The organism is Micromonospora haikouensis, from assembly GCF_900091595.1.
In the GTDB taxonomy this organism is placed as follows: domain Bacteria; phylum Actinomycetota; class Actinomycetes; order Mycobacteriales; family Micromonosporaceae; genus Micromonospora; species Micromonospora haikouensis.
The window spans coordinates 1-112,641 of the sequence record NZ_FMCW01000023.1 but is presented as its reverse complement, the minus strand read 5'-3'; the positions used below and the strand labels follow the sequence as shown (position 1 = coordinate 112,641).

Sequence of the window (112,641 nt, the reverse complement as noted above, 5' to 3'; positions counted from 1 at the left end):
GCGGCGCTTCGGCGGCCGTCCGCCGGTCGGCGGGAGGAAGTGGGCGTGACGCTGCTCGTGGTGGGTGCCAGCGGGTACCTCGGCGGCGAGGTGTGCCGCCGGGCGGCCGCGGCGGGGCAGCGGGTGGTCGGCACGTACCACGCCAACCCCGGCGTGCCGGCCGGCGTCGAGGCGCGCCGGCTCGACGTGACCGACCGGGCCGCCGTGCGCGCGCTGGTCGCGGCGGTGCGGCCCGCCGCCGTGGTGAGCACCCCCTACCGGTACGACGACTGGACGGTCACCGCCGACGGCGCGGCGAACGTGGCGTACGCCGCCGCGGAGGTGGGCGCGCGGCTGGTGCACCTGTCCAGCGACGCGCTGCACGCCGGCCGGCCCGAGCCGTACGCCGACGACGACGTGCCGACGCCGGTGTTCGCGTACGGGGCGGCGAAGGCGGCGGCGGAGACCGCCGTGCGGGTGGTCGACCCGGGCGCGGCGCTGGTGCGTACCTCGTTGATCGTGGGCGACGAGCGGAGCAAGCAGGTTCGGCTCTGCCTGGCCGCCCTCGCGGGCCGGGGGGCCCTGTTCACCGACGAGCTGCGCTGCCCGGTCGACGTGGGCGACCTGGCCGCCGCCGTGCTGGAGCTGGCCGCGTCGGACTACGCCGGCCCGCTCAACGTGGCGGGGCCGGACGCGGTCAGCCGCGCCGAGCTGGGGCTGCTGGTGGCGCGGCGGTTCGGGCTCGACCCGGGCGGCCTGCGGACCGCCACGAGCGCCGCGTCGGGCCTGGTCCGCCCCGTCGAGGTACGCCTCGACAGCTCCCGCGCCGCCGGCCTGCTGCGCACCCGCCTGCGCGGGGTGCACGAGCTGCTCGGCTGAACCGACCCCGTCGCATCCCGACTCTGCACAGATGTTGTGCATAACTTCTGTGCACAGGTATTGTGCATGCCATGGAGAACCTCCCGGAGAACGAGGGGGCGCGGCCCGCGCCGCGCACCGTCCGGCTCGACCACCGGCAGGTGCGGGTGCTCGCCCACCCCCTGCGCATGCGTCTCGTCGGGGCCCTGCGGGTGAAGGGCCCGGCCACCGCCACCGACCTCGCCGAGACGCTCGGCACCAACACCGGCGCGACCAGCTACCACCTGCGGCAGCTCGCCGAGGTCGGCCTGGTCGTGGAGGACCCGGACCTGGGCACGGGGCGGCAACGCTACTGGCGCGCCGCACACCAGGTGACCCAGTGGGAGCCCAGCGACTACGACGACGACCCCGACGCCCGCGCCGCGATCGAGTGGATCGAGGGCGACCAGGTGCGCTACCTGACGCAACACGCCGAGCAGTGGTTCGCCCGGCGGCACGAGTGGTCGCCGGCCTGGCGCGACGCGTTCGGCATGGGCGACGTGTTCATGACCGTCCCGCCCGAGCGCCTCCAGGCCCTCAAGGACGAGCTCTGGGCGGTCTTCGAGCGCCACCGCGCGGAGGCCGACCCCGCCGCGCCCGGCGCCGAGCAGGTGCAGATCTACCTGGCCGCCTACCCGATGCTGGCCGAGCTGCGCCTCGCCGCCCCGATCTCCGACGCCACCCCGCTTCCCGACGAGGACACGCCGTGACCGCGCTGACCGTACGCCAGGTCCAGGTCCGCTACCTGGTCCTGTGCGGCCTGCGCTGGCTGCCGGGCGGCCTGATGATCCCGGTGATGATCCTGCTGATGCAGGAGCGCGGGATGTCGCTGTCCCAGATCGGCCTGGCCGGCATCGCGCAGGGCCTCATCGTCCTCGCGCTGGAGCTGCCGACCGGCGGGCTCGCCGACGCGCTCGGCCGCAAGCCGGTGCTCGCCGTGGCCTGGGCCGTCGGCCTCGTCTCGTTCGCCGTCTTCGCCGTGGCGCACTCGTTCTGGCTGTTCTTCCTGGCCTGGGCGCTGCAGGGCGTCTACCGCGCGCTCGACAGCGGCCCCCTGGAGTCCTGGTACGTCGACGCGACCCTCGCCGCCGACCCCGACGCCGAGTACGAGCGCGGCCTCGGCTACGCCGGCACGGTCATCGGCCTCGCCATCGGCGCGGGCGCGCTGCTCAGCGGCGGCCTCGTCGCCCTCGGCCCGGTCGGGCCGGTCAGCGCGCTGACCCTGCCGGTGCTGGCCGCCATCGTGCTGCAGGCCGTGCTGCTGGTCGCGTTGCTGGTCCTGCTCCGGGAGGCACGCACCGCCCGGGGGCCGGCGGCCCTGCGCGCCTCGGTGGCGGCAGCCCCCCGCATGGTCGGGCAGGCGGTCGGCCTGCTGCGCCGCTCCCGGGTGCTGCTCGCCCTGGTCGCGGTCGAGCTGTTCTGGGGCTTCGGCATGGTCACCTTCGAGACGCTGCTGCCCGTACGCCTCGCCGAGGTGGTCGGCGACGCCGACCGGGCCGCCGCGCTGCTCGGCCCGGCCAGCTCGGCGGCCTGGCTGGCCAACGCCCTCGGTGCCGCGCTCATTCCGCTCCTGTCCCGCCGGATCGGGGCCGCGCCGGCCGCCGGGCTGCTGCGGATCCTGCAGGGCGCGACCGTGGTCGGCATGGGCCTGCTCGCCGGCCCGGTGGGGGTGATCGTCGCCTACCTGGCCTGCTACGCCGTGCACGGCGCGTCGAACCCGCTGCACATGGGGCTGCTGCACCGACAGGTCGACGGCCCGTACCGCACCAGCGTGCTCTCGCTCAACTCGATGATGGCCCAGCCGGCCGGTGCGCTCGGCGCGCTGACGCTGACGGCCCTCGCCGAGCACACCAGCGTCAGCGCGGCGATGCTGGTCGGCGCGGTGGTGCTCGCCATGGCCGCCCCGCTGTACCTGCCCGCCTGGCGGGCCGGTCGCGCCCCCGCTCCCGCTGTTGCCGCCCCTGCCGTACCGGCTCCCGCCGCCGCTACCGATCCCGCCACCTCCCCGGTTCGGCGGTGAGAAGGGGACCCGTCTCTACCGCAGGCGTTAACAGGGGGCCCTTCCTTTCACCGCGGGCGAGCGGGCGGTGACCCACCGTCTCCGCGGCGAGCCCGGTCCACCGTGGAGATTGGCGATCGGACCGATCGGGTACATCACGCGGCGACCTACTGGGAACCCCCACCGGAGGACCGTCATGCTCGCCATTCTCGCGGCCGTCGTCTTCGGCTTCGCCCTGTTGATCGACCTGCTCGACACCAACTTCGGCGCGCCGGACCTGTTCAATGTGCACACCCTGCTGATGCTGGGCCTGCTGCTGCTCTCCCTCTACCTGGCCGGCGTGGGCAGCGGCCCGCGCGGCGGTGGCGGCGGCCGCTGGTACCGGGGCCGCCGCCCCGGCCGTGGCTGACCGTAAATGATCTAACCGGGCCGGGCCCGCAGCGCAGTTCCGGCGCGGCGGACCCGGCCCGGTACTGTCTTCGTGATGGAGTCCGACGCTCTCTTCTCGCTCGGCGCACCCGCCGGGGCGCACGGCGCCCCCACGGGTGCCGTCGGCGTCGACGGCTTCACCCCCGTGGCGGCCGACTCGCCGCTTCCCGTCCGGATGCGCCCGGCCGGCATCGACGAGCTGGTGGGGCAGCAGCACCTGCTCGCGCCGGGTGCGCCGCTGCGCCAACTCGTCGGCGGCGTCACCCCGATGTCGGTGATCCTCTGGGGGCCGCCCGGCTGCGGGAAGACCACGATCGCCCACCTCGTGGCGAACGCCACCGACCGCCGCTTCGTGGCCATGTCGGCGCTCACCGCCGGGGTCAAGGACGTCCGCGCGGTGATCGACACCGCCCGCCGGCAGCGCCGCTCCGGGGGCCCGCCGACCGTCCTGTTCATCGACGAGGTGCACCGGTTCAGCAAGACCCAGCAGGATTCGCTGCTCGCCGCGGTGGAGGACCGGACGGTCACCCTGCTCGCGGCGACCACGGAGAACCCGTACTTCTCGGTCATCTCACCGCTGCTGTCGCGGTGCGTGCTGCTCACCCTCCAGCCGCTGGACGACGCGGCCGTGCGCGACCTGCTGCGCCGGGCGGTCACCGACGCGCGCGGCCTCGCCGGCGCGTTCACCCTCCAGGCCGACGCCGAGGACCATCTCGTCCGCCTCGCCGGCGGCGACGTGCGCAAGGCCCTGACCGCCCTGGAGGCCGCGGCGGCCTCGGCGGCGGCGCTGGGCGTCGACCGGATCGACCTGGCAACCGCCGAGCAGGCGGTGGACGTCGCGGCGGTGCGCTACGACCGGGCCGGCGACGCGCACTACGACGTGACCAGCGCCTTCATCAAGAGCATGCGCGGCTCCGACGTCGACGCGGCGCTGCACTGGCTGGCCCGGATGCTGGTGGCCGGCGAGGACGCCCGGTTCATCGCCCGCCGCCTGGTCATCTTCGCCAGCGAGGACGTCGGGATGGCCGACCCGGGCGCGCTGGGCGTGGCCACCGCCGCCGCGCAGGCCGTGGAGTTCGTCGGCCTGCCCGAGGCGCAGCTCAACCTCGCCCAGGCCGTGATCCACCTGGCCACCGCGCCCAAGTCCAACTCGGCGACCACCGCGATCGGGGCCGCCACGGCCGACGTCCGCGCCGGCCGGGGCGGACCGGTCCCGCGCGGCCTGCGCGACGCCCACTACTCCGGCGCGCGGGGGCTCGGCCACGGCACGGGCTACCGCTACCCGCACGACGACCCCCGGGGAGTGGTCACCCAGCAGTACGCTCCCGACGATCTTGTCGGTGCCGACTACTACCGTCCCAGCGGGCACGGTGCGGAGCGGGCGGTGGCCGCCCGGCTGCCCCTGCTGCGTCGGATCGTCCGGGGGCTGCCGGCCCCGGCACGTCCGGACGAACCCGCCCCGGCAGGGAACGGCCGCCACCCGTCGGGCAACGGGCACGCCAACGCGGCGGACGAGGACGGCACGGGCGCCGTCGGGGAGGGTCAGCAGTGAGATCCCGTGGTTCGGAGCGACCGGAGGACGGCCCCGAGGAGCAGCGCGAGCCGCGCCCCAAGGGGCGCCGGTGGGGCCGGGGCCGACCCGACAGCGAGCCCGAGGAGCCGGTGGCCGGCGAGGAGTTCGGCTGGATCGACGACCTGCGCTCCGCCAAGCAGCAGCGCGGCGAGCTGGGGCCCGGCGGCGCGCCGGGACAGGCACCGCCGCCCGACCGGCCCGACCCGCAGGCACGACAGGCTCCGACCGCGCCCGCGGCCCCGGCGCGCGGCGGCGAACCGGGTCCGGCGCGCCCTCGACCGGTCGACGGCCCGTGGCCCGGCTCGCCGCAGCCGGCCCGCCGCCCCGGGCCCGCCGAGCCGCCCCGCCCGCCGCAGGCCGCACCGCCGCACCTTCCGCCGCAGGGCCCTCCGCAGCCGCCCCACCAGCCGAACCGCCCGCCGGAACCGCCCCGGGCTCCCCAGCAGGCGGCGAGGCCACCGCAGGGTTCCACGCAGCCGCCGGCCCCGCCGGCCGGGCCGATGCCGGGGCCGGCCCAGTCGTCGGTCCCGCCCCGCCCGACGGGTCAACCGTCCGGGCCGCCGTACCCGGCGGGTCAGCCCGCCCGGGCCCCGTACCCGGCGGACGCCGCGCCCCGGCGCCCGCGCGACGACGGTGAACCGTCCGGCGAACTGCCCCGAGCGGCGGCACCGGCGGGCGAGCGGGCCGGCGGACCCTCGTCGGCTACCGGTGCACCCGGGCAGCGCCCCCGCCCGCTGGGTCCGCCCGGAGCACCCGTGGCCCCGCCCGTGCGTGGTGGTCAGCCCTCCACCGGCGACTGGCCGGTCGTCCCCGCCGGGTCGCCCCCGGCCGGCCGGGCCGCCGCCCCGGCACCTCCCGCCGGTCGGGCCGCCGCTCCGCCGCCCCCTGCCGGCCGGGCCGTCAGCCCGCCGCCTCCGGCCGGTCGGGCCGCCGCTCCGCCGTCCGCACCGCACCGCGCCGCGCCGGGGCCCGCGGGCCCGCCCTACCCGGCCCCGATGCCTCCCGGCGACGAGCCCCGGCGCGGGCCGGCGGGCGAGCGCCCCGGCGGCCCCGCCGCACCCGCCGCGGACGAGCCGACGGGTCGTGGCACCGCCGGGCCGGTCGCGCCCGTGCCCGGCCCGGTCGGTCGCCGGCGGGCCGCCGAGGAGCAGCCGCCGATCGTCCCGCTCAGCGGCAACGCCCCCGAGGTGCCCGGGGTGCCCAACGGCTCCACCGGCGCGGATCCGGCCGTCGCCCAGGGGCCGACGGCCGCAGGCCGGGAGCCAGGCGGCCGCCGCCGGGCCCAGCCCGAGGCGGACCCGGGCGAGGCGACGTCGCACCGTCCGACCGGCCCCGTCGACACCGGGCACCCCGGCCCCGTCGAGCCTGGCGGCCCCCCGCAGGGCCGGGGCGACCGGCCGCAGCGTCCGGCGGAGTGGCTGCGCCAGGCCGGTCGGGGCACCCACACGGACACCGCGATGCCGATGGTCAACCGGGCGGGCGTGCCCGCGCCGCCGCCGGGTGTCGCGCCGCCGGTGGGGGAGCCGGGCCACCGGCCCGGTGACGGCGGCCGGGGCACCGGGGCGCCGCACGGCACCGGTGCCGGGCCGGCAGCCCCGATGGGCAGGGCCCGGCCCGCCACCGCGCCCGTCGACCCGGCGGAGGAGCCGGTCCCACTGCCCACCGGCCGGGCGGCGGCGCCGTCCCGTCCGCAGGTCGCGGGCCCACGCACCGGGGAACCCCGTCCGCCGGCAGATCCCCGTGCGGGAGGCCGCCGTCCGGCAGCCGACCCGCGTACGGGTGAGCTGTGGCCCCCTGCGGTGGATCCGCGTACGGGTGAGCTGCGGCCGCCGGTGGCGGATCCGCGCACCGGTGAAATGCGTCCCGGGCCGGCGGAGGAGCGCCGCCCGCAGGCCCCGCCGGTCGGGTCCGGCCCTCGGCCCGGTGCCGGCCCCCGCTCCAGCCCGGATCCCCGGTCCGGGGCTGCCGCCGGCCCTCGGCCCGCAGGCTCCGCCCCCGAGTCCGGGCCGACCGCCCGGGCATCGGCGGCCCCCACCGCGCCCGGTCGAGCCACCCCACCCGGTGGTCCCGCTGCCGGCCGGGTCGTTCCCGGGTCCGGTGGCGCCGGCCCGGTCCACCCGCCGTCCGGCCCCGCCGGCCGGGCCGCGCCTCCGCCCGGCCCCGCCGCACCTCCGCCCGGTCCTGGCGGCCGGGCCGTGCCTCCGCCCGGTCCTGCTGGCCGGGACGTGCCTCCGCCCGGTCCCGCAGGGCGCGCGACGCCGCCGGGGGGTCCCGCCGGCCGGGCCGTGCCGCCCGGCGCACCGACCGCCGGCCCCCACCAGCCCGGCGTGGCACGGGCGGTGGTCCCGCCCGGTCGCCCGGGCGAGCGGCCGGCCGACCAGGCCGACGGCCGCGCGGCCCCGCCGTCACGCGACTCCGGCAGCGCGGCGGTGCCGCAGCGCGGCCCCGGCCCCGTGCCGCCGGCGCAGCCGGGCGGGCCCGGCGAGGCGCACCCGCACCACCGTCCCCCGGAGCCGGCAGCCGGTGCGGCGTCGGTGGTCCGCCCCGACCAGCCGCCCGCGGTGGCCCGGGCCGCCGCCGTGGTGCCGGCCGTCGACGTGCCCCCGTCCCGACCCGGCCCGGACGCGGACCGGCCCGGCCCGCAGGAGCACCGGCCCGGCCTGGAGGTGCACCGGCTCGGCCCGGGCCCCGCCGCCCGACCGGGCGGCGACGCATCCGGCCCCGGCCCCGACGGCGCGGAGCCTGCCGGGGCGGCCCAGTTGCGCCGGGCCGCCACCGCGGACGACCCGGACGATGCGGACGAGGACGCGTCGGGCGGCCTGCGCGGCGCCCGGTCGGAGCTGCGGCGGCAGATGCGGGAGCGCCGCCGGCTGCGGATGGGCATCCTCGCGCTGGTCAGCGTGGTGCTGCTGGGTGCCCTGCCGCTCTACTTCGGCATCCGTACGCTGAGCCGCGACCCCGTCTTCGACACCCTCGACGGGCTGAACGTGCCCGGCTGGGCGGCCACGAAGACCGTCGACAACGTCAGCGGCAGCCGCTGGTGCGTGGAGGAGTGCCGGCTGCGCGAGCGCACCGTCGAGTCGCAGCGGCCGGTCGAGGAGACGGCGCGGGCCTACGAGCGGGCCCTGACCGAGTCCGGCTGGCAGCAGTGGAAGGTGACCCGCTGCCCCGAGCAGCCGGCGAAGGGCGACTACACCTGCTGGCGTCGCGACGAGCTGACCCTCGACCTGTGGGTACGCGAGCCGACCTGCGTCCCGCCGCCGATCGACGGGGAGCCCGCGCCGACGTCCCTGGCCACGCCCCCCGCAGCGGGGGAGTGCAATGGGTCGTTGGTGTCGGTGAAGGTCCGCAACGCCATCGACGACGAGCGGACCCGGCCCCAGCCGAGCACCGACCCGTCGCTCACCGGCGAGGATCCCTTCCCGACCCTGAGCGAGGATCCGCTCGGCGAGTTGACGCCGACACCGTCACCGTCGTGAGCCGGGTTTCATCACTGACGGTAGGGTCTGGGGCTGGTAGGCCCGCCTGCCCCCGCTGACCCGGGGCGGGTCGCCGTACGACGGTGTGGGTATGACGGTCGCGCGTTCCGGGGCGTCGGGCCCCGGAACTCTGCTCGAGGAGGACAGGCGTGAGTTTTGGAGAGGTCGCGGCGCTGATCGCGGCGATCGCGTTCGCGATGCTCGTGTTGATCCTGACGCTGCCCATCCTGCGGCTGCGGCACACCGTGGACGCGGCCACCCGCATGATCAACGACCTCAACGACCGCACCGCGCCCCTGCTCGGTGACGTCAACACCACCGTGAAGAACGTCAACACCGCCCTGGAGCAGGTGCAGGTCTCGCTGGACGGGGTCAACCTCCAGCTGGCCAAGGTGGACACGATGACCACCCACGCCCAGAACGTCACCGCCAACGTGGCGAACCTGGCCACCGTGGTCTCCGCCGCCGCCGCGAACCCGCTGGTGAAGGTGGCCGCCTTCGGCTACGGCGTACGCCGGGCCGCCGCCGCCCGCCGGCACGCCGAGACCGAGCGCGAGGTGCGCGACACCATCAAGCAGCAGCGCCGCGCCGCCAAGCGCGGCAACGCCTGAGCCGGCCGGCGACGGAGGGATGAGATCATGAGGCGCCTGTTCTGGCTGGGCATCGGGCTGGCCGTCGGCGTGGTGGTGGTGCGCAAGGCGACCCAGGCCGCGCACGCGTACACGCCGGCCGGCATCGCCGGTGGCCTGTCGCAATCCGCTGGCGGTCTGGTGGAGTCGCTGCGTAGCTTCGTGGAGGACGTCCGGATCGGGATGGCCGAGCGCGAGCAGGAGATCCACGAGGCGTTCGCCCGGGGCGAGGCGTTCGACGACCAGTTCGCCGAGCTGCGGGAGGACCCGCGCATCGGCGACCGAGAGATCTTTCCGGAGGAGCACCAGCGATGAAGACGGCGGAGATCAAGCGGCGGTATCTCGCCCACTTCGAGGCGAACGGCCATGCCGTGGTGCCGTCCGCTCCGCTGCCCGCCATCAGCGACCCGAACCTGCTGTTCGTCAACGCCGGCATGGTGCAGTTCGTCCCCTACTTCCTGGGGCAGCACACCCCGCCCTACTCCCGGGCGGTCAGCGTGCAGAAGTGCATCCGCACCCCGGACATCGACGAGGTCGGCAAGACCAGCCGGCACGGCACGTTCTTCCAGATGAACGGCAACTTCTCCTTCGGTGACTACTTCAAGGCCGGGGCGATCCCGCTCGCCTGGGACCTGGTCACCAAGTCGGTCGCCGAGGGCGGCTTCGGGCTGGACCCGGAGCGGATCTGGGCGACGGTCTACCTCGACGACGACGAGGCGGCGGAGATCTGGCGTTCCGTCGGCATGCCGGCCGAGCGGATCGTCCGGCGGGGCAAGAAGGACAACTTCTGGTCGATGGGCATCCCCGGCCCGGCCGGCCCGTGCTCCGAGCTGTACTACGACCGGGGCCCTGCCTACGGGCGCGAGGGCGGCCCGGAGGTCGACGAGGACCGGTACCTGGAGTTCTGGAACCTCGTCTTCATGCAGTTCCAGATCGACGACGTGCAGAGCAAGGAGCACTTCCAGATCGTCGGCGAGCTGCCGAAGAAGAACATCGACACCGGCATGGGCCTGGAGCGGATGGCGTCGCTGCTGCAGGGCGTCGACAACCTCTACGAGATCGACGAGGTCCGGCCGATCCTGGCGCGCGCCGCCGAGCTGACCGGCAAGCGGTACGGTGCGCACTCCGGCCACGTCGCCAGCGAGTCGCACCCCGACGACGTGCGGCTGCGGGTGATCGCCGACCACGTGCGCACCGCGCTGATGCTGATCGGCGACGGGGTCACCCCGAGCAACGAGGGGCGCGGGTACGTGCTGCGCCGCATCATGCGCCGCGCCATCCGGGCGGTGCGGCTGCTCGGCTGGCAGGACCGGGCGCTGCCCGAGCTGCTGCCGGTGGCGCGGGACTGCATGGCCCCGTCCTACCCGGAGCTGTCGGCCGAGTTCGACCGGATCTCGCAGTACGCGTACGCCGAGGAGGACGCCTTCCTGGCGACGCTGCGCGCCGGGACGACGATCCTGGACACGGCGATCGCCGAGACCAAGTCGGCGGGCAAGCCGGCGCTGTCGGGCGACAAGGCGTTCCAGCTGCACGACACCTACGGCTTCCCGATCGACCTGACCCTGGAGATCGCGGCCGAGCAGGGCCTCCAGGTCGACGCCGACGGCTTCCGCCGGCTGATGGCCGACCAGCGGGCCCGGGCCAAGGCCGACGCGCGGGCGCGCAAGACCGGGCACACCGACCTGTCGGCGTACCGGTCGGTGCTGGACGCGGGCGGGCCGGTGGAGTTCACCGGCTACACGGAGCTGAACCGGGAGTCCCGGGTCCGTGCCGTGCTCGCCGGCGGCGACCAGGTCGGCGCGGCCGCCGAGGGTGACACGGTCGAGCTGGTGCTCGACACCACCCCCTTCTACGCCGAGGGCGGCGGCCAGCAGCCCGACCAGGGCCTGATCACCGTCGGCGGCGGCCAGGTCGAGGTCTTCGACGTGCAGCAGCCGGTGCCGGGCCTGATCGTGCACCGCGCCCGCGTCGTCCGGGGCGAGGTGCGTGCCGGCGAGACGGGGTACGCCGAGATCGACGTGACCCGGCGGCGGGCCATCTCCCGTTCGCACACGGCCACCCACCTGGTGCACCAGACGATGCGCAACTTCCTCGGCGAGTCGGCGACCCAGGCCGGTTCGCTGAACGCGCCGGGCCGGCTGCGCTTCGACTTCAACACCCCGACGGGCGTGTCGCCGAGCGTCCTGCACGACGTGGAGCAGCAGGTCAACGAGGTGCTCCTGGCCGACCTGGAGGTGCACGCCTTCGTCACCAGCCAGGAGGAGGCCCGCCGCATCGGCGCGATGGCGCTGTTCGGCGAGAAGTACGGCGAGCGGGTGCGGGTCGTCGAGGTCGGCGACTACGCCCGGGAGCTGTGCGGCGGCACCCACGTGGCCCGCTCGGCCCAGCTCGGCCTCGTCAAGATCCTCTCCGAGGCGTCGGTCGGTTCGGGCGTACGCCGCATCGAGGCGCTCGTCGGCATGGACGCGTTCGGCTTCCTGGCCCGCGAGCACCTGCTGGTCTCCCGGCTCGCCGAGTTGTTCCGGGTCCCCGGCGACCAGGTCGCCGACCGGGTGGAGCAGACCGTCACCCAGCTCCGCGACGCCGAGAAGGAGCTGGAGAAGCTGCGTGCCCAGCTCGTGCTCGGCGGAGCGGCGGCCCTCGCCGGGCAGGCGAAGGACGTGCGCGGGGTGGCGTACGTCGGCACCGAGGCGCCCGAGGGCGCGGCCGGCAACGACGTGCGGACCCTGGCCCAGGAGATCCGGGGCAAGATCGACCCGGCCCGTCCGGCCGTGGTGGCCGTGGCGGCCCGGTCGAACGGCAAGGCGTCCCTCGTGGTGGCCGTGAACGCGGCGGCCCGCAGCCGGGGCCTGGCGGCGAAGGACCTGGTCAAGGCGGCGTTCTCTGGCCGGGGCGGCGGCAGCGACGACCTGGCCCAGGGCGGCGGCCTGCCGGCGGCCGAGGCGCCGAAGCTGCTGGCCACGGTCGAGCAGGCGATCGCCGACGCGTAGCGCGCCGCACGTCGGGTCAGGGCGGGCCGTCACGGTCCGCCCTGACCCGTTCCAGGGCAGGACGAAAACCGCTTCCGGGCGGACAACGGTCTTTTCAGGGCAGGATGAACGGTCTTTCAGGGCAGGATGAACGGAACATGACCGAAACGGTGCACGGTGTCCGGCTGGGCGTCGACGTGGGGCAGGTGCGGGTCGGGGTCGCCCGCTCCGACCCGCACGGGGTGCTGGCCACCCCGCTGGTGACACTCGGCCGGGACCTGACAGCGGCCGAGGACGCGGTGCCCAGCGACATGGCCGGGATCGTCGCCCTGATCGCCGAGCACGAGTGCGTCGAGGTGGTCGTCGGCCTACCGGTCAACCTCTCCGGCCAGCACGGCCCGGCCGCCCGGAATGTGAAGGCGTATGCTGACCGGTTGGCTGACGTAATAGCGCCCGTTCCGGTAACGCTCACCGACGAGAGGATGTCGACGGTCGTGGCTTCTCGTAGGCTTGCCGAGCGTGGCGTCCGGGGAAAGCGCCAACGCGCGGTGGTCGACCAGGCCGCCGCGGTCGAGATCCTGCAGAGCTGGCTGGACGCGCAGCGGAGGCGGACGCGATGATCGACGATCTGGACCTCGGTTTCGACGAGTCGGAACGGAGTGGCGACAAGGGCAAGCACCGGCGCAGCTACGTACGCAAGCGCAAGGGCGAGTCGGGCGGGAGCGGGGGCAAGACCGCGCTCGCCCTGCTGATGGCCTTCGTGCTGCTCGGCGTCATCGGCGGCGGGGCCTTCTATGGCTTCGACCGGGTGCAGAGCTACTTCGTCACCCCCGACTACGACGGGGCCGGCACGGGCGAGGTGACCGTCGAGATCAAGCAGGGCGCGTTGATCGCCGACATGGCCGTCGCGCTCTACGACGCCGGGGTGGTCAAGAGCGCCAAGGCGTTCATCGAGGCGGCCGAGGCCAACTCGCGTAGCAAGAACATCCAGCCCGGCACCTACAAGGTGCGCAAGCAGATGAGCGGCGAGCAGGCCCTGGTCATGCTGCTCGACCTGAAGAACAAGATCACCAACCAGGTCACCATCCCCGAGGGCCGCACCGCCAAGAACGTCTACAAGCTGCTGTCGGACAAGACCAAGATCCCGATCAAGGAGTTCGAGGCCGCCGCGAAGGACCCGGAAGGGCTCGGCGTGCCGGACTGGTGGTTCAAGCGCACCGACGGCAAGCCGGCGAAGAAGTCGATCGAGGGCTTCCTCTACCCGGACACGTACGAGATCCCGCCGAAGGCCACCGCCGAGATCCTGCTGTCGACGATGGTGCAGAACTTCCTCACCGTCACCGGCGAGATGAAGTTCGCCGACCGGGTGCAGGAGGAGCGGGGCGGCATCAGCCCGTACGAGGCGCTGATCGTCGCGTCCCTCGCCCAGGCCGAGGCCGGCAACAAGGACGACCTCGGCAAGGTCGCCCGGGTGGCCTACAACCGGGTGTACGGCGAGTTCCCGTGCAACTGCCTGGAGATGGACGTCACGGTCAACTACTACTTCGAGTCCATCGGCAAGGAGGGCAAGAAGTCGAAGGACATGACCCAGGCCGAGCTGGACGACAAGAAGAACCCGTACAACCGCAAGCTGCGGGGGATGATCCCCACCCCGATCAACAACCCGGGCAAGCAGGCCATGGAGGGGGCCATGGACCCGCCCCCCGGCAAGTGGCTCTGGTTCGTGGCGATCGACGACAAGGGCCACTCCGCCTTCGCCGAGACCTACGAGCAGCAGTTGAAGAACGAGGCGAAGGCCAAGGAGGCCGGGATCATCTGATGACGACGCCACGGCGGGCGGCGGTGGTCGGCAAGCCGATCAGTCACTCCCTCTCCCCGGTGATCCACAACGCCGGCTACGCCGCCGCCGGCCTCGCCGGGTGGTCGTACACGACGATCGAGTGCGCGGAGGCGGAGCTGGCGGCGATGGTCGGCGGCCTCGGCCCCGAGTGGGCCGGGCTGTCGGTGACCATGCCCTGCAAGGAGGCCACCCTCGTCCTCGCGGCCGAGGTGTCGCCCGTCGCCGCCGCGATGGGCGCGGCGAACACGCTGGTCCACCGCCCCGACGGCTCCTGGTACGCGGACAACACCGACGCCGCCGGCATGATCGAGCTGCTCGGCGCGGCCGGCGTGCCGCCGGGGGCCCGGTTCACCGTGCTCGGCGCGGGCGGCACCGCGCGGGCCGCCCTGGCCGCAGCCGCCCGCCTCGGCTCGGGCACGGTGACCGTGGTGGCCCGTCGCGCGTCGGCCATCGACGAACTGCGCCCGGCCGCCGACGCGCTCGGCCTGCGCCTGGCCGGTGCCGACTGGGCCGATGCGGCCGGGCACACCGACGCCGACGTGGTCGTCTCCACCGTCCCGAAGGGCGTCGCCGACCCGATCGCGGCGCACGCCCGGTGGCGGCCCGGCGCGGTCTACTTCGACGCGTTGTACGATCCGTGGCCCACGCCCCTCGCCGCCTCGGCCGAGGCGGCCGGCTGCCGGGTCGTGTCCGGGCTGGATCTGCTGGTCGCCCAGGCGGTCGGCCAGTTCGAGCACTTCACCGGCGTCCGTGCCCCGGTCGCGGCGATGGCCGCCGCGCTGTCGGCCGAGGTAGGCATCGAGATCCGCCCGACCCGCTAGCGCCCCGACTCGCCCCGACTCGCCCCGCGTGGCTGCGCGGCGTGGCGGCGCGGCCGGTTCAGCGCCGCCATGTCGGCGACATGGCGGTATCCGCGCCCACGGATACCGCCATCTCCCCGACATTCGCCGTCCACCGAGCGGACCGGTGGCCCGCCGGGTGTGCATCCGGGGGTCGGCCGGTGTCAGCTGTGACGACACCGGACGTTCGGGCGCGGTTCCTAGCGTGCGGGGCATGTTGACCTTGAACCGACGGCCGCGCCGGCCCGTGGCCGTCCTCGTGGCGCTCGCCACGACCGCCGGCCTGTTCGCCGCCGTTCCCGTTTCCGCCCCCGCCGCCGCCGCGAAGCCCGGTGACGTCGTCGTCGCCGAGGACTTCTCCACCGGTACGCTGCCCGCCGGCTGGCGGGCCATCGACGGCGAGTGGACGGTGCGCGACGGCCGGCTGCGCGGCACCGCCACCAGCGGCACCAAGAAGATCACCTTCGGCCGGCACCTCACCGACTTCCGGTTCTCCGCCACCGTCCGCTTCGAGTCCGTCGCCGAGGCGACCCGGTGGACGGCGCTCGGCCTCGACGTGCCCGCCGACGGGCGTACCCCGTGGTGGATCGCGACCATGCGCAGCGGCACCACTGCCGCGAACGGCCTGGAGTTCGCCCAGCTCACCACCGCCAACGCCTGGAACGTCACCAACACCGGCTCGGCACCGTACGCCGCCGGCACGGGGCGGGACATGAAGGTCGTCGTGGAGGTGCACGGCAACCAGGCCCGCTGGTTCCTCGACGGCCGACAGTTGCTGCGCACCAGCAGCCTCACCCGGTCCACCGACGGCGGGCAGGCCCTGATCGTCAACGGCGGCAGCGTCTCCTTCGACGACGTGCTGGTCACCGAGCTGCCGCCGAACGGCTACCTGCGCCCGGCCGGCGCGCCGCTGACCGTCATCGCCCACCGGGGGGCGTCCGCCGCCGCCCCCGAGAACACGCTCGTCGCGCAGGAGATCGCCCGCCGCTCCGGCGCGGACTTCGTCGAGAACGACGTCCAGCCCAGCCGCGACGGGGTGCCGTTCGTGTTGCACGACGCCACCGTCGACCGCACCACCGACGGCTCGGGCGCGATCCGTACCCTCACCGCCGCCCAGCTCAAGGCGCTCGACGCCGGCTCCTGGTTCGCCCCGCAGTACGCCGGGGCCCGGCTGCCCACCCTCGCCGAGCAGCTCGTCGACCTGCGGACCCGGGGCGGCAACCTGCTGCTGGAGATCAAGGGCGCGCACACCCGCGACGAGGTGGCCCGCATCGTCGAGGTGATCCGCGCCGAGAAGATGACGGCGCGCGTCTTCGTGCAGAGCTTCGAGGTTGACGCCCTGCGCTACACCCGGGAACTCGCCCCCGAGCTGCCGACCGGCCTGCTGCGCAGCGGCCTGGACGCCGACCCGGTCGCCGTGGCGCGGGAGCTGGGCGTCACGGCGTACAACCCGACGGGTACGGCGCTGCTGGCCCGGCCGTCGGTGATCGCCGACCTGCACGCCGCCGGTGTCGCCGTCATGGCCTGGACGGTCGACTCGCCGGCCCAGTGGCAGCAGCTGGAACGGATCGGCACCGACGGGATCATCACGAACCGGCCGGCGGAGCTGGCCGGCTGGAGTGCCGCCGGTCAGCTCGGCGCGGCCGTCCCCACCGTGTCGATCGCCGCCCCCGCCGACGGCGTCGCGTTGGACCGGGCGCAGCGGCCGGTGCTCACCGTGCCGGCCACCGACGCCGACACCGTGACCGTCACCCTCGACGGCGCGGCGTTGCCGGTGGGCAAGCCCTTCGACCTGACCGCGCTGGCAGCCGGCGCGCACCGGCTGCGCGCCGTGGCGACCGGCCCGAAGGGTACGGCCACCGCCGAGGCCACCTTCACCGTGGCGGTGACCCCGGCCGGCCTCGGCCACCTGGTGCTCACCTCCGGCGCGAAGGAACACGCCCTCACGGTGCTCACCAACTATCTCGTCAAGCACCGGTACGCGGAGCTGGCCCGGTACGCCGACCAGCACGCCGGCCGCTTCCTGCCGGAGGCGAAGGCACGCGTCATCGCCGCCGACGCCCGCACCCTGGCCACCCGCTAACCCCGGCCCCGCCCTCTGCGTGCGCCCCGCCTCGCCCCGGTCGGTGATCAAGAGGTTTGCGTCATCGTGATGATCAAACTTGACGCTTTTCTCTTGATCACCGGGCCGGGGCCTGGGCCCGGGGAGGGGGTGAGGTGGTGGTTGGGGTTCAGTGCTGTGGGGCAGGCTTGCCGTCAGTCCACAAGGACTCGAAGTGCTCGACGTACCGGTCGAACGCTCCTCCGTCCTGCCGTCGTCGCAGGTGCAGCGTCACGGAGTCCTGCCCGAGCCCCGCCCCGATGTGCGTGGCGACTATGGCCTCCTCGTCGAAGAGCCACACGGACATCGCGAGATGACGGGTAGAGAACCGGACCGGAATCGTGGCACCGACCTTGCTGAGCTCCGCGCGCGTCATCGCGATGCGAGTCGACAGCGTGAGCGGAGTCGCTTCGATCCTCTCTCGCTCGGCCGTGACCGGGCTGTCCGGGTCCCCGAGCAGGAATCGCAGGTCGGCTCCGGCGCTGGCTTTCGCTTCGAGCGTGGCGGAGATGCCGGGCACCTCCAGCCAGAGAAAGTAGCTGGTGTATCCACCGAACCAGAGCCGAGAACTGGCCTGCCCGATGGCATCACGGAACGCCGGCCGGGGCAGGTCTGCGCGGCGTGGATAGATGCCTATCAGTTCGCGATCGCTTCCGACCTTCACGGCACGTCGGATCATCTCAGGCCACAGCACCCTCACATCCTCGCCCGACACCTCGGCTGCTCGCACTCTGCAACGAGAGTGAGGGACAGCCCTCGGCTGACCACCCTTCCACGGTCTTCACGTCCACATCGCGCTTTCGTCGAGGTCAGCGAAGGAAGGCCGGCTGTGTCGGCTCTCCTTGCCGCGTCAGGCGGCGATGAGGTCTTGTGCGTCTTGGCAGAACTGGCGGACGGCGGGCGTACGCCGGTATGGAGCCAGCGCGCCGACCAGATTGCGCACATGCTTGATGCACCTGGCAGAGGTGACCTGGCCGGTCAGGGTCTGGACGGCCTGGTCGCCGAGCGCGAGGGCCTTGTCCAGCTCGGGCTGCTCCTGCTGGACATAGGTGGTGGCGAGCAGAGCGTTTCGCAGTGCGCCCTCGCGGGTGTACTCGTTGCCCTGTAGCCGCAGGGCAGTGCGGAGATGATCGCGGGCGCGTGGCCAGTCTTCGAGCTTGACGAAGCAGTAGCCGGCCTGGGCATGTGCCTGCGCCTCGTTGATCCAGTACGACCAGTCCGGGTCGCCGTGCTCCGGCCTGCTGTCGGTGAACCTGCCGAATGCGTTGTCGAGCGCGCGCCGGGTGTCGGTCTCCGCCCTGTTGTTGGCGTACGCCTCGGCGGCGCGCAGGTCGAGTATCGTCGCCACCTTCGGGCTGGTGGTGGGGTAGCTGGCTCGCGCAGTTTCGGCGAGGGTGACAGCCTGGCGGAGCTGACCCAGGTCCTTGGCCTGGCAGGACATGAAGCCGAGGATGTTCGCGCCGAGCCCACGGTCGCCGGCGGCGTTGGCCTGGTAGAGGCCGGCGATCCAGAATCGCTGGGCCTGAGTGTGGTGACCGTCGTCGAAGGAGAGCCAGCCGGCGAGGCGCAGCAGCTCTCCGGCGGTGGCGTGGAGACGCCGACCGACGGTGTCGGTGTAGCTGTGCTCTTGCAGCGCCCCGACCACCACGCTCAGATGCTGGCGGACCAGCCCGAGGGTGTGGCCGCTGCCGAGGTGGTCGTCCATGCGTCGCAGGCTGGCCGTCACCGCGTCCAGGTGGTCGACGACCTCGCCCGACAGGTGCCGGCCGGCGGTCGACGCGATGTCCGCTGGTGGTTGGGCGATCAGCCACTCGTGTGCCGGTGACGTGAGTGCGGAACCGAGCAGAGTGAGGAACATCCGTCGGTGCATCATTCCCTCAGATTCGTTCACCACCTCGGCTGCCCGCAAGGCCCCGGCTGAGGACCAGGGCAGATCCAGACCAGCGGAGGCGGGTGCTGCCCGACCTGCTCGCCGCCATCCGGCACGCCCACCACACCCCGACCGGGGACGCGTCCGCCCCCGACCCGCTCGTCCGCGTCTACCGGCTCGCCGCCCAGACGCTGGTCAAGCTCGGTGAACCCCACCTCGGCCTGCTGGCCGCAGATCGCGCCATGATGGCCGCTACTGGAGATCCGCACCGCACCGGGCTCGCCGCCGTCTCCCTTGCCCAGGCGCTGCGCGCCCTGCGCCGGGGCCGCCTCGCGAAGGCTGCCGCGCTCAGCGCCGTACACCAGCTCGACCGGACGCCGTCGCGCGCCTTCCTGCCGGACGGACCGGGACTGACCGGGACCCTGTTGATCGAGGCCGCCCTCGCCGCCGCCACCTGTGGTGACGCCGCCACCGCCCACGATCTCACCGAACGCGCCGTCGACCTCGCTGCCGCCCACGGCAACCGGCAGCACGACGGCGACGGCGTCGCCTTCGGCCCGGTCGCTGTCACCCTCGCCCGTGCCCTGGCCGCCACCCACCTCGGCGACCACCATCGTGCCGTCACGCTCCACCGTCACGCCGCCAACAGCGAGGGGTGGCACCGGCTCCCCGCCGAGCATCGCGCCGCCCACCTCATCGACATCGCCCGCGCCCACCTCGACCTCGGCGACCCGGCGGCTGCCGGCCGTGCTCTCCTCACCGCCGACCGCCTCGCCCCCGCCGAGACTCGCACCCGCTCCGCCGCCAGGGTCGCCCTCACCACGATTCTTCGCACCGGTCCCACCCCCGCCGACGTCACCCGCCTGGCCGCCGTCCTCGGCCTGACCCGGCAGTAGGCGCCAGACCTTGGACAGCTGCTGTCAGCCGGGCGGACAGCAAGCGTCCACGATCTCGTCTGCTGCGGGGCGTGGCGTGCGGGCGGCGCGTCCGTAGGGCGGGACGCGGTGGGCGGCCCGGTGGGACGTAACCCGGGCGTGACAGACTTGCCCACGTGTTGCGCTGGTTGACTGCAGGTGAATCGCACGGTCCCGCCCTCGTCGCGATGCTGGAGGGCGTGCCCGCCGGGATCGAGGTGACCACCGGCGAGATCGCCGGTGAGCTGGCCCGCCGCCGGCTCGGCTACGGCCGGGGTGCCCGGATGGCCTTCGAGCAGGACGTCGTCGAGATCATCGGCGGGCTCCGGCACGGCGTCACCCTCGGCAGCCCCGTCGCCATCCGGGTCGGCAACTCCGAGTGGCCCAAGTGGCAGACGGTGATGGCCGCCGACCCGGTGGACCCCGACGAGCTGGCCCGGCAGGCCCGCAACGCGCCGCTGACCCGCCCGCGTCCGGGCCACGCCGATCTCGCCGGCATGCAGAAGTACGGCCACACCGACGCCCGGCCGATCCTGGAGCGGGCCAGCGCGCGGGAGACCGCCGCCCGGGTCGCCGTCGGCACCGTGGCGAAGGCCCTGGTGAAGCAGGCCCTCGGCATCGAGATCGTCTCGCACGTCGTGGAGCTGGGCCCGGTCGCCGCGAAGCCGGGGCTGCGCCCCACGCCCGAGGACGCCGAGCGCATCGACGCCGACCCGCTGCGCTGCCTCGACTCCGACGCGAGCGCCCGGATGGTCGCCGAGGTCGACGCCGCGAAGAAGGCCGCCGACACGCTGGGCGGCGTGGTCGAGGTGCTGGCGTACGGGGTGCCGCCGGGCCTGGGCAGCCACGTGCAGTGGGACCGCAAGCTCGACGCCCGGCTCGCCACGGCGCTGATGTCGATCCAGGCGATCAAGGGCGTGGAGATCGGCGACGGCTGGTTGCAGGCCCGCTCCCGTGGCTCGGAGGCGCACGACGAGATCGTGCCGACCGCGACCGGGGTGCGCCGGGTGACCGACCGGGCCGGCGGCCTGGAGGGCGGCATCACCACCGGCGAGCCGCTGCGGGTGAAGGCGGCGATGAAGCCGATCTCGTCGCTGAACCGGGCCCTGGCCACGGTCGATGTGACCACGGGGGAGCCGGCGACCGCCATCAACCAGCGCTCCGACGTGTGCGCCGTGCCGGCCGCCGCCGTGGTCGCCGAGGCGATGGTGGCGCTGGTGCTCGCCGAGGCCGCCGTGGAGAAGTTCGGCGGCGACTCGGTGGCCGAGATGCGCCGCAACCTGGCCGGCTACCTCGACTCCCTGGTGATCCGGTGAGCACCTCTCCCGGTGATGATGCGGTGAGCCGCAGTGGTGACCCGGTCGGCCGGACGCGGCCGGTGGTCGTCCTCGTCGGGTCGCCCGGCTCCGGGAAGACCACCGTCGGGGAGACCCTCGCCGCGCAGCTCGGGGTCGAGTTCCGCGACACCGACGCCGACATCGAGGCGATGGCCGGCAAGCCGATCCCGGAGATCTTCGTCGACGAGGGCGAGGATCACTTCCGCGCCCTGGAGCGGGCCGCCACCGCCGCGGCGCTGACCTCCTGCGCCGGGGTGCTCGCCCTCGGCGGCGGCGCGGTGCTCGCCGAGGAGAACCGCGCCGCCCTGGTCGGGCACACCGTGGTGCACCTGAGCGTCGAGCTGGCCGACGCGGTGAAGCGGGTCGGGCTGGGCGCCGGCCGGCCGCTGCTGGCGATCAACCCGAGGGCGACGCTGAAACACCTGATGGACCAGCGCCGCCCGCTCTACGCCGAGGTGTCGACCGCGACGGTGGTCACCGACGGGCGTACGCCGGAGGAGATCGCCGCCGAGGTCGCCGCCCTGCTCAAGGCCTGAGGCGCTCCCCGCCGCCCCATGCGAGAGTGTTTGCAGGGGGCCCTTCCTATGCAGAATGCGTTAACAAGGGGCCCCTCCTTACCGCCGGACGCCAGGTGGCGAGCAGGGCCAGCGCCAGGGCGATCTCGGCCAGGTCACCGCCGTAGTACATGACCGTCGCGCCGGCGCGCAGCTGCTCGGGCGGGGCGGGGACGTCCACGGCGAGTCCCGCGTACAGCAGTTGGGCCAGGGCGGCGTGGGCGGCCACGGCGACCCCGAGCACCACGAGCCGCGCCGGCACCCGGGGGCGGTGCGGGCCGGGGTCGGGGCCGGCGACCGACCAGGCGAAGAGCAGCCCCGAGAGCAGGAAGTGCAGGTGCACCAGGTGGTGCAGGACCGGGTGCGCCAGCGTCGCCCGGTACAGCGGCGTCAGGTACAGCGCGTACAGCCCGCCGGCGGTGAGCGCGAGGCCGGTCACCGGGTGGGCGAGCGCGGCGAGGGCGGGGCGGCGCAGCAGCCGCACCAGGGCCCGGCCGCGCCGCCGGTCGATGCTGCGCAGCGCCAGGGTGACCGGCGCGCCGAGCACCAGCCCGAGCGGCGCGAGCATGCCGACCAGCAGGTGCTGCCAGGCGTGCGCGGCGAAGCCGCCGGCCGGCAGGGTCAGCCCCACCGCCAGCAGGCCGGCCCCCGCGCCGAAGGCCGCCGTGCGCCGGTGCGGCCAGCCGCCGCCGTCGGGCCCGCGCTGCCGCAGCGCGGCGGCGAGATAGACCCAGAAGATCACCAGGGGTACGAGCAGCGCCGGCCCCGGCGCGTACCCGTCGTGCCCGCCGTGGCTGCCTCCTCCCACTGCCAGGCCCCCGATCATCGTGGGGTCACCGGCGGTCGGCGCAGACGTCCACGATCGTGCCGCGGCGCTGCACCAGCCAGCCTGCGGCGACCAACGCCGCCCCGAGCGCCAGGAACCCGAGGTCCCACCACGTCCGGTACGCGCCCTCGCGCACGTGGTGGATGCCGAGCAGGTGGTGGTCGACGATCCCCTCGACGAGGTTGAACAACCCCCAGCCGACCAGCGCCCAGCCCCACAGCACGGGGGAGCGCCACAGCCGGCCCCGCGACCCGGTGACCCGGGAGTAGAGCAGGGCCAGGCCGGTCAGCACCGCCACCCAGGTCACCACGTGGAAGATCCCGTCCCACAGGGTGTTCATCTCCAGGCCGGGCACGGTGTCCACCGGGTACGCCTTCACCCCGACGTTGTCGCTGCCGGTGCCGCTGAGCATGTGGTGCCACTGGAGCACCTGGTGCAGCACGATGCCGTCGGCGAAGCCGCCGAGGCCGATGCCGAGAATCGTGGCGGGCAGCCGGATGTCGGTGCCCTCGGTGCTGGGTGTGCTCATCGCGGGGTACCTCCGCCTCGTCGGCCGGCCCGTGCCGGAAGACGTCGCCCGTGCCGGAGACGCCGTCCGTGCCGGAGACGCCGCCGTGCTGAGAACGTCGTCCGGGTCCGGACCGTCGCCTGTGCTGGAAACGCTGCCCCCGCTCTGCCCGGCTAAACGCCGCTGGCCGCCGCCGGTGACGTGGCGGCCGGCGACCCGTCGTGCGCCGGCGACCCGTCGTGCAGCGGAGTCGCGCCGTGCGCGGGCGTCGCGCCGCGCGTGGTGTTAGGAAGGGGCCCTTCCTATACAGAAAGCGTTAACAAGGGGCCCCTCCTTACGAAACCCGCCACGGAGTGGACAGGCGGCGTCGTGGGGGCCGTGGCTGGACTAGGCTGCCGGGCGATGGACGAGGTGACCCGGATTCCGGTCGGCGGCGAGCGGCCGTACGACGTATTGGTGGGACGCGACCTGCTCGATTCGCTCCCGACGTTGCTGCCCGGCGCGACCCGGGTGGCGGTGCTGCACGCTCCGCCGCTGAAGGGGCTGGCCGACGCGATCGGCGCGCGCCTGGCGGCGGCCGGGGCGGCCCCCCTGCTGGTGGAGGTGCCGGACGCCGAGGCGGGCAAGGCCATCGAGGTGGCCGCCGCGTGCTGGGACCAGCTCGGCGAGGCGGGCTTCACCCGCACCGACGCGGTGGTGGGGGTGGGCGGCGGCGCGGTCACCGACCTGGCCGGCTTCGTCGCGGCCTGCTGGCTGCGCGGGGTGCGCTGGGTGCCGGTGGCGACGTCGCTGCTGGGCATGGTCGACGCGGCGGTGGGCGGCAAGACGGGGATCAACACGGCGGCCGGCAAGAACCTCGTGGGCGGCTTCCACCCGCCGGTCGGGGTGCTGTGCGACCTCGCGGTGCTCGACAGCCTCCCGCCGGCCGACCTGGCGGCGGGGCTGGCCGAGGTGGTCAAGTGCGGGTTCATCGCCGACCCGGTGATCCTCGACCTGGTGGAGCGGGACCGGGCGGCGGCGACGGACCCGACGTCGCCGGTGGTCCGGGAGCTGATCGAGCGGGCGATCCGGGTGAAGGCCGACGTGGTCTCCGGCGACCTGCGCGAGTCCGGGGTGCGCGAGGTGCTCAACTACGGCCACACCCTGGCCCACGCGATCGAGAAGGTGGAGGGGTACCGCTGGCGGCACGGGCACGCCGTGTCCGTCGGCCTGGTCTACGCGGGGGAGCTGGCCCGGCTGGCGGGCCGGCTGGACCCGGAGACCACGGCGCGGCACCGCACGGTGCTGACGGCGCTGGGGCTGCCCACGGCGTACCGGGCCGACGCGTGGCCGCAGCTGCTGGCCGCGATGCGGGTGGACAAGAAGAGCCGCGGCTCGCGGCTGCGGTTCGTGGTGCTCGACGCGCTGGCCCGCCCGGCGATCCTGGAGGGCCCGGACGACGAGCTGCTGCACGCCGCCTACCGGGAGGTCTCCTCATGAGGGTGTACGTGCTCAACGGGCCGAACCTGGGTCGGCTGGGCACCCGCCAGGTCGACGTGTACGGGGCGACCAGCTACGCCGACCTGGTGGGGCTCTGCGAGGCGACCGGCCGGGAGCTGGGGCTGGACGTGACGGTGCGGCAGACCGACGCCGAGCACGAGCTGGTGGGCTGGCTGCACGAGGCGGCCGACGAGCAGGCGGCGGTGGTGCTCAACCCGGCGGCCTGGTCGCACTACTCGATCGCGGTGCGGGACGCCTGCGCCCTGCTGCGCGGCCCGCTGGTGGAGGTGCACATCTCCAACATCCACGCCCGGGAGGAGTTCCGCGCGCACTCGGTGGTCTCGGCGGTGGCGACGGGGGTGATCTGCGGGTTGGGCGTGGACGGCTACCGGCTCGCCCTGCACCACCTGGCGGCCCGCGCGGGCGCGGGAACGACCGGCGGCTGACGGCGGGTACGGCCGGCGGCGGCAGCTAGTAGACTTGCCAGGTCTGTCCGCCAATTGATGATCAAGGCAGGAAATGGCCACCACCAACGACCTGAAGAACGGCCTGGTACTCAACCTCGACGGGGAGCTCTGGGCCGTCGTAGAGTTCCAGCACGTCAAGCCCGGTAAGGGTGGCGCCTTCGTGCGTACCACGCTGAAGAACGTGCTGTCCGGCAAGGTGGTCGACAAGACCTTCAACGCGGGCACCAAGGTCGAGACCGCGACCGTGGACAAGCGCACGATGCAATACCTCTACGCCGACGGCGAGGACTACGTCTTCATGGATCTGGAGACGTTCGACCAGATCACCGTCCCCGGGGGCACCGTCGGCGAGGCCGCCAACTACCTCCTGCCGGAGGCCGAGGCGACCGTCGCCACCCACGAGGGCGTGCCGCTCTACATCGAGCTGCCGACCTCCGTGGTGTTGGAGATCACCTACACGGAGCCGGGCCTGCAGGGCGACCGGTCCACCGGCGGCAACAAGCCGGCGACGGTCGAGACCGGCGCGACCGTGCAGGTGCCGCTCTTCATCACCACCGGCGAGAAGATCAAGGTCGACACCCGCGACGGCCGTTACCTCGGCCGCGCCTGATGGCCGAGGGCCCCAAGCAGCAGATGCCGGCGCGCCGCAAGGCGCGCAAGCGGGCGCTGGACGTGCTCTTCGAGGCCGACCTGCGCGACCGGCCGCCGGTGGAGGTGCTCGCCGGCTACGTCGAGCGGATCGAGAAGCCCCACCCGGAGCACCTGGGGTACGCGGTCGGCCTCGTCGAGGGGGTGGCCGCGCACCTGGACCGGATCGACGAGCTGATCGCCAGCTACGCCGAGGGGTGGACGCTGGACCGGATGCCGGCGGTGGACCGCAACCTGGCCCGCATCGCCGTCTACGAGCTGCTCTACGTCGACGAGCTCGACGACGCGGTGGCGATCAGCGAGGCCGTCGAGCTGGCCCGGCAGATGTCGACCGACGACTCGCCGCGCTTCCTCAACGGGGTGCTCGGCCGGATCGCCGAGTACGCCACCCGCTGACCGTCCCCCCTCGGGGCGCCGGCCGGTGTGGCGGTGTCGAAAAGGGCCCGTGCCTGCGGCACGGGCCCTTTCGGCGTGACCTTTGTCGGGGCGCGAAGAGCGCCCCGTGGGCGCGTCAGGACGCGAAGAACGCCCGCGGGTCGGCGACGAGCACGCCGTGCTCGGTGAGGCGCTCGATCAGCCCGGACGGCGAGGCGTCGTAGACGATCGCCAGGGCGCGCAGGTCGTCGGCGCGGATGGAGAGCACCCGGCCGTTGTAGTCGCCCCGCTGCTGCTGGATGGCGCGGGCGTACCGGGCGACGTAGGCCAGGTCCTCGGAGGCGTCGTCGTAGAGCCGCTCCAGGTCCAGGACGATCTTGCTGGTGGGCTCGTGTCGCACCCCGCTGCCGTCGGGCAGCAGCTCGGAGACGGGCACCCGGTAGAAGTCGGCCAGCTCGGCCAGGCGGGACACCGTGACGGCGCGGTCACCGCGCTCGTACGAGCCGACCACCACGGCCTTCCACCGCCCGTTGGACTTCTCCTCCACTCCCTGCAGGGACAGGCCCTGCTGCTGGCGGATGGAGCGCAGGCGGGCGCCCAGCGACTTGGCGTATTCAGAGGGCATTCGGACACTCCCAGTGCTGCTCGGGGTTCACCCCGCGATCGCTACGGAGCGTGACGGTACGGGGATTGCGACAACTGGTCAAGTGGTCGTGACCCTACCGTTGGGCTGGGCGGGTGGAGTTATCCCGATTCGCCAGCCTGATTCTGGGGTCAGTGCCGGCGTCGGCCCCTCCCATGACCGCTGGTAACGTGGCATGCAGCCCCCGCCCGGGTCGCCCGCGGCCCGCCGGAGGCGTCAGACGTCCTTTAACGACCCGTCCCGTGAGGCGGGGAAGGAGGTCCGCCGTGGCCTACCCGTCGGCTGCCCACACGTCGCCACCGCGACAACCCTCGGTGAAGGTGATCCTCGCCGCAGCGGACGTCTCGCGCGTGGTCGACCGCATCGCACACCAGATCCTCGAGAAGACCCAGGGCGCCGCCGACACGGTGCTGCTCGGGATTCCCACCCGCGGGGTGCCGCTCGCCCGGCGGCTCGCCGCCCGGATCGGCACCTTCGAGGACGTCGCCGTCCCGGCCGGCGTGCTCGACATCACCCTCTACCGCGACGACCTGCGCCGGCACGCCACCCGCGCGGTCGGCCCGACCCAGCTCCCGGCCGGCGGGATCGACGGCAAGCGGGTCGTCCTCGTCGACGACGTCCTCTTCTCCGGCCGCACCGTCCGGGCCGCTCTCGACGCGCTCAGCGACGTGGGCCGCCCCGCCTCGGTGCAGCTCGCCGTCCTGGTCGACCGCGGCCACCGGCAGCTGCCGATCCGCGCCGACTACGTCGGCAAGAACATCCCGACGGCGCTGGCCGAGAACGTGAAGGTCACCCTCGCCGAGACCGACGGCGCCGACGAGGTCAGGCTGTACGGGGAGGCGACCGCCGCATGATCCGCCACCTGCTCTCCGGCGCCGACCTGGACGCCGCCACCGCCACCCTGATCCTGGACACCGCCGCCGAGATGGCCACGGTCGCCGGCCGCGAGGTCAAGAAGCTGCCCGCGCTGCGCGGGCGGACCGTGGTGAACCTCTTCTACGAGGACTCCACCCGCACCCGGATCTCGTTCGAGGCGGCGGCGAAGCGGCTCAGCGCCGACGTGATCAACTTCTCGGCCAAGGGCTCCAGCGTGACCAAGGGCGAGAGCCTGAAGGACACCGCGCTCACCCTCCAGGCGATGGGGGCCGACGCGGTCGTCGTCCGGCACCCCGCCTCGGGCGCCCCGCACCGGCTGGCCGACTGGGTCGACGGGTCGGTGGTCAACGCCGGCGACGGCACCCACGAGCACCCCACCCAGGCGTTGCTGGACGCGTACACGATGCGGGCCCGGCTGGGGCGGCTCGCCGGCCTGCACGTCGCGGTCGTCGGGGACGTGCTGCACTCCCGGGTCGCCCGCTCCAACGTGCTGCTGCTGTCCACCCTCGGGGCGAAGGTCACCCTGGTCGGGCCGCCCACGCTGATCCCCGTCGACATCGCGCAGGCCCTCGCGCCCGGCATCGACGTCTCCTACGACCTCGACGCCGTGCTGCCGAACGTGGACGTGGTGATGATGCTGCGGGTGCAGCGGGAGCGGATGACCGACTCCTACTTCCCCTCGGCCCGCGAGTACGCCCGCCGCTACGGGCTCGACGCGCCCCGGATGCGCCGGTTGCCGGAGCACGCGATCGTCATGCACCCCGGGCCGATGAACCGGGGCATGGAGATCACGCCCGAGGTCGCCGACTCGCCCCGCTCCACCATCGTCGAACAGGTCGCCAACGGGGTCTCCGTGCGGATGGCCGTCCTCTACCTGCTGCTCGGGGGGAACAACCTGTGACCGCGTACCTGATCACCAACGTGAGCGTCGTCGGCGCCGCGCCGACGGACCTGCTGATCCGCGACGGCGTCGTCGCCGAGACCGGCGCCGGCCTCACCGCGCCCGACGCCACGCAGGTCGACGGCACCGGGCTGGTCGCCCTGCCCGGCCTGGTCGACCTGCACACCCACCTGCGCGAGCCGGGCCGCGAGGACGCCGAGACCGTGGAGTCCGGCTCCCGGGCGGCGGCGCTCGGCGGCTACACGGCGGTCTGCGCGATGGCGAACACCTCCCCGGTCGCCGACACCGCCGGCGTGGTCGAGCAGGTCTGGCGGCTCGGCCGGGAGGCCGGGCTGGTCGACGTGCAGCCGATCGGCGCGGTCACCGTCGGCCTGGCCGGCGAGCGCCTGGCCGAGCTGGGCGCGATGGCCGATTCGGCGGCCCGGGTGCGGATCTTCTCCGACGACGGGCACTGCGTCGCCGACCCGAAGCTGATGCGCCGGGCGCTGGAGTACGTCAAGGCGTTCGACGGGATCATCGCCCAGCACGCCGAGGAGCCCCGGCTCACCGAGGGCGCGCAGATGCACGAGGGCGAGGTGTCCACCCGGCTCGGGCTGACCGGCTGGCCGGCGGTCGCCGAGGAGGCGATCATCGCCCGGGACGTGCTGCTCGCCGAGCACGTCGGCAGCCGCCTGCACGTCTGCCACGTCTCCACCGCCGGCAGCGTCGAGGTGCTGCGCCAGGCCAAGGCCCGGGGGGTACGCGTCACCGCCGAGGTGACCCCGCACCACCTGCTGCTGACGGACGCGGTCGTGAGCGGGAGGAGTGAGCTTGCGAGCCCCGCACTCGCGAACAACTGGAGCCCCGCCGGAGCCTACGACCCCGTGTTCAAGGTCAACCCGCCGCTGCGCACGGCCACCGACATCGCCGCGCTGCGCGCCGCGCTGGCCGAGGGCGTGATCGACGTCATCGCCACCGATCACGCCCCGCACGCCGTGGAGGACAAGGAGTGCGAGTGGGCGTACGCCCGGCCGGGCATGCTCGGCCTGGAGACGGCGCTGTCGATCGCGCTGGACGTGCTCGGCCCGCAGTGGGACCTGATCGCCGAGCGCATGTCGCGCGCCCCGGCCCGCATCGCCGGGCTCGACGGCCACGGCGTCGACCCGGCCCCCGGCGTGCCGGCCAACCTGACCCTGGTCGACCCGGCGGCCCGCCGGGTGATCGAGCCCGCGGAGCTGGCCAGCCGCAGTCGCAACACCCCGTACGCCCGCATGACGCTGCCGGGTCGCATCGTGGCGACCTTCCTGCGCGGCGAGCCGACGGTCCTGGACGGAAAGGCTGTTAACTAATATGGAGAAGCGCAGGAGCGCGATCCTGGTCCTGGAGGACGGGCGTACGTTCCACGGCGAGGCGTACGGCAGCGTCGGCGAGACGTTCGGCGAGGCGGTCTTCAACACCGGCATGACCGGCTACCAGGAGACCCTGACCGACCCGTCCTACCACCGGCAGGTGGTGGTGCAGACCGCCCCGCACATCGGCAACACCGGCGTCAACGCCGAGGACGACGAGTCCGCCCGGATCTGGGTCGCCGGCTACGTGGTGCGCGACCCGGCCCGGGTCCCCTCGAACTGGCGGTCCACCGGCACGCTGGCCGACCGGCTCGCCGCCGAGGGAGTGGTCGGCATCAGCGGCGTGGACACCCGGGCGCTGACCCGGCACCTGCGCGAGCGCGGCGCGATGCGGGTCGGCATCTCCAGCGTCGACGACGACCCGCGCGCCCTGCTGGCCCGGGTCCGCCAGTCGCCGCAGATGGTCGGCGCGGACCTCTCCGCCGAGGTGAGCACCGCGCAGCCGTACGTCGTCGAGGCCGAGGGCACGCACCGGTTCACGGTGGCCGCCCTGGACCTGGGCATCAAGCGCAACGTGCCGCGCCGGCTCGCCGCGCGCGGCGTCACCACCCACGTGCTGCCCGCCGGGTCGAGCATCGACGACCTGCTCGCCACCGGCGCGGACGCCGTCTTCTTCTCGCCCGGTCCGGGCGACCCGGCGACCGCCGACGGCCCGGTGGGGCTGGCCCGGGAGGTGCTGACCCGGCGGATCCCGCTGTTCGGCATCTGCTTCGGCAGCCAGATCCTCGGCCGGGCGCTGGGCTTCGGCACCTACAAGCTCGGCTACGGCCACCGGGGCATCAACCAGCCGGTGCTCGACCGGGCCACCGGCAAGGTCGAGGTGACCAGCCACAACCACGGCTTCGCGGTCGCCTGGCCGGGCCGCGAACAGGAGCCCGGCGCCGGGCAGGGCGCGGTCGTGCCCGACCAGGTGATCGACACCGAGTTCGGCGGCGTCGAGGTGTCGCACGTCTGCCTCAACGACAACGTGGTCGAGGGGCTGCGGGCGCTCGACGTGCCCGCCTTCACCGTCCAGTACCACCCGGAGGCGGCGGCCGGCCCGCACGACGCGGACTACCTGTTCGACCGATTCGCCGAGCTGATCGAGGGCCGTGCCCCCGACCAGCGGCCCAGCGAGGGCCGGAGCAACAGCGAGGGGCGCGCGCATGCCTAAGCGGACCGATCTCAAGCACATCATGGTGATCGGCTCGGGGCCGATCGTCATCGGGCAGGCCTGCGAGTTCGACTACTCCGGCACCCAGGCGTGCCGGGTGCTGCGCAGCGAGGGGATCCGGGTCAGCCTGGTCAACTCCAACCCGGCGACGATCATGACGGACCCGGAGTTCGCCGACGCCACGTACGTCGAGCCGATCACCCCGGAGTTCGTCGAGCTGGTCATCGCCAAGGAGCGCCCCGACGCGCTGCTGCCCACCCTCGGCGGGCAGACCGCGCTGAACACGGCGGTCGCCCTGCACGCGGCGGGCGTGCTCGACAAGTACGGCGTCGAGCTGATCGGCGCGAACATCGAGGCGATCAACCGGGGCGAGGACCGGCAGCTGTTCAAGGACATCGTCGCCAAGGCGGGCGTACGCCTGGGGCTGGCCGACCCGGCGGGCCTGGTGCCCCGCTCGCGGGTCTGCCACTCGATGGCCGAGGTCGAGGCGACGGTCGCCGAGCTGGGCCTGCCGGTGGTGATCCGGCCGTCGTTCACGATGGGCGGCCTCGGCTCCGGCATGGCGCACACCGACGCCGACCTGCAGCGCATCGCCGGTGCGGGCCTGGCCGCCAGCCCCGTGCACGAGGTGCTCATCGAGGAGAGCGTGCTCGGCTGGAAGGAGTACGAGCTCGAACTGATGCGCGACCGCCACGACAACGTGGTGGTCGTCTGCTCGATCGAGAACGTCGACCCGATGGGCGTGCACACCGGCGACAGCGTGACCGTCGCCCCGGCGATGACGCTGACCGACCGGGAGTACCAGAACCTGCGCGACCTCGGCATCGCGGTGCTGCGCGAGGTCGGGGTGGACACCGGCGGCTGCAACATCCAGTTCGCGGTGAACCCGGCCGACGGCCGGATCGTGGTGATCGAGATGAACCCCCGGGTGTCGCGCTCGTCGGCCCTGGCGTCGAAGGCGACCGGCTTCCCGATCGCGAAGATCGCCGCGAAGCTGGCCATCGGCTACACCCTCGACGAGATCCCCAACGACATCACGTTGAAGACCCCGGCGGCGTTCGAGCCGACCCTGGACTACGTGGTGGTGAAGATCCCCCGGTTCGCGTTCGAGAAGTTCCCCGGCGCGGACCCGGAGCTGACCACCACCATGAAGTCGGTCGGCGAGGCGATGAGCCTCGGGCGCAACTTCACCGAGGCGCTCAACAAGGCGATGCGCTCGATGGAAACCAAGGCGTCGGGCTTCTGGACCACCCCGGACCCGGCGGGCGCGACGAAGGAGAACACGCTCGCCGCGCTGGGCATGCCGCACGACGGCCGGCTCTACACCGTGGAGCGGGCGCTGCGGCTCGGCGCGTCGGTCGCGGAGGTCTCCGCCGCATCCGGCGGGATCGACCCGTGGTTCCTGGACCAGATCGCCTCGCTGGTGGAGCTGCGCGCCGAGATCGTCGACGCCCCGGTGCTCGACGTGGACCTGCTGCGTCGCGCCAAGCGGGCCGGCCTGTCCGACCGGCAGCTCGCCGCGCTGCGCCCCGAGCTGGCCGCCGAGGACGGCGTACGCACCCTGCGCCACCGGCTCGGCGTCCGCCCGGTCTACAAGACGGTGGACACCTGCGCCGCCGAGTTCGAGGCGACCACGCCCTACCACTACTCGACGTACGACTCGGAGACCGAGGTCGCGCCGTCGGCCCGGCCCAAGGTGATCATCCTGGGCTCGGGGCCGAACCGGATCGGCCAGGGCATCGAGTTCGACTACTCGTGCGTGCACGCCGTCCAGGCGCTGCGCGCCGCGCCCGTCGGGTCGGCCGCCGCCGGTGGTGGCGGCTACGAGACCGTCATGGTCAACTGCAACCCGGAGACCGTGTCGACGGACTACGACACGGCCGACCGGCTCTACTTCGAGCCGCTGACCTTCGAGGACGTCCTGGAGGTCTGGCACTCCGAGGACTCGTCCGGCAAGGCGGCCGGCGGGCCGGGCGTGGTCGGGGTGGTCGTGCAGCTTGGCGGGCAGACCCCGCTGGGCCTGGCGCAGCGGCTGAAGAACGCGGGCGTGCCGATCGTGGGCACCTCCCCGGAGTCGATCCACCTGGCCGAGGAGCGCGGCGCGTTCGGCGCGGTGCTGGCGCGGGCCGGGCTGCGCGCCCCGGCGCACGGCATGGCCACCTCCTACGAGGAGGCGAAGGCGATCGCCGCCGAGATCGGCTACCCGGTGCTGGTCCGCCCGTCCTACGTGCTCGGCGGGCGGGGCATGGAGATCGTCTACGACGACCCGACGCTGCGCGACTACATCGGGCGGGCCACCGACATCTCCCCGGACCACCCGGTGCTGGTGGACCGGTTCCTCGACGACGCCATCGAGATCGACGTGGACGCCCTCTGCGACGCCGACGGCGAGGTCTACCTCGGCGGGGTGATGGAGCACATCGAGGAGGCCGGCATCCACTCCGGCGACTCGTCCTGCGTGCTGCCGCCGATGACGCTGGCCGGCTCGCACCTGGCGCAGGTGCGCCGCTACACCGAGGCCATCGCCCGGGGCGTGGGGGTGCGCGGCCTGCTCAACGTCCAGTACGCCCTCAAGGACGACGTGCTGTACGTGCTGGAGGCCAACCCCCGCGCGTCGCGGACGGTGCCGTTCGTGTCGAAGGCCACGGCGGTGCCGCTGGCCAAGGCGGCGGCCCGGATCGCGCTCGGCGCGACGGTCGCCGAGCTGCGCGCCGAGGGGCTGCTCCCGCCGACGGGCGACGGCGGCACCCTGCCGGCCGACGCGCCGATCGCGGTGAAGGAGGCGGTGCTGCCGTTCAAGCGGTTCCGCACCCCGACCGGCAAGGGCGTCGACTCGCTGCTGGGCCCGGAGATGAAGTCCACCGGCGAGGTGATGGGCATCGACACCAAGTTCGGGCACGCCTTCGCCAAGAGCCAGTCCGCCGCGTACGGGTCGCTGCCGACGTCCGGGCGGATCTTCGTCTCGGTGGCCAACCGGGACAAGCGCGGGATGATCTTCCCGATCAAGCGCCTGGCCGACCTGGGCTTCGAGATCGTGGCGACCGCCGGCACGGCGGAGGTGCTGCGCCGGCACGGCATCGCCTGCGAGCAGATCCGCAAGCACTACGAGGCCGGGGCGGGCGCCGACGCGGTGTCGATGATCCTCGCCGGCGACGTGGCGCTGGTGGTGAACACGCCGCAGGGTTCCGGGGCGAGCGCCCGTTCCGACGGCTACGAGATCCGCAGCGCGGCCGTGACGGCGGACATCCCGTGCATCACCACGGTGCCCGGCGCGGCGGCGGCGGTGATGGGCATCGAGGCCCGCATCCGCGGCGACATGACCGTGCGCCCTCTGCAGGACCTGCACGCCACCCTGCGGGCCGCCCAGTGACCGCCGGGACACCGGGGAGCGCCCGGTGATCTTCGAGCGGGTGGTGCGGCCCGGCCTGTTCCGCCTCGGCGGCGGCGACGCCGAGGCCGCCCACGAGTGGACGCTGCGCCGGCTGGCCGCCGTGTCGCGCTCGCCGGTGGCGCTCGCCGCGCTGCGGGCCCGCTACGCCGTGCGGGCGCCCCGGACGGTGTTCGGGGTGGACTTCCCGAACCCGGTGGGGCTGGCCGCCGGGATGGACAAGGACGGCGCGGCGCTGCCGGCGTGGCCGGCGCTGGGCTTCGGCTTCGTCGAGGTCGGCACGGTCACCGCGCACGCCCAGCCGGGCAACCCCCGGCCCCGGCTGTTCCGGCTGCGCGACAGCGAGGCCGTGGTCAACCGGATGGGCTTCAACAACGCCGGGGCGCGGGCCCTGGCGGACCGGCTGGCGGCGCTGCCCCGCCCGGTCGGCGCGCCGCTGGGCATCTCGCTCGGCAAGTCCAAGGTGACCCCGCTGGACGAGGCCGTGGAGGACTACCTCGCCTCCTACCGGGCGCTGCGCGACCACGGCGACTACTTCGCCGTGAACGTCTCCTCGCCCAACACCCCGGGCCTGCGCTCGTTGCAGGACCGCGCCCACCTGGACGCGCTGCTGGCGGCCCTGGTGGGGGAGAAGCCGGTGCTGGTGAAGATCGCCCCGGACCTGACCGAGCCGGCGATCGCCGAGCTGCTGGAGGTCTGCCTCGACCGGGGGGCGGCCGGGGTGATCGCCACCAACACGACCCTGGCCCGCGACGGGCTCGCCCCCGCCGACCGGGAGCGCGGCGGGCAGGCGGGCGGCCTGTCGGGGCGTCCGCTGGCCGCGCGCGCCCGCGCGGTGGTGTCGTTCGTCCACCGGGAGACCGGCGGGCGGCTGCCGGTGATCGGCGTGGGCGGCATCGTCGACCCCGACGACGCCGCGCGCATGTTCGACGCCGGGGCGGCCCTGGTGCAGCTCTACACCGGCTTCATCTACCGGGGCCCCGGCCTCGTCCGCGCCGCCGCCCGGGCCGCCCGCCCGCTGCCCGCGCCGGTGCCGTCGGGCGGGCGGTCGTGACCGGGGAGCCGGCCACAGCGGGTCCCGCCGGGGGCCGGAGGGGGCGCGGGTGACGCCGGAGGAGATCCTCGCCGCCGACCGGGAGCACGTGTGGCACCCGTACGCGCCGCTGCCCCCCGCGACGCCCCCGTACGTGGTGGCGGGCGCGCGGGGGGTGCGGCTGCGGCTGGCCGACGGGCGGGAACTGGTCGACGGGATGTCGTCGTGGTGGGCGGCGATCCACGGCTACCGGCACCCGGTGCTGGACGCGGCGGTCGTCGACCAGCTCGGCCGGATGAGCCACGTGATGTTCGGCGGGCTCACCCACGAGCCGGCCGTGCGCCTGGCGCAGACGCTGGTCGAGCTGGCCCCGGAGGGGCTGGAGCGGGTCTTCCTGTGCGACTCGGGCTCGGTGAGCGTCGAGGTGGCGGTGAAGATGTGCCTGCAGTACCAGCGGGCGCTCGGGCGGCCGGAGCGCCGGCGGCTGGGCACCTGGCGGGGCGGCTACCACGGCGACACCTTCCACCCGATGAGCGTGTGCGACCCCGAGGGCGGCATGCACCACCTGTGGGGCGACGTGCTGCCCCGGCAGGTCTTCGCGCCCGTGCCGCCGGCCGGCTTCGACGCCCCGCCCGACCCCGCGTACTGCGCGGCGCTGGCCGACGCGGTGGCGCGGCACGCGCACGAGCTGGCCGCCGTGATCGTGGAGCCGGTGGTCCAGGGCGCGGGCGGGATGCGCTTCCACCACCCGCACTACCTGCGGGTGCTGCGCGAGGTGACCCGCGCCCACGGGGTGCTGCTGGTCTTCGACGAGATCGCCACCGGCTTCGGCCGCACCGGCACGATGTTCGCCGCCGAGCACGCCGGGGTGAGCCCCGACGTCCTCTGCGTCGGCAAGGCGCTCACCGGCGGCTACCTGACGCTGGCCGCCGCGCTGTGCACGGCGGACGTGGCGGCGGGCATCTCCCGCGACGGGGTGCTCGCGCACGGGCCCACGTTCATGGCCAACCCGCTCGCCTGTGCGGTCGCGAACGCCTCCATCGGCCTGCTGCGGGCCGGAGACTGGGCGGCCGAGGTGTCGAGGGTGGGCGCGGCCCTGCGCGCCGGCCTGGAGCCGCTGCGGGGCGCCCCCGGGGTGGCGGACGTCCGCGTGCTGGGCGCGATCGGGGTGGTCCAGCTCGACCACGAGGTGGACCTGGCGGCGGCGACCGCCGCGGCGGTGGACCGGGGGGTGTGGCTGCGGCCGTTCCGCGACCTGGTCTACGCCATGCCGCCGTACGTCGCCGACGACGCGGACGTCGCCCGGATCGCCGCCGGGATGGCCGCCGCCGTGGCGGCCGGCTGACCGGCGTTCCCGGGCGGCCGCGCGGGGTGGCCGCATGACCGTGATCGGACAGGCGTGGCGCGCCGGCGGACGCCGGGCGCCCGGAGGAGTCGAGAGGAAGAGGCGCGGATGGAGACCTTCGGTGACCGGTTGCACCGGGCGATGGCGCAGCGCGGTCCGCTCTGCGTGGGCATCGACCCGCACCCGGGGCTGCTGACCCGCTGGGGCCTGACGGACGACGTCGACGGTCTGGAGCGGTTCTGCCGCACCGTGGTGGAGGCCCTAGGCGACCAGGTTGCGGTGGTCAAGCCCCAGTCGGCGTTCTTCGAGCGCTTCGGAGCGCGGGGCGTGGCGGTGCTAGAGTCAACTATCCGACAGTTGCGGGATTCTGGCTCGCTCGTTCTGCTCGACGTCAAGCGCGGAGACATCGGCTCCACCGTCGCCGCGTACGCTTCCGCGTACCTTGATCCATCCAGCCCGCTGTATGTCGACGCGGTCACCGCGAGCCCCTACCTGGGAGTAATGTCGCTGGCCCCGATGTTCGAGCTCGCCGCCACGCACGGCGGCGGGGTGTTCGTCCTGGCGCTCACCTCCAACCCCGAGGGGGCCGCCGTGCAGCGCGCCGTGGGCGCCGACGGGCGCACCGTCGCGCAGGCGGTCATCGACGAGATTGCCCAGCTCAACCGGGGTGCGCAGACGCTGGGCAGCTTCGGTCTGGTGGTCGGGGCGACCATCGGCGACACCGGCCACGACCTGTCGGCGGTGCGCGGCCCGCTGCTCGCCCCGGGGCTCGGCGCGCAGGGCGCCACGGCCGCGGACCTACGGACCGTGTTCGGCGCGAGCCTGCCGTGGGTCCTGCCGTCGTACTCCCGCGAGGTGCTGCACGCCGGGCCCGACGTGGCCGCCCTGCGGGCCGCCGCACAGCGGGCCCTGGCCGACTGCAAGGCGGCCCTCGGCGGCTCCTGACTGAGTGACGGCTCGGTCATTTTGCCGTGGTCGTGGCGTGCCCACGTTGCCGAATGCGTCCGCGACCGCTAGTTTTCCCCGCGCTGGGAACCACGGACCCCTTTGGTTTCCGGCGACTCCACGTTTCACATCTGCGGCGTGGCGTCCCGCCCGTCGCGACAAGGACCTGAGGAGAACTGGTGCCCCTCCCGTCACTTACCCCCGAGCAGCGCGCAGCTGCGCTCGAGAAGGCTGCGGAGATCCGCAAGGCCCGCGCTGAGCTGAAGGAGCAGCTCAAGCAGGGCAAGACCACCCTCGCCGCGGTCCTGGAGCGGGCCGAGGGCGACGACGTCGTCGGCAAGCTGAAGGTCTCGGCCGTCCTGCAGGCGATGCCGGGCATCGGCAAGATCCGGGCGACCCAGATCATGGAGAAGCTCAAGATCGCCGACAGCCGTCGCCTGCGTGGTCTGGGCGAGCAGCAGCGCAAGGCCCTGCTCGGCGAGTTCGCCGCCAACTGAGCCCGGCGGTTCGCCGCCGGCCGCGCACGGCGCCGTGTAGAAACGAGCCGTGAGCACGGATGACGAGGCGCGCCCGGCGGCTCGGCTCACCGTCCTGACCGGTCCCTCCGGGGCCGGCGTGGGCAGTGTCGTCGAGCCGTTCCGGGCGCGTTCTCCGTCGGTCTGGATCCCGGTGCCGGCCACCACCCGGCCCCGCCGGGCGGGCGAGGTGGACGGCGTCGACCGGGTCTTCCTCGCCCCGGCGGCGTTCGACCGGCTGATCGCCGCCGGTCTGTTGCTGGAGTGGGCCCGCATCGGGCCGTACGCCCGCGGCACCCCGGCCCCGCCGGTGGCCGGGCGGCTCGCCGCCGGCCATCCGGTGCTCCTCCCGCTCGACCTGCCCGGTGCGCTCGCGGTCCGCGCGGCGCACCCCGACGCCCGGCTGGTCCTGCTCGCCCCGCCCGGCTGGCGGCCGGATGCGGTCGACCCGGCCGGCGACGCGCACGTCGTGGCGCACGACCACACCGAGCGGGCGGTGGATGAGCTGGTAGGCTTGTTCGGTTCTTCCCATCTGGCTCCGGCCCGACCGCGGCGGAGCGGCTGAGTGACCCACCAACCGCGTCCGCGTGGTGGGGCCAGACGAACCGCGTCCGCGCGGTGACGACAGACGCAGAGGTTATTTCGTGGGATCCATCGCCAACCCCGAGGGCATCACCAACCCGCCGATCGACGAGCTGCTCGAGAAGACGACGTCGAAGTACGCCCTGGTGATCTTCGCTGCCAAGCGCGCCCGCCAGGTCAACGCCTACTACAGCCAGCTCGGCGAGGGCCTGCTGGAGTACGTCGGCCCGCTCGTGGAGACCACCCCCCAGGAGAAGCCCCTCTCCATCGCCATGCGCGAGATCAACGCGGGCCTGCTCACCGCCGAGCCGACCGACCAGCCGTAACCGCGCCGCACGCCGATGTCCGCCGAGATCGTCCTCGGGGTCGGCGGCGGCATCGCCGCCTACAAGGCGTGTGAGCTGCTGCGGCTCTTCACCGAGTCGGGCCACCGGGTCCGCGTGGTGCCCACCGCGTCGGCGCTCCGCTTCGTCGGGGCGCCGACCTGGGCCGCCCTGTCCGGCCAGCCGGTCGCCGACGACGTCTGGGCCGACGTGCACGAGGTCCCGCACGTCCGGCTCGGCCAGCGGGCCGACCTGGTGGTGGTCGCCCCGGCCACGGCCGACCTGCTCGCCAGGGCGGCCCACGGCCTCGCCGACGACCTGCTCACCAACACCCTGCTCACCGCCCGGTGCCCGGTGCTGCTCGCCCCGGCGATGCACACCGAGATGTGGGAGCATCCCGCCACCGTGGCCAACGTCGCCACGCTGCGCTCCCGGGGCGTCCGCGTCGTCGAGCCCGCCGTCGGCCGGCTCACCGGCGCCGACACGGGCAAGGGCCGGCTGCCCGACCCGGCGGAGATCTTCGCCGTCGCCCGGCGGACCCTGGCCCGCGGCCCGCACGCCCCGGCCGACCTCGCCGGCCGGCACGTGGTGGTGACCGCGGGCGGCACCCGCGAGCCGCTCGACCCGGTGCGGTTCCTCGGCAACCGCTCCTCCGGCAAGCAGGGTTACGCCTTCGCCCGGTCGGCGGTCGCCCGGGGCGCCCGGGTCACCCTCGTCGCCGCCAACGTGGCGCTCGCCGACCCGGCCGGCGTGGACCTGGTGCGGGTCGGCACCACCGAGGAGCTGCGCGAGGCCACGCTCCGTGCGGCGGCCGGCGCGGACGCCGTGGTGATGGCCGCCGCGCCCGCGGATTTCCGCCCCGCCACCTACACGTCGGCCAAAATCAAGAAAACAGCAGCCGGGGCACCTACGATCGACCTCGTCACCAACCCGGACATCGCCGCCGAGCTGGGCCGGCAACGCCGGCCCGGGCAGGTGCTGGTGGTGTTCGCCGCGGAGACGGGCGACGCCGAGGCCAACGGCCGGGCCAAGCTCGCCCGCAAACGGGCCGACCTCATCGTCATCAACGAGGTCGGGCCGGACAAGGTCTTCGGTGCCGAGACCAACGCGGCGACCGTCATCGGCGCGGACGGCTCGGTGCACCCCATGGCCGAGCAGTCCAAGGAGGAGCTGGCCGACGCCGTCTGGGACCTCGTCGTGGCGCGCTGGCCATCTTCCCGAGGAGTGACGGGGTAGCGACCGTTCCAGCGCGCATTTAGCCCGGGTGACTACACTTCCGCGGAACGACTTTTCCATAACTTAGGAGTGCCGTGACACGCCGCCTCTTCACGTCCGAATCGGTCACGGAAGGCCACCCGGACAAGATCGCCGACCAGATCAGCGACGGCATTCTCGACGCACTGCTGGCTCAGGACGCGCACAGCCGCGTCGCCGTCGAGACCCTGATCACCACCGGCCAGGTGCACGTGGCCGGCGAGGTGACCACCAAGGCGTACGCCGACATCCCGACCATCGTGCGGGAGACGATCCTCGACATCGGCTACGACTCGTCGAAGAAGGGCTTCGACGGCGCGTCCTGCGGCGTCAGCGTCTCCATCGGCGCGCAGTCCCCCGACATCGCGCAGGGCGTCGACAACGCGATGGAGCTGCGCACCGGCTCCTCGGAGAGCGCGCTGGACGCCCAGGGCGCCGGCGACCAGGGCATGATGTTCGGCTTCGCCTGCTCCGAGACGCCCGAACTGATGCCGCTGCCGATCGCCCTGGCGCACCGGCTCGCCCGCCGGCTCACCGCGGTCCGCAAGGACGGCACGATCCCCTACCTGCGGCCGGACGGCAAGACCCAGGTCACCATCGAGTACGAGGGGCTGCGCCCCGTCCGGCTGAACACCGTCGTCGTGTCCAGCCAGCACGCGGCCGACATCTCGCTGGACTCGCTGCTCACCCCGGACGTGCGCGACCACGTCATCGCGCCGGAGCTGGAGAGCCTCGGCCTGGACACCGACGGCTACCGGCTGCTGGTCAACCCGACCGGGCGGTTCGAGATCGGCGGCCCGATGGGCGACGCCGGCCTCACCGGCCGGAAGATCATCGTCGACACCTACGGCGGGTACGCCCGGCACGGTGGCGGCGCGTTCTCCGGCAAGGACCCGTCCAAGGTGGACCGCTCGGCGGCGTACGCGATGCGCTGGGTCGCCAAGAACGTGGTGGCCGCCGGCCTCGCCGAGCGCTGCGAGGCGCAGGTCGCGTACGCGATCGGCAAGGCGCACCCGGTGAGCCTGTTCATCGAGACGTTCGGCACCGAGACCGTGCCGGTCGCCTCGATCGAGAAGGCCGTGACCGAGGTCTTCGACCTCCGCCCGGCCGCCATCATCCGGGACCTGCACCTGCTGCGCCCGATCTACCGGCAGACCGCGGCGTACGGCCACTTCGGCCGGGAACTGCCCGAGCTGACCTGGGAGAGCACCGACCGGGCCGCCGACCTCAAGTCGGCCGCGGGAGCCTGACCAGCAACACGCGCGGCGACCGGCGACCCGCCGACGGGTCGCCGGTCGCTCGCGTCTGTGTCGACGTGCCCCTGGCCCACCTCGACCGCCCCTTCGACTACCTGGTCCCCGCCGAGCTGGCCGACGAGGCCGTCCCCGGCACCCGGGTGAAGGTGCGCTTCGCCGGCCAGCTCGTGGACGGCTGGCTGCTGGAACGGGCCGACGACTCGGGGCACACCGGCAGGCTCGCCTACCTCGACCGGCTCGTCTCGCCCGAGCCCGTGCTCGCCGACGAGGTCGTCCGGCTGGCCCGGGCCGTCGCCGACCGGTACGCCGGCAGCCTCGCCGACGTGCTCCGGCTGGCCGTGCCGCCCCGGCACGCCCGGGTGGAGAAGGAGCCGCACGTCCCGCCGGAGCCGCCCGCGCCCCTGGCCCCGCCGGAGGCGGCCGGCTGGCGGGCGTACCCGGCCGGGCCGGCGTTCCTGCGGGCGCTGACCGAGGGCCGCCCCGCCCGGGCGGTCTGGTCCGCGCTGCCGGGGGAGGACTGGCCCGCCCGGTACGCCGAGGCGGTCGCCGCCACGGTGGCCGGCGGGCGGGGCGCGGTGCTGGTCGTGCCCGACGCCCGGGACCTCGACCGCCTCGACGCGGCGCTGACCGCCGCCCTCGGCCCCGGGCGGCACGTCAGCCTCTCCGCCGCCCTCGGCCCCGCCCGCCGCTACCGCGCGTTCCTGGCCGCCCGGCGCGGGGACGTGCCGGTCGTCATCGGCACCCGCGCGGCGATGTTCGCCCCGGTGGCCCGGCTCGGCCTGGTCGCCATCGTCGACGACGGCGACGACCTGCACGCCGAGCCGCGCGCCCCCTACCCGCACGCCCGCGACGTGCTGCTCACCCGCGCCCGGCTCGCCGACGCGGCCGCCCTGGTCGGCGGGTACGCCCGCAGCGCCGAGGCGCAGCTGCTGGTGGAGACCGGCTGGGCGCGGGAGGTGGTCGCCGACCGGGCCACCGTGCGGGCGCGTACCCCCGCCGTCGCGCCGACCGGGGACGACCCGCAGCTGGCCCGCGATCCCGGCGCGGCGACGGCCCGGCTGCCCAGCCTGGCCTGGGCCGCCGCCCGGGACGCGCTCGGCGCCGACGCCCCGGTGCTGGTCCAGGTGCCCCGCCGCGGCTACCTGCCGTCGATCTCCTGCGCGGACTGCCGCACCCCGGCCCGCTGCCCGCACTGCGCCGGCCCGCTCGCCCTGCCGTCGGCGCGGGGGACACCGGCCTGCCGCTGGTGCGGCCGGATCTCCGCCGCGTACGCCTGCCCGGAGTGCGGCGGGCGGCGGCTGCGCGCGGCCGTCACCGGCGCCCGGCGCACCGCCGAGGAGTTGGGCCGGGCCTTCCCCGGGGTGCCGGTGCGCACCTCCGGCCGGGAGGAGGTGCTCACCACCGTGCCCGGCGGCGCGGGCCTCGTGGTGGCCACCCCGGGGGCCGAGCCGATCGCCGACGGCGGCTACGGCGCGGTGCTGCTGCTCGACTCGTGGGCCCTGCTGACCCGGGCCGACCTGCGGGCCGGCGAGGAGGCGCTGCGCCGCTGGCTGGCCGCCGCCGCGCTGGCCCGACCCGCGACGGCCGGCGGCCGGGTGGTGGTGGTCGCCGACGGCGCCCTCGCGCCGGTGCAGGCGCTGCTGCGCTGGGACGCCGCCTGGTTCGCCGCCCGGGAGCTGGCCGAGCGCCGCGAGCTGGGGTTCCCGCCAGCGGTGCGGATGGCCAGCGTCACCGGCCCGCCCGACGCGGTGGCCGACCTGCTGGCCGCCGCCCGGCTGCCCGAGGCGGCCGAGGTGCTGGGCCCGGTCCCCGCCGACGGCGAGAAGGAGCGGATGCTCGTCCGGGTGCCCCGGGCCCGGGCGGCGGCCCTCGCCGAGGCGCTGCACGCCGCCGCCGGGGTGCGCACTCTCCGTAAGGCCGCCGATCCGGTCCGCGTCCAGATCGACCCTCTTTCGCTGTTCTAGTCGATCGGAGTGGCGGTCACGATCCGTGGTCGCCGCTGCGTGATAGCATCGCCCGTCATGCCCGGGCGCACGACGGCGTGTCGGTACGACGCCACGTCGACGACGCCAGTCAGCCGGTGATCAGGGGTGGACCAGTCGTGACCGTTCGTCAATCGATCGTCTTCAACGGTGACCTCGGCAGCGGCAAGAGCACCGTGTCCGTCGAGATCGCCAAGCGGCTCGGGCTGCGCCGGGTCAGCGTCGGCGACCTCTACCGCCAGATGGCGCAGGAGCGGCAGATGACCGCGCTCCAGCTCAACCTGCACGCCGAGCTGGACCAGGCCGTCGACGGCTACGTCGACCAGCTCCAGCAGGACATCGCGGCCTCCGGCGAGAGCCTGGTCATGGACTCCCGGCTCGCCTGGCACTTCTTCACCGACGCGCTCAAGGTGCACATGATCACCGAGCCGACCGAGGCGGCCCGCCGGGTCCTGGCCCGCCCCTCCGGCCCGGCCGAGAGCTACACCTCGCTGGAGGAGGCCAGGGCCAAGCTGCGCGAGCGCAGCGAGAGCGAGCGGGGCCGGTTCATCGTCCGCTACGGCGTCGACAAGGCCCGGCTGCGCAACTACGACCTGATCTGCGACTCCACCCGGGCCAACCCGGAGCAGGTGATCGGCCACATCATCGACGTCTACGAGGGGCGGCTCGGCGCGGACGTGCTGCGCGACGCCCCGCCGCTGCTGCTGCTCGACCCGACCCGGGTCTACCCGACCGAGGACGTCGGTGCCCTGCGCGGCCTGTGGGACGCGGGCTTCGTCGACGAGGTCGCCGCCGCCGGCGACGAGGCGCTGGAGCCCCTGACCATCGGCTTCACCGGGGAATACTTCTTCGTCGTCGACGGCCACCGGCGGCTCAGCGCGGCCATCCGCAACGGCTTCCCGCTGGTGCCCGCCCGGCTGGTCGCCGAGGTCGACGAGCCGGTGGTGGGCGGGACGAGCGCGGCGGACTACTTCGCCGCCCAGGTCCGCCCCGGCACCGTGTACGACTGGGAGGCCGCCCACGGCATCACCCTGCCGCTGCCGGCGCACTGCCTGCTGGCCGGCGACGCCGTGCTCGCCGGCGATCCGGCCCCCGGCGCCTGACCCGTCCCGGTCGCGGGCGGGGGGAGGCCCCCGGGCAGTCCGTAGACTGGTACGGCCCTGACCCGCCCGACCGAAGGAGCCATCCCGCGTGACCGTCCAGCCCATCCGTCTGTTCGGGGATCCGGTGTTGCGCACGCCGGCCGATCCGGTGGTCGACTTCGACGCCGAGCTGCGCAGGCTCGTTGCCGACCTCACCGACACGATGCGTGAGCAGAGCGGCGCGGGTCTCGCCGCGCCCCAGCTCGGAGTGGGCCTGCGGGTGTTCACCTTCGACGTTGACGACGTGCTCGGCCACCTGGTCAACCCGGTGCTGGAGTTCCCCGACGCCGAGGAGCAGGACGGCCCCGAGGGCTGCCTGTCCATCCCCGGGCTCTACTTCGACACCAAGCGCCGGCAGAACGTCGTCGCCAAGGGCTTCAACAGCTACGGCGACCCGGTCCAGATCGTCGGCACGGGCCTGATGGCCCGCTGCGTGCAGCACGAGACCGACCACCTCGACGGCGTGCTCTTCGTCGACCGGCTGGACCCGGCCGGCCGCAAGGAGGCGATGAAGGCGATCCGCCAGGCCGAGTGGTATGACGTGGCGGCCCCGCCGACGGTCAAGCTCGACCCGCACGCCGGCAGCCCCTTCGGCCTGGGGCGGTGACCCGGTGCGCCTGATCTTCGCCGGCACACCGGCCGTCGCCCTGCCCGCCCTGGACGCCATCGCGGCCTCCGGCCACGACCTCGTCGCCGTCGTCACCCGCCCCGACGCCCCCGCCGGCCGGGGCCGGGGCCTGGTCCGCTCGCCCGTCGGGGCCTGGGCCGACGAGCGCGGCGTCGAGGTGCTCACCCCGGCCCGCCCGCGCGAGCCGGAGTTCCTCGACCGGCTGCGCGCGCTGGCCCCCGACTGCGTCCCGGTCGTCGCCTACGGCGCGCTGGTGCCCCCGGTCGCGCTGGAGATCCCCCGGCACGGCTGGATCAACCTGCACTTCTCGCTGCTGCCCGCGTGGCGGGGCGCGGCCCCCGTCCAGCAGGCCGTGCTGCACGGCGACGAGCTGACCGGGGCGAGCGTCTTCGCGCTGGAGGAGGGGCTGGACACCGGCCCGGTCTACGGCACCGTCACCGACGAGATCCGCCCCACCGACACCTCCGGCGACCTGTTGGAGCGGCTCGCCCACTCCGGTTCCGGCCTGCTGGTGGCCGTCCTCGACGCGCTCGACGCGGGCACCGCCCGCGCCGAGCCGCAGCCGGCCGACGGGGTGTCGCTCGCGCCGAAGCTGACCGTCGACGACGCCCGGGTGCGCTGGGGCGACCCCGCGTTCGCGGTGGACCGGCGGATCCGGGCGTGCACCCCCGCGCCCGGCCCGTGGACCACGTTCCGGGGCGAGCGGGTCAAGCTCGGCCCGGTCGTCCCGGTGCCCGACGGCCCCGACCTGAAGCCCGGCGAGCTGCTGGCGGAGAAGTCCCGCGTGCTGGCCGGCACGGCCACCACCCCGGTGGCCCTCGGCGAGGTGCGGGCCGCGGGCAAGAAGGCCATGGCGGCGAGCGACTGGGCGCGCGGCGCCCGGGTCGGCGCGGGGGAGGAGCTCGCGTGACCGGGCCCACGGAGCGACGGTACGACGAGCAGCGCGCCCCCCGCACCGACCGGCGGCCCGACCGGTCGACCGGCGGCCCCCGGGGCGACCGCCCGGCCTTCGGCGACCGCCCGGCCCGGGGCGGCCGGGGCGACGACCGGCGCGGCACGCGGCCGGCGCGGCCCGCCGTCGACCTGCCCCGGCACGTCGCCTACCAGGCGGTCGCGGCGGTGCACCGCGACGACGCGTACGCCAACCTGGTGCTGCCGGCGTTGCTGCGGCAGGAGCGGCTGACCGGCCGGGACGCCGCCTTCGCCACCGAGCTGACGTACGGCACGCTGCGCCACATCGGCACCCTCGACGCGATCCTCACCGACGCGGCCGGCCGGGACGTGGCCCGGATCGACCCGCCCGTGCGCGACGCGCTGCGGCTGGGTGCCTACCAGCTGCTGCACACGCGGGTGCCGGCGCACGCGGCGGTCTCCTCGACCGTCGACCTGGTGCGCGCGGTCGGCATCGGGGCGACGGGCTTCGCCAACGCGGTGCTGCGCGAGGTGGCGGGGCGCGACGCCGACGCCTGGGTGGCGAAGCTCGCCCCGGCCTTCGAGACGGACCCGATCGGGCACCTGGCCCTGGCGTACAGCCACCCCCAGTGGATCGTGCGGTCCTTCGCCGAGGCGCTCGGCGGCGACCTCGGCGAGACCACCCGGCTGTTGATCGAGGACAACGAGCGCCCGCCGGTGCACCTGTGTGCCCGGCCCGGCCTGGCCGACCCGGTCGTCCTGGCCGACGAGGTGGGCGGCGCACCGGGGGCGTTCTCCCCGTACGCGGTCTATCTCGCCGGCGGTGCCCCGGGCGACCTGCCGGCGCTGGCCGAGGGGCGGGCGCACGTGCAGGACGAGGGCTCCCAGCTGGTGGCCAACGCCCTCGCGGTCGCCCCGCTCGACGGCCCGGACGCCCACTGGCTGGACCTGTGCGCCGGGCCGGGCGGCAAGTCCGGCCTGCTCGGGGCGATCGCCGCCCAGCGGGGGGCCCGGCTGACCGCGGTGGAGGTCTCCGAGCACCGGGCCCGGCTCGTCGGCCAGGCCACGCGGGGACTGCCGGTGACGGTGCTGCACACCGACGGCCGCACCGTGGGGGCCGACCCGGAGCTGCCGGAGGGGCACTTCGACCGGGTCCTGGTCGACGCCCCGTGCACCGGGCTGGGCGCGCTGCGTCGCCGGCCGGAGGCCCGCTGGCGCAAGCAGCCGTCGGACCTGCCGCCGCTGACCCGCCTGCAGCGGGAGCTGCTGTCGGCGGCGCTGCGGGCGGCCCGGCCGGGCGGCCTGGTGGCCTACGTGACGTGTTCCCCGCACACCGTGGAGACGCACGTGACGGTGACCGAGGCGGCGCGGCGGGCCGGGGTGCCGGCGGACTTCGTCGACGCCCGGCCGCTGCTGCCGGCCGGCATGCCGGGGCTGGGCGACGGGCCGTCGGTGCAGCTCTGGCCGCACCGGCACGGCACCGACGCCATGTTCCTGGCGGTCCTGCGCCGGGGCTGAACCGAACGGGGGCGGGGCGACTCCCGGTCGCCCCGCCCGCCGGCCGGGTCACTGCACCGGCAGGCCCTTGGTGCCGATGCCCTTCACCGATCGGGTGAGGTCACGGTCGACCCAGAGGAAGCACTGCACGCCCCGGTTGCCGTCCTTCCACTCCTGCTCGAAGGGGTGGTAGAAGATGGTGCCCGCCCGATACTCCAGGTCGCCGTTGTTCGGCACCTTCGCGTACGAGGCGATCAGCGTCCGGCAGCCCTTGTGGATGCGCATCCGGTTCTTGTCGACCTGGGCGAAGGAGATGTCGGGGGCCTGGTAGACGCCGACGAACTCGACGCGGTGCTTCCTGGTGCAGGCGACGGGGGTCATCTCCTGCACGTCGTCCTTCTTGATCTTCGGGTTGAAGCAGCGGTGGGCCAGCGCCGAGGCGCCCTTCAACGCGCCGGCGAGGCTGCCGGTGCGGGGCACGGCGCTGGGGTCGTCGACGCTCTCCACCTCGCTCACGTCGCAGCGGAACCAGCGGGCCCCGCCCGACCAGGCCTGCCGGGACGGGAAGACCGGGGACAGGAACAGCCGCCCCGCGCGCCAGTCGGCCCCGAGGGCCTTGTTGACCTCCCGGTCGCACTCGGCGCGGACGGCCTTCATCCCGGCCGAGCCGGCGGCCGGTGGCGCGCTCAGCTCGGCGGCGGCGCCGGTCAGCGTGCCGACGTGCAGGGTCTCCACCCGGTGCGACGTCGCGCAGTCCACCGGGTTGTAGCCGCTGAGGTAGCCGACGTCGGCGAAGACGGTGTGACATGTTCCGGCGGCGGGCACGAACTGCGTCGGCGCCGCCATCGTCCGCCAGTCGTCGGCGAGGTCACCGTCCAGCCCGGCCGGCGTGCCGCAGCCGGCCAGCGCAAGCGCCGCCCCCGCCGACACGGCGACCGCCGTCCACCATCGCCGCATCAGTCCGACCTCCCCGTCGCCGGTGGTCGCGGACACCGGCCTCCGTCGCCGGGCGCGCCACGGAGCGGCACTTTACGCCACCGGCGCTCAGCTCGCGGGTAGTCCCTTCGGCCCAGCGCCGCGCATCGACCGGGTGAGCTTGCGGTCGTCGCTCCACAGGAAACACCGCACCCCGCGGTCGCCCTCGTCCCACTCCCGCTGCGACGGGGGATAGAAGATCGACCCCGCCCGGTACGGCAACTCGCTGTTGTTGGGCACCTTGGCGAACTCGGCGATCAGCCCCATGCAGCGGCGGTGCACCTTCTGGTTGGACCGGATGAACTCGGCCCAGGTCATGTCGCGTTCGGTGTAGACCCCGACGAACTCGGCGCGGTGCGGCTCGGTGCACAGCACGGGCGCCATGTAGTTCAGGTTCGCCCCGATCAGCTTCGGGTCGAAGCAGCGGTGGGTCAGCGGCGAGTCGCCGACCATCGCGCCGCGCAGGCTGCCGACGCGGTTGACCGGCCGGGTGTTGTCGATGCTGTCGGTCTCGCTGAGGTCGCAGCGGTACCAGCGGGCCCCGCTCGCCCAGGCCGACGTCGACGGCAGGGCGATGGTGAGGCTCAGCCGGGCCGAGTGCCAGTCGCCGCCGAGCACCTCCCGGGCCCGCTGGTCGCACTCGGCGCGGGCGACACGCAGGACGGGCGTGCCCGCCTCGGGGCGCGGGCCCGCGTCGATGGCCGGGTCGGTGAAGATGCCGACGTGGATCGTCTCGGCCAGGTGGCTGCGGGCGCAGTCCACCGTCTCGTACGTGCCGGCCTGCACGACCGCCGTGATCCGGGGCAGGCACGCGTCGGTGGCCGGGATGAACATCTTCGGTTCCCGCAGCGTCGGCCAGTCGTCGGTGAGGTCGCCGTCTGCCCCGTGCGGGCGGGCGCAGCCGCCCAGCAGCATCACCACCGTGCCGGCCAGCGCCAGCGCCACAAGCCACCGTCGCATCGTCCGCCCTTTCCGGGAGCTGACGGTCGGGCGCCACGGCCCGTGGGGCGTTTCCGCCACCGGGCGTGCAGCTTACGTGACCGTCCTGCATGGAGTCTTGCCGCGTTTCCCTCGATCGGCCAGTCGCGGCTGACTTTTCGTCCGGGATTCCCATCCGGACCGGTTTATCTTGCACCACCGGTCACGGCTGGGTCACAGCGCGTCCGGGAAGGTGCCGCGATGCGGGCGGCTGATGGCCGCATTCGTACACTGACCTCGTGACCGTACCGCCGCCGATCATCGCGCCCAGCATCCTCGCCGCCGACTTCGCCCGCCTCGCCGAGGAGGTCCGTGCCGTCGAGGGCGCCGCGGACTGGTTGCACGTGGACGTCATGGACAACCACTTCGTGCCGAACCTGACCATCGGGCTGCCCGTCGTGCAGAGCCTGCGCGCCGCGACCGAGCTGCCGTTCGACGTGCACCTGATGATCACCGACCCGCGCCGGTGGGCCCCCGGGTACGCCGACGCCGGGGCGCACAACGTCACCTTCCACGCCGAGGCGTGCGACAACCCGGTGTCACTGGCCAAGGACCTGCGGGCGGCCGGGGCGAAGGCCGGGCTGGCGATCGACCGGGACACCCCGATCGAGCCCTACCTGGAGCTGCTGCCCAGCTTCGACACGCTGCTGATCATGACGATCAAGGCCGGCTTCGGCGGGCAGCGGTTCATCCCCGAGCTGCTCGACAAGGTGCGCGCCGCCCGCCGGCACGTCGACGCCGGCCACCTGGAGCTGCGCATCGAGGTCGACGGCGGGATCGCCGCCGACACCATCGAGCAGGCGGCCGCCGCGGGCGCGGACGCGTTCGTGGCCGGCACCGCCGTCTACGGCGCCGAGGACCCCGCCGAGGCGGTCCGCCGCCTGCGGGGCCTGGCGGAGCGCGCGACCGCCGGGGCCTGAGGTGGACCCGGCCGACGAGCGACCCGACCTCATCCTCGTCGTCGACGACGACGCCGACATCGCCCGGTTCGTCGAGTTCAACCTGCGGCTGCACGGCTTCGAGGTGATCCACGCCGGCGACGGCCAGGAGGCCCTCGAGATGATCGAGCGGCAGCGGCCCGACCTGGCGGTCGTCGACCTGATGATGCCGCGCGTCGACGGGCTGGAGCTGACCCGGCGGCTGCGCGCCAACCCGATGACCTCAGCCCTGCCGGTGATCATGCTGACGGCCAAGGGGATGACCGTGGACAAGGTCCACGGGCTCAGCGCCGGCGCGGACGACTACCTGGTCAAGCCCTTCGACACCGCCGAGCTGGTCGCCCGGGTCAGCTCCACGCTGCGCCGCAACAAGGAGTTCCGGGAGGTCTCCCCGCTGACCGGCCTGCCCGGCAACTCCCGCATCCGGCGGGAGATCAGCGACCGGGTCCGCAGCGGCGTCGACTACGCCGTCGGCTACGTCGACATCGACCGGTTCAAGAGCGTCAACGACCGGTACGGCTTCGTCCGGGGCGACGAGTTCATCTCCGCCCTGGCCCGCAGCCTGCACCGGGCGGTCGTGGCGATCGGGCTGCCGCCGGCCTTCCTCGGCCACGTCGGCGGCGACGACTTCGTCATCGTCTGCGCCCCCGACCAGGTGCGCCCGCTCACCTCCCGGGCCGTGGTCGACTTCGAGACCGCCGCCGACAAGCTCTACGACCCCTCCGACGCCGCGCGCGGCTACGTCGAGCTGAAGGACCGGCGGGGCAACATCCGGCGGGCCGCCCTGGTCACCCTGTCGATCGGGGTGTCCGTCTCCGACGCCGGCAAGCGCCTGACCAACCCGCTGGACGCGATCGCGGTCGCCTCGGAGATGAAATCCGTGGCCAAGAGCCAACCCGGCTCGTACGTGGCGGTCGACCGGCGACGCAGCCTTTCTTGAATCTTGCCCACCTGTGTGAGGTAGCTCCCCGAGGGCAGACGCGCGGCGGGTGCCGTGCCACACTTCTCGCAGTACCCACCACGCGCTGGCGGGACTCGGTGTAATTCCGAACCGGCGGTGATCCACGGCTGCGGCCGTGGTAAGCCCGCGACCCGGACGGCCCTGCCGCCCGGTGGACCTGGTGAGACTCCGGGGCCGACGGTTGGGGGCGGGCCAACCCACCCCCAGACAGTCCGGATGGGAGACAGCGCGCGGGACGGGGCGGGCCCTGTGCCGACGGCTGTCCTCGGCCGCCGCGTGGGCTCCCCGGGGTCGGCTCTGCCGTCCCCGGACCGCCGCCGCCTGCCCGCGGCCTCCCGTGTTCGCCCGCGCGGACCGGCGAGTGAGAGGGCAGGACAGGGCGATGGCCAGCGTCTCCGTGGACGACGCGATGCGTCGGGCGATCGCGCTCGCGGCCCGTGGCCTCGGCACCACCAGCCCCAACCCCGTGGTCGGCTGCGTGCTGCTCGACCCGGACGGCGAGGTCGTCGGTGAGGGATTCCACGCGTACGCGGGCGGACCGCACGCCGAGATCGTCGCGCTCGCCCAGGCCGGCCGGCGGGCCCGGGGCGGCACCGCCGTCGTCACCCTGGAGCCCTGCGACCACACCGGCCGCACCGGCCCCTGCAGCCACGCCCTCCTCGCCGCCGGCGTCGCCCGGGTGGTGATCGCCGTGCCCGACCCGAACCCGGTCGCCTCCGGCGGCGCCGCCACCCTGCGGGCCGGCGGCGTCGACGTCGAGCTGGGGGTGCGCGCCGCCGAGGCCGAGGCCGGCAACGTCGCCTGGCTGACCTCGATGCGCCGGGGCTGGCCGTACGTCGTCTGGAAGTACGCCGCCACCCTCGACGGGCGCTCCGCCGCCGCCGACGGCACCAGCATGTGGATCACCTCCGAGGCCGCCCGGACCGACGTGCACGCCCTGCGCGGCACCGTCGACGCGGTCATCGCCGGGGTCGGCACCGTGCTCGCCGACGACCCCCGGCTCACCGCCCGCAACCTGCGCGACGGCACCCTGGCCATCCGGCAGCCGCTGCGGGTGGTCGTGGACACGTTCGGGCGTACCCCCGCCGACGCCCGGGTCCGCGACGGCGCCGCCCGGACGTGGGTCGCCACCGCCGCCGAGGTCGGCACCGGCCCGGACGGTCGGGTCGACCTGCCGGCGCTGCTCGCGGAGCTGCACCACCGGGGGGTCCGGGCCGCGCTGCTGGAGGGCGGCCCGAAGCTGGCCGGCGCGTTCCTCGCCGCCGGCCTGGTCGACCGGGTCGTCGGCTACGTCGCGCCGAAGCTGCTCGGCGCCGGGCCGACCGCGCTGGCCGACGCCGGCGTGGGCACCATCGCCGACGCCATCGACCTGGAGATCACCGACGTTACGCAGGTCGGTCCGGACCTGCGCATCACCGCGCTGCCCAGGAAGAGGGAGGGCTGACATGTTCACCGGCATCGTCGAGGAGCTGGGCGAGGTCGTCCGGACGGCCGAGACCGGGGGCGACTCCGCGCTGGTCGCCATCCGGGGGCCGCTGGTCACCAGCGACGCCCGGCACGGCGACTCCATCGCCGTCAACGGGGTCTGCCTCACCGTGGTCGACGTCGACGGCGACGTCTTCACCGCCGACGTGATGGGCGAGACGCTGCGCCGCTCCGCCCTCGGCGCGCTGCGCCCCGGCGCGCCGGTCAACCTGGAGCGCGCCGCCGCGCTGGGCAGCCGCCTCGGCGGGCACCTCGTGCAGGGCCACGTCGACGGCGTCGGCGCGGTGCTGTCCCGCCAGCCGGCGCAGCAGTGGGAGACGGTCCGCTTCCGGCTCCCCGCCGCCCTGTCCCGGTACGTGGTGGAGAAGGGCTCGATCACCGTCGACGGGGTGTCGCTGACCGTGGCCGACGTCGGGCCCGACTGGTTCAGCGTCGGGCTGATCCCCACCACCCTCAAGCTGACCACCCTCGGCGAGCGCGCGGTCGGCGACGCGGTCAACCTGGAGGTCGACGTGCTCGCCAAGTACGTCGAGCGGCTCCTCGGCGACCGGCTGCCCGGTGGAAGCGACCTGCCGCCCGGTGAAGGCGGGCACACTCCCGGCGGGGGCGGGCGGTGAGCGGCCCGCTCGGCTGGCTGCTGGAGGCCCAGGTGCACGTCGCCGGCTCGCCCGTGCTGGTCCGCGAGATCGTCGGCAACGCCTTCGGCCTCGCCTCCGCCCTGCTCGGGCTGCGCCGGCTGGTGTGGGCCTGGCCCGTCGGCATGGTCGGCAACGCGCTGCTGCTCACCGTCTTCCTCGGCGGGGCGTTCGCCACCCCGCAGGCCCACGACCTCTACGGCCAGGCCGGCCGGCAGGTGTTCTTCTTCGCCGTGAGCGTCTACGGCTGGTGGCGCTGGACGCGCAACCGCCGCTCGGGCCCCGGCGGCGACGACGCGGCGGTCGCCCCGCGCTGGGCCACCCGGCGGGAGCGCCTCGGCCTGCTGCTGGCCGCCGCGGTGGGCACCGCCGCCGCGTACCCCGTGCTGGCCGCGCTCGGCTCGTGGGGGCCGCTCCCCGACGCGTGGATCCTCACCGGCAGCCTGCTCGCCACCTACGGCATGGCCCGCGGCTGGGTCGAGTTCTGGCTGGTCTGGATCGCCGTGGACGCCGTCGGCGTGCCGCTGCTGCTGCGCGGCGGGTTCTACCCGTCGGCGGCCATGTACCTCGTCTACGGGGCGCTCTGCGTCTGGGGCTTCGTCTCCTGGTGGCGCACCTCCCGCGCCGCCCGCCCGGCCCCCGCCACCCTGTCACCCACCTACTCGGAGGTCGTGGCATGACCATCTTCGCCAGCATCGAGCAGGCCGTCGCGGACATCGCCGCCGGCCGGCCCGTCGTCGTGGTCGACGACGCCGACCGGGAGAACGAGGGGGACCTGATCTTCGCGGCCGAGCTGGCCACCCCGGAACTGGTCGCGTTCATGGTCCGCTACACCTCCGGCTACGTCTGCGTGCCGCTGACCGAGGACGAGTGCGACCGGCTGGACCTGCCGCCCATGCACCACACCAACCAGGACCGCCGGGGCACCGCGTACACGGTGACGGTGGACGCCCGGGAGGGCGTCGACACCGGCATCTCGGCGGCCGACCGGGCGCACACCATCCGGCTGCTCGCCGCCGCGTCCACCGACCCCACCGACCTGGCCCGGCCGGGGCACGTGGTGCCGCTGCGCGCCCGCTCCGGCGGGGTGCTGCGCCGCCCCGGGCACACCGAGGCGGCCGTCGACCTGACCCGGCTGGCCGGCCTGCGCCCGGCCGGCGTGCTCTGCGAGCTGGTCAACGACGACGGCACCATGATGCGCCTGCCGGACCTGGAGAAGTTCTGCGCCGAGCACGGCCTGACCCTGGTCACCATCGCCGACCTGATCACCTACCGGCGGCGCACCGAGAAGCAGGTCGAGCAGGTCGCGGCAGCCCGGATGCCCACCCCGCACGGGGTGTTCACGGCCTTCGGCTACCGCGCCGAGCACGACCCGGCCGAGCACGTCGCCCTGGTCATGGGCGACCTCGGCGACGGGCAGGACGTGCTGGTGCGGGTGCACTCCGAGTGCCTCACCGGCGACACGTTCGGCTCGCTGCGCTGCGACTGCGGCCCGCAGTTGCAGGCCGCGCTGGCCCGCGTCGCCGCAGAGGGGCGCGGGGTGGTGCTCTACGTGCGCGGGCACGAGGGGCGGGGGATCGGCCTGCTGCACAAGCTGCGGGCGTACCAGCTGCAGGACCTCGGCCGCGACACCGTGGACGCGAACCTCGACCTGGGGCTGCCGGCCGACGCCCGCGACTACGGCACCGGCGCGCAGATCCTGCACGACCTGGGCGTGCGGTCGATGCGGCTGCTGACGAACAACCCGGCCAAGCGGGCCGGGCTGGAGGGGTACGGCCTGACCGTCACCGGCCGCGAGTCGCTGCCGATCCGGCCGCACCCGGAGAACGTGCGCTACCTGCGCACCAAGCGGGACCGCATGGGCCACCTGCTGGACGAGCTGGACGAGACGACCGAGGCGCCGCTGGGCCGCCCGGTGGCGAACGACGAGATCGGAGCGTAGGGCGATGGCGGGTTTCGGTGAGCCGGGGGTGGCGGCGGTCGACGCCGCCGGGATGACGGTCGGCGTCGTCGCCGCCCGCTGGCACGGGGAGCTGACCGACCACATGCTCGACCGGGCGGTGGCCGCCGCGCAGGCGTGCGGGGCGCGGGCCGTGGTCGCCCGGGTCGCCGGCTCGGTGGAGCTGCCGGTGGTGGCGCAGGCGATGGCCCGCCGCTTCGACGTGGTGGTCGCCCTCGGCGTGGTGGTGCGCGGGGCCACCGCCCACTTCGACTACGTGTGCAAGTCGGTCACGGAGGGGCTGACCCGGGTCGCCCTCGACGAGGGCAAGCCGGTCGCGCACGGTGTGCTCACGGTGGACACGATCGAGCAGGCCCGGGACCGGGCCGGGCTGCCCGGCTCCGCCGAGGACAAGGGCTGGTCGGCGACGGTGGCGGCGCTGGACGCGGCGCTGGCGGTGCGCGGCCTGGACGCGACGGCGGCCCACCGGGTCGGCTTCGGCCACTGACCCGCCTCGGCCCGGCCCGCCCGTCCCGCCCGCTGGCTGGGCTGGGCGGGGGCAGCCTGGCTGGGCTGGGCTGGGCGGGCGTTTGGGCTGGGCGGGCGTCGGGCGTCGGGCTGGGCGGGCGTTTGGGCGTCGCCATGTCGGCGACATAGCGGTATCAGCGGGCCCGGGATACCGCCATGTCGCCGACATGACGCGGGCGTCGGGCGTGTGCGGCTCCGGATCAGCCGGTCTCCCGGGGGCCGTCCTGGCCGGGCTCGTCGGGCCGGGCCGTGGCGCTCCACAGGTGCACTTCCGTGGCGGCGCGCAGGACGTCGCGGGCGGCGGTGGCGACCGGGCAGCCCGCTGTTCGGCAGGTCGGGCAGCGGCCGTCGGGGGCGGGTTGGTGGTCGCGTAGGACCCAGCGGGCGGTGAGGATGAGCCGGTTGCGGATCTGGGCCAGGGACAGGAACGGCGCGGTCATCCTCAGCCCACCCCGAGGGTGACGGCGAGGTGGACGAGCATCGTGGGCGCAGCCGGGTCGCGGGCGATCTGGGCGAGGACGTCGCGGCCGGCTGGTCGGTGGCGGATCTCGGCCGGCGCGATCCGGTCGGCCTCCATCAGGGCCCGGCCGGCGCCGATCGGGTCGCCGGTCCGGAGGTACGCGCGGGCGGCGTCGAGCAGATGCGCGGCGCGGTGTTCGGTGGGCAGCCACCGCCAGCCGTCCCGGGTGGTCGCCTTCTCGTGCCGGGCCACGGCATCAGCGCTGTCGCCCCACTCCACGGCGGCAGCGGCGCGGGCCACCTCCACCGCCGTCGGCCCGAACCCGGTGTGGTGGTGGTCGTGCCCGTCACCGACCCGGTCCGCCAGGGCGGCGGCCTCGTCCAGTAGTTCGGCCGCCGCCGTGTTGTTGCCGTCGCCGGCGGCGGCCAGCGCCGCCTGGACGAGCAGCGCCCCGCACAGCGACAACTCCGGGGGCAGGCCGAACTCGATCACCGGCGGGGCGATCCGGTAGGCGGCGGCCAACACCGCCGACTTCGCCACCTGCCCCTGCCCCGACGCGCGCAACACCTGGCCGAGTTGCACGGCTGCGGCGGCCACCAGCAGCCGGTCGCCCGTGGCGGCGGTCACCGCCCGGTCGGCGGCCAGCCACGCCAACTCCGGGGCACCCAGCTTCAGCAGCAGCGACGCCGCGATCCGGTACGCCTCCACCAGCGGCACCCGACCCGCCACCGGATCGCCGGCGTGGGCGCGTTCCACGTCGGCCAGCAGCTCCGGCAACAGCTCGGCCACCCGTGGGTAGCGGGCGTGCTGAAAGGTGATCCAGGCGTGCGTCACCTGCCGGGCCACCTGAACGGCCGATAACACCGGCCGGCTACCCGCCGCGCGACCGAGGGGAACCTCGTACCGGGACAACGCCGCTCGGATCCGCTCGACCTCGGCGGCCCGCTCGATCACCTGCGCGGGCTCGATGTCCCGGCCGAGCAGCACCGCCGCGTCGATCCGCAGGACCGTGGCGACCTCCTGCAGGGTCGACACCCGGTCCAGCGCGCGGACGCCCCGCTCGACCTTGTCCACCCAGCTCTTCGACTTCCCCAACCGGTCGGCGAACACCTGCTGAGACAGCCTTCGTCGCCCCCGCCAGTACGCCACCCGCCGCCCGACCGGCAGCCGATCACCGTCCACGCCGCCACCGCCGGTCCGGCACCGCCCGAGTCGTCTCCTCGACCGGTATCCGATCCGCCTCGGCCTGGGCGAGGATCCGCCGCCTCGCCGTCTCCCGCTCGGCGGCCTCCGTCTGCTCTCCTCGGCTCGTTGTCGGCTCGTCGTCGTGACTGCGCATCGCCACCTCCGTCGGCGCGGCGGCAACATGCCGGCGCGCCATCAACGATGACGCCGCAAGGTCGCTGGACGCGACGGCACATGGCGCGACAATCCAGACACATGGGAGGCGACATTATGGCGACATGCCGCTATCGTGGCGGGCATGACCGCCCCGAACACCGCGCTCCGCGCCGTTCGCACCGGGATGCGCATGAGCCAGGACGACTTCGCCCGCGCGCTCCAGGCCGCCGGCCACCGCGTCGGCGAGCCCAACGACGCCAACAAGCGACTCGTCCAACGCTGGGAGTCCGGCGCGATCGCCGCACCGCGCCCCGTCTACGCTCGCGCGCTGGAGGTCGTCACCGGCCTGCCCATCTCGCTGCTCGGCTTCGCGGCGGTGCCGGGCGAACATGTCGCCCACGACCAGCACGGCGGCCACGACCTGACCTCACCCATGTCCAGCCTGGCCACGCCGACGCCGAAGTCCAGCCCAGCCGCAGCCCACAGGTCGTACGAGGGCGTGTGGCTCAGCCGCTACCAGTACCACTCCAGCGGTCGCGGCGACTCCTTCGCCGGGCAGCACTTCGTGGTGCTGCTTCAACACGGCGACCGGCTGACCGCGCGCAGCCTGCCCGGCTCGGCGGCATCGTCGCTCTCGCTGGACCTCACCGTGGACGGTGCCGTCGTCACCGGCACGTGGGTGGAGCAGACCGACCCGACGGGCTACTACCGGGGCGCCCGATACCATGGCGCGATCCAGTTGCTGGCCGAGCCCACGGGGCGACGGATGGCCGGAAAGTGGGTCGGGTTCGGCAAGGACATGGACGTCAACACCGGTCCGTGGGAACTCGTCTTCCGCGACGCCTCGACGTCCAAGGCGACCCTCGATCGCTACAACACGTCACCGGCGTAGCTGACCCTCTCGCACCGAATCAGCCGGCGATCGCCGCACACGATCCTGGAATGGAAACGTGAACGTCGGTGACACTCCACCAATGCGGGAGTACGTGGGATTTGTCTGGCTAGCAGACGAGCCAGGCATTCGCCTGCGCCTCCTCGCCAGCTCTCCCGAGGACGCGAGGTCTCGCGTTGTCGCGGAGTACGGGGAGGGGCACGTCATCTCGCTCTGGAACGAGGAAGACGCGTCGAAGCCGCGATGAGAGGCGTGCCCACGGCCCGTGCGCTCGTGCCGTAGGACCCCGTCAGAGACGTCCCGCCTCGATGATGCGGCGCAGGAACTGGCGGGTGCGGGGCTCGGTGGGGTCGCCGAGCACCCGTTCCGGCGGCCCCGACTCGACGACCCGCCCGCCGTCGAGGAAGCACACCTGGTCGGCGACCTCGCGGGCGAAGCCCATCTCGTGGGTGGCCAGCACCATCGTCATCCCGTCGGCCTTCAGCTCGCGGATCAGGGCCAGCACCTCGCCGACCAGCTCCGGGTCCAGCGCCGAGGTGACCTCGTCGAGCAGCATCAGCCGGGGCGAGTTGGCCAGCGCCCGGACGATCGCCACCCGCTGCTGCTGCCCGCCGGAGAGCCGGTCGGGGTAGGCGTTCGCCTTGGCCCCCAGCCCGACCCGGTCGAGCAGTTCCCGGGCCTGCGCCTCCGCCTCGGCGCGGGGCCGCCGGTGCACCCGCACCGGGGCGAGGGTGACGTTGTCCAGCACGCTCAGGTGCGGGAACAGGTTGTACGCCTGGAAGACCATCCCGATGCGCCGGCGCACCCGGTCGGGGTCGACCCGGGGGTCGGAGATGTCCTGGCCGTCCAGCTCGATGGTGCCGTCGTCCAGCTCTTCGAGCAGGTTGACGCAGCGCAGCAGCGTGGACTTGCCCGACCCGGACGCGCCGATCAGCGCCACCACCCGGTGCTCGTCGACGCTGAGGTCGAGCCCGTCGAGCACCACGTGACCGCCGAAGGTCTTGCGCAGCCCCCGGCACCGCAGCAGGCTCATCGTCGTCACCTTCCCTGCCGGCGGGCCGCGCGCAGCGTCACCCAGTCGGTGACGGCGATCAGCGGGATCGCGAGCAGCACGAACAGCGCCCCGGCCACGATGTACGGGGTGTAGTTGAACGTCTCGGCGGTGGCGATCTGCGCGGCGCGTACCGCGTCGATCGGCCCGGCGAGGGAGACCAGCCCGACGTCCTTCTGCAGCGCGACCACGTCGTTGAGCAGGGGCGGGGCGACCCGGCGGACGGCCTGCGGCAGCACCACGTGCCGCATCGTCTGCCGGTAGGTCAGCCCGAGCGAACGGGCCGCCGCGAGCTGACTGGGGTGCACGGACTCGATGCCGGCCCGGAACACCTCGGCCAGGTAGCCGCCGTAGGTGAGCACCAGCGCCAGCCCGCCGAGCACCAGCACCGGCGGCATGCCCTGCAGGCGCAGGCCGGGCACGCCGAGGGTGAGCACGTACAGCACGATGATCAGGGGCAGGCCCCGGAACGTGTACGTGTAGCCGGCCGCGAGGGCCCGGACCGGGAAGAAGACCGGGCCCCGCAGCGTGCGCAGGATCGCCACGAGCAGACCGAGCAGCAGCGCGCCGGCCGCGCAGCAGACCAGCAGCCGCACGTTGAGCCAGAGCCCGGCGAGCACCTCGGGCAGCGCGTCCCGGGCGATCGCCGGGTCGGCGAAGGAGGCGCGGACCCGGTCCCAGCCGGGCGCGCCGATGACCGCGACGACGAGCAGCGTGCCGAGCGCGGCCGTGGAGGCGGCGGCGACCAGCACGCTGGTGACGGTCTGCCGGCGGCGGTACGCCTGCCGCCGCCGCTGCGCCGCGGAGGGTTCGTGCGGTGCGAGGATCACTTCAGCTCGTACGCCCCCGCGACCTGGGTCAGCCACTTCTGCTCCAGCTTCTTGAGCGTGCCGTCGGCGGTGAGCTGGCCGACCGCGCCGCTGAGGCAGGGGGTGAGGGGCGAGTTGTGGTCCAGCACCAGCCCGAACACCTCGGGCGTGCCGACCTGCGGCAGCTGCCCGACGACCGTCGCGTCGGTGATCTCCGCGCCGGTGATGTAGAAGGCGGTCGGCAGGTCCACCACGAGGCCGTCGATCTGCCCGTTCTGCAGCGCCTTCTTGGCGTCGTCGTTGCTGTTGTAGACCTGCGGCTTGGTCTTCGGCTTGATGACGTCGGTGATCGCCTGGTAGCTGGTGGTGCCGACCTGGGCGCCGAGCTTCGCGTCCCGCAGGTCGGCCAGCGTCGTCTTCCCGGCGATCTTCGCGGACTTCCGCGCGATCACGGCCTGCCGGACCAGGTAGTACGGCCCGGTGAAGTCGACGGCCTTCTTGCGCTCCTCGGTGATGGAGAACTGGTTGATGTCGAAGTCGAACTCCTTGGGGCCGGGGGCGACGGCGACGTCGAACTTCACCCGGGTCCAGGTGACGTCGGCGCGGGCGTACCCGAGCTTCTCGGCCACCGCGTAGGCCACCGCGGCCTCGAAGCCCTCGCCGGTCTCCGGCTTGTTGCCGACGAACCACGGCGCGTACGCCGGCTCGTCGGTGGCGATGGTGAGCTTGCCCGGGGTCCGGGTGGGCAGCTTGTCCTTCAGGCAGTCCGGGCCGGCGGTGGCGGCGGGGGTGAGTGCGGTGACGGGGGTGGCGTCGTCCTGGGGCGCGCAGGCGGCCACCGTGACGAGGACGGTGCCGGCGGCGGCGAGCGCGACGGTGCGGGAGCTGAGCATGGCGGACAGCGTAGAGCCATCGACGCCCGTCGCGCAGGTGCGTCCCGCCGCCGTGCTGCCGAATCCGGGCCCGTGGGACCGGCGGACCCGCCGCACGCCGGGCCGGGCGGGTGCTGGAAGAATCGCACCCCGTGAAGACGTTCGAGGAGTTGTTCGCCGAGCTGCAGGCCAAGGCCGCTGCCGGCACCCCCGGCTCGGGCACGGTGGCCGCGCTGGAGAAGGGGGTGCACTTCATCGGCAAGAAGGTCGTCGAGGAGGCGGCCGAGTCGTGGATGGCGGCCGAGCACGAGGGCCCGGAGCGGGCGGCCGAGGAGATCTCCCAGCTGCTCTACCAGGCGCAGGTGCTGATGCTGGCCACCGGGCTGGAGCTGAAGGACGTCTACCGACATCTGTGAGTGCGCCGTCCGCTGATCATCTCCACCGATCGAGGGAGCACTCCGTCATGCTGCGTGTCGCCGTACCCAACAAGGGCGCCCTGGCCGAGAAGGCCGCCCAGATGCTGCGCGAGGCGGGCTACCGCCAGCGCACCGACCCCAAGGACCTGGTCTGCCCGGACGAGGCCAACGACATCGAGTTCTTCTACCTGCGGCCGAAGGACATCGCGACCTACGTCGGCTCGGGTGACCTCGACGTCGGCATCACCGGCCGGGACCTGCTGATCGATTCCGGCGCGCCCGCCGAGGAGGTGGTCGACCTGGCGTTCGGCCGGGCCACCTTCCGGTTCGCCGCCCGGCCGCAGGACGTCGCGGGCGTCCAGGAGCTGGGCGGGCACCGGATCGCCACCGCGTACCCGGGGCTGGTCGAGCGGTACCTCGCGGAACTCGGCATCAAGGCCGAGGTGATCCGGCTCGACGGCGCGGTGGAGAACGCCATCCGGCTCGGCGTCGCCGACGTCGTCGCCGACGTGGTGGAGACCGGCGCCACGCTGCGCCAGGCCGGGCTGGTCGTCTTCGGTGACCCGCTGCTGCGCTCCTCGGCGGTGCTGGTGCGCCGGGTCGACGCCCCCGAGCACCCGCAGGCCGCGCAGCTGCTGCGCCGGCTGCACGGGGTGCTGGTCGCCCGCCGCTACGTGATGCTCGCCTACGACGTGCCGGCCGGGCTGCTGGACCGGGCCAGCTCGCTGACCCCCGGCATCGAGTCGCCGACCGTCTCGCCCCTGCACCGCGAGGGCTGGGTGGCGGTGCAGGCGATGGTCCAGCGCGACGACGTGCACCGGATCATGGACGAGCTGTACGAGCTGGGCGCCCGCGCCATCCTGGTCACCAACATCCACGCCTGTCGGCTGTGAGGCCGCTGCCGCCGGCCGCCGCCCTCGCGACCGTGGTGCTGGGCGGGGCGGCGTCGGCGGCCCAGGCGGCGGGTAACGCGGTGCTGGGGGAGCGGGCCGGCGACCCGATCCTCGGCGCGCTGGCGAACAACCTCGGCGGTTGCCTGGTGGTCCTCGTCGGCCTGTCGGGCCTGCCGTCGACCCGGGCCGGGCTGGACGCGCTGCGCCGGGCCCGGCTGCCGTGGTGGTCGTACCTGGGCGGGCTCGGCGGGGCGGCGATCGTCACCGTCGCCACGTACGTCGTCCCGGTGCTCGGGATCGCGGTCTTCACCATCGCCCAGGTGGCCGGGGGCAGCCTCGGCGGGCTCGCGGCGGACCGGGCGGGCCTGGCCCCGCTGGGCCGGCTGCGGCTGACCGGGCCCCGGGTGGCCGGCGCGCTGCTCGGCGTCCTCGCTGTGGCCCTGGCCCAGCTCGGCCGGCCGGTCGGCGGCGTCGCGGTCGGCGGGGTGCTGATCGCCGTCGCGGGCGGGGCGGCGGTGGCCGTGCAGTCGGCCCTCAACGGGCGGGTGTCGGCGGCGGGCACCACCACCGCCGCGATCGCGGTCAACTTCGCCGTCGGCACCCCCGTCGTCGTGCTGGTGGCCGTCCTCGTCGGGGCCTTCTCCGGCCCGGCGCCGACCTGGCCGCACGAGTGGTTCCTCTACCTCGGCGGCCTGTACGGCGTCGGCATCGTCCTCGCCCTGATGCTCGGCGTGCGCGCCGTGGGGGTGCTGCGCACCGGGCTGGCCCTGGTCGCCGGGCAGCTCGGCGGCGCACTGCTGCTGGACGTGCTGCTGCCCGGCGGGGCCGGGCTGCGCTGGCCGGTGCTGGTCGGCGCGTTGCTGACCCTGCTGGCGGTGGTCGTCGCCGGCCGTGGCCCCGGCTTGCGGCGGGTCGGCGACACGGTGGGACCGCGCACCGGCCCCGCGCCGGTGGGTGGCAGACTGGGCGGGTGAGCGAAACCGCACCGGTGACCCTGCGTCCCCGCCGGATCCGGCTGGTCTGCTGGGCGTCGGCCGCCGCGCTGCTGGTCGTGTTCAGCCTGGTGGCCACGTCGCTGGCCGGCCCCACCGGCAACGGCTACGGCACCTTCCAGCGTGGCGACCAGCTCGCCATGGTCGGCCTGGGCGTCCTCGGGGCGCTCGGCATCCTGCTGTTCACCCGGCCCCGCGTCGAGGCCGACGCGCTGGGCGTGCGGGTGCGCAACGTGCTCGGCTCGTACGAGCTGCCCTGGGAGGTCGTGCGGGGGGTGCGCTTCGACCGGGGCGCGCCGTGGGCGAGCCTGGAGCTGCACGACGACGACCTGGTGCCGATGGTGGCGCTCCAGGCGGCCGACAAGGAGCTGGCGGTGGACGGCGTGCGCGCCCTGCGCCGGCTGCACCAGGCCCACCTCGCGGCGCTGGCCGAGGGCGCGGCCGGGCGCTGACCCGCCGCGCCGGGCCCGACGCCCGGTTTGGGGGCCGGCCCGGTGACGGTGTAGTGTTGCTGAGTCGACCAGACTGCCCCCGTGTCCCACGTGTGGGTGGTCCTGAAGCGGAGCGCCCTGCTCCCACCCGAGTCGCCCCAGTTGGTGGCCGGGTCCCGGTCACCGGTTCCGGGCATGTCCCGGTTCCGGATGCGCGATCCTGTGATCGTGCCGACCGGTCGAGCGGGCCCCGGCATGCGCCGGGGCCTTCTGCTTTCCGGGTCGGCCCCCGCCACGGGGGCCGCGGGAGTCGGCCACCGCAGAGCACTCGACTCGAGGAGGCCCCATCAGCGTCGAACCACGCGTGAACGAGCAGATCCGGGCACGTGAGGTCCGACTGGTCGGTCCCGAGGGTGAGCAGGTGGGCATCGTCCCGCTTGAGCGCGCCCTTCAGCTGGCCGCGGACGTCGACCTGGACCTGGTCGAGGTTGCGCCGATGGCGCGCCCGCCGGTGTGCAAGCTCATGGACTTCGGCAAGTTCAAGTACGAGAGCGCACTCAAGGCGCGCGAAGCGCGGCGTAACCAGCAGCAGACCGTCATCAAGGAAATGAAGCTCCGGCCGAAGATCGACCCGCACGACTACGAGACCAAGAAGGGTCACGTGGTGCGGTTCCTCAAGGCCGGCGACAAGGTCAAGGTGACGATCATGTTCCGCGGTCGGGAGCAGAGCCGCCCGGAGCTGGGTTACCGGCTCCTGCGTCGCCTCGAGTCCGAGATCACGGAGCTGGGCTACGTGGAGGCCGCCCCGAAGCAGGACGGCCGAAACATGATCATGGTTCTCGCTCCGCACCGGGCCGTCAAGGCCTCCGCGGTCGCCGCCACGGCGTCCCGCGGCGCCGGCCGGGAGCGCCCCGCGGAGGAGTCCGCGGCACCGGCGGTGGGCGAGACCCCGGCGGGCGAGACCGCAGCAGCCGGTGAGACCGGCACGACCGCCGACACCGGCGGTCAGTAACAGGGGAGAGACGTTCCACATGCCGAAGATGAAGAGCCACACGGGTATGGGCAAGCGGGTCAAGGTGACCGGCAAGGGCAAGATCGTCGCCGAGCAGGCCGGCAAGCGCCACCTGCTGGAGAAGAAGTCCTCCACCCGGACCCGTCGGCTGACCGGCACGGTCGAGCTGGCCAAGGCCGACACCAAGCGCATCAAGAAGCTGCTCGGCCGCTGACGCGCGCCACCTGAACCGAAGAAGGAGTTGAGATGGCACGCGTCAAGCGGGCTGTGAACGCCCAGAAGAAGCGTCGTACCCTGCTGGAGACCGCGAGCGGCTACCGCGGTCAGCGCTCCCGGCTCTACCGCAAGGCCAAGGAGCAGGTGCTGCACTCGATGCAGTACGCCTACCGGGACCGTCGCGACCGCAAGGGCGACTTCCGGCAGCTGTGGATCACCCGGATCAACGCGGGTGCCCGCGCCAACGGGATGACCTACAACCGGCTGATCCAGGGCCTGCGCCTGGCCGGCGTCGAGGTCGACCGCAAGATCCTCGCCGACCTGGCCGTCAACGACGCGGCGGCCTTCGCCGCGATCGTCGAGGTCGCCCGCGCCGCCGTGGCGGCCGAGGGCACCGGTGGCGCGGCGGCCCAGGCCGCCTGATCCGCCAGCACCCGACCGAGGCGCCCCCCGTGTCGTCCACGACGCGCGGCGGGCGCCTCGGTCGCGCTGTGGAGCCGCACACCATGCCCTTCACCCCGCGTACGCCCCGGGTCGTCGCCGCCCGCCGGCTGCACCGCCGCCGTGACCGCGACGCCACCGGCCGGTTCCTCGCCGAGGGCCCGCAGGCCGTCCGGGAGGCTTTGGCCCGCCCCGGCACGGTCGCCGAGCTGTTCGGCACCCCGGCGGCCCTCGACCGGCACGCCGACCTGGCCGCCCGCGCCGCCGCCGCCGACGTGCCGGTCTCCGACGTCACCGACGACGCCCTCGCCGCGCTCGCCGAGACCGTCGCCCCGCAGGGCCTCGTCGCCGTCTGCCGGCACCTCGACGTGCCGCTGTCCGAGGCCCTCGCCGCCGGCCCGCGCCTCGTGGCGGTGCTCGCCGAGATCCGCGACCCGGGCAACGCCGGCACGGTGCTGCGCACCGCCGACGCCGCCGGGGCCGGGGCGGTCGTCTTCGCCGGCGACGCCGTCGACCCGTACAACGGCAAGTGCGTGCGGGCCTCCGCCGGCAGCCTCTTCCACGTCGACGTGGTCCGGGCCGGCGACCCCCTCGCGGTCGTCGCCGCGTTGCGCGCCGCCGGGCTGGCGGTCCTCGCCACCACGGGGTACGGCGACCGCGACCTCGACGACCTCGCCGACGCCGGGGCGCTGGCGACGCCGACCGCCTGGCTGTTCGGCTCGGAGGCGCACGGGCTGCCCGACGGGCTGACCGCCGCCGCCGACGCCCGGGTCCGGGTGCCCCTGCACGGGCGCGCCGAGAGCCTCAACCTGGCTGCGGCCGCCGCCGTGTGCCTGTACGCTTCAGCCAGAGCACTGCGCCGCCGCCCCTGACGGGTGCGGTGCGGCCATCCAGCAGGGAGTCGCCCGAGATGATGAACGCGCCACGGCGTTCGTTTAGCCAGCCCGCCGGTGTCGGCGGGCGGCGGGCCTGACCCTTCCCCTGCACGAACTCCCCACCGGCGGGCTGCGGCGAAGCCGCGCGTCCGTAGACTCGCCTCGCCGCCCGCGCAGGGCCGGCGCCGCCGTGAGGAGTGCCCGTACGCCATGACCTACCGCAACGATCCGTACGACCCGAAGCAGGTCGCCCTGCTCGACCCGGACGCCCTGGCCGGTGCCGTGGCCGACGCCGAGCAGGCGTTCGCCGCCGCCGCCGACCCGGACGCGCTGACCGCGCTGCGCCCCGCGCACCTCGGCGACCGGTCCCCGGTCGCCCTGGCCCGCCGGGAGATCGGCGCCCTGCCGCCGGCCGCGAAGGCCGACGCCGGCAAGCGGGTCAACGAGGCCCGCCGCGCGATCGAGGCCGCCTACGCCGCCCGCGCCGAGGTCCTCGACCGCGAGCAGGCGCAGCGGGTGCTGGCCACCGAGCGGGTCGACGTCACCCTGCCCTACGACCGCCGCCCGCGCGGCGCCCGGCACCCGCTGAGCACCCTGATGGAGCAGATCAGCGACCTGTTCGTCGGGATGGGCTACGAGGTGGCCGAGGGGCCCGAGGTCGAGCTGGAGTGGACCAACTTCGACGCCCTCAACATCCCCGTCGACCACCCGGCGCGGGGTCTGATGGACACCTTCCACATCGCCCCGCCGGCCGGCGCGGACAGCTCCGGGCTGGTGCTGCGCACCCACACCTCCCCGGTGCAGGCGCGCACCATGCTGGCCCGCAAGCCGCCGATCTACGTCGTCGTGCCCGGCCGGGTCTACCGCACCGACGAGCTGGACGCCACCCACGCGCCCGTCTTCCACCAGGTCGAGGGCCTCGTGGTCGACAAGGGCATCACGATGGCCCACCTGCGCGGCACCCTCGACCACTTCGCCCGCGCCATGTTCGGCGAGGGCGCGAAGACCCGCTGGCGGCCGCACTACTTCCCGTTCACCGAGCCGTCGGCCGAGTTCGACGTGTGGTTCCCCGAGCACCGCGACGGGCCGCGCTGGGTCGAGTGGGGCGGCTGCGGCATGGTCAACCCCCGGGTGCTGCGCGCCTGCGGGATCGACCCGGAGGTCTACTCCGGATTCGCGTTCGGCATGGGCATCGACCGCACCGTGATGTTCCGCCACGGGGTCAGCGACATGCGGGACATGGCCGAGGGCGACGTGCGGTTCACCCGCGCGTTCGGGGCCGGGGCGTAGACGGTGCGGGCACGAGACAACGAGACGGTGGTCTGAGAGTCATGCGAGTTTCTGTCAGCTGGCTGCGGGAGTACCTCGACCTCCCCGCCGACCTGCCCGCCGCCGACCTGGAGCAGGCGCTGGTCGACCTCGGCATCGAGGTCGAGTCGATCGTGGACCTGCGGTCGACGGTCACCGGCGCGCTCGTCGTCGGCGAGGTCCTCGACATCGAGGAACTGACCGGCTTCAAGAAGCCGATCCGGTTCTGCCGGGTCGACGTGGGCGCCGCCAACGGCACCGGCGAGCCGCAGGAGATCGTCTGCGGGGCGCGCAACTTCGCCCCCGGCGACCGGGTCGTGGTGATCCTCCCCGGCGGCGTGCTGCCCGGCGGCTTCGCCATCGGCGCGCGCAAGACGTACGGGCGCAACTCCCACGGCATGATCTGCTCCGCCAAGGAGCTGGGCCTGGGCGACGACCACTCGGGCATCATCGTGCTGCCCGAGGACACCCCCGCCAAGCCCGGCGACGACGCCCGCCCGGTCGTCGGCCTCGACGACGTGGTCGTCGAGGTGGAGATCACCCCCGACCGGGGGTACGCGCTCAGCGTCCGGGGCATCGCCCGGGAGCTGGCCCACGCCCTCGGCGTGCCGTTCCGTGACCCGGGGCTGGCCCCGGCCCCCGGCGCGACGGCCGAGCCGGCGTACCCGGTGGAGGTCCGCGACACCGTCGGCTGCGACCGGTTCGCCGCCCGGATGGTGCGCGGCATCGACCCGACCGCGCAGACGCCCGGCTGGATGCGGCAGCGGCTCACCGTCGCCGGGGTGCGCAGCATCTCGCTGCCGGTCGACATCACCAACTACGTGATGCTCGAACTGGGCCAGCCGATGCACGCCTTCGACGCCGCCCGGATCACCGGCACCCTCGTGGTGCGCCGCGCCGCGGCGGGGGAGAAGGTCACCACCTTGGACGGGGTGGCCCGCACCCTCACCACCGAGGACATGGTCATCTGCGACGACACCGGCCCGGTCTCGCTCGCCGCCGTGATGGGCGGCGAGACCAGCGAGGTCGTCGCGTCCACCACCGACGTGCTCTTCGAGGCCGCCCACTGGGACCCGGTGATGGTGGGCCGCACCGCCCGCCGGCACAAGCTGTTCAGCGAGGCGGCGAAGCGCTGGGAGCGGGGCGTCGACCCCGCCCTGCCGCTGGTCGCCATCGAGCGGGCCGTCGGGCTGCTCACCGCCCACGCGGGCGGCACCGCCGGGGCCGAGATCCTCGACCTCGACCACGTCCGGCCGCGTACCCCGGTCACCCTGCCGGTGGACCTGCCGGGCCGGCGGGTCGGCGTCGCCTACTCCCCGGAGCGGGTGGTCTCCCTGCTGGAGCAGGTCGGCTGCCACGTCACCCGGGGCGTCGACCGGCTCGGCGAGGACCCGGGCACGGCCGGCGTGCCGGCCGGCGGCGCGGACGTGCTCACCGTCGTCCCGCCGAGCTGGCGTCCGGACCTCACCGACCCGGCCGACCTGGTCGAGGAGGTGGTCCGCCTCGACGGGTACGACCGGGTGCCGTCGGTGCTGCCCACCGCGCCCCCCGGGCGGGGCCTGACCTGGCAGCAGCGCCGCCGCCGGGCGGTGGCCCGCTCGCTGGCCGAACGCGGCTACGTGGAGGTGCTGGCCCACCCGTTCGTCGCCGGTTCGCTGGCCGACCTGCTCGGGTTGCCCGCCGACGACCCGCGCCGGGCGGCGGTGCGGGTGGCCAACCCGCTGTCGGAGGAGGAGCCGCTGCTGCGCACCACGCTGCTCGGCCCGCTGCTCGGCATCCTCAGGCGCAACCTCGGCCGGGGCCACCGCGACCTGGCCCTCTACGAGATCGGGGCGGTCTTTCACCCGCGCCCGGGCGTCGGCGCCCCGCCCGCCATGGGCGTGGACCGGCGGCCCACCGACGCCGAGTTCGCCGCCGCCGACGCGGTCGTGCCCGACCAGCCCCGGCACGTCGCCGTGGTGCTGACCGGGGACGTCGAGCCGGCCGGCTGGTGGGGCGCGGGTCGCCCGGCCGGCTGGGCGGACGCCGTCGAGGCCGGCCGGGCGGTGCTCGCCGCGGCCGACCTGCCCGCCGACCGGGTCGAGGTGCGCGCCGCCGAGCACGCCCCCTGGCACCCCGGCCGCTGCGCCGAGCTGCTCGTGGACGGGGTCGTGGTCGGGCACGCCGGTGAGCTGCACCCGGCGGTGCTGGCCGCGCTGGAGCTGCCGAAGCGCACCAGCGCCATGGAGCTGGACCTCGACGCGCTCCCGGCCGCCCCGGTCGCCCCGGCCCCGACGATCTCCGGCTTCCCGCCGGCCCTGATCGACGTGGCCCTCGTGGTCGACGAGCGGGTGCCGGCGGCGCAGGTGCAGCAGGCCCTCGTCGAGGGCGCGGGCGAGCTGCTGGAGGGCGTGCGGCTGTTCGACGTCTACGCCTCCGAGCAGCTCGGGGCGGGGCGGCGGTCGCTGGCGTACAAGCTGACGTTCCGTGCCCCCGACCGCACCCTGACGGTCGAGGAGGCGGTGGCGGCCCGTGACGCGGCGGTGGCCCGCGCGGCCGAACGCTTCGGGGCCACCCTCCGCGGCGCCTGAGGTGCAAGCAGGGGCCCCCTCTTAACGCTTTCCGTATAGGAAGGGGCCCCTGCTAACCGCCCCGGACCGGCATCGACCGGCCGGGCGTCAGTGCTCCTCGGCGTCCAGTCCGCCGAGGGCGCGCAGCCGGGGCAGGTCGCGTACGGTGATGCGCCGGTAGTCGGTGTCCACCAGGCCGTCGGCCCGCAGCTCGCGCAGCGTCTTCTGGATGGACGTCTCCGCCGCCCCGCAGATCGTGGCCAGCTCCGGCTGGGTGAGCCGGACGTCGATGACCACCCCGTCGCGGCTGCGCCGGCCGTGGGTGCGGCACAGCTCGGCGATCACCCGGGCCACCCGGATCTTCACCGCGTACGAGGTGAAGTCGATCCGGCGGCGGTTGGACCAGCGCAGCCGGTCGGACACCATCGCCGCCAGTTCGAGGGCGGCCTGCGGGTGCGCCCGCAGGAACTGGTTGAACCGGTCCCGGGAGATGACGCTGTAGACGGTGGGCCCGCAGGTGGTGACCGTCGCCGAGCGGGGCTTGTCGTTGAGGGCCGACATCTCGCCCATCAGGTCCCCGCCGACGCGCAGCGACAGCAGCGCGGCCCGCCCGTCGGGCACACTGGCCGTCACCTTCGTCAGCCCCTCCTCCAGCAGCACCAGGTGCGACTCGCGGACCCCCTCGTGGATCAGGATCTGTCCGGCCGGCACCTGGCGTCGTACGCCCAGGTCGAGCAGCGCGGTGCGGGCCGGCGGCTCCAGCCGCCGCAGGAAGGTGCCGTACGGCCACTCGGCCCGGGGCGGTTCGTGGTGTCGCATCGACGACCTCGCACTCCTTGTCCGACGGAAACCGTCGAAGCGTAGCCGCCCCTGCGCGTAGCGCGAGGCCCTCGCGCGGATCAGGGCGACCGCCACGGTCTGGAGGGCCACCACCACGAGTGCCTCGACCGGCGACCAGCCGGCGGCCAGCAGGAGTTCGGTCACGTCCGTCATGCGTCCAGCACACCCGACCCGGCCCGCCCGGATACCGGATCCGAGAGGGATGACCGGTGCCGGACAGATTCCGCGGAAGCCGTACTTCTACGGGGTCCCGGCCGGCCGCCGCCGTTTCGATGTTCCGGGCGGCCCGCCCGACGGGGGCGGGCCGGTGACGAAGGGCGGCACGGCGATGGACCATCCCGAGCGACGACTGCTGATCTCCGTGGACATGGAGAGTTACAGCCGGCGCGGGAACATCCTGCAGTACGAGGCGCAGCAGGCGTTCCGCGAACTGCTGCAGGCCGCCGCCGCGGCCGTCGGGCTGGACCGGGTGACCTGGAGCACCCAGCGGGCCGGCGACGGGGAACTGGCGATCCTGCCGCGCGACGTCTCGGAGTCGCGGGTGATCGGCCGGTTCGTGCCCGAGCTGAACCGGCGGCTGCGGGCGTACAACAGCAGTCGGCTGCCGGCGGCGCGGGTGCGGCTGCGGATCGCCGTCCACCAGGGACTCGTGCACCTCGACGGGGCGAACGGCTTTCCTGGCAACGCCGTGGTGTTCGTCAGCCGGCTGTGCGACGCCGACCCCGTCCGGCGGGCGCTGGCGGCGTTCCCCGACGCGGGCGTCGCTCTGGTGGTCTCCACCGACATCTACCGCGACGTGGTGTCCGAATACCCGGAGGAGATGCGGCCCGAGCGCTTCCGCCGGGTGCGGATCAGCAAGCCCGACAAGGGCTTCGACGAGTACGCCTGGCTCTGCGTCGTGGACGAGGACCTGTCGACGGTGCCGGCGCCGACCGGGGAAGGGCCGGACGGTCCCGAGGGTGGCGCCGGAAGTCCGGCGGTCCCGCCGCCGGGTCCGGTCCGCCCCGACTTCGCCCAGGCGTCCCCGGGCGGCGGCATCAGCGTCGGCGACGTCCGGGTGCGCGGGCAGAACGCGATCGGCCCGGGGGCCACGGCGATCGGCTCGGTCGGCCGGGACGCGATCCTCGGCGGGGGCGACCGGTGAGCGGGCCGCCGGCCTGGTCCGTGCCCCGGCACGGCGGGCACGACGCCGATCCGGGCGGTTCGGTGGCGGACCCCGAGGGGGTCCCGGGGGATCCGCCCGGCGGCGCGATGCCTCCGGACGCCGACGGTGGGTGGGCGGGCCCCGGCGGCGGCCCGGAGAGCCCACAGCAGGCAGAGCCGGCGGAACCACCCGTGGATCGGGTGCCGGACGAGGAGCCCGACGACGTGCTGGCCGACGAGCCGGAGGAGATGCCGGACCCCGGGGAGATCCTCGCCCGGCTCGCGTCCCTGCTCGGGCCCTCGTCGGCGATCGGCGTCGGCGACGTGTGGGTGCGGGGCCAGAACGCCACCGGGCCCGGGTCGGCGGCCATCGGCACGCTCAACATCACGACGGCGCGGACGGACGGCAGCGGCCGGACCTGGGCCGAGACCCTCACCGGGACCTGGGTGCGGCAGTTGGCCGACGGCTATGCCCCCACGCCGAGCGACCCGCAGCTCGACCGGTATCTCAAGCAGCATCACCTGGTCTGCCTGTCGGGTGCCGCCGGCACCGGTCGACACGCCGCCGCGTGCCTGTCCTCGGCCCGCCGGCACGGTTTCGACCGGGTGGCGGTGCTGCACGCGGAGCAGCCGGGCGACCTGCTGCTGCCGGAAGCCCCGTGGCGCGACGGACACGGCCACGTGTGGCGGCTCACCGGGACGGCCGCGCGGGACCTGGACGGGATGGCCCTGGTCGGGCTGGCCGCCCGGGCCGCGGCGAGGGGCGCCACGCTGGTGCTGGTCGGCGACTTCGACCACCGCGACCAGGAGCTGGCCGGCCACCTGGTGGAGCACCGGCCGGCCACCCCCGTCGACGTGTTCCGGGCCCAGCTGCGCCGCCAGTTGCGGGGCCGCTGCGTCGGCTGGTGCGCCACCGGCTGCGTCGGTGACTGCGTCGACGGCTACGTCGAGGACGAGTGCGTCGGCAACCCGCTGCTGGCGGCGCACCTGGCCGCCGGTCCCCGGACCGGTGAGGTGGTCCGCCTGGCGGAGCTGCTGGCCCGCACCGCGCCCCGGGGCGCGCAGCTCACCGAGCGGCTGGAGCGCCTGCTTCCGCGCCAGCTCCGGGAGCGGGCGGCCCGCGTCCTCGCCGCCGCCGACGGCGGCGACACGCCCGCCTGGGGCGTCGACCGGCGGCGCGCGTTCCGGCTGGCCTGCGCGGTGCTGGCCGGGCAGCCGGTGGCCGAGATCCACGCCGCGGCCGGGGCGCTGGCCGCGCCGGGGCTGGCCGGTGTCGGGCTGGAGCCGGCCCCGGACCCGGGCGGAGTCCCGGGCCCGCCGGGCGCCGGCGCGGTGCCGGGCTTCCCGTTCGCCGGTGCCCCGCTCGCACCACCCACCGGCCGGTCGGGCGGGGCGCTCGACGCGCTGCTCGGCCCGGTCCTGCGGGAGGCGGTGCTGGTGGTCGACGACGACCGGGTGCCGGGCGGGCGGCGCATCGAGTTCGCCCCGGGCAACGAACCGCTGCGGCGCAGCCTGCTGGAGGTCGCCTGGGCGGACTGGTGGCTGCCGGAGCAGCTGCTCGGCTGGCTGGGCGGCCTCGTGCGGGACGGCACGCCCGGGGTCCGGCAGGCCGCCGCCGGGGCGGTCGGCTGGTCGGCGGCGCACGGGGTGCACGCCGCGCTGCGCGTGGTGGACCAGCTCGCCCGGGAGCGCCGGGCCGGGGTCCGGCAGGCCGCCGCCATCGCGCTGGTCGGCATGGCCATGCAGCCGGAGCTGCGCCAGCGGGTCCGGATCGAACTGGACCGGTGGGCGGCCGGCGGGGCGGCGCACCTGCGCGACACCGTCGCGCGGGCGTACGCGCTGGGCCTGGCCCGGCTCTGGCCGGAGACCGCCCTGGCGCAGCTGCGCCGGGTCGCCGAGGCACGCATGCAGCGGCGGAACAACTCGGTGGTACGCGGCCTGGTCGAGGTGTACGCCTGCGGTCATGCGGCCAGCGTGCTGCCGGCGCTGGCGCAGTGGGCCGTCGACGAGGACGAGCCGGAGGTGCGGCTGCACGCCGGGCGGGCGCTGCGGGTGCTCGCCGACCGGTGGGCCCCCGCCCCCCGGGAACGCTGGCCGGAGCTGCTCGACCTGGCCCGCGTCGGCACGGTGCGGATGGCGGACCTGGCCACCTGCTGGGCGACGGCGCTCAGCCTGCCGGGGACCGCGTACCGCGCGTGGCGGACGCTCGGCTTCTGGCTCAGCCGGGCCGAGGGACATCCCGAGGTGGCCGCCGGCTGCCTGCGCCTGATCGCCCTGGTGGTGCAGGGGCGGGAGCCGCTGCGCCGCCGGCTGGACCACCAGCTCCGGCACGTCTGGGGCCCTCTGATGCGCGACAACACCCTGCTGCACGACGTACGACGCCTGATCGACGAGGACCCCGCATGAGCACTCGGTACATTCCCCGCCCGTCGCAGCGGCGGCGCTGGTGGCAGATCCTGCTCTCGCTGTTCGGGCCGGCGCCCGTGAGCCCCCCGCCCGCGCCGCCCCCGCCGCCGCCGGCACCCCCGCAGGCGGCCACCTACCGCCTGGACGCGCCGCAGCCGATCCTGGTGCCGGCGCGCGGGGACGCGTTCGACTTCCGCCTGTTCGCCGTCTACAGCTGGCGGGCGCACAACATGAGCCCCGCAGCGTTGCGCCAGCGCGCGGAGAGCTACCTCGCCTGGGCCGACGGGATCGTCCGGGAGCGGGCCGTCGACCTGGCCCGGGCGCACGAGCCGCACCGTTCGCACGAGCTGGAGCGGGCCCTGAACAACCTGCTGCTGGGCCAGCGTTGGCCCCGGGACGAGAGCCAGCCGTACTTCACCGTGCAGGTGCGGGTGAGCCCGGACGAGCGGGTGCGCGAGCGGCTGCGCCCGTACTGGGAGGAGCGGATCAGGCTGGAGTGCGACCACGAGCTGCAGCAGCTGCGGGCCCGCCACACCGACGAGCTGACCCGCCGGTGGTGCGAGGTGCTGCGGGCGCTGGAGGACGACCCGGTCACCGCGCACGCCGCCCGCCTGGCGGGGGAGCAGTTCGCCGAGGTCTTCCGCCGTTACGTCACCGAGCGCCGGGAGGCGGTGCCGGAGCTGCTGGACCTGCTGCGGGAGGCGGTACGCGGGCACACCGACCTCGGTCTGGGCCCGTCGGAGTACACCGAGGCGTGGGACGCTGCGCTGCGTACGTACCAGCGGCAGCACGGCATCGACCAGCGGGCCAACTGACCGGCTCCCTTCCCGGCGCTCCCCCGTCGGGAAGGGAGCCCCCGGGCCGTGGCGGTCGTCTCCTCATGCCCATGCAGTGGGGTGTATGACCTTGCGATGCGGCGTAATGAACGGGTAACCTTCTCTGCATAGTCATGCGGAGGTTAGAATGGGTATCCGAGTTGCGGTCGCCGGGGCGAGCGGCTATGCCGGGGGCGAGCTGCTGCGCCTGATCGCCGGCCACCCCGAGCTCGACCTGGTCACCGCCACCGCGCACAGCCAGGCCGGCGCGCCGGTCACCGCCGTACACCCGCAGCTCGCCGGGCTGGACCTGGTGTTCGCGGCGACCGAACCGGCGGCCCTGGCCGACGCGGACCTGGTCTTCCTGGCCCTGCCGCACGGCGAGTCGGCGGCCCTGGCCGCCGCCCTGCCGGAGTCGGTCCGGGTCGTCGACCTGGGCGCGGACCACCGGCTGCGCGACGCCGCCGCCTGGTCACGGTACTACGGCGGCGAGCACGCGGGGGCCTGGGTCTACGGCCTGCCCGAGCTGCCCGGCCAGCGCGCGCGCATCGCCGCCGCGACCCGGGTGGCCAACACCGGCTGCTACGCCGCGGCCATCACCCTCGCGCTCGCCCCGCTGGTCGCCGCCGGCGCGGTCGCCCCCGCCGACGTGGTGGTGGTCGCCGCCTCCGGCACCTCCGGCGCGGGCCGGGCCGCCAAGGCGCACCTGCTCGGCAGCGAGGTGATGGGTGACCTGTCGCCGTACAAGGTCGGCGCGCACCAGCACGTGCCGGAGATCAGGCAGGCCACCGGCGCGACCAGCCTGTCCCTCACCCCCGTGCTCGCGCCGATGCCGCGCGGCATCCTCGCCACGGTCACCGCCGTGCCGACCGGCGACGCCGACCCCCGGGCGGTCCTCGCGGCGGCGTACGCGGACTCGGCGTTCGTGCACGTGCTGCCCGAGGGGACGTGGCCGCACACCGCCGCCACCCTCGGCGCCAACTCCTGCCACCTCCAGGCGACCGTCGACGTCGACTCCGGCCGGGTGATCGTGGTCAGCGCCATCGACAACCTCGGCAAGGGCGCCGCCGGCCAGGCCGTGCAGTGCGCCAACCTGATGCTCGGGCTCCCCGAGACCACCGGCCTGTCCACCTACGGAGTAACCCCATGACCGTCACCACCCCCCGGGGGTTCCGGGCGGCCGGCGTGGCCGCCGGCCTCAAGAGCGGCGCCGCCGCCGACGTCGCCCTCGTCGTCAACGACGGCCCCGACGCCGGGATCGCTGGGGTCTTCACCGCCAACCGGGTCAAGGCCGCCCCCGTGCTCTGGACCCGGCAGGTCGTCCGGGGCGGGGTGGCCCGGGCCGTGATCCTCAACTCCGGCGGCGCGAACGCCTGCACCGGCCCCGCCGGCTTCCAGGACACCCACGCCACCGCCGAGCACACCGCCGCCGCGCTCACCTCGGCCAGCCCCCGGCTGCGGCTCGGGGCCGGCGACGTGGCCGTCTGCTCCACCGGCCTGATCGGCGAGCGGCTGCCGATGGACAAGCTGCTGCCCGGCGTACGCGCGGCGATCCGCGCCCTGTCCCGCGACGGCGGCGCGGCGGCGGCCGAGGCGATCATGACCACCGACACCCGGCCGAAGACCACCGTGGCGGCCGGCGGCGGCTGGACCGTCGGCGGGATGGCCAAGGGCGCCGGCATGCTGGCCCCGGCCATGGCGACCATGCTGTGCGTGCTCACCACCGACGCGGTGGCCGGGCCGGCGGCGCTCGACGCCGCGCTGCGCGCCGCCTGCCGGGTCACCTTCGACCGGGTCGACTCCGACGGCTGCATGTCCACCAACGACACGGTGCTGCTGCTGTCCAGCGGCGCGTCCGGCGTCGAGCCCACCGAGGCCGAGCTGACGGCGGCGGTCACCGCCGCCTGCCACGACCTGGCCCAGCAGCTGGTCGCCGACGCGGAGGGCGCCACCAAGCAGATCGCCATCGAGGTCGTCGGCGCGGCCGACGAGGACGACGCCGTCGAGGTGGGCCGGTCGGTGGCCCGCAACAACCTGGTCAAGACGGCGCTGTTCGGCAACGACCCGAACTGGGGCCGCATCCTCGCCGCCGTCGGCACCACCGCCGCCGCGTTCGAGCCGGACGCCCTCGACGTCGCCGTCAACGGCGTCTGGGTGTGCCGCTCCGGCGCCGCCGCCGAGGACCGGTCCAAGGTGGACCTCACCGGGCGCGACGTCACCATCCGCATCGACCTGCACGCCGGAGGGGCCCAGGCCACCGTGTGGACCAACGACCTTTCGCACGCGTACGTGCACGAGAACTCGGCGTACTCGACGTGAGCGCCGTCGACGACCTCGCCCGGGCCCAGGCCCGGGCCGAGACGCTGATCGAGGCGCTGCCCTGGCTGGCCCGCCTGTCCGGGGCCACCCTCGTGGTCAAGTACGGCGGCAACGCCATGATCGACCCCGAGCTGCAGCGGGCCTTCGCCGCCGACATGGTCTTCCTGCGCTACGTCGGCATCAAGCCGGTCGTCGTGCACGGCGGCGGCCCGCAGATCTCGGCCATGCTCGGCCGGCTCGGCATCGACAGCGAGTTCCGTGGCGGCCTGCGCGTCACCACCCCCGAGGCGATGGACGTGGTCCGCATGGTGCTCGTCGGCCAGGTCGGCCGGGAACTGGTCGGGCTGATCAACGCGCACGGCCCGTTCGCCGTCGGCCTCTCCGGCGAGGACGCCGGCCTGTTCACCGCCGTGCGCCGCCCCGCGTACGTGAACGGGGAGCCCGTCGACGTCGGCCAGGTCGGCGACGTCGAGTCGGTGAACACGTCGGCGGTGACCGACCTGATCGCGGCCGGCCGCATCCCGGTGATCTCGACCGTCGCGCCGGACGCCGACGGGGTGCTGCACAACCTCAACGCCGACACGGCCGCCGCCGCCCTGGCGATCGCCCTCGGGGCCCGCAAGCTGGTCGTCCTCACCGACGTGCCGGGCCTCTACGCCAACTGGCCGGACACCGACAGCCTGGTCAGCGAGATCACCGCCGACGAGCTGGCGGAGCTGCTGCCGTCCCTGCAGTCGGGGATGGTCCCCAAGATGGAGGCGTGCCTGCGGGCGGTGCGCGGCGGGGTGCCCGCCGCGCACGTCGTCGACGGCCGGGTCGCCCACTCCACACTGCTTGAGGTCTTCACCTCGGAAGGATTCGGCACAATGGTCGTGAGCGCGAGGAGTGAGCTTGCGAGCCCCGCAGCCGCGAACAAGAAAGGCACGGTTCCGTCGTGAGCACGCTCGTGGAGCGCTGGCAGCAGTCGCTGATGGACAACTACGGCACGCCGCCGCTGGCGCTGGTCTCCGGCTCCGGCGCGGTCGTGGTCGACGACGCCGGCCGCGAGTACGTCGACCTGCTCGGCGGCATCGCCGTCAACGCCCTCGGCCATGCCCACCCGGCCGTGGTGGCCGCCGTCTCCAGGCAGGTCGCCACCCTCGGGCACGTGTCCAACCTGTTCGTCGCCGAGCCGCCGGTGGCCCTCGCCGAGCTGCTGCTGGCCCTCGCCGGCCGTCCCGGCCGGGTGTTCTTCGCCAACTCCGGCGCGGAGGCCAACGAGACCGCGTTCAAGCTGTCCCGGCTCACCGGCCGCTCGCACGTGGTCGCCACGGTCGGCGGCTTCCACGGCCGCACCATGGGCGCGCTCGCGCTCACCGGGCAGCCCGCCAAGGCGGATCCGTTCCGCCCGCTGCCCGGCGACGTCACCCACGTCCCGTACGGTGACGCGACCGCCCTCGCCGACGCGGTGACCGACGCGACGGCCATGGTCATCCTGGAGCCGGTGCAGGGCGAGAACGGCGTCGTCGTCCCGCCCCCCGGCTATCTCGCCGAGGCCCGGCGGATCACCGCCCGGCACGGCGCGCTGCTGGTGCTCGACGAGGTGCAGACCGGCGTCGGCCGCACCGGGCACTGGTTCGCCCACCAGGCCGAGGGCGTCGAACCCGACATCGTCACCCTCGCCAAGGGCCTCGGCGGCGGCCTGCCGATCGGCGCCTGCCTGGCCTTCGGCCCCGCCGCCGACCTGCTGCGCCCCGGCTCGCACGGCACCACCTTCGGCGGCAACCCGGTCAGCTGCGCCGCCGCCCTCGCGGTGGTGTCCACCATCGCCAGCGAGGGGCTGCTCGACCACGTCAAGCGGGTCGGCGAGCGGCTGCGCCGGGGCGTCGAGGCGCTCGGCCACCCCCTCGTCGCGCAGGTGCGCGGCGCGGGCCTGCTGCTCGGCATCGTGCTCACCGCCGACGCCGCCGGGCCGCTCGCGGCGGCCCTGCGCGACGCCGGGTTCCTGGTCAACCCGGTGCAGCCGGGCGTGATCCGGCTCGCCCCGCCGCTCATCCTCACCGTCGAGCAGGCCGACGCGTTCCTGGCCGCCCTCCCCGCCGCCCTCGACACCGCCACCCCGGAGGCCACCCCATGACCCGCCATCTGCTGCGCGACGACGACCTCTCGCCCGCCGAGCAGGCCACCGTGCTCGACCTCGCCGCCCGGATGAAGGCCGAACGGTTCGCCCACAAGCCGCTGGCCGGGCCGAGGTCGGTGGCGGTGCTGTTCGACAAGCAGAGCCTGCGCACCCGGATCTCCTTCGACGCCGGCATCGCCGAGCTGGGCGGCCACCCCCTCGTGGTGGACACGCAGGTCACCCACTTCGGCCGGGGTGAGACCCTCGCCGACGCCGGCCGGGTGCTGTCCCGCTACGTGGCCGCGATCGTGCTGCGCACCCACGGCGACGACCGGATCGCCGAGGTCGCCGCCGGGGCCAGCGTCCCGGTGATCAACGCCCTCACCGACGGTTTCCACCCCTGCCAGCTCCTCGCCGACCTGCTCACCGTCCGCGAGCGGTGCGGCGGCACCCACGGCCGGACCCTGGCGTACGTGGGGGACGCGGCGAACAACATGGCCCAGTCGTACCTGCTGGCCGGGGCGACCGCCGGCATGCACGTGCGCGTCGCCGGCCCCGACGGGTTCGACCCCGACCCCGAGGTGGTGGCCCGCGCGGAGAAGATCGCCGCCGGCACCGGCGGGTCGGTGCGCGTGCTGCGCGACCCCGTCGCCGCCGCCCGCGACGCCGACGTGCTGGCCACCGACACGTGGACCTCGATGGGGCAGGAGGACGACGGGCTGGACCGGATCACCCCGTTCCTGCCGTACCAGGTCAACGCGGAGCTGCTCGCGCACGCCGCGCCGGGCGCGATCGTGCTGCACTGCCTGCCGGCGCACCGGGGCGAGGAGATCACCGACGAGGTGCTCGACGGCCCCGCCAGCGCCGTGTTCGACCAGGCGGAGAACCGGCTGCACGCGCAGAAGGCCGTGCTGACCTACCTGCTGGAGCAGTCGGCATGACCGCGCCGCTGACCCGCGCCGCCCGGCACGCCCGCATCGTCGAGCTGATCCGCGACAAGGCGGTCCGCTCGCAGACCGAGCTGGCCGACCTGCTCGCCGGCGACGGCGTCGCCGTCACCCAGGCCACCCTGTCGCGGGACCTCAAGGAACTCGGCGCGGTCACCGCCCGCGGCGGCGACGGACGCCCCGTGTACGTCATCCCGGAGGACGGCCACCGGCCCCTGCGCGACGCCGAGGCCGCCCCGGCGCGGCTCATCCGGCTGCTGCGGGAGCTGCTCAACGAGGTCGACTCCAGCGGCAACATCGCCGTGCTGCGCACCCCGCCGGGCGCAGCCCAATACCTGGCCAGCGCGTTGGACCGGGCGGGCCTGCCCGAGGTCGTCGGCACCATCGCCGGCGACGACACCATCCTCGTGGTGGCCCGCGAGGCCGTCGGCGGGGCCGCGCTGGGCGAGAAGCTCGCCGCGTGGTCCCGCCGCGAGGAGAGCGCGGAAGGGAACACCACACCATGACCGAGCGGATCGTCCTCGCGTACTCCGGAGGGTTGGACACCTCCGTCGCGATCCCCTACCTGGCCGAGCAGACCGGCGCCGAGGTCGTCGCCGTCGCGGTGGACGTCGGGCAGGGCGGCGAGAACCTCGACGTGATCCGGCAGCGCGCCCTGGACTGCGGGGCCGTCGAGTCGGAGGTGGTCGACGCGCGCGACGAGTTCGCCGCCGACTACTGCCTGCCGGCGCTGCGCGCCAACGCCCTCTACATGGACCGCTACCCGCTGGTCTCCGCGCTGTCGCGGCCGCTGATCGTCAAGCACCTCGTCGCCGCCGCCCGCCGGCACGGCGGGACGATCGTGTCGCACGGCTGCACCGGCAAGGGCAACGACCAGGTGCGCTTCGAGGTCGGGCTCGGCGCGCTCGCCCCCGACCTGAAGATCATCGCCCCGGCCCGGGACTTCGCGTGGACCCGGGACAAGGCGATCGCCTTCGCCGAGGAGAAGGGCCTGCCGATCGACGTGTCGGCGAAGTCGCCGTACTCCGTCGACCAGAACCTGTGGGGCCGGGCCGTGGAGACCGGGTTCCTGGAGGACATCTGGACCGCCCCGGTCGAGGACCTGTACGCGTACACGGCCGACCCGGCGCAGGAGCGCGACCCCGACGAGGTCGTCGTCACGTTCGACGCCGGCGTGCCGGTGGCGATCGACGGCGAGACCGTCACCCCGTACCAGGCGATCCTGGAGTTGAACCGGCGGGCCGGCGCGCAGGGCGTCGGCCGGCTCGACATGGTCGAGGACCGCCTCGTCGGCATCAAGAGCCGCGAGGTGTACGAGGCCCCCGGCGCGATCGCGCTGATCACCGCCCACCAGGAGCTGGAGGCGGTCACCGTCGAACGCGACCTCGCCCGGTTCAAGCGGGGCGTCGACCAGCGCTGGGGGGAACTGGTCTACGACGGCCTGTGGTTCTCCCCGCTCAAGCGGGCCCTGGACGCGTTCATCGACGACGCCCAGCGGCAGGTCAGCGGCGAGGTACGGCTGGTGCTGCACGGCGGCCGGGCCACCGTCACCGGCCGACGCTCCGAGGCCGGCCTGTACGACTTCGGCATGGCCACCTACGACACCGGCGACACCTTCGACCAGTCCCTCGCGAAGGGATTCGTGCAGCTGTGGGGCCTGCCGAGCAAGCTGGCCGCCGCGCGGGACGCCCGGTGGGGAGGCTGCTGACCGTGGGAACCAGAATGGGCGACGTGGACGACAAGAGCCTCACCGAGAACAGCGCCGCGACCAACCGTACGAGCCTGTGGGGTGGCCGCTTCGCCGGCGGCCCCTCCGAGGCGCTGGCCCGGCTGTCCGTCAGCGTGCAGTTCGACTGGCGCCTCGCCCCGTACGACATCGCCGGGTCCCGCGCGCACGCCCGGGTCCTCGCGGGCGCGGGCCTGCTCGACCCCGAGGAACTGGGCAGGATGCTGGCGGCCCTCGACGACCTGGAGGCCGCCTGCGCCTCCGGCGCGTTCCGGCCCACCGTCGACGACGAGGACGTGCACACCGCCCTGGAACGGGGGCTGCTGGAACGCCTCGGCAGCCTCGGCGGCAAGCTGCGCGCCGGCCGGTCCCGCAACGACCAGGTCGCCACCGACCTGCGGCTCTACCTGCGCGACCACGCCCGGGGCGTGGCCGGTCGCCTCGTCGAGCTGGCCGAGGCCCTGGTCGAGCAGGCCGCCCGGCACGTCGACACGGCCGCGCCGGGGATGACCCACCTCCAGCACGCCCAGCCGGTCACCTTCGGGCACTGGTTGCTGGCCCACGTGCAGCCGCTGCTGCGCGATCTGGAGCGGCTGCGCGACTGGGACCACCGCACGGCGGTCAGCCCGCTCGGCGCGGGCGCGCTCGCCGGCTCCGGCCTGCCGCTGGACCCGGTGGCCGTCTCGAAGGAGCTGGGCTTCCGCACGTCCTTCGCCAACTCGATGGACGCCGTCGCCGACCGCGACTTCGTCGCCGAGTTCCTCTTCGTCACCGCGCTGGTCGGGGTGCACCTGTCCCGCCTCGGCGAGGAGGTGGTGCTCTGGACGTCGCAGGAGTTCGGCTGGGTCGAGCTGGACGACGCGTTCGCCACCGGGTCGTCGATCATGCCGCAGAAGAAGAACGCCGACATCGCCGAACTGGCCCGGGGCAAGTCCGGCCGGCTCGTCGGCGGGCTGATGGCCGTGCTCACCATGCTCAAGGGCCTGCCCATGACGTACGACCGGGACATGCAGGAGGACAAGGAGCCGGCCTTCGACGCCGTCGACACCCTGGAACTGCTGCTGCCGGCCCTCGCGGGGATGATCTCCACCATGACGGTACGCGTCGACCGCCTCGTCGCCGCCGCCCCCGTCGGCTTCTCCCTGGCCACCGAGGTCGCCGACTGGCTGGTCCGGCGCAACGTGCCGTTCCGCGACGCGCACGAGATCACCGGCAAGCTGGTGGCGCTCTGCGCCGTCCGCGAGTGCGCGCTCGACGAGGTCTCCGACGCCGACCTGGCGGCGGTCAGCGAGCACCTCGACCCGTCGGTGCGGGACGTGCTGTCGGTGCGGTCGGCCCTGGCCGCCCGGATCACCCCCGGCTCCACCGGCCCGGGGCCGGTCGCCGACCAGCTCGCCACCGCAGCCGACAAGCTGGCGGGCTGGCGGGAGTGGGCGGCCGAGACCGTCGTGCCCCGCTGACGTCCCGCGTCACGCCGAAGGCCCTCCGGCAGCACGCCGGGGGGCCTTCACCGTTCTCCCCACCGCCTGCGCCGCCCGCCCCGCCCCGCCCTGCGGCGATCTTGCACTTTGGGCCCGGGTAAAAGGGGTGAAGCGCCCTTCTGTGGGGCCGCAAGTGCAAGATCGGCGCGTGGTGGGGGAGCGGGCCGGGGGCGGCGAGGGCTGGGTGTGGTGCGGGTGCCGGGGGAGCGCGCTCGATCAGGGAAAGAGCGGGATCGGTGCGACGCCGCTGCCACTCATTCCGGGAATGAGCGCGATCTTGGGCGCCATCCTTGGGTGCTTCGCCCGGAGGCGTGCCCGTAGCAGTGTGCCCGCGGCGGTGGATCAGGCGCGGGGGCCAGGCTGCCGGGCGAGGCGCAGGAAGGACCGCCAGGCGGTGGGGGCGAAGTGGAGGGTGCCGCCGTCGCGGTCCTTGGTGTCGCGGACGAGCACGACGCCGGGCAGATTGTCGGCGACCTCGACGCAGGAACCGCCATTGCCGCCGGACTTCGTCGACTTGCGCCACTGAGGAGTCAGCATGCCCATGACTTCGCCACTTCCTTGATCAGCTCAATTGACCGGCGGCGAGGGAGGGCCTCGTTGCGCACGATCTCCCACGTCTTGGCCAGCCTAGCAATGTCGGCGGGAGCATCGATGATCTGCGCTTTCAACTGGTTGTCTGCGTGTGCGACCCGGGTGCCGTCGGGAAGCTCGGCGATGATGAACTGCCCGGCCAGCCCCAGGTACATTCCGGTGTCGGCGGGCACGACGTGCACCTGGATGTGCTCCCGCAGCGCCAGCCCGGCCAGTTGGTCGAGCTGTTCCGCCATCAGGCCCGGCTGGTCGAGCACCGGACGGCGCAGCACCGACTCGTCCAGGACGGCGATGAGCTGCGGCGGGTTGTCGCGGTCCAGCACGGCCTGCCGTTCCAGCCGGGCGGCCACGAGCAGATCGATCTCCTCCGCGGTGAATCGCCCGCCGGCCAGCGTTGCGCGGGCGTAGCGTTCGGTCTGGAGCAGCCCGGGCAGATAGGACAGCTCGAACCAGCGCAGTGTGGTTGCCTCGCGTTCGAACTCGATCCACTCGTGGAGCCATTCCGGGGTGGCGTCCAACCTGGTCAGTGCCTCCAGCATCCGCAGGTAGCGCCCGCCGGTGCCGTGGTGGTTGTCGATCGTCCGCATGTACTCGCGGGTAGGCGGTCGGCCACCGGTCTCGACCGAGCTGACGTGCGAGCCCGAGTAGCCGATCGTGCGGCCGAAGTCGTCCTGGCTCAACCCGAGTTCGGTGCGGAGCAGTCGTAGCTCGTCGAGGATGTAGCCGGTAGCGATCCCCATGGATTCCCCAACTCTCTCTCGATTGCTTTGGCGCGTCGCCCGCTGCCCCTCGGCTAATGCTCTGAACTGCGCGAACGGTGCGAGCGCGGATCGAGAGTAGTGGCCTGATCACCAGAATGTCACCTGATGGTGCCCACCCCTCGGGGCGGACTGGTGGCTGCGTGGCCCCTGTCGACCGGTGGCCTTCGACCGAGCTGGAGGAGAGTCTTATGCGTACCCTGCGGTCATGCTGGCGGGCCCGCGCGATCGCCCTGCGGATGCGCTGATGGTGCGCCGGGCGATTCCGCACGTGCCGATGCGTCCGCTGTGGAGGTGCCGCAACTGCGGTGCGGAGTGGCCCTGCCAGCCGGCCCGCCTCGGCCTGCTGGTCGAGTTCCGGGGCGATCGGACCGCCCTGCTGTTCTACCTGGCCCAGCTCATGGTCGAGGCCCGCGCCCAGCTCGCCCAGCTCCACCCCGAGCGCGCCCCCGACCTGCACGAACGGTTCCTCAACTGGGCCCGGGCCCGGGGCGACGCCGGGCCTGGCCCCGACGGCGACCCGGACCGCTGACCACGCCCCCGGTGCCGGGATCAGGCCGGCGTCGTCGGGCGCTCGCGGCGCGGCAGCTTCGCCACCACCGCCTCGTACGACGTGTCCACCGCCTCGAGCAGCTCGTCGTCGTCGATCGCCCCGGCCAGCCGGAGGCTGTTCCAGCCGAACCGCCCGACGTGCGAGGACGCGACCGCGTCGCCGGGGAACCGGTGCAGCCACTCGTCGGCCAGCTCCCGGGTCGGGGCGCACTTGAGGCCCACCCGGTCGTCGGACTCGGGGCCGAGGAAGGCGAAGATCTTGTTCCCGACCTTCACCACGACCTCGGCGTCCCACGGCTGGTCGAGCCACGCGCCGGGCTTGCCCAGGCAGTACGCCATCAGCTCCGCGCGGTCCATCATGCCTCCCCGTCGTTGTCGGTGCCGGTGTGCGGGTCGCCGCCGACCCGGCCGGTGAGTCGTTCGTGGCGCTGCCGGGCGGCCTGCGCCGAGCCGAGCCCCAGCCCGTGGCCGATCGCCTGCCAGGTCAGCCCCCGGTCGCGGGCGAGCCGCAGCAGGCCGGCCTCCAGCGCGTCCACCTCGGCGCGCAGGTGTGGCACGAGGGTGAGCGCGGCGACCAGGTCGGCCTGGTCGACCGGCTCCTCGCCGTCGGCCAGCTCCGCGCCACCGGCGGCGAGTGCGGTCACCAGGGCCACCGCCTCGTACGGGTCCAGCACGTGCGGGTGGGCGTAGCGGCGGCGGCGCGCGTCGTCGCCCGCGTGCCGCCCGGCGATCCGGGTCAACGCGGCGTAGGTGCGGTGCGCCCGCGCCCGCCCCGGATCGGGCGCGGCGAACGGTTCCTGCTGCTCCAGGCTCATGCCCCGATACCACCACTTAAACGATACGTTGTCAACGCCTCGTTCACGGATGCGTCGATGATCGACTCCATGTCGGCGACACGGGGTGGTCCCCCGGTCGGGGAGGCCCCCATGTCGCCGACATGGCGACGCCCCGCCCTCGCCCCGCCCCGCCCAAACCCGCCCAGACCGGCAGGGCGGGTCGGGGCTGGGTAGGGTCGGGCTCATGTCGTACCCCGACGTGGGTGTCGCCGGGCTGGCCGAGCTGCTCGCCGGGCCCGTCGTGCCGGCCGCGCGCGGGCTGCTCGGCTGCCGGCTCTCGGCCGGCGGGGTCACCGTCCGGATCACCGAGGTCGAGGCGTACGCGGGCACGGCCGGCGATCCCGCCTCGCACGCGCATCGCGGGCGCACTCCGCGCAACGCCGTGATGTTCGGCCCGGCCGGGCACGCCTACGTCTACTTCACCTACGGCATGCACTGGTGCGTGAACGTGGTGACCGGGCCGGAGGGGGAGGCCTCGGCGGTGCTGCTGCGGGCCGGCGAGGTGGTCGAGGGCGTCGAGGTGGCGCGGTCCCGGCGCACCGCCGTACGCCGGGATGCCGACCTGGCGCGCGGCCCGGCGCGCCTCTGCGCCGCCCTCGGCATCGACCGCACGGCGTACGGGCGCTACCTGCTCGGCGACGGGCCGGTGCGGCTGCGGCCGGCGGCCGAGCCGGTGCCCGACGCGGCGATCGCCGCCGGCCCCCGGGTCGGGGTGACCGGCGCGCACGACGTGCCGTGGCGGTTCTGGGTCGACGGCGAGCCGACCGTGAGCCAGTACCGCCGGCACGTGCCCCGCACCCGCCGCTGACCGATCCCGCCCCGCCGCTGACCTGCGGTTGGGCCCCTCTGCTCCCGGTGGGTCGCCCGGTTTCTGTCGGACCCGGTGGTGATAATCACGCCATCCGGCTCCCGGCTCGGCGAAGGACGCACCCATGACGACCCTGCTCGCGATCGGCACCGGCAAGGGCCTCTTCCTCGCCACCAGCACCGACGGCCGCCGCACCTGGCAGCTCAGCGGCCCCCACCACCCCATGACCGGGGTATACGCGGTGGCGGTCGACACCCGGCGCGAGGTGCCCCGGCTGCTCGCCGGGATGACCAGCTCGCACTTCGGGCCGAGCGTGGCCACCAGCGACGACCTGGGCGCGTCCTGGCAGGAGCCGGAGCAGGCCCCGGTCGCGTTCCCGGCCGACACCGGGGCGAGCCTCGGCCGGGTCTGGCAGCTCACGCCCGCCGGTCCGGCGGAGCCGGACGTGGTCTGGGCCGGCACCGAGCCGTCGGCGCTGTTCCGCTCCACCGACGCGGGGCGCACCTTCGAGCTGGTCCGCGCGCTGTGGGAGCACCCCCACCGGGAGCAGTGGGGCGCGGGCTTCGGCGGCCAGGCGGTGCACACCGTCCTGCCGCACCCGCACGACCCGGCCCGGATCGCGGTGGCCATGTCGACCGGCGGGGTCTACCACTCCGCCGACGCGGGCGCGACCTGGGCGCCGGGCAACACGGGCATCCGGGCCTACTTCCTGCCCGACGAGTGGCCCGAGTTCGGCCAGTGTGTGCACAAGGTCGCCCGGGACGCCGGCGACCCGGAACGGCTCTACGCGCAGAACCACCACGGCGTCTACCGTTCCGACGACGGGGGCCACACGTGGCTGTCGATCGCCGCCGGCCTGCCCAGCGACTTCGGCTTCCCGATGGTGGCGCACCCCACCCGCCCGGGGATGATCTGGTCGTTCCCCCTCGCCGCCGACTCCCGGCGTTTCCCGGTCGACGAGCGCTGCCGGGTCTACCGCTCGGCCGACGCGGGCGGGACGTGGGAGGCGCTCTCGGCGGGCCTGCCCGCCGGGCCCTACTTTCCGGCGGTGCTGCGCGACGCGATGTGCGCCGACGACGCCGACCCGACCGGCGTCTACTTCGGCACCCGCTCCGGCGAGGTCTACGCGAGCCGCGACGAGGGCGACTCCTGGTTCCTGGTCGCCGCCCACCTGCCCGACGTGCTCTGCGTCCGCGCCGCGGAGGTCTGAGTGGTCACCGTCCTGGTGCCGGGGCCGCTGCGCGGCGAGGTCGGGGGCGCGGCGCGGCTCACCGTCGCCGTCGCCGGCACGCTGCGCGACGTCCTCGACGAGCTGGCGGGGGAGTGGCCCCGGCTGGCCCGGCGGCTGCGCGACGAGCGCGGCGAGGTGCGCCGGCACGTCAACGTCTACGTGGACGGCGAGGACTGCCGCCACCTGGGCGGGCTGGACGCGCCGGTTCCGCCGGGCGCCGAGGTGCAGGTGCTCCCGTCGGTGGCCGGCGGCTGACCCGCGCCCCCACCCGCGCGCCCCGCCCGGCCCGGCCCAACTGCCCGGCCCGGCCCGCCGCCGCGTCCGGCCACCGGGACCGTAGCCCCCCGACCGACGGAATAGTTGACTCGTCAAATATGTTGTGCGCTGCGTCCGGGGCCGGAACGGTCCGGCAGCCACACGAGGAGTCGTCATGCAGTTCGGGGTCTTCACCGTCGGAGACGTGACCGTCGACCCGACCACCGGGCGGGAGCCGTCGGAGCACGAGCGGATCAAGGCGATGGTGACCATCGCGCGCAAGGTCGAGGAGGTCGGTCTCGACGTCTTCGCCACCGGCGAGCACCACAACCCGCCGTTCGTGCCGTCGTCGCCCACCACCATGCTGGGCTGGATCGCGGCCCGCACCGAGCGGCTGCTGCTCTCCACCGCCACCACCCTGATCACCACCAACGACCCGGTGAAGATCGCCGAGGACTACGCGATGCTCCAGCATCTCGCCGACGGCCGCGTCGACCTCATGCTCGGCCGGGGCAACACCGGCCCGGTCTACCCGTGGTTCGGCAAGGACATCCGGGCCGGCATCCCGCTGACCATCGAGAACTACGACCTGCTGCGCCGGCTCTGGCGCGAGGACGTGGTCGACTGGTCGGGCAAGTACCGCACCCCGTTGCAGTCGTTCACCTCGACGCCGCGCCCCCTGGACGGGGTGCCGCCGTTCGTCTGGCACGGCTCGATCCGCAGCCCGGAGATCGCCGAGCAGGCCGCCTACTACGGCGACGGCTTCTTCGCCAACCACATCTTCTGGCCCAAGGAGCACACCCAGCGGATGGTCGGCCTCTACCGGGAGCGCTTCGCCCACTACGGGCACGGCTCGCCGGACCAGGCGATCGTCGGCCTCGGCGGCCAGGTGTTCATGCGGCGCAACTCGCAGGACGCGGTGCGCGAGTTCCGCCCGTACTTCGACAACGCACCGGTCTACGGCCACGGGCCGGCGCTGGAGGACTTCATGGCGCAGACCCCGCTGACCGTCGGCAGCCCGCAGCAGGTCATCGACCGTACCCTCGGCTTCCGCGACTACGTCGGCGACTACCAGCGGCAGCTCTTCCTGATCGACCACGCGGGCCTGCCGCTGAAGACCGTGCTGGAGCAGCTCGACCTCCTCGGCGAGGAGGTGGTCCCCGTGCTGCGCCGGGAGTTCGCCGCGCTGCGGCCCGCGCACGTGCCCGACGCCCCGACGCACACGTCGCTGAAGGCCGCCCGGGACGCCGCCGTAGCCGAGGCCGCCGCCGACCCGGCTGCCGGCCCCGCCGACGCCGTCGGTGCCGCCGCGGAGGTGGGGCGATGAGCCGCCGTACCCTCGCCGTGGTCTCCGCCGGGCTCTCCCAGCCCTCGTCGACCCGACTGCTCGCCGACCAGCTCGCCGCGGCCACCCGCGACGAGCTGGCCCGGCGCGGCGTCGAGGTCGAGCTGCGCCCGATCGACCTGCGTGACCACGCCCACGACGTGGTCAACCACCTGCTCACCGGCTTCCCGCCACCGGCCCTGCGCGACGCGCTGGACACGCTCGCCGCGGCCGACGGCGTCGTGGCGGTCACGCCGATCTTCAACGCGTCCTACAGCGGCCTGTTCAAGTCGTTCTTCGACCTGTTCGACGCCACGACGCTGGCGGACCGGCCCGTGCTGATCGCCGCCACCGGCGGCACCGCCCGGCACTCCCTCGCCCTGGAACACGCCGTCCGGCCAATGTTCGCGTACCTCAGGGCGGTGGTCGTGCCCACCGCGGTCTTCGCCGCCACGGAGGACTGGTCGCAGGCGGCGGCCGACGGCGCCCTGCGCTCCCGGATCGTGCGCGCGGCCGGCGAACTGGCCGACCATGTGGCGCGCCGGCCCCCCGCCGCGCCGCCCGACCCGTTCGCGCTCACCGCCGGCTTCGACGAGCTGCTCGCCGGCCGCGACCCCTCCTGACCGCCCGGGGCCGCGGGGCCGGCGGGGCGGCCGTCGAGGTCACGCCGCGTCGGCCGGCTGCGGGTGGGCGACCAGCACCGGACAGTGCGCATGCTGTACGAGCGCCTGGCTGACCGAGCCGAGCACGAGGCCGACGAAGCCGTCGCGCCCGCGCGAGCCGATCACCACCAGGGCCGCGTCCCCGCTCAACTCGATCAGGGCGCGCTCGGGCTTGGCCGCCCGCACCGGCCGCCGCTCGACGGTCAGGCCCGGGTGGGCGGCCGTCACCTCGGCGGCGGTGGCGTCGAGCAGGTCCGCCGACTCCGCCCGGGCCGCCGCCCCGGACTCCGCCACCGCGTCGGGCACCGGGCGGGCGTCGTCGGCGCTCGCCACGTGCACCAGCACCAGGCCGGTGCCCCGGCGGGCCGCCTCGTCGGCCGCGAGCAGGGCGGCGAGCCGCCCCGGCTCCGACCCGTCCACCCCGGCGACCACCGGGCCGCCGACCGGGATCGGCTGCTCCTCGGGCCGCACCACGAGCACCGGGCAGTGCCCGTGCCCGGCCACCTGCGCACCGACCGAGCCGAGCAGCAGGCCGGCGAAGCCGCCCAGCCCTCGGCTGCCGACCACCACCAGCTCCGCCCGGCGGGACTCCGCCACCAGGGTCGCGGCGGGACCGCCGGCCACCTGGCGCGTCTCGACGGCGACGCCGGGCCAGCGTCCGCGCAGCTCCTCCGCCGTCCGGTCCAGCATCCGCCGGGCCTCCTCGGTGGGCGCGGGCAACCCCATGTCGTACGGGTTGAGCGGCACGCCGTAGCCGAGCGGGTGCAGGTAGCCGTGCACCAGCAGCAGCGGCCGGGACCGCCAGGCGGCCTGCTGCGCCGCGTGCTCGGCGGCGACCAGGCTCGACGGGGATCCGTCCACCCCCACCACGACAGGTCGGTTCATCAGCTCTCCCGGTGCTCGATCACAGGCCATTGTCGGCGCGAAGACGTTAGGAAGGGCCCCGTCCTATACAGAATGCGTTAAGAAGGGGCCCTTCCTTGCACCTCAGCGGTGGTGGCGGACGATCGCCAGCGGGGAGTCGGCGTGGTGCAGCACGGCGTGGCTGACCGAGCCGAGGAGCAGCCCGCCCCACGCGCCCCGGCCGTGCGCGCCGACGACCGTGAGCTGCGCGGTCCGCGACGCCTCGACCAGCACCCGGGCCGGCGTGCCCCGGACCAGGCGCCGGTGCACCGTCACCTCCGGGTACCGCTGCGACCAGCCAGCGACGGACTCGGCGAGCACCCGCTCCTCCTCCTCGGCCAGTGCGTCGAGGTCGTACACCAGGGGCAGCACCGCGCCGGGGGCGGCCGGGGTGGGGAAGAGCCACGCGTGCACGACCACCAGGTCGGTGTCGCGGTGCGCCGCCTCCTCGAAGGCGAACCCGATCGCCTCGTCGGACAGCGCCGAACCGTCGACGCCCACCACCACGGGCCCGTCGGCGCGGGCCTCGCCGCGCACCACGAGCACCGGGCAGTCGGCGCGCGCGGACACCCCGATCGCCGCCGAGCCGACCAGCAGCTCGGCGAAGCCGCCCAGGCCCCGCGAGCCCAGCACCAGCAGGGCCGCGTCGCGGGACTCGCGCAGCAGCACCGGGACGGGGGAGCCGTCGACGAGTTCGCCGGTCACGTCCACCTCGGTGGAGACCTTCTTCGCCTCGGCGACGGCGTCGGCGACGATCCGCTCCGCGTAGTTGCGCAGCCCGGCGTCGGGCGGGCCGCCGGGGGCCGGCCCGAGCGGGGTGCCGAGCAGCGGCCAGATGAAGGCGTGCACCACCCGCAGCGGGCGGTGCCGCGCCTCGGCCTCCCGGGTCGCCACCCGCACCGCGTGCAGCGCGGAGTCGGAACCGTCCACGCCCACCACGACGGGGGCACCGGATCTGATGGTCATCACGTCCTCCTTCTTCCGCTTCCAGCCTGCCCCGACCGCGCCGCGCCGGTCAGGGCCGCCGGACCCGGCCGACGGGCCGTTGGTCCCGGTCCGGGTGCCCAGGCCCGTCGGTCGCCGGGTCGTGCGGGCCCTCCGAGGCGCCCCGGGGCCGCAGCAGGCGCAGCGCCACGCCGGGGAGCACGGCCACGGCCGCGCAGGCGAGCAGGTCCGCCGCGCCGAGCGGGTCGGTGCCGAGCAGCACCCGCAGCGGCTCGACCAGCACGCCGGCCACCTGCAGCAGCGCCGAGACGGCCACCGCGACCAGCAGCGCCGGGTTGCCCGCCCGCCCGGCCGCGAGGACGCTGCCGCGCCGCGCCGGCCGAGGGGCCCGCACCGCCAGCGCCACCCCGAGCTGGGCCAGCCCGAGCACCACGAAGACGACCGACTGCCAGGGCCGGTCCCACCGGGCGGCGAGCATCCCGGCGCCGAGCACCACGGCCGCGATCAGCGCCCCGGTGAACAGCACGTCGCGCCCCAGGCCCGCGCCCAGCACCGACTCCTGCGGCGAGCGCGGCGCCCGGCGCAGGGTGCCCGGCTCGGCCGGCTCCGCGCCGAGCGCCACCCCCGGCACCCCGTGGGTGAGCAGGTTGACCCAGAGGATCTGCGCCGGCAGCAGCGGCACGGCCAGCCCGCACAGCGGGCCGAGCAGCATCACCGCGATCTCGGCGACCCCGCCGGACAGCGCGTAGCGCAGGAACCGGCGGATGTTGTCGTAGCTGCGCCGCCCCTCGCCGATCGCGGCGGCCACCGTGGACAGGTCGTCGTCGACCAGCACCAGGTCGGCGGCCTGGCGGGCCACCTCCGTGCCGCCGCCCATCGCCACCCCGATGTCCGCGCGGCGCAGCGCGGGCGCGTCGTTGACGCCGTCGCCGGTCATCGCCACCACGTGCCCCTGCGCCTGCAACCCGGCGATGATGTCGAGCTTCTGCTCCGGCTGGGTGCGCGCGTACACCCGGGCCGCCGGGTGCGCGTCGGTCACGTCGCCGTCGTCGCCCCGCACCACCGGGTCGCCGTCGCGCCACAGCCCGAGCTGTCCGCCGATGGCGGCGGCCGTCGCCGGGTGGTCGCCGGTGACCAGCAGCAGCCGTACGCCGGCGGCGTCGAACCGGCGCGCGATCTCGGCGGCACCGGCCCGCAGCGGGTCGCCGACCGCGACCAGCCCCACCGGGCGCAGCCCGGTCGGCGTGGCCGGGTCGGGGATCGTGTCCACCAGCGCCGCGGCGACCGCGAGCACCCGCAGCCCCGCCCCCGCCAGGTCGTGCGCCCGCGCGGTCAGCGCCGCGATCTCCGCGTCGTCCGCGTCGAGCAGCGGCGCGGCGAGCACGTTCTCCGGCGCGCCCTTGCACACCACCAACCAGCGGCCGTCGCAGGACCGGTGCACCGTCGTCATCCGCCGGTTCGCCTGGTCGAACGGGTGCTCGGCGACCCGGGGCCACGCCGCCCGGGTCAGCGCCGGGTCCAGCCCGCACCGGGCGGCGAAGGCCACCAGCGCCGCCTCCAGCGGGTCACCGACCGCCGCCCACCCCGGCCGCTCCTGCGTGGGCGGGGCCAGCGCGGCGTCGTTGCAGAGCAGCCCGGCCCGCGCCAGGCGGCGCAGCTCGTCGGGTACGCCCACCGCCCCGCCCTCGCGGCGCACCGTCCCGCGCGGCTCGTAGCCGGAGCCGGTCACCTCGTAGCCGGAGCCGTCGGCGGTCACCGCCCGCTGCACCGCCATCCGGCCCTCGGTGAGCGTGCCCGTCTTGTCGGACGCGATGACGGTCACCGAGCCCAGCGTCTCCACCGCGTGCAGCTGCCGGGGAATCGCCCGCGCCGTGGCCATCCGTCGCGCCCCCAGCGCCAGGGCCAGGGTCACCACGGCCGGCAGCGACTCCGGCACCGCCGCGACGACCAGGCTCACCGCCGTGATCGCCATGTCCACCACGGGCCGGCCGCCGAGCACGCCGATGCCGAAGACCAGCGCCGACAGCCCCACCGCGACCAGCCCCAGCAGCCGGCCCAGGCCGGCGAGCCGGCGCTGCATCGGGGTGGCCCCGGGGCGGGTGGCCGACACCAGCGTGCTGATCCGGCCCAGGGCGCTCGCGGGGCCGGTGCGGACCACCGTGCCGGTGCCCCGGCCCACGGTCACCACCGTGCCGGCGGCGACCTCCTCGCCGACGTCCCGGCTCACCGGCACCGACTCGCCGGTCAGCGCCGACTCGTCCAGGTGCAGCCGGTTGGCCCGCTCCAGCCGCAGGTCGGCCGGGACGACGTCGCCGGCCTCGACGCGTGCCAGATCGCCACGGACCACGGCGGAGGCCGGCACGATCAGGTCCGCGCCGTCGCGGACGACCCGGGCGGTCGGCGCGGCGAGCTGGTCCAGCGCGGCGATCGCGCGGTCCGCGCGGACCTCCTGCACCACCCCGATCGCGGTGTTCACCAGCACCACCAGGGCGATGACGGCGGTGTCCGGCCAGTCGCCGAGCACGCCGGTGACCACGGCCGCGGCCAGCAGGAGCGCCACCAGCGGGTCGGCGAGCTGACGCAGGACGCGGGTCGCCAGGTGCCGGCGCTGCGGCCGGGCGACGCTGTTGGGGCCCTCGGCGGCCAGCCGCGCGGCGGCCTCGGCGGCCCCCAGGCCCGTCGGCTCGGCGGGGCCGTCCGGCGCGGCCGTGCGGGGCCGGGTGTCAGCGAGCATCGGTCCGCTCCCGTCCGACGGGTACTGCCACCACTGACCTCCCTGTCCGCGCGGCGCGTCACCGGGCACGCCGTCCCCCTCCACCGTCGCGCCGCCGCCCGGCGCGGCGGCAGAGGCGTTTCTCCCGCGTGGCCCGGGACCAACGGCCCTGACGCCGCAGGCCGCACAGGAGTCGGATGGGAGGCAGGACGATCGACAAGGAGGTCGAAGATGTCCACCGTCACGAAGTTCAGGGGCGGCGGCACGCTCGCGCCGTTCGACTGGACCAACCTGTCCTGGCTGCCGATGCTGGCCCCGACCATCAGGGTCGAGGACTACCTCGACGGCGACCGGTACGTGGTGCGCGCCGAACTGCCGGGCGTCGACCCGGCCAAGGACGTGCGGATCACCCTGACCGGGGAGAACCTGCGGCTGGACGTGGTGCGCCGGGAGAGCCACGCCGACAAGGTCCGCACCGAGTTCCACTACGGCTCCTTCTCCCGGCTGGTCCCGCTGCCCGCGGGGCTGAAGCAGGAGACCCTCAGGGCCGCGTACGCCGACGGGATCCTGGAGATCACCGCCACGGTCGGCGAGACGGAGCCGACCGCCCGGGAGATCCCGATCACCGTCGAGCACGGCGGCGCCCACTGAGGTGACCACGGGGCCCGGCCGCGCGCCGGGCCCCTCCCACGACGAGGAGACCCGCCGATGACCCCGCTCGACATGCTCCGCGAACACCCGTTCCTGACCGGCGTGCCCGAGGAGTGGCTGCCCCGGCTCACCGGGTACGCCCGACCCGTCGTCTGGCACCCCGGGCACCGGCTGTTCCGGGCCGGTCAGCCCGCCGAGCGGTTCTGGCTGGTCCGGGGCGGTGAGGTGGCCCTGGACTTCCCGGTCCCCGGGCGCGGCGACGTGGGCATCGACACGATCGGCCCGGGCGGGGTGCTCGGCTGGTCCTGGCTGTTCCCGCCGTACCGGTGGCAGTTCGGCGCGGTCGCCGTGCGCCGCACCCCGGCCGTGGAGTTCACCGCCGCCGGGGTGCGCCGGATGATGGAGTACGACGACGCGTTCGGCCGGCAGCTCACCACCCGGTTCATGAGCGTGGTGGTGGACCGGCTCCAGTCGGCCCGCATCCGCCTGCTCGACCTCTACGGCTACCCGATGGCGCTGCCCCCGACGGGCTGACCCGGACCTCGGGCCGGGTTCTGGCCCGGTTGGCCCCGGGGCGCGCCGTCCGGTGGGGGCGGCTCCTGCCGGCGCATAGGGAGCTGAGTCGAAAACGACATCACACACTCGTGATGACGTAGATGACTCAGCTCCCTATGCGCCGTCTCGCAGCATCGACGGCCCTGTCCCACGGCCTCGCCCCGGTTGCCGGACCCTGGCCACGGCCAACCATCCCCGCGACCGGACGTCACCCGGCTTCGGTGGAGCCCCGGACGGCGTCGCCGTCGACGCGGCGGTGCACGATCAGCTCGTCGACCTCCAGCCGACCGATGCGCAGCTCCCGGATCACCGCCCGGCGGATCGCCAGCCGCCCGATCGCGACGACGGCCAGGGCGCTTGCCCCCATCGCCAGCGCCCCGACGGCCATCGCCCCCGCGGAGAGCGCGCCCACCGCCCGCGCCCCCGTCGCCTGGGCGCCGGTGGCCGCCGCGCCCGTTGCCCGCGCCGGGGCCAGCCGGCCCAGGACCCGATCAGACGTCCGTGATTCCCTCATGGCACCCGATCCTGTCATGATCCCGCGACCCGGCGGGCCGCCGTCCCGGGACTGCCGGGTGCTCAGTTGACGGTCAGGCCCCGGGCGGCGAACTGGCCGCGTACCCGGTCCAGCAGCTCCGGCGTGGGCGGCTCGGTGTCGGCGAGCGGGAACGTCAGGCCCAGCTCGGCGTACTTGTGTGCGCCGAGCCGGTGGAACGGCAGCACCTCCACCCGTTGCAGGCTGGGCAGCTCGGCGGCGAAGTCGGCGACCCCGGCCACGTTGTCGGGCGCGTCGGTGAGGCCGGGCACCAGCACGAACCGGATCCAGATCGGGGTGCCCCGGGCCGCCAGCCGGCGGCCGAAGCGCAGGGTCGGGGCGATCTCGCCGGTGCGGGTCACCCGCCGGTACGTCGCCGGGTCGCGCGACTTGACGTCCAGCAGCACCAGGTCGGTGGCGTCGAGCAGGGCGTCGTCGGCGCGCGTACCGAGGAAGCCGGAGGTGTCCAGGGCGGTGTGCAGGCCCAGGGCGTGGCAGCGGCGCAGCACCTCGCCGGTGAACCGAGGCTGCATCAGCGGCTCGCCGCCGCTGATCGTCACCCCGCCGCCGGCCACCGAGATGAACCGCCGGTACCGCTCCACCTGAGCCATCAGCTCGTCGACCGTCTGGTGCCGGCCGCTGCGCCGGTACCAGGTGTCCGGGCTGTGGCAGAACCGGCAGCGCAGCGGGCAGCCCGCCAGGAACGCCACGAACCGGGTCCCGGGGCCGTCCACCCCGATCGACAGGTCCCACGAGTGCACCGCCCCGGTCAGCTCCCGCCCGTCCCCGGCGGGCCCTCGCCCGGCCCGTGCCGGCAGCGGCGCGGCCCCGGCCGGCGGGGCGCCCGCCCCGCCGGCCCGGCCGGTCGCCAGCGGCCCGGTCACAGCGAACCGTGGAAGGTGCGGGACACCACGTCGCGCTGCTGCTCCGGCGTGAGCCGGACGAAGTTCACCGCGTATCCGGAGACCCGGACGGTGAGCTGCGGGTAGCGCTCCGGGTGGGCCATCGCGTCGAGCAGGGTCGCCCGGTCCAGCACGTTGACGTTGAGGTGGAACCCGCCCGCGTCGGCGTACCCGTCGAGCACCCCGGCCAGGTTGGCGATCCGCTCGTCGCGGGTGTGCCCCAGCCCGTCGGGGGTCACCGTGCCGGTCAACGAGATCCCGTCGCGCGCCGCGCCGTACGGCAGCTTCGCCACCGACAGCGCCGACGCGACCAGGCCGTGGGTGTCCCGCCCGTTCATCGGGTTCGCGCCGGGGGCGAACGGCTCGCCGGCCCGCCGCCCGTCGGGGGTGGTGCCGGTGTGCTTGCCGTACACCACGTTCGAGGTGATGGTGAGCACCGACATGGTCAGCTCCGCGTCGCGGTAGGTGCGCTGCCGGCGCAGCTTCTCCGCGAACGTCTCCACCAGCCACACCGCGATCTCGTCGGCCCGGTCGTCGTCGTTGCCGTACGTGGGCGGCTCGCCCTCCACGGCGTAGTCGACGGCCAGCCCGGTGGCGTCGCGCAGCACCTTCACCCGGCCGTACCGGATGGCGGCGAGGCTGTCCACCGCCACCGACAGCCCGGCGACCCCGGTGGCCATGAACCGGTGCACCGGGTGGTCGTGCAGCGCCATCTCCAGCCGCTCGTAGGCGTACCGGTCGTGCATGTGGTGGATGACGTTCAGCGCGTCCACGTACGTCTCGGCCAGCCAGTCCAGCGTCCGGTCGTACGCGGCGAGCACCTCGTCGTAGTCGAGCGTCTCGCCGCCGACCGGCGGGGCGGGTGGGGCGACCTGGTCGCCGGTCAGCTCGTCCCGGCCGCCGTTGATCGCGTACAGCAGCGCCTTGGCCAGGTTCGCCCGCGCCCCGAAGAACTGCATGTCCTTGCCGACCCGCATCGCCGACACGCAGCAGGCGATCGCGGTGTCGTCGTCGTACGCGGGCCGGATCAGCTCGTCGTTCTCGTACTGGATGGCGCTGGTGTCCAGCGACACCTGGGCGCAGAACCGCTTGAACCCCTCGGGGAGCCGGGGCGACCACAGCACGGTCAGGTTCGGCTCCGGTGCCGGCCCCAGGTTGTAGAGGGTCTGCAGGTAGCGGAAGCTGGTGCGGGTCACCAGCGGCCGGCCGTCGGCGCCGATGCCGCCGAGGGACTCGGTGACCCACGTCGGGTCGCCGGAGAAGAGCTGGTCGTACTCGGGGGTGCGCAGGAACCGCACGATCCGCAGCTTGATCACGAAGTCGTCGACCAGTTCCTGCGCGCCGGCCTCGTCCAGCCGCCCCTCGGCGAGGTCCCGCCGCAGGTAGGCGTCCACGAAGTTCGCGGTCCGCCCGAGCGACATCGCCGCGCCGTTCTGCTCCTTCGTGGCGGCCAGGTACGCGAAGTACAGCCACTGGATCGCCTCGCGGCCGGTCGTGGCGGGGCCGGAGACGTCGTAGCCGTAGGCGGCGGCCATCTGCGTCAGCTCGCCGAGGGCGCGGATCTGCTCGGCCAGCTCCTCCCGCTCGCGGATCACGTCGTCGGTCGACGGCCGGTCGTCCAGGGCCGCCTTCAGCGCCCGGCGCTCGGCGACGAGCCGGTCCACCCCGTACAGGGCCACCCGCCGGTAGTCGCCGATGATCCGGCCCCGCCCGTACGCGTCGGGCAGGCCGGTGATGATGTGCGAGCGCCGCGCCGCGAGGACGTCCGACGGGTACGCGTCGAACACCGCGTCGTTGTGGGTCCGGCGGTAGCGGGTGTAGATCCGGTGCACCGCCGGGTCCGGCTCGTAGCCGTACGCCCGCAGCGCGGTCTCGACCATCCGCAGCCCGCCGGCCGGCATGATCGCCCGGCGCAGCGGCGCGTCGGTCTGCAACCCGACGATCAGCTCCCGGTCGGCGTCGATGTACCCGGGGGCGTGGGCGGTGATCGTGGACGGGGTGGCCGCGTCGACGTCGTACACGCCGCGGCGGCGCTCCTCGCCGAACATGTCGGTGAGCCGTCCCCAGACCGCCAGGGTCCGCTCGGTCGGGCCGGCGAGGAAGCCGGCGTCGCCGGTGTACGGCTCGTGGTTGCGGCGCACGAAGTCCGCCACGTCGATCGTGGTGCGCCACGCCCCCTCGGCGAAGCCCCGCCACGGGTCGCGGATGTGCTCGGTGCCGGTCATCGTCGTGTCCTTCCGGTCGGTCAGGTGGCGGGTCACGGCTGGAGCACGAGGCGGGCGGCGACCCGGCCGGCCAGCACGTCCTCGATCGCCTCGTTGATCTCGTCGAGCTTGCGCACCTCGTACGCGACATGGGTGCGGCCGGCGGCGTGCAGCCGGAACACCTCCGCCAGGTCGGCGCGGGTGCCCACGATCGAGCCGATGACGGTGATGCCCTTGAGCACGGTCTCGAAGACCGGCAGGGTGACCTCGTTGTCCTTCGGCAGCGACACCAGCACCAGCCGGCCGCCGCGGCGCAGGCAGCGGTGCGCCTGCTCGACGACGCGCGGGTCGGCGGCCAGCACGATCGCCACGTCCACCCCGCCGAGCGCGGTGATCGCCTCGACCGGGTCGACGTCGGCGGCGTCGACGGTGTGCGTCGCGCCGAGCGAGGCGGCGAGGGCCAGCTTCTCGGCGGTGACGTCGACGGCGACCGTCTCGCCGCCGAACAGTTGCGCGTACTGCTGGGCGAGGTGGCCCAGGCCGCCGATGCCGAAGACCGCCACCCGGTCGCCGGGCCGCACCCCGGCGACCTTCACCGCCTTGTACGTGGTGACGCCGGCGCAGGTCAGCGGGGCCGCCTCGGCCGGTTCCACCCCGGCGGGGACGGCCACGGCGTAGCGGGCCGACGCGACCGCGTACTCGGCGTGCGCGCCGTCGATGGCGTACCCGGTGTTGCGCTGCGACTCGCACAGCGTCTCCCACCCCGTGACGCAGTACGCGCAGGTCCCGCACGCCCAGCCGAGCCAGGGCAGGGCCACCCGGTCGCCGACGGCGTGCTCGGTCACCCCCGCGCCGATCCGCTCGACGATGCCGACGCCCTCGTGCCCGGGGACGAACGGCGGGTTCGGCTTGACCGGCCAGTCGCCGCGCGCGGCGTGGATGTCGGTGTGGCACAGGCCGCTGGCCTCGATCCGGACGAGGATCTCGCCCGGGCCCGGCTCCGGCACGGGCAGGTCGAACATCTCCAGTGGACGGTCGAACGCGGTGACGACACTCGCACGCATCGGGGGCCTCCCAGCTCCGTTGTCGCTTCCACCCTCAATCTGCTCCGCCCGCCCCGCCGAAGGCAGAGTCCCCGGACCACCCCACCCAGGACCTTCGCCCCCCCACCCACCCCGCTCCACCGCCCACCCCCCCCGCCCTCGCCGGGTGATCAAGAGGTTTGCGTCATGGCCGGGGCGAAACCTGACGCAAACCTCTTGATCACCGAACCAGGGGGCCACCCGGATCAGCGGGACAGCGGGGTAGCGGGTCAGCGGGGGGATGCGGGGAGGCGGTGGGCGCGTAGGACGTGGGCCCACCAGGGGCGGGGGGCGGTCGAGCGCAGGGCCGGGGCACGCACGCCCCGCAGGCTCACCCACCCGCCCGGTCCCATCCGCACCGTGCCGATGGCCGGCGGGCGGCGTCGGCCGGCCACCACCGCCACCGCAGCGGTGACCAGCCCGACGGCCAGCGCCCCGGCCGCCGCGGCGAGCACCTGGTCCGGGTCGACCAGCGCGCGGTAGCGCACCCGCCCACCGGCGAGCACGAACGCGCCGACCGGTCGGCCGTCGCGGGCCACCGGCACCACTGCCGCCGGCGACGTGCCGGGCAGGACGAGCACGGGCCCGACCTGTCCGCCGGACCGCTGCCCGGCCTCCGGGCACGCCTGCGCCGACGACGGCAGCGCCGCCGGTGCCTGCGCCGCCGGTTGCTGCGCAGCGGACGACGGCGGTCGCGGGGGCGGGGAGAGCGGGGCGGGTCCGGTGGCGTTCAGGATCGCGGTCATGGCGCGACCTCCGTTCGGTTGTCGGGTCAGCGGCTGCCGGGTCAGCACAGCCGTCGTCGGGTCAACGGCTGTCGGACGGCGCGTCGGCTGGGCGCACCGCGGCCCGTCCGGCGGCCAGGCGGGCGATCGGGATCCGGTACGGCGAGCAGGAGACGTAGTCGAGGCCGACCTCGGCGAAGAACTCGACCGAGTCGGGGTCGCCGCCGTGCTCGCCGCACACGCCGACGGTCAGCTCCGGCCGGGCCGCCCGACCCTCGGCCACGGCCAGGCGGACCAGCCGCCCCACCCCGGCGGTGTCGATGCTCTCGAACGGGGAGACCGGGAAGATCCCGCGTTCCAGGTACGCCCCGAAGAACGCCCCCTCCACGTCGTCGCGGGAGAACGCCCACGCCGTCTGGGTCAGGTCGTTGGTGCCGAAGGAGAAGAACCGCGCCTCGGCGGCGATCTCCCCGGCGGTCAGCGCCGCCCGGGGCACCTCGATCATCGTGCCGATCGGGATCTCCGGCGTGCCCTCGACCCCGGCGAGCACCCGCTCGGCCTCGACCCGCACCGCGGTCAGCTCCCGCACGTCGCCGACCAGCGGCACCATGATCTCGGGCCGGGGATCGCCGCCGTCGCGCCGCCGCTGGGCCGCCGCCTCGGCGACCGCCCGCACCTGCATCGCGAACAGCCCCGGCACGACCAGTCCGAGCCGCACCCCGCGCAGCCCCAGCATCGGGTTCGCCTCGTGCATCCGGCGCACCGCGACCAGCAGCGCCCCGTCGCGCCCCGGGTCCTCGCCCAGCGCCTCGGCGCGGGCCACCCGGGCGGTCAGCTCGTGCAGCGGGGGCAGGAACTCGTGCAGCGGCGGGTCGATCAGCCGGATCGTCACCGGCAGCCCGTCCATCGCGGCGAGGATGCCGACGAAGTCGGCCCGCTGCAACGGCAGCAGCGCCGCCAGGGCCGCGTCCCGCTCCGCCGGAGCGTCGGCCAGGATCAGCCGTTCCACCAGCTCGCGGCGCTCGCCGAGGAACATGTGCTCGGTGCGGCACAGCCCGATGCCGCCCGCGCCGAACGCGCGGGCCCGCCGGGCGTCGGCGGGGGTGTCGGCGTTGGCGCGTACCCCGAGGCGGCGCACGGCGTCGGCGTGGCCGAGCAGCCGGTGCACGGCGGCGACCAGCGGATCGGCCTCGGGCGACAGCTCACCGGCGAGGTAGCGGGCGACGGGGGAGGGCCGCACCGGCACCGACCCGGCGTACACCCGGCCGGTGCTGCCGTCGATGGAGATCACGTCGCCGGCCCGGACCACCCGGTCGCCGACGGTGAACTCGCCGCGCTCCGGGTCGATCCGCACCGCCTCGGCCCCGCAGACGCAGGTGCGGCCCATGCCCCGGGCCACCACCGCGGCGTGCGACGTCTTGCCACCCCGCGAGGTCAGCACCCCCTGCGCGGCGATCATGCCGGGCAGGTCGTCGGGGTTGGTCTCGCGCCGCACCAGGATCACCGGCTCGGTGGCCGCCGCCGCGGCGGCGGAGTCGAACACCACCCGCCCCACGGCGGCACCGGGCGACGCGCCGACGCCGGTGGCCAGCGGCACGGGCGCGGCGTCGGGGTCGAAGCCGGGGAACATCAGCTGCGCGAGCTGCCCTCCGCTCACCCGGTGCAGCGCCTCGTCCGCGCTGATCAGGCCCTCGTCGACGAGCTGCGCGGCGATCACGAACGCGGCGGCCGGGGTGCGCTTGCCGACCCGGGTCTGCAGCATCCACAGCTTCCCGCGCTCGATGGTGAACTCCACGTCGCACAGGTCCCGGTAGTGCCGCTCCAGCGTCCGCATGATCTCCGTGAGCCGGCGGAAGCTCACCGGGTCGATCCGCTCCAGCTCCGGCAGGCCGACGGTGTTGCGGATGCCCGCCACCACGTCCTCGCCCTGCGCGTCGGGCAGGTAGTCGCCGTACACCCCGGGCGCGCCGGTGGCCGGGTCGCGGGTGAACGCGACCCCCGTGCCCGAGTCGGGGCCCAGGTTGCCGAAGACCATCGCCATCACGTTGACCGCCGTGCCCAGGTCGTCCGGGATGTGCTCGCGGCGGCGGTACAGCACCGCCCGGTCGGCGTTCCACGACTCGAAGACCGACCGGATGGCCAGGTAGAGCTGCTCGTGCGGGGACTGCGGGAAGTCGTGCCCCACGTGGTGGGCGTACACCTTCTTGTACGTCTCCACCAGGTCGCGCAGCGCCGCCGCACCCGGCCGGCCCGGCCCGGCCGCCGCCCGCACCGCCGCCAGCTCCCGCTCGAATTCCTCGGCCGGCACCCCGTGCACCGTCCGGCCGAACATCTGGATCAACCGCCGGTACGAGTCCCAGGCGAACCGCTCGTCCCCGCTGTGCGCGGCCAGTCCGCCCACGGTCGCGTCGTTGAGCCCGATGTCGAGGATCGTCTCCATCATCCCCGGCATCGAGAACCGGCCGCCGGAGCGCACGGCCAGCAGCAGCGGGTCGTGCCGGTCGCCGAGCCACCGGCCCAGCCGCGCCTCCACCTCCCGCAGGTGGGCGTTCACCTCGTCGAACAGGCCGGCCGGCGGTGCACCCTGCGCGAGGTACGCCCGGCAGGCGGCCGTGCTGATCGTGAAGCCCGGCGGCACGGGCAGCCCGAGCCGCGTCATCTCCGCCAGGTTCGCCCCCTTGCCGCCCAGCAGGTCCGCCCGGCTCCGGTCACCCTCGAAGAAGTCGTAGACGTACTTGAGCATGGCGTCGGCCCTCCACTCCGCTACCGTGCGGGAACGTCGTCCCCCTCCTTGGTAGCGGGCCGCGCCGGGCCGCCGACAGGGCCGGATGGAACGACCGCCGGGCCGGAGGTCCCGGCCTGTCGGACCCCGCCGGTACCCTGCCTGCGTGACCGCCGAGGATCTGCGCCCGCCCGCCGCGACCGGCGAGGCCGTGCGCCTGCGCCCCGTGCGCGACGACGACCTGCCGCACTTCTTCGCCTTCGAGCAGGATGCGCAGGCCAACTGGGTGGCGGCGTTCGGCCCCGTCGACCCGGCGGACCGGGCGGCGTTCGAGGCGCACTGGCGGCGCATCCGCGCCGACCCGGCGATCGTCACCCGCACCGTCACCGTCGACGGCACCGTCGTCGGCCACGTGGCCGCCTTCCCCGTCGACGACCAGACCGAGGTCAGCTACTGGATCGACCGGGCCCGCTGGGGCCGCGGCCACGCCACCGGAGCCCTCGCCGCCCTGCTGGCCGAGCTGCCGCGCCGCCCGGTGCGCGCCCGCGCCGCCAAGGACAACGCCGCCTCCCTCGCGGTGCTGCGCAAGTGCGGCTTCGTCGTCGTCGGCGAGGACTCGGGGTACGCCAACGGCCGCCGCGCCGTCGTCGAGGAGTGGGTCCTCGAACTGGCCGCCTGAGCGCCGGCACCCGCCCGGCACCGCCCCACAGCCGGCCTGAGCTGGGCGGGCACTAGTCTCGCGGGGTGAACTGGCTGGACTTGATCGGCTGGACCGGCTCGGCGCTGCTGGTCTGGTCCCTGCTGCAGGCGCGCATCCTCCGGCTGCGCGCACTCAACCTCGTCGGCTGCCTCGTGCTGATCGGCTACAACACCGCTCTCGCCGTGTGGCCGATGGTCGGGCTGAACGTCGTGCTCGCCGTCATCAACGTGTGGTACCTGCGCAAGATGCTCGCCACCCGGCACGACGAGCAGACGTACCAGGTGGTCGAGGTCGGCGTCGACGACCAGTTCCTGGCCCACACGCTGCGCGTGCACGCCGCCGACATCGCCCGGTTCAACCCGGGCTTCCACTGGGGCGAGCACACCGCCCGCCGCTCCGCGTTCCTGGTCGTCCGCGCCGACGAGGTGGTCGGGGTGGTCCTCTCCCACGCCGAGGGCGACACCGCCCAGGTCGACCTCGACTACGTCACCCCGCCGTTCCGCGACTTCGCCCCCGGCGAGTTCGTCTACCGGCGTAGCAGCCTCTTCACCGACCGGGGGTTCCGTCGGGTGGTCAGCCCGCCCGGCATGGTCGCGCCCTACTACCACCGGCTCGGCTTCCGCGCCGAGGACGACGCGTACGTGCTCGATCTGGCCGCCGCCGACCGGGCCTGACCGGCGCGGACGGGTCGGCCGACCGGCGGGCCCGCCGCCCGCGACCGCCCGGCCGGCCGGCGGGAGGATTCGCCGACCCGCCGACGGGGCACAGAGGGGCCTACGCCGGCCCGGGCCCGCCGGGCGGCGCCACCGGTCGTCGCGACCGGGGCCGTCGGAGCGAGGGAGAGAACCGGGCGTGCAGAGCTACTGGAGCCAACTGGCCCTGGTCGGAGTCCTGGTCGTCCTCAACGCGATCTTCGCCGGCAGCGAGATGGCGCTGGTCTCGTTGCGCGACAGCCAGGTCCAACGGCTGGAACGCAGCGGCCGGGCCGGCCGGGTGCTGGCCCGCCTCGCCAAGGACCCGAACCGCTTTCTCGCCACCATTCAGATCGGCATCACCCTCGCCGGGTTCCTCGCCTCGGCCGCCGCGGCGGTCTCCCTGGCCAAGCCCCTCGTGCCGCTGCTCGGGGTGTTCGGCTCCGCCGCCGAGACGGCCGCCATCGTGCTGGTCACCCTGGTGCTGACGTTCGTCACCCTCGTCTTCGGGGAGCTGGCCCCCAAGCGGATCGCCATGCAGGCCGCCGAGCGCTGGGCGCTGCTGGTGGCCCGCCCGCTGGACCTGCTCGCCAGCCTCACCCGCCCCGCCGTCTGGGCCCTCGGCGCGACCAGCGACCTGGTGGTCCGCCTCGTCGGCCTCGACCCCAAGCACGAGCCGGACGAGATCGGCCCGGACGAGCTGCGCGACATCGTCGCCGGCAACCACGGCTTCACCAAGGAGCAGCGGACCATCATCGCCGGGGCGGTCGAGATCGCCGACCGGCGGCTGCGCGCGGTGCTCGTACCCCGGTTGCAGGTCTTCACGCTCGACAGCGGCACCACGGCGGACGCCGCGCGGCTGGTGCTGGCCGCCACGGGCCACTCCCGCGCGCCGGTGGTGCGCCACGGCGGCCTCGACGACGCGGTCGGCGTGATCCACCTGCGCGACCTGGTCGGGGTGCCCGACGACCGGCCCGTCGACGAGTGCGCCCGCCCGCCGATGCTGCTGCCCGACTCGCTGCCGGTCGTCGACGCGCTGCGCCAGTTCAAGGCGGAACGGCAGCACATCGCCCTCGTCGTCGACGAGCGCGGCGCCGTCGACGGGATCGTCACCCTGGAGGACATCCTCGAGGAGATCGTCGGCGAGATCTACGACGAGACCGACCGGGACGTGCGCGCCGTGCGCACCGAGGCCGACGGCGCGATGCTGCTGCCCGGCACCTTCCCCGTCCACGACCTCGTCGACGTCGGCGTCGAGCTGCCCGGCCGCCCCGCCGGCGACTACACGACCGTGGCCGGCCTGGTCCTGACCCTGCTGGGGCACATCCCCACCGTGCCGGGGGAGGACGTCACCATCGACGGCTGGGCCGTGGAGGTCGCCGACATCGACCAGCGGGCCATCACGGCGGTACGGCTGCGCCGCGTGGCCGCCCCCGCCGAGCCGGACGCCGACGCGGAGCCCGACGCCGAGCCCGCCCTCGACCCGGCCCGGGGCTGACCCTCAGCCCGGCCCGGCCGGTCCCGCTGGCCCGTCCGGCGGTGCGGGCGGCCCCTCCGGCCCCTCCGGCCTCTCCGGCCTCTCCGGCTGCTCTGGCTGCTCCGGCTGCGCCGCGCCGAACGGGAAGCCGGGCACCGGCGGCACCAACCGGACGGCGTCGGCGGGCACCTGACGGCTGCTGCCGCGCAGCGCCCGGGCGACCAGACGGATCAGCCACGGCCCCGACGGGTGCCGCTCCGCACCGATCAGCCGCCCGCTGACCCGGGCGTACCAGCGCCCGGCGACGACGACGTCGGTCAGCCGCAGCCGCCCGTCGGGGCGCTCGCCGCGCACCACCACGTCCACCACCCGGCCCAGCCGCCGGCCGTGCAGGTCGTACGCGGTGCGGCCGAGCAGCTCACCCGCCCGCACGGTCCGCCCCCGGGATCCGGTCGATCAGGTGCCGGCGCAGCCACTGCTCCACCGGCGAGGCGGGCAGGTCGCCGAGGCAGGCCCGCAGCCGCACCGCGCTGTCCACCCGCTCCACCAGCCGGTACGGGATGCGCAGCGGCGTCACCGCCCGCTCCTCGGTGAACCGGTCCGCCACCGCGACGAGGAGCCGCCCGATCCGGCCGCCGATCCGCTGCCCGAGCGCCCCCTGCCCGGTGAGCAGGGCGGCCACGTACGGCACCCCGTCCGCGTCGACCCCGAACTCCACGTCGTCGACCTTGCCGACCAGCCGGCCGTCGCGGTCGACGATCTGCCGGTCGAGCAGCTGCCGGCCGAGCTGCATCCTCATCGGCCCATCCCCGTCACCACCGCCAGCGGGACCGCCGCCACCGATGCCACCACGATCACCAGCAGGAACACCACCCCCAGCAGATTCGCCAGCGGCCCGTTCACCCGATCACCCAGGTACGTCCGGTCGTTGGCCACGATCAGGATCGGCAGGTACGTCAGCGGCAGCACCACCGCGCTGAGGACCAGCATGTACTCCGTCAGCGTCACCGGGTTGACTGTCGTCAGCAGCACCAGCATCCCGAGCAGGACGCTGACCAGCAGCACGCTGTGGAACCGGGCCGCCTCACGGGGGCTCACCCACTTGCCCCACTGCCAGCCGAAATACTGCGCGGCGGCGTACGCGGCGGACAGCCCCGTCTCCAGCGCGGCCCCGAACGTGACGGCGAAGAACGCCAGCGTCGCCACCGCCAGCCCCGCCGCCCCGAACGCGAGGACCGCCGGCTGCGCCACCTGGGCGAGGGAGTCCGGCGACGGCCCGCCCGGGTGGTACACCACCGCGGCCGTGGCGATCAGCGACAGGGCGAGGAAGCCGCCCACCGGGAAGCCGATCAGCACGCTGGACCGGGCGTCGGCCAGGTCGGCGGCGCTCCACCGCTCCTCCACCCCGCCCGAGGAGAAGAAGAACACCTCGTACGGGCTGACCGTGGAGGCGAACAACGCCACCGCCACGAACCAGTAGGCCCCCCAGCCCTGCCCCGCCGCGCCGCCGTGCGCCGCCGAACGCCCGAGCGCCGCCCAGTCGGTGGGCAGCCAGAACAACGCCACCGCGAACCCCACCAGGGCCAGCCCCGCCAGGCCGAACACCCGCTCCATCAGCTGGAAGCGCATCCGCCACAGCACCAGCCAGACCGCCGCCGCGGCGACCGGCACCCAGAGCAGGTAACTCAGCCCGGAGGCCAGCTGCAGGGCCAGCCCCACGCCGCCCAGCTCGGCGGCGAGGGTCAGCACGGTCACCAGGTAGGAGGCCACCAGGTTCAGCAGCGCCACCCGGGGGCCCAGCCGCTCCCGCACCAGGTCGAACACCGCCCGGCCGCTCACCGCCGCGACCCGGCCGGCCATTTCGGCGTACGCGCAGATGCCCATTACCCCGAGCAGCAGCACCCAGGCGTGCGCCATGCCGAAGCGCGCCCCCGCCTGGCTCGCCGCCACCAGGTCGCCGATGTCCACGAACCCGCCGACGGCGGAGAGCACGCCGAGCGTCGCGGCGAGGAGCTTCCTCACCTCGGGCGCGGGTCGACGGGTGCCATCGCCGCGACGATATCCGGGCAGAAAGCCCCTCAAGCCCCGAACCGGGCATCCGGCCGGCGGGTCGGCAGGGCCGGCCCGGCTCTGCCGGCGGCGAGATCAGGCGCCGGTGAGGTTCTGCAGGCGCACCTGACCCCGGGAGACCAGCCGCCCCGCGTCGTCGGAGATCTCCACCTGCCAGAGCTGCTGGCTGCGGCCCCGGTGCACCGGGGTCCCCACGGCCGTCAGCTCGCCCTCGCGGACCGCGCGCAGGAAGTCCGTCTGGTTCGACACCCCGACCACCCGGCCCTGCCCGCCCAGCCACAGCGAGCCGCCGACGCTCGCGGCGGTCTCCACCACCGCGCAGTACACCCCGCCGTGCTGAATGCCGAACGGCTGGTGCAGGTCCGGGCGGACCCGCCACCGGATGACGACCCGATCGGCGCTCACCTCGTCGAACTCCAGGCCGAGCAGGGCGACGAAGCCCCCGGTCAGCTCGGGCATCTCCACGGCGGCTCCTCCTCGCGTCAGGGAGGGCCAGCCTAGCCAACCGTGATCAGCGGCAAACCCGGTACCGGCCGGTTCCGGCGATGGGGGAGAATCGGTGACCGTGACCGACAGCAGCCTCCCGCCGCCCGGGCGGGACTCCCTGACCGAAGACCTGCAGTGGCGGGGCCTCATCCAGGACTCGACCGGCCTCGACGAGCTGCGCGCGCTGCTCGACGGCGGGAGCGCCACCTTCTATGTGGGCTTCGACCCGACGGCGGCCAGCCTGCACGTCGGCCACCTCATGCAGGTCACCACGGCCCGCCGCCTCCAGCTCGGCGGGCACCGGCCACTGCTGCTCGTCGGCGGGGCCACCGGGCAGATCGGCGACCCGAAGGAGAGCGCCGAGCGGACGCTGAACCCGCCCGAGGTGGTGGCCGGCTGGGTCGACCGCATCCGCGACCAGCTCTCGCCCTTCGTGTCCTACGCCGGCGAGAACGCGGCGCGGCTGGTCAACAACCTGGACTGGACCGGCGAGATGTCGGTGGTCGAGTTCCTCCGCGACGTCGGCAAGCACTTCCCGGTCAACAAGATGCTGGCCAGGGAAGTGGTGAAGGCCCGGCTGGAGACGGGCATCAGCTTCACCGAGTTCAGCTACCAGCTGCTCCAGTCCCACGACTTCTACGAGCTGCACCGCCGGCACGGCTGCCAGCTCCAGTTCGGCGGCTCCGATCAGTGGGGCAACATCACCGCCGGGGTCGACTACGTCCGCCGCCGGGGGGCCGGCCCCGTCCAGGCCTTCGTGACGCCGCTGGTGACCAAGGCCGACGGCACGAAGTTCGGCAAGACCGAGGGCGGCGCCGTCTGGCTCGACCCGCAGCTGACCAGCCCGTACGCGTTCTACCAGTTCTGGCTCAACGCCGACGACCGCGACGTGGTCCGCTACCTGCGCTACTTCAGCTTCCGCTCGCGGGACGAGATCGAGCAGCTGGAGAAGGAGACCTCGGAACGGCCGGCGGCCCGGCTCGCCCAGCGGGCCCTCGCCGAGGAGCTGACCACCCTCGTGCACGGCGAGCGGGAGATGGCCCAGGCCGTCGCCGCCAGCCAGGCCCTGTTCGGTCGGGGGTCGCTGGACGACCTGACCCCGGAGACGCTGCGGGCGGCCCTGACCGAGGCCGGGCTGGTGCACGTCGACGAGCTGCCCGACGTCGCGGGGTTGCTGCGGGAGTCGGGCCTGGTGCCGAGCGCCAAGGAGGCGCGTCGGGTGATCGCCGAGGGCGGCGCGTACGTCAACAACACCCGGATCACCGAGGTCGACGCGAGGCCCACCGCGGCGGACCTGCTGCACGGCCGGTACCTGGTCCTGCGTCGCGGCAAGAAGTCGTTCGCCGGCGTGGAGCTGCGCGGATAGCGGCGCGCGGGAAGTGTGACGCGGGACGCCCCCGACGGATTTGACGACCAATCCGTCGGGGGCGTAACTTTCTCTCTGCCAGCGCGGAACGGGCGAAACGGGGCGAAAAGCCTCCAAGGCCGGAGCGCGGCATGGAACACCGGGTCGCAGAGGGAACACTCTTCGTGATTCGGGCCGGGCGGTGCCCCGGATCTGCCGCAGGGCGGATTTGGCGAGGCGAGACCGACCGGGTAAGGTTCACCGCCGGTAGGGAACCGGGCGAGCGTGCGGGAGACCGCAGCGGCCGGCCTGCCGGAAACCACGGGTGGAGCCGGTGACAACCGGTGACTGAGTGGTGCCTGTAATTCGGGTGGAAGCGGGTCGGATCGGGATTCTCCGGTTTGACAGTGCGGAAACCGGAGGGTAACGTAGTAAAAGTGCCCAGCGCGGAAGCGGGGGGTGCGGATGAACGGAATGCCCCGGATGGGGCCCCCGGGTTTGGGGGTTTCGGATGGTGTGTGGTTGTTCTTTGAGAACTCAACAGGGTGCTTGATAAGCCAGTGCCAAGTAGTTTGATACCCCGCGCTGGGTCGGCTTTGCCGGTCTGGTGGGGATTCCTTTGGCAACACTTTTTGTTGTCGGGATGGATTGTTCAACAGGTTTTTGTTGGAGA

The 112,641-nt window shown here is 74.6% G+C and carries 110 protein-coding genes and 1 riboswitch; of the genes, 79 read left to right on the top strand and 31 right to left on the bottom strand.

Annotated elements, in window-relative coordinates; translation table 11 throughout:
• Positions 1-45 precede the first annotated feature (45 nt).
• From GA0070558_RS22920 to GA0070558_RS22855, 13 genes are all read left to right on the top strand, one after another.
• A complete protein-coding gene (locus GA0070558_RS22920; protein WP_091283440.1) occupies positions 46-858 on the top strand; it encodes a sugar nucleotide-binding protein in 813 nt (270 codons plus the stop codon).
• Between the two features lie 71 nt (positions 859-929).
• The gene (locus GA0070558_RS22915; RefSeq protein ID WP_091283438.1) at positions 930-1,586 is read left to right on the top strand and encodes an ArsR/SmtB family transcription factor; all 657 of its coding nucleotides are present in this window, start codon (positions 930-932) and stop codon (positions 1,584-1,586) included.
• Positions 1,583-2,896, top strand: a complete 1,314-nt coding sequence (locus GA0070558_RS22910) for an MFS transporter (RefSeq protein WP_091283436.1) — start codon at positions 1,583-1,585, stop codon at positions 2,894-2,896. The genes GA0070558_RS22915 and GA0070558_RS22910 overlap by 4 nt, the downstream gene beginning before the upstream one ends.
• 175 nt (positions 2,897-3,071) lie before the next feature.
• Positions 3,072-3,284 carry a hypothetical protein gene (locus tag GA0070558_RS22905; protein ID WP_074478696.1) on the top strand — a complete coding sequence of 71 codons (213 nt, stop codon included), beginning with the start codon at positions 3,072-3,074 and terminating at the stop codon, positions 3,282-3,284.
• 75 nt (positions 3,285-3,359) lie between these two features.
• The gene (locus tag GA0070558_RS22900) at positions 3,360-4,856 is read left to right on the top strand and encodes a replication-associated recombination protein A (RefSeq protein ID WP_091283434.1); all 1,497 of its coding nucleotides are present in this window, start codon (positions 3,360-3,362) and stop codon (positions 4,854-4,856) included.
• Between the two features lie 2,873 nt (positions 4,857-7,729).
• Positions 7,730-8,356, top strand: a complete 627-nt coding sequence (locus GA0070558_RS22890) for a hypothetical protein (protein WP_077939398.1) — start codon at positions 7,730-7,732, stop codon at positions 8,354-8,356.
• Between the two features lie 149 nt (positions 8,357-8,505).
• Positions 8,506-8,967 carry a DUF948 domain-containing protein gene (locus GA0070558_RS22885; RefSeq protein WP_043967924.1) on the top strand — a complete coding sequence of 154 codons (462 nt, stop codon included), beginning with the start codon at positions 8,506-8,508 and terminating at the stop codon, positions 8,965-8,967.
• 27 nt (positions 8,968-8,994) lie between these two features.
• Positions 8,995-9,300 (top strand): hypothetical protein, encoded by a 306-nt coding sequence (locus GA0070558_RS22880; protein ID WP_043967926.1) that lies wholly within the window; start codon positions 8,995-8,997, stop codon positions 9,298-9,300.
• The gene (gene alaS / locus GA0070558_RS22875) at positions 9,297-11,975 is read left to right on the top strand and encodes an alanine--tRNA ligase (protein WP_077939393.1); all 2,679 of its coding nucleotides are present in this window, start codon (positions 9,297-9,299) and stop codon (positions 11,973-11,975) included. The genes GA0070558_RS22880 and alaS overlap by 4 nt, the downstream gene beginning before the upstream one ends.
• A 137-nt stretch (positions 11,976-12,112) precedes the next feature.
• Positions 12,113-12,574, top strand: coding sequence for a Holliday junction resolvase RuvX (ruvX, locus tag GA0070558_RS22870; RefSeq protein ID WP_091283430.1), 462 nt, complete (start codon positions 12,113-12,115; stop codon positions 12,572-12,574).
• Positions 12,571-13,773, top strand: coding sequence for an endolytic transglycosylase MltG (gene mltG, locus GA0070558_RS22865; protein ID WP_091283428.1), 1,203 nt, complete (start codon positions 12,571-12,573; stop codon positions 13,771-13,773). The genes ruvX and mltG overlap by 4 nt, the downstream gene beginning before the upstream one ends.
• A complete protein-coding gene (locus GA0070558_RS22860; RefSeq protein ID WP_091283426.1) occupies positions 13,773-14,615 on the top strand; it encodes a shikimate dehydrogenase in 843 nt (280 codons plus the stop codon). Before mltG ends, GA0070558_RS22860 begins: the two co-directional genes overlap by 1 nt.
• Before the next feature lie 232 nt (positions 14,616-14,847).
• Positions 14,848-16,716 carry a glycerophosphodiester phosphodiesterase family protein gene (locus GA0070558_RS22855; RefSeq protein WP_091283482.1) on the top strand — a complete coding sequence of 623 codons (1,869 nt, stop codon included), beginning with the start codon at positions 14,848-14,850 and terminating at the stop codon, positions 16,714-16,716.
• Between the two features lie 148 nt (positions 16,717-16,864).
• Here the strand turns inward: GA0070558_RS22855 and GA0070558_RS22850 are convergent, their stop codons facing one another.
• The gene (locus tag GA0070558_RS22850; RefSeq protein WP_256092076.1) at positions 16,865-17,464 is read right to left on the bottom strand and encodes an XRE family transcriptional regulator; all 600 of its coding nucleotides are present in this window, start codon (positions 17,462-17,464) and stop codon (positions 16,865-16,867) included.
• Between the two features lie 120 nt (positions 17,465-17,584).
• The gene (locus GA0070558_RS22845; protein WP_500862221.1) at positions 17,585-18,667 is read right to left on the bottom strand and encodes an NsdA family TPR-like regulatory protein; all 1,083 of its coding nucleotides are present in this window, start codon (positions 18,665-18,667) and stop codon (positions 17,585-17,587) included.
• Positions 18,668-18,687: 20 nt separating this feature from the next.
• On the opposite strand from GA0070558_RS22845, the gene GA0070558_RS22840 reads away from it, so the two are divergent.
• From GA0070558_RS22840 to GA0070558_RS22830, 3 genes are all read left to right on the top strand, one after another.
• Positions 18,688-19,500: a hypothetical protein gene (locus tag GA0070558_RS22840; protein ID WP_091283422.1), complete on the top strand. Its 813-nt coding sequence runs from the start codon at positions 18,688-18,690 to the stop codon at positions 19,498-19,500.
• A 155-nt stretch (positions 19,501-19,655) separates the two neighbouring features.
• Positions 19,656-20,834 carry a chorismate synthase gene (gene aroC, locus GA0070558_RS22835; protein ID WP_077939401.1) on the top strand — a complete coding sequence of 393 codons (1,179 nt, stop codon included), beginning with the start codon at positions 19,656-19,658 and terminating at the stop codon, positions 20,832-20,834.
• 23 nt (positions 20,835-20,857) lie between these two features.
• Complete coding sequence (locus GA0070558_RS22830) at positions 20,858-21,391, top strand: shikimate kinase (protein ID WP_091283420.1); 534 nt, start codon at positions 20,858-20,860, stop codon at positions 21,389-21,391.
• A 46-nt stretch (positions 21,392-21,437) separates the two neighbouring features.
• Here GA0070558_RS22830 and GA0070558_RS22825 read toward each other — a convergent pair whose 3' ends face one another.
• Together GA0070558_RS22825 and GA0070558_RS22820 are read right to left on the bottom strand one after the other, a co-directional pair.
• Positions 21,438-22,235, bottom strand: a complete 798-nt coding sequence (locus GA0070558_RS22825; RefSeq protein ID WP_091283417.1) for a cytochrome c oxidase assembly protein — start codon at positions 22,233-22,235, stop codon at positions 21,438-21,440.
• 7 nt (positions 22,236-22,242) lie between these two features.
• A complete protein-coding gene (locus GA0070558_RS22820; RefSeq protein ID WP_091283415.1) occupies positions 22,243-22,764 on the bottom strand; it encodes a DUF2243 domain-containing protein in 522 nt (173 codons plus the stop codon).
• Between the two features lie 381 nt (positions 22,765-23,145).
• On the opposite strand from GA0070558_RS22820, the gene aroB reads away from it, so the two are divergent.
• The 4 genes from aroB to nusB all read left to right on the top strand — a co-directional run bounded on the left by aroB (position 23,146) and on the right by nusB (position 25,733).
• The gene (gene aroB / locus GA0070558_RS22815; protein WP_091283413.1) at positions 23,146-24,222 is read left to right on the top strand and encodes a 3-dehydroquinate synthase; all 1,077 of its coding nucleotides are present in this window, start codon (positions 23,146-23,148) and stop codon (positions 24,220-24,222) included.
• On the top strand, positions 24,219-24,668 hold the full coding sequence (gene aroQ, locus GA0070558_RS22810; RefSeq protein ID WP_091283411.1) for a type II 3-dehydroquinate dehydratase: 450 nt from the start codon (positions 24,219-24,221) through the stop codon (positions 24,666-24,668). Before aroB ends, aroQ begins: the two co-directional genes overlap by 4 nt.
• Positions 24,669-24,741: 73 nt before the next feature.
• Positions 24,742-25,299, top strand: a complete 558-nt coding sequence (gene efp / locus GA0070558_RS22805; protein WP_007075814.1) for an elongation factor P — start codon at positions 24,742-24,744, stop codon at positions 25,297-25,299.
• A 23-nt stretch (positions 25,300-25,322) separates the two neighbouring features.
• Complete coding sequence (nusB, locus tag GA0070558_RS22800) at positions 25,323-25,733, top strand: transcription antitermination factor NusB (protein WP_176734315.1); 411 nt, start codon at positions 25,323-25,325, stop codon at positions 25,731-25,733.
• Between the two features lie 115 nt (positions 25,734-25,848).
• On the opposite strand, the gene bldD is transcribed toward nusB, so the two are convergent.
• Positions 25,849-26,337 (bottom strand): transcriptional regulator BldD, encoded by a 489-nt coding sequence (gene bldD / locus GA0070558_RS22795; protein WP_007075816.1) that lies wholly within the window; start codon positions 26,335-26,337, stop codon positions 25,849-25,851.
• A 284-nt stretch (positions 26,338-26,621) separates the two neighbouring features.
• Here bldD and pyrR point away from each other — a divergent pair, with 284 nt between their 5' ends.
• From pyrR to GA0070558_RS22705, 18 genes are all read left to right on the top strand, one after another.
• The gene (gene pyrR / locus GA0070558_RS22790; protein ID WP_043967965.1) at positions 26,622-27,209 is read left to right on the top strand and encodes a bifunctional pyr operon transcriptional regulator/uracil phosphoribosyltransferase PyrR; all 588 of its coding nucleotides are present in this window, start codon (positions 26,622-26,624) and stop codon (positions 27,207-27,209) included.
• The gene (locus GA0070558_RS22785; RefSeq protein WP_043967966.1) at positions 27,206-28,132 is read left to right on the top strand and encodes an aspartate carbamoyltransferase catalytic subunit; all 927 of its coding nucleotides are present in this window, start codon (positions 27,206-27,208) and stop codon (positions 28,130-28,132) included. Before pyrR ends, GA0070558_RS22785 begins: the two co-directional genes overlap by 4 nt.
• Positions 28,129-29,460, top strand: coding sequence for a dihydroorotase (locus tag GA0070558_RS22780; RefSeq protein WP_077939408.1), 1,332 nt, complete (start codon positions 28,129-28,131; stop codon positions 29,458-29,460). Before GA0070558_RS22785 ends, GA0070558_RS22780 begins: the two co-directional genes overlap by 4 nt.
• A gap of 1 nt (position 29,461) precedes the next feature.
• On the top strand, positions 29,462-30,673 hold the full coding sequence (carA, locus tag GA0070558_RS22775; RefSeq protein WP_077939409.1) for a glutamine-hydrolyzing carbamoyl-phosphate synthase small subunit: 1,212 nt from the start codon (positions 29,462-29,464) through the stop codon (positions 30,671-30,673).
• Entirely contained in the window at positions 30,666-34,043 is a 3,378-nt protein-coding gene (gene carB, locus GA0070558_RS22770) for a carbamoyl-phosphate synthase large subunit (RefSeq protein WP_091283409.1), read from the top strand. Before carA ends, carB begins: the two co-directional genes overlap by 8 nt.
• Positions 34,044-34,068: 25 nt before the next feature.
• The gene (locus GA0070558_RS22765; RefSeq protein ID WP_091283408.1) at positions 34,069-35,115 is read left to right on the top strand and encodes a quinone-dependent dihydroorotate dehydrogenase; all 1,047 of its coding nucleotides are present in this window, start codon (positions 34,069-34,071) and stop codon (positions 35,113-35,115) included.
• A 49-nt stretch (positions 35,116-35,164) separates the two neighbouring features.
• A complete protein-coding gene (locus GA0070558_RS22760; protein ID WP_091283406.1) occupies positions 35,165-36,439 on the top strand; it encodes an adenosylmethionine--8-amino-7-oxononanoate transaminase in 1,275 nt (424 codons plus the stop codon).
• Between the two features lie 108 nt (positions 36,440-36,547).
• Positions 36,548-37,384, top strand: a complete 837-nt coding sequence (gene pyrF, locus GA0070558_RS22755) for an orotidine-5'-phosphate decarboxylase (protein ID WP_091283404.1) — start codon at positions 36,548-36,550, stop codon at positions 37,382-37,384.
• Between the two features lie 179 nt (positions 37,385-37,563).
• Positions 37,564-37,881, top strand: coding sequence for an integration host factor, actinobacterial type (mihF, locus tag GA0070558_RS22750; protein WP_007075824.1), 318 nt, complete (start codon positions 37,564-37,566; stop codon positions 37,879-37,881).
• A gap of 49 nt (positions 37,882-37,930) precedes the next feature.
• A complete protein-coding gene (locus GA0070558_RS22745) occupies positions 37,931-38,464 on the top strand; it encodes a nucleoside/nucleotide kinase family protein (RefSeq protein WP_091283402.1) in 534 nt (177 codons plus the stop codon).
• 79 nt (positions 38,465-38,543) lie between these two features.
• Positions 38,544-38,807 carry a DNA-directed RNA polymerase subunit omega gene (gene rpoZ, locus GA0070558_RS22740; RefSeq protein WP_007075826.1) on the top strand — a complete coding sequence of 88 codons (264 nt, stop codon included), beginning with the start codon at positions 38,544-38,546 and terminating at the stop codon, positions 38,805-38,807.
• A gap of 15 nt (positions 38,808-38,822) precedes the next feature.
• Positions 38,823-40,040: a bifunctional phosphopantothenoylcysteine decarboxylase/phosphopantothenate--cysteine ligase CoaBC gene (gene coaBC, locus GA0070558_RS22735; protein WP_091283399.1), complete on the top strand. Its 1,218-nt coding sequence runs from the start codon at positions 38,823-38,825 to the stop codon at positions 40,038-40,040.
• Positions 40,041-40,114: 74 nt separating this feature from the next.
• The gene (gene metK / locus GA0070558_RS22730; RefSeq protein WP_043967984.1) at positions 40,115-41,308 is read left to right on the top strand and encodes a methionine adenosyltransferase; all 1,194 of its coding nucleotides are present in this window, start codon (positions 40,115-40,117) and stop codon (positions 41,306-41,308) included.
• Positions 41,305-43,278 (top strand): primosomal protein N', encoded by a 1,974-nt coding sequence (locus tag GA0070558_RS22725; RefSeq protein ID WP_091283397.1) that lies wholly within the window; start codon positions 41,305-41,307, stop codon positions 43,276-43,278. Before metK ends, GA0070558_RS22725 begins: the two co-directional genes overlap by 4 nt.
• Before the next feature lie 137 nt (positions 43,279-43,415).
• Positions 43,416-44,399, top strand: a complete 984-nt coding sequence (locus tag GA0070558_RS22720) for an AAA family ATPase (protein WP_091283395.1) — start codon at positions 43,416-43,418, stop codon at positions 44,397-44,399.
• Between the two features lie 88 nt (positions 44,400-44,487).
• Positions 44,488-45,045 (top strand): peptide deformylase, encoded by a 558-nt coding sequence (def, locus tag GA0070558_RS22715; protein WP_091283393.1) that lies wholly within the window; start codon positions 44,488-44,490, stop codon positions 45,043-45,045.
• A 4-nt stretch (positions 45,046-45,049) separates the two neighbouring features.
• Positions 45,050-45,976 carry a methionyl-tRNA formyltransferase gene (fmt, locus tag GA0070558_RS22710; RefSeq protein WP_077939419.1) on the top strand — a complete coding sequence of 309 codons (927 nt, stop codon included), beginning with the start codon at positions 45,050-45,052 and terminating at the stop codon, positions 45,974-45,976.
• On the top strand, positions 45,973-47,496 hold the full coding sequence (locus GA0070558_RS22705; protein ID WP_091283391.1) for an RsmB/NOP family class I SAM-dependent RNA methyltransferase: 1,524 nt from the start codon (positions 45,973-45,975) through the stop codon (positions 47,494-47,496). The genes fmt and GA0070558_RS22705 overlap by 4 nt, the downstream gene beginning before the upstream one ends.
• 48 nt (positions 47,497-47,544) lie before the next feature.
• On the opposite strand, the gene GA0070558_RS22700 is transcribed toward GA0070558_RS22705, so the two are convergent.
• The gene (locus GA0070558_RS22700) at positions 47,545-48,432 is read right to left on the bottom strand and encodes a septum formation family protein (RefSeq protein WP_091283477.1); all 888 of its coding nucleotides are present in this window, start codon (positions 48,430-48,432) and stop codon (positions 47,545-47,547) included.
• Between the two features lie 87 nt (positions 48,433-48,519).
• Complete coding sequence (locus GA0070558_RS22695) at positions 48,520-49,410, bottom strand: septum formation family protein (RefSeq protein WP_077939421.1); 891 nt, start codon at positions 49,408-49,410, stop codon at positions 48,520-48,522.
• A 257-nt stretch (positions 49,411-49,667) separates the two neighbouring features.
• Here GA0070558_RS22695 and rpe point away from each other — a divergent pair, with 257 nt between their 5' ends.
• The 7 genes from rpe to ribH all read left to right on the top strand — a co-directional run bounded on the left by rpe (position 49,668) and on the right by ribH (position 55,894).
• A complete protein-coding gene (gene rpe / locus GA0070558_RS22690; protein ID WP_043967995.1) occupies positions 49,668-50,348 on the top strand; it encodes a ribulose-phosphate 3-epimerase in 681 nt (226 codons plus the stop codon).
• A gap of 1 nt (position 50,349) precedes the next feature.
• Positions 50,350-51,306, top strand: coding sequence for a GGDEF domain-containing response regulator (locus GA0070558_RS22685; protein ID WP_077939422.1), 957 nt, complete (start codon positions 50,350-50,352; stop codon positions 51,304-51,306).
• Between the two features lie 80 nt (positions 51,307-51,386).
• Positions 51,387-51,559, top strand: a riboswitch (FMN riboswitch).
• A gap of 150 nt (positions 51,560-51,709) precedes the next feature.
• Positions 51,710-52,771: a bifunctional diaminohydroxyphosphoribosylaminopyrimidine deaminase/5-amino-6-(5-phosphoribosylamino)uracil reductase RibD gene (ribD, locus tag GA0070558_RS22680; RefSeq protein WP_091283389.1), complete on the top strand. Its 1,062-nt coding sequence runs from the start codon at positions 51,710-51,712 to the stop codon at positions 52,769-52,771.
• Position 52,772: 1 nt separating this feature from the next.
• On the top strand, positions 52,773-53,429 hold the full coding sequence (locus GA0070558_RS22675) for a riboflavin synthase (RefSeq protein WP_077939424.1): 657 nt from the start codon (positions 52,773-52,775) through the stop codon (positions 53,427-53,429).
• Positions 53,426-54,127, top strand: a complete 702-nt coding sequence (gene pnuC / locus GA0070558_RS22670; protein WP_091283387.1) for a nicotinamide riboside transporter PnuC — start codon at positions 53,426-53,428, stop codon at positions 54,125-54,127. The genes GA0070558_RS22675 and pnuC overlap by 4 nt, the downstream gene beginning before the upstream one ends.
• A complete protein-coding gene (locus GA0070558_RS22665; RefSeq protein WP_091283384.1) occupies positions 54,124-55,389 on the top strand; it encodes a bifunctional 3,4-dihydroxy-2-butanone-4-phosphate synthase/GTP cyclohydrolase II in 1,266 nt (421 codons plus the stop codon). The genes pnuC and GA0070558_RS22665 overlap by 4 nt, the downstream gene beginning before the upstream one ends.
• Before the next feature lie 4 nt (positions 55,390-55,393).
• Positions 55,394-55,894 (top strand): 6,7-dimethyl-8-ribityllumazine synthase, encoded by a 501-nt coding sequence (gene ribH, locus GA0070558_RS22660; RefSeq protein ID WP_091283382.1) that lies wholly within the window; start codon positions 55,394-55,396, stop codon positions 55,892-55,894.
• Between the two features lie 220 nt (positions 55,895-56,114).
• Here the strand turns inward: ribH and GA0070558_RS22655 are convergent, their stop codons facing one another.
• The 3 genes from GA0070558_RS22655 to GA0070558_RS34535 are packed head-to-tail and all read right to left on the bottom strand — an operon-like array spanning position 56,115 to position 57,713.
• Positions 56,115-56,354 (bottom strand): hypothetical protein, encoded by a 240-nt coding sequence (locus tag GA0070558_RS22655; protein WP_091283381.1) that lies wholly within the window; start codon positions 56,352-56,354, stop codon positions 56,115-56,117.
• A gap of 2 nt (positions 56,355-56,356) precedes the next feature.
• Positions 56,357-57,556: a helix-turn-helix domain-containing protein gene (locus GA0070558_RS22650; protein WP_256092075.1), complete on the bottom strand. Its 1,200-nt coding sequence runs from the start codon at positions 57,554-57,556 to the stop codon at positions 56,357-56,359.
• Positions 57,546-57,713 carry a hypothetical protein gene (locus GA0070558_RS34535; RefSeq protein ID WP_256092074.1) on the bottom strand — a complete coding sequence of 56 codons (168 nt, stop codon included), beginning with the start codon at positions 57,711-57,713 and terminating at the stop codon, positions 57,546-57,548. Before GA0070558_RS34535 ends, GA0070558_RS22650 begins: the two co-directional genes overlap by 11 nt.
• Positions 57,714-57,848: 135 nt before the next feature.
• Here GA0070558_RS34535 and GA0070558_RS22645 point away from each other — a divergent pair, with 135 nt between their 5' ends.
• Entirely contained in the window at positions 57,849-58,607 is a 759-nt protein-coding gene (locus tag GA0070558_RS22645) for a helix-turn-helix domain-containing protein (RefSeq protein ID WP_091283377.1), read from the top strand.
• Between the two features lie 289 nt (positions 58,608-58,896).
• Here the strand turns inward: GA0070558_RS22645 and GA0070558_RS22640 are convergent, their stop codons facing one another.
• The 3 genes from GA0070558_RS22640 to GA0070558_RS22630 are packed head-to-tail and all read right to left on the bottom strand — an operon-like array spanning position 58,897 to position 61,360.
• A complete protein-coding gene (locus tag GA0070558_RS22640; protein ID WP_077936858.1) occupies positions 58,897-59,640 on the bottom strand; it encodes an amino acid ABC transporter ATP-binding protein in 744 nt (247 codons plus the stop codon).
• Between the two features lie 5 nt (positions 59,641-59,645).
• Positions 59,646-60,488 carry an amino acid ABC transporter permease gene (locus GA0070558_RS22635; protein WP_091283375.1) on the bottom strand — a complete coding sequence of 281 codons (843 nt, stop codon included), beginning with the start codon at positions 60,486-60,488 and terminating at the stop codon, positions 59,646-59,648.
• Positions 60,485-61,360: an ABC transporter substrate-binding protein gene (locus GA0070558_RS22630; RefSeq protein WP_091283373.1), complete on the bottom strand. Its 876-nt coding sequence runs from the start codon at positions 61,358-61,360 to the stop codon at positions 60,485-60,487. The genes GA0070558_RS22635 and GA0070558_RS22630 overlap by 4 nt, the downstream gene beginning before the upstream one ends.
• A gap of 131 nt (positions 61,361-61,491) precedes the next feature.
• Between GA0070558_RS22630 and GA0070558_RS22625 the strand changes: the two genes are divergently transcribed.
• The 10 genes from GA0070558_RS22625 (at position 61,492) to pheT (ending at position 70,493) form a co-directional block, all read left to right on the top strand.
• Positions 61,492-61,755: a phosphoribosyl-ATP diphosphatase gene (locus GA0070558_RS22625; RefSeq protein WP_036375234.1), complete on the top strand. Its 264-nt coding sequence runs from the start codon at positions 61,492-61,494 to the stop codon at positions 61,753-61,755.
• Between the two features lie 47 nt (positions 61,756-61,802).
• Entirely contained in the window at positions 61,803-62,648 is an 846-nt protein-coding gene (gene hisG / locus GA0070558_RS22620) for an ATP phosphoribosyltransferase (RefSeq protein ID WP_043968014.1), read from the top strand.
• Positions 62,645-63,622 (top strand): DMT family transporter, encoded by a 978-nt coding sequence (locus tag GA0070558_RS22615; RefSeq protein ID WP_091283371.1) that lies wholly within the window; start codon positions 62,645-62,647, stop codon positions 63,620-63,622. The genes hisG and GA0070558_RS22615 overlap by 4 nt, the downstream gene beginning before the upstream one ends.
• Positions 63,619-64,092 (top strand): PH domain-containing protein, encoded by a 474-nt coding sequence (locus GA0070558_RS22610; RefSeq protein ID WP_077936862.1) that lies wholly within the window; start codon positions 63,619-63,621, stop codon positions 64,090-64,092. Before GA0070558_RS22615 ends, GA0070558_RS22610 begins: the two co-directional genes overlap by 4 nt.
• A gap of 343 nt (positions 64,093-64,435) precedes the next feature.
• A complete protein-coding gene (gene infC, locus GA0070558_RS22605; protein WP_077936863.1) occupies positions 64,436-65,083 on the top strand; it encodes a translation initiation factor IF-3 in 648 nt (215 codons plus the stop codon).
• A gap of 19 nt (positions 65,084-65,102) precedes the next feature.
• Positions 65,103-65,297, top strand: coding sequence for a 50S ribosomal protein L35 (rpmI, locus tag GA0070558_RS22600; RefSeq protein WP_043968020.1), 195 nt, complete (start codon positions 65,103-65,105; stop codon positions 65,295-65,297).
• Between the two features lie 32 nt (positions 65,298-65,329).
• The gene (gene rplT / locus GA0070558_RS22595; RefSeq protein ID WP_007075852.1) at positions 65,330-65,722 is read left to right on the top strand and encodes a 50S ribosomal protein L20; all 393 of its coding nucleotides are present in this window, start codon (positions 65,330-65,332) and stop codon (positions 65,720-65,722) included.
• Between the two features lie 83 nt (positions 65,723-65,805).
• A complete protein-coding gene (locus GA0070558_RS22590; RefSeq protein ID WP_077936878.1) occupies positions 65,806-66,612 on the top strand; it encodes a TrmH family RNA methyltransferase in 807 nt (268 codons plus the stop codon).
• 213 nt (positions 66,613-66,825) lie between these two features.
• Entirely contained in the window at positions 66,826-67,905 is a 1,080-nt protein-coding gene (gene pheS, locus GA0070558_RS22585; RefSeq protein WP_091283369.1) for a phenylalanine--tRNA ligase subunit alpha, read from the top strand.
• Positions 67,906-67,946: 41 nt separating this feature from the next.
• Positions 67,947-70,493: a phenylalanine--tRNA ligase subunit beta gene (gene pheT, locus GA0070558_RS22580; protein WP_091283367.1), complete on the top strand. Its 2,547-nt coding sequence runs from the start codon at positions 67,947-67,949 to the stop codon at positions 70,491-70,493.
• A gap of 87 nt (positions 70,494-70,580) precedes the next feature.
• Here pheT and GA0070558_RS22575 read toward each other — a convergent pair whose 3' ends face one another.
• Positions 70,581-71,465, bottom strand: coding sequence for a Crp/Fnr family transcriptional regulator (locus GA0070558_RS22575; RefSeq protein WP_228986935.1), 885 nt, complete (start codon positions 71,463-71,465; stop codon positions 70,581-70,583).
• Positions 71,466-71,640: 175 nt separating this feature from the next.
• On the opposite strand from GA0070558_RS22575, the gene GA0070558_RS22570 reads away from it, so the two are divergent.
• From GA0070558_RS22570 to argH, 11 genes are all read left to right on the top strand, one after another.
• Complete coding sequence (locus tag GA0070558_RS22570; RefSeq protein WP_091283475.1) at positions 71,641-72,456, top strand: hypothetical protein; 816 nt, start codon at positions 71,641-71,643, stop codon at positions 72,454-72,456.
• Positions 72,457-72,647: 191 nt separating this feature from the next.
• A complete protein-coding gene (locus GA0070558_RS22565; RefSeq protein ID WP_141722286.1) occupies positions 72,648-74,861 on the top strand; it encodes a hypothetical protein in 2,214 nt (737 codons plus the stop codon).
• The gene (locus tag GA0070558_RS22560; RefSeq protein ID WP_091283364.1) at positions 74,858-75,676 is read left to right on the top strand and encodes a hypothetical protein; all 819 of its coding nucleotides are present in this window, start codon (positions 74,858-74,860) and stop codon (positions 75,674-75,676) included. Before GA0070558_RS22565 ends, GA0070558_RS22560 begins: the two co-directional genes overlap by 4 nt.
• A 148-nt stretch (positions 75,677-75,824) precedes the next feature.
• Positions 75,825-76,826, top strand: a complete 1,002-nt coding sequence (gene argC, locus GA0070558_RS22555) for an N-acetyl-gamma-glutamyl-phosphate reductase (RefSeq protein ID WP_091283362.1) — start codon at positions 75,825-75,827, stop codon at positions 76,824-76,826.
• Entirely contained in the window at positions 76,823-77,995 is a 1,173-nt protein-coding gene (gene argJ, locus GA0070558_RS22550) for a bifunctional glutamate N-acetyltransferase/amino-acid acetyltransferase ArgJ (RefSeq protein WP_043968034.1), read from the top strand. Before argC ends, argJ begins: the two co-directional genes overlap by 4 nt.
• Positions 77,992-78,933 carry an acetylglutamate kinase gene (gene argB, locus GA0070558_RS22545; RefSeq protein WP_091283361.1) on the top strand — a complete coding sequence of 314 codons (942 nt, stop codon included), beginning with the start codon at positions 77,992-77,994 and terminating at the stop codon, positions 78,931-78,933. The genes argJ and argB overlap by 4 nt, the downstream gene beginning before the upstream one ends.
• On the top strand, positions 78,930-80,111 hold the full coding sequence (locus tag GA0070558_RS22540; protein ID WP_091283359.1) for an acetylornithine transaminase: 1,182 nt from the start codon (positions 78,930-78,932) through the stop codon (positions 80,109-80,111). The genes argB and GA0070558_RS22540 overlap by 4 nt, the downstream gene beginning before the upstream one ends.
• On the top strand, positions 80,108-81,034 hold the full coding sequence (gene argF, locus GA0070558_RS22535; RefSeq protein ID WP_077936871.1) for an ornithine carbamoyltransferase: 927 nt from the start codon (positions 80,108-80,110) through the stop codon (positions 81,032-81,034). Before GA0070558_RS22540 ends, argF begins: the two co-directional genes overlap by 4 nt.
• The gene (locus GA0070558_RS22530; protein WP_043968040.1) at positions 81,031-81,546 is read left to right on the top strand and encodes an arginine repressor; all 516 of its coding nucleotides are present in this window, start codon (positions 81,031-81,033) and stop codon (positions 81,544-81,546) included. Before argF ends, GA0070558_RS22530 begins: the two co-directional genes overlap by 4 nt.
• Entirely contained in the window at positions 81,543-82,748 is a 1,206-nt protein-coding gene (locus tag GA0070558_RS22525; RefSeq protein WP_091283357.1) for an argininosuccinate synthase, read from the top strand. Before GA0070558_RS22530 ends, GA0070558_RS22525 begins: the two co-directional genes overlap by 4 nt.
• A gap of 14 nt (positions 82,749-82,762) precedes the next feature.
• On the top strand, positions 82,763-84,226 hold the full coding sequence (argH, locus tag GA0070558_RS22520; protein WP_043968044.1) for an argininosuccinate lyase: 1,464 nt from the start codon (positions 82,763-82,765) through the stop codon (positions 84,224-84,226).
• Positions 84,227-84,589: 363 nt separating this feature from the next.
• Here the strand turns inward: argH and GA0070558_RS22515 are convergent, their stop codons facing one another.
• Both GA0070558_RS22515 and GA0070558_RS22510 read right to left on the bottom strand, forming a co-directional pair.
• Positions 84,590-84,784 carry a DUF397 domain-containing protein gene (locus GA0070558_RS22515; RefSeq protein WP_091283473.1) on the bottom strand — a complete coding sequence of 65 codons (195 nt, stop codon included), beginning with the start codon at positions 84,782-84,784 and terminating at the stop codon, positions 84,590-84,592.
• On the bottom strand, positions 84,778-85,578 hold the full coding sequence (locus GA0070558_RS22510; protein ID WP_091283355.1) for a helix-turn-helix domain-containing protein: 801 nt from the start codon (positions 85,576-85,578) through the stop codon (positions 84,778-84,780). The genes GA0070558_RS22515 and GA0070558_RS22510 overlap by 7 nt, the downstream gene beginning before the upstream one ends.
• Before the next feature lie 226 nt (positions 85,579-85,804).
• On the opposite strand from GA0070558_RS22510, the gene GA0070558_RS22505 reads away from it, so the two are divergent.
• Positions 85,805-86,128, top strand: a complete 324-nt coding sequence (locus GA0070558_RS22505; protein ID WP_256092073.1) for a flavin reductase — start codon at positions 85,805-85,807, stop codon at positions 86,126-86,128.
• 20 nt (positions 86,129-86,148) lie between these two features.
• Here the strand turns inward: GA0070558_RS22505 and GA0070558_RS22500 are convergent, their stop codons facing one another.
• Together GA0070558_RS22500 and GA0070558_RS22495 are read right to left on the bottom strand one after the other, a co-directional pair.
• Positions 86,149-86,505, bottom strand: a complete 357-nt coding sequence (locus GA0070558_RS22500; RefSeq protein ID WP_077939430.1) for an MmcQ/YjbR family DNA-binding protein — start codon at positions 86,503-86,505, stop codon at positions 86,149-86,151.
• The gene (locus GA0070558_RS22495) at positions 86,505-86,963 is read right to left on the bottom strand and encodes a DNA-binding protein (RefSeq protein ID WP_077939431.1); all 459 of its coding nucleotides are present in this window, start codon (positions 86,961-86,963) and stop codon (positions 86,505-86,507) included. The genes GA0070558_RS22500 and GA0070558_RS22495 overlap by 1 nt, the downstream gene beginning before the upstream one ends.
• A 205-nt stretch (positions 86,964-87,168) precedes the next feature.
• Between GA0070558_RS22495 and GA0070558_RS22490 the strand changes: the two genes are divergently transcribed.
• The 5 genes from GA0070558_RS22490 to GA0070558_RS22470 all read left to right on the top strand — a co-directional run bounded on the left by GA0070558_RS22490 (position 87,169) and on the right by GA0070558_RS22470 (position 91,225).
• On the top strand, positions 87,169-87,792 hold the full coding sequence (locus tag GA0070558_RS22490) for a DNA-3-methyladenine glycosylase (protein ID WP_091283350.1): 624 nt from the start codon (positions 87,169-87,171) through the stop codon (positions 87,790-87,792).
• Positions 87,793-87,916: 124 nt separating this feature from the next.
• Positions 87,917-89,002: a WD40/YVTN/BNR-like repeat-containing protein gene (locus GA0070558_RS22485; protein ID WP_091283348.1), complete on the top strand. Its 1,086-nt coding sequence runs from the start codon at positions 87,917-87,919 to the stop codon at positions 89,000-89,002.
• Entirely contained in the window at positions 89,003-89,278 is a 276-nt protein-coding gene (locus GA0070558_RS22480; RefSeq protein WP_176734312.1) for a ubiquitin-like small modifier protein 1, read from the top strand.
• A 175-nt stretch (positions 89,279-89,453) separates the two neighbouring features.
• Entirely contained in the window at positions 89,454-90,605 is a 1,152-nt protein-coding gene (locus GA0070558_RS22475) for an LLM class flavin-dependent oxidoreductase (protein ID WP_091283346.1), read from the top strand.
• On the top strand, positions 90,602-91,225 hold the full coding sequence (locus GA0070558_RS22470; protein ID WP_091283345.1) for an FMN reductase: 624 nt from the start codon (positions 90,602-90,604) through the stop codon (positions 91,223-91,225). The genes GA0070558_RS22475 and GA0070558_RS22470 overlap by 4 nt, the downstream gene beginning before the upstream one ends.
• A 39-nt stretch (positions 91,226-91,264) precedes the next feature.
• On the opposite strand, the gene GA0070558_RS22465 is transcribed toward GA0070558_RS22470, so the two are convergent.
• From GA0070558_RS22465 to GA0070558_RS22455, 3 genes are all read right to left on the bottom strand, one after another.
• Complete coding sequence (locus GA0070558_RS22465; RefSeq protein WP_091283343.1) at positions 91,265-92,149, bottom strand: universal stress protein; 885 nt, start codon at positions 92,147-92,149, stop codon at positions 91,265-91,267.
• Positions 92,150-92,251: 102 nt separating this feature from the next.
• Positions 92,252-93,133, bottom strand: a complete 882-nt coding sequence (locus tag GA0070558_RS22460; RefSeq protein ID WP_091283341.1) for a universal stress protein — start codon at positions 93,131-93,133, stop codon at positions 92,252-92,254.
• A gap of 49 nt (positions 93,134-93,182) precedes the next feature.
• Positions 93,183-95,846, bottom strand: coding sequence for a cation-translocating P-type ATPase (locus tag GA0070558_RS22455; RefSeq protein ID WP_091283340.1), 2,664 nt, complete (start codon positions 95,844-95,846; stop codon positions 93,183-93,185).
• A gap of 210 nt (positions 95,847-96,056) precedes the next feature.
• Here GA0070558_RS22455 and GA0070558_RS22450 point away from each other — a divergent pair, with 210 nt between their 5' ends.
• Complete coding sequence (locus GA0070558_RS22450; protein ID WP_091283338.1) at positions 96,057-96,476, top strand: Hsp20/alpha crystallin family protein; 420 nt, start codon at positions 96,057-96,059, stop codon at positions 96,474-96,476.
• Positions 96,477-96,533: 57 nt separating this feature from the next.
• Entirely contained in the window at positions 96,534-97,010 is a 477-nt protein-coding gene (locus GA0070558_RS22445) for a cyclic nucleotide-binding domain-containing protein (protein WP_043968061.1), read from the top strand.
• A 229-nt stretch (positions 97,011-97,239) separates the two neighbouring features.
• On the opposite strand, the gene GA0070558_RS22440 is transcribed toward GA0070558_RS22445, so the two are convergent.
• The 6 genes from GA0070558_RS22440 to ppdK all read right to left on the bottom strand — a co-directional run bounded on the left by GA0070558_RS22440 (position 97,240) and on the right by ppdK (position 105,219).
• Entirely contained in the window at positions 97,240-97,545 is a 306-nt protein-coding gene (locus tag GA0070558_RS22440; RefSeq protein WP_091283337.1) for a hypothetical protein, read from the bottom strand.
• Between the two features lie 62 nt (positions 97,546-97,607).
• Positions 97,608-98,447: a pyruvate formate-lyase-activating protein gene (pflA, locus tag GA0070558_RS22435; RefSeq protein ID WP_439709626.1), complete on the bottom strand. Its 840-nt coding sequence runs from the start codon at positions 98,445-98,447 to the stop codon at positions 97,608-97,610.
• Positions 98,444-100,690 (bottom strand): formate C-acetyltransferase, encoded by a 2,247-nt coding sequence (gene pflB, locus GA0070558_RS22430; protein WP_091283466.1) that lies wholly within the window; start codon positions 100,688-100,690, stop codon positions 98,444-98,446. Before pflB ends, pflA begins: the two co-directional genes overlap by 4 nt.
• 32 nt (positions 100,691-100,722) lie before the next feature.
• Positions 100,723-101,733, bottom strand: a complete 1,011-nt coding sequence (locus GA0070558_RS22425) for an alcohol dehydrogenase catalytic domain-containing protein (protein ID WP_077939440.1) — start codon at positions 101,731-101,733, stop codon at positions 100,723-100,725.
• 248 nt (positions 101,734-101,981) lie between these two features.
• Positions 101,982-102,497: a hypothetical protein gene (locus tag GA0070558_RS22420; RefSeq protein WP_091283335.1), complete on the bottom strand. Its 516-nt coding sequence runs from the start codon at positions 102,495-102,497 to the stop codon at positions 101,982-101,984.
• Positions 102,498-102,558: 61 nt separating this feature from the next.
• Complete coding sequence (gene ppdK, locus GA0070558_RS22415; protein ID WP_091283333.1) at positions 102,559-105,219, bottom strand: pyruvate, phosphate dikinase; 2,661 nt, start codon at positions 105,217-105,219, stop codon at positions 102,559-102,561.
• 145 nt (positions 105,220-105,364) lie between these two features.
• Here ppdK and GA0070558_RS22410 point away from each other — a divergent pair, with 145 nt between their 5' ends.
• From GA0070558_RS22410 to GA0070558_RS22400, 3 genes are all read left to right on the top strand, one after another.
• On the top strand, positions 105,365-105,877 hold the full coding sequence (locus tag GA0070558_RS22410; protein ID WP_228987124.1) for a GNAT family N-acetyltransferase: 513 nt from the start codon (positions 105,365-105,367) through the stop codon (positions 105,875-105,877).
• Between the two features lie 65 nt (positions 105,878-105,942).
• On the top strand, positions 105,943-106,572 hold the full coding sequence (locus GA0070558_RS22405) for a hypothetical protein (RefSeq protein ID WP_091283331.1): 630 nt from the start codon (positions 105,943-105,945) through the stop codon (positions 106,570-106,572).
• Positions 106,573-106,750: 178 nt separating this feature from the next.
• A complete protein-coding gene (locus GA0070558_RS22400) occupies positions 106,751-108,088 on the top strand; it encodes a hemolysin family protein (protein ID WP_091283329.1) in 1,338 nt (445 codons plus the stop codon).
• 3 nt (positions 108,089-108,091) lie between these two features.
• On the opposite strand, the gene GA0070558_RS22395 is transcribed toward GA0070558_RS22400, so the two are convergent.
• The 4 genes from GA0070558_RS22395 to GA0070558_RS22380 form a co-directional block, all read right to left on the bottom strand.
• The gene (locus tag GA0070558_RS22395; protein WP_091283327.1) at positions 108,092-108,499 is read right to left on the bottom strand and encodes a hypothetical protein; all 408 of its coding nucleotides are present in this window, start codon (positions 108,497-108,499) and stop codon (positions 108,092-108,094) included.
• Positions 108,486-108,866 (bottom strand): hypothetical protein, encoded by a 381-nt coding sequence (locus GA0070558_RS22390; RefSeq protein WP_077939446.1) that lies wholly within the window; start codon positions 108,864-108,866, stop codon positions 108,486-108,488. Before GA0070558_RS22390 ends, GA0070558_RS22395 begins: the two co-directional genes overlap by 14 nt.
• Positions 108,863-110,089 (bottom strand): NRAMP family divalent metal transporter, encoded by a 1,227-nt coding sequence (locus GA0070558_RS22385; protein ID WP_091283326.1) that lies wholly within the window; start codon positions 110,087-110,089, stop codon positions 108,863-108,865. Before GA0070558_RS22385 ends, GA0070558_RS22390 begins: the two co-directional genes overlap by 4 nt.
• Positions 110,090-110,212: 123 nt before the next feature.
• On the bottom strand, positions 110,213-110,602 hold the full coding sequence (locus GA0070558_RS22380; protein WP_043968077.1) for a PaaI family thioesterase: 390 nt from the start codon (positions 110,600-110,602) through the stop codon (positions 110,213-110,215).
• Positions 110,603-110,702: 100 nt separating this feature from the next.
• On the opposite strand from GA0070558_RS22380, the gene tyrS reads away from it, so the two are divergent.
• Positions 110,703-111,989 carry a tyrosine--tRNA ligase gene (tyrS, locus tag GA0070558_RS22375; protein ID WP_077939448.1) on the top strand — a complete coding sequence of 429 codons (1,287 nt, stop codon included), beginning with the start codon at positions 110,703-110,705 and terminating at the stop codon, positions 111,987-111,989.
• The last annotated feature ends 652 nt before the right edge of the window (positions 111,990-112,641 follow it).

What these genes read in the sequence shown, in the direction of transcription:
- GA0070558_RS22575 (WP_228986935.1), bottom strand. Translation starts at nt 71,465, where the DNA reads ATGACGGACGTGACCGAACTCCTGCTGGCCGCCGGCTGGTCGCCGGTC.
- mltG (WP_091283428.1), top strand. Translation starts at nt 12,571, where the DNA reads ATGATCGACGATCTGGACCTCGGTTTCGACGAGTCGGAACGGAGTGGC.
- GA0070558_RS22855 (WP_091283482.1), top strand. Translation starts at nt 14,848, where the DNA reads ATGTTGACCTTGAACCGACGGCCGCGCCGGCCCGTGGCCGTCCTCGTG.
- GA0070558_RS22425 (WP_077939440.1), bottom strand. Translation starts at nt 101,733, where the DNA reads ATGCGTGCGAGTGTCGTCACCGCGTTCGACCGTCCACTGGAGATGTTC.
- GA0070558_RS22525 (WP_091283357.1), top strand. Translation starts at nt 81,543, where the DNA reads ATGACCGAGCGGATCGTCCTCGCGTACTCCGGAGGGTTGGACACCTCC.
- pflB (WP_091283466.1), bottom strand. Translation starts at nt 100,690, where the DNA reads ATGACCGGCACCGAGCACATCCGCGACCCGTGGCGGGGCTTCGCCGAG.
- aroQ (WP_091283411.1), top strand. Translation starts at nt 24,219, where the DNA reads ATGAGGGTGTACGTGCTCAACGGGCCGAACCTGGGTCGGCTGGGCACC.
- rpmI (WP_043968020.1), top strand. Translation starts at nt 65,103, where the DNA reads ATGCCGAAGATGAAGAGCCACACGGGTATGGGCAAGCGGGTCAAGGTG.
- GA0070558_RS22530 (WP_043968040.1), top strand. Translation starts at nt 81,031, where the DNA reads ATGACCGCGCCGCTGACCCGCGCCGCCCGGCACGCCCGCATCGTCGAG.
- pheS (WP_091283369.1), top strand. Translation starts at nt 66,826, where the DNA reads ATGACCTACCGCAACGATCCGTACGACCCGAAGCAGGTCGCCCTGCTC.
- GA0070558_RS22460 (WP_091283341.1), bottom strand. Translation starts at nt 93,133, where the DNA reads ATGACCATCAGATCCGGTGCCCCCGTCGTGGTGGGCGTGGACGGTTCC.
- carB (WP_091283409.1), top strand. Translation starts at nt 30,666, where the DNA reads ATGCCTAAGCGGACCGATCTCAAGCACATCATGGTGATCGGCTCGGGG.
- GA0070558_RS22470 (WP_091283345.1), top strand. Translation starts at nt 90,602, where the DNA reads ATGAGCCGCCGTACCCTCGCCGTGGTCTCCGCCGGGCTCTCCCAGCCC.
- aroB (WP_091283413.1), top strand. Translation starts at nt 23,146, where the DNA reads ATGGACGAGGTGACCCGGATTCCGGTCGGCGGCGAGCGGCCGTACGAC.
- carA (WP_077939409.1), top strand. Translation starts at nt 29,462, where the DNA reads ATGGAGAAGCGCAGGAGCGCGATCCTGGTCCTGGAGGACGGGCGTACG.
- GA0070558_RS22515 (WP_091283473.1), bottom strand. Translation starts at nt 84,784, where the DNA reads ATGCTGACTCCTCAGTGGCGCAAGTCGACGAAGTCCGGCGGCAATGGC.
- GA0070558_RS22420 (WP_091283335.1), bottom strand. Translation starts at nt 102,497, where the DNA reads ATGACCGCGATCCTGAACGCCACCGGACCCGCCCCGCTCTCCCCGCCC.
- ppdK (WP_091283333.1), bottom strand. Translation starts at nt 105,219, where the DNA reads ATGCTCAAGTACGTCTACGACTTCTTCGAGGGTGACCGGAGCCGGGCG.
- GA0070558_RS22465 (WP_091283343.1), bottom strand. Translation starts at nt 92,149, where the DNA reads ATGAACCGACCTGTCGTGGTGGGGGTGGACGGATCCCCGTCGAGCCTG.
- efp (WP_007075814.1), top strand. Translation starts at nt 24,742, where the DNA reads ATGGCCACCACCAACGACCTGAAGAACGGCCTGGTACTCAACCTCGAC.
- alaS (WP_077939393.1), top strand. Translation starts at nt 9,297, where the DNA reads ATGAAGACGGCGGAGATCAAGCGGCGGTATCTCGCCCACTTCGAGGCG.
- pheT (WP_091283367.1), top strand. Translation starts at nt 67,947, where the DNA reads ATGCGAGTTTCTGTCAGCTGGCTGCGGGAGTACCTCGACCTCCCCGCC.
- GA0070558_RS22475 (WP_091283346.1), top strand. Translation starts at nt 89,454, where the DNA reads ATGCAGTTCGGGGTCTTCACCGTCGGAGACGTGACCGTCGACCCGACC.
- pyrF (WP_091283404.1), top strand. Translation starts at nt 36,548, where the DNA reads ATGGAGACCTTCGGTGACCGGTTGCACCGGGCGATGGCGCAGCGCGGT.
- GA0070558_RS22505 (WP_256092073.1), top strand. Translation starts at nt 85,805, where the DNA reads ATGCTGGCGGGCCCGCGCGATCGCCCTGCGGATGCGCTGATGGTGCGC.
- GA0070558_RS22500 (WP_077939430.1), bottom strand. Translation starts at nt 86,505, where the DNA reads ATGGACCGCGCGGAGCTGATGGCGTACTGCCTGGGCAAGCCCGGCGCG.
- GA0070558_RS22450 (WP_091283338.1), top strand. Translation starts at nt 96,057, where the DNA reads ATGTCCACCGTCACGAAGTTCAGGGGCGGCGGCACGCTCGCGCCGTTC.
- argC (WP_091283362.1), top strand. Translation starts at nt 75,825, where the DNA reads ATGGGTATCCGAGTTGCGGTCGCCGGGGCGAGCGGCTATGCCGGGGGC.
- GA0070558_RS22510 (WP_091283355.1), bottom strand. Translation starts at nt 85,578, where the DNA reads ATGGGGATCGCTACCGGCTACATCCTCGACGAGCTACGACTGCTCCGC.
- bldD (WP_007075816.1), bottom strand. Translation starts at nt 26,337, where the DNA reads ATGCCCTCTGAATACGCCAAGTCGCTGGGCGCCCGCCTGCGCTCCATC.
- rplT (WP_007075852.1), top strand. Translation starts at nt 65,330, where the DNA reads ATGGCACGCGTCAAGCGGGCTGTGAACGCCCAGAAGAAGCGTCGTACC.
- GA0070558_RS22905 (WP_074478696.1), top strand. Translation starts at nt 3,072, where the DNA reads ATGCTCGCCATTCTCGCGGCCGTCGTCTTCGGCTTCGCCCTGTTGATC.
- GA0070558_RS22825 (WP_091283417.1), bottom strand. Translation starts at nt 22,235, where the DNA reads ATGATCGGGGGCCTGGCAGTGGGAGGAGGCAGCCACGGCGGGCACGAC.
- nusB (WP_176734315.1), top strand. Translation starts at nt 25,323, where the DNA reads ATGCCGGCGCGCCGCAAGGCGCGCAAGCGGGCGCTGGACGTGCTCTTC.
- argJ (WP_043968034.1), top strand. Translation starts at nt 76,823, where the DNA reads ATGACCGTCACCACCCCCCGGGGGTTCCGGGCGGCCGGCGTGGCCGCC.
- GA0070558_RS22630 (WP_091283373.1), bottom strand. Translation starts at nt 61,360, where the DNA reads ATGCTCAGCTCCCGCACCGTCGCGCTCGCCGCCGCCGGCACCGTCCTC.
- coaBC (WP_091283399.1), top strand. Translation starts at nt 38,823, where the DNA reads ATGTCCGCCGAGATCGTCCTCGGGGTCGGCGGCGGCATCGCCGCCTAC.
- GA0070558_RS22700 (WP_091283477.1), bottom strand. Translation starts at nt 48,432, where the DNA reads ATGCGGCGATGGTGGACGGCGGTCGCCGTGTCGGCGGGGGCGGCGCTT.
- GA0070558_RS22455 (WP_091283340.1), bottom strand. Translation starts at nt 95,846, where the DNA reads ATGCTCGCTGACACCCGGCCCCGCACGGCCGCGCCGGACGGCCCCGCC.
- GA0070558_RS22390 (WP_077939446.1), bottom strand. Translation starts at nt 108,866, where the DNA reads ATGAGGATGCAGCTCGGCCGGCAGCTGCTCGACCGGCAGATCGTCGAC.
- GA0070558_RS22640 (WP_077936858.1), bottom strand. Translation starts at nt 59,640, where the DNA reads ATGAGCCTGCTGCGGTGCCGGGGGCTGCGCAAGACCTTCGGCGGTCAC.
- GA0070558_RS22485 (WP_091283348.1), top strand. Translation starts at nt 87,917, where the DNA reads ATGACGACCCTGCTCGCGATCGGCACCGGCAAGGGCCTCTTCCTCGCC.
- GA0070558_RS22695 (WP_077939421.1), bottom strand. Translation starts at nt 49,410, where the DNA reads ATGCGACGGTGGCTTGTGGCGCTGGCGCTGGCCGGCACGGTGGTGATG.
- GA0070558_RS22590 (WP_077936878.1), top strand. Translation starts at nt 65,806, where the DNA reads ATGCCCTTCACCCCGCGTACGCCCCGGGTCGTCGCCGCCCGCCGGCTG.
- GA0070558_RS22785 (WP_043967966.1), top strand. Translation starts at nt 27,206, where the DNA reads ATGATCCGCCACCTGCTCTCCGGCGCCGACCTGGACGCCGCCACCGCC.
- GA0070558_RS22880 (WP_043967926.1), top strand. Translation starts at nt 8,995, where the DNA reads ATGAGGCGCCTGTTCTGGCTGGGCATCGGGCTGGCCGTCGGCGTGGTG.
- GA0070558_RS22675 (WP_077939424.1), top strand. Translation starts at nt 52,773, where the DNA reads ATGTTCACCGGCATCGTCGAGGAGCTGGGCGAGGTCGTCCGGACGGCC.
- GA0070558_RS22490 (WP_091283350.1), top strand. Translation starts at nt 87,169, where the DNA reads ATGTCGTACCCCGACGTGGGTGTCGCCGGGCTGGCCGAGCTGCTCGCC.
- GA0070558_RS22495 (WP_077939431.1), bottom strand. Translation starts at nt 86,963, where the DNA reads ATGAGCCTGGAGCAGCAGGAACCGTTCGCCGCGCCCGATCCGGGGCGG.
- GA0070558_RS22915 (WP_091283438.1), top strand. Translation starts at nt 930, where the DNA reads ATGGAGAACCTCCCGGAGAACGAGGGGGCGCGGCCCGCGCCGCGCACC.
- argF (WP_077936871.1), top strand. Translation starts at nt 80,108, where the DNA reads ATGACCCGCCATCTGCTGCGCGACGACGACCTCTCGCCCGCCGAGCAG.
- GA0070558_RS22445 (WP_043968061.1), top strand. Translation starts at nt 96,534, where the DNA reads ATGACCCCGCTCGACATGCTCCGCGAACACCCGTTCCTGACCGGCGTG.
- GA0070558_RS22860 (WP_091283426.1), top strand. Translation starts at nt 13,773, where the DNA reads ATGACGACGCCACGGCGGGCGGCGGTGGTCGGCAAGCCGATCAGTCAC.
- GA0070558_RS22655 (WP_091283381.1), bottom strand. Translation starts at nt 56,354, where the DNA reads ATGACCGCGCCGTTCCTGTCCCTGGCCCAGATCCGCAACCGGCTCATC.
- GA0070558_RS34535 (WP_256092074.1), bottom strand. Translation starts at nt 57,713, where the DNA reads ATGCGCAGTCACGACGACGAGCCGACAACGAGCCGAGGAGAGCAGACG.
- GA0070558_RS22440 (WP_091283337.1), bottom strand. Translation starts at nt 97,545, where the DNA reads ATGAGGGAATCACGGACGTCTGATCGGGTCCTGGGCCGGCTGGCCCCG.
- ruvX (WP_091283430.1), top strand. Translation starts at nt 12,113, where the DNA reads ATGACCGAAACGGTGCACGGTGTCCGGCTGGGCGTCGACGTGGGGCAG.
- GA0070558_RS22900 (WP_091283434.1), top strand. Translation starts at nt 3,360, where the DNA reads ATGGAGTCCGACGCTCTCTTCTCGCTCGGCGCACCCGCCGGGGCGCAC.
- ribD (WP_091283389.1), top strand. Translation starts at nt 51,710, where the DNA reads ATGGCCAGCGTCTCCGTGGACGACGCGATGCGTCGGGCGATCGCGCTC.
- GA0070558_RS22560 (WP_091283364.1), top strand. Translation starts at nt 74,858, where the DNA reads ATGAGCACTCGGTACATTCCCCGCCCGTCGCAGCGGCGGCGCTGGTGG.
- GA0070558_RS22890 (WP_077939398.1), top strand. Translation starts at nt 7,730, where the DNA reads ATGCGGGAGCGCCGCCGGCTGCGGATGGGCATCCTCGCGCTGGTCAGC.
- GA0070558_RS22820 (WP_091283415.1), bottom strand. Translation starts at nt 22,764, where the DNA reads ATGAGCACACCCAGCACCGAGGGCACCGACATCCGGCTGCCCGCCACG.
- ribH (WP_091283382.1), top strand. Translation starts at nt 55,394, where the DNA reads ATGGCGGGTTTCGGTGAGCCGGGGGTGGCGGCGGTCGACGCCGCCGGG.
- GA0070558_RS22665 (WP_091283384.1), top strand. Translation starts at nt 54,124, where the DNA reads ATGACCATCTTCGCCAGCATCGAGCAGGCCGTCGCGGACATCGCCGCC.
- hisG (WP_043968014.1), top strand. Translation starts at nt 61,803, where the DNA reads ATGCTGCGTGTCGCCGTACCCAACAAGGGCGCCCTGGCCGAGAAGGCC.
- argH (WP_043968044.1), top strand. Translation starts at nt 82,763, where the DNA reads ATGGGCGACGTGGACGACAAGAGCCTCACCGAGAACAGCGCCGCGACC.
- GA0070558_RS22570 (WP_091283475.1), top strand. Translation starts at nt 71,641, where the DNA reads ATGGACCATCCCGAGCGACGACTGCTGATCTCCGTGGACATGGAGAGT.